Raw genomic sequence first — 115,343 nt, 5'->3', positions numbered from 1 at the left:
ATTAAAATTATCAAAATCAGCCAAAACACATTTTCAAAAGGTTTCTTTTGCCAAACAAAATGCATTATCAATTGCCTTAGTCATTATTTCTTTAATTACTTTTATTTGGGGCATTGTTCATAGTTGTTTACAAACACATTTATCTGGGTTTTCGTACTTTCAAAATATTTTTAATTTCACCAGACAAAGTGTTTTTTTAATTTTGATAGTAGCTCTTTTAGCTTTTACCAAATATAAAACAAATAAGTTTTATTCACTTTTAAGTTTTATTGCTTTAATCAATATTTTAATTGTTGGCTTAGTTTTCAAAGATTTCATTTCGGATTCTAATCAAGCCTTTATCTCTAATAATTCAATTATAGCAATAATGGCTACTTATTTGCAATATATTTTATTGCCTTTGTTTTATGGCTTTTATTTTTGGAAAAAAGCCCTTCTGCTTTTAACTTGGAAAAAAGCATGGCTTGTTTTGATCCACCCTTCGCTTTATTTTTTGACTTTTTTAAATCAAAAACAACAACCTTTTATCATTCCTAATTATCAATCTTATCCTAGTTTACCTTATTTTAAAATTTTTCTTGCTTTTGTTTTTTTGACTTTGGCTTTAATTGGGATTAAAAAAATCAAAATCAAATTTATTTATAAAATGTTAATGTTATTTTTAGTTCTTTTTGTCGCTTCAGTTATTCCAAGAGAAACAAGTGATTGGAGTCATGGTAGAGAATCAATTTTACATCCTCAACAAATGGGAGCTTCCTTTTTTCCTGAACCACAAGAAACAGCCCAACAAATGGCTAATTTGGTTTTTGAAAAAGACCAAAAATTAAATGATGGTGAAAAAATTTTAGAATTAGGCGCAGGCAGTGGTAATGTTACTAAATATTTAATTCACAAATTTGGAGTTAAAAATGTTATCGCTTTGGAATACGATAATCATTTATGTCAGGTTTTGCGTGACAAATATGAAGGATTGCAAGTTATTGAAGGTGATGCTTGTAATTTTATAAAATTATTAAAAGATAAAAAGGTTGGTATTGATAAAATAAAAGGCATTGTTTCGACTTTACCTTTAAGTGTTTTTACCCCAGAAAAATTAAAAGAATTAAACGATAATCTTTCTAAAACAATAGTAGACAATGAAATTAAATTTTTAGAGTATCGTCTTTTGCCTTTTTTAAGAGAAAAACATATTATTGAAGGCGTCAAAGAATTCAAGGATTCGTCAAAAAATCAATTTTCGATATATAATTTTGTTATTCCTCTCAAAATTTTTGTTTTTGAAAAAAAAAATTAAATTAAAAAAAGAAAAGTTAACTTATTTTTAAGTTAACTTTTTTTAATTATATTTAAACAATCTTATTTTGCTATCTATCACTTATTTTAATCGTTTCTTTTTTTAATAAAGCTTGGGATATTTCTTTTAATAAAGTTTGATTTTTTTGAATAATGGTTTTAGCTTCAAAAAAGCAGTTAGTAATTATTTTTTTAACTTCTTGGTTTGTTAAGTTATAATTGCTAAAAATAGGCTCTTGATTTGTCATAATATCGTTAATTTCATATTTTTTAACAATCGATTTAGCGATTGTTTGAGCATGGTTAAAATCATCAAAGAGATCCGAAATATCGTTAAAAATTAACTCTTCAGCTGCTCTGCCGGCTAAATAAAAAGTTACTAAAGCTAACATTTTTTGCAGCGAATTGATAGTTTTTGCTTGGAAGAAAAAAAGAGGATGATATTTTTTTTTAATGGTTTGCATATTGACAGTAATTTCACTTATTTTAGGAGCTAAGAGAAGTTTGGAGCTGATAACGGCTCGTCCGGCTTCGTGATAGGCAATTATTTTTTTTTCTTCGGAAGTATATAGACGTTTATTTTGGCTTACCCCCAACAAAACACGTTCCAGGGCTTTTTCTAAGATTTTAAAGTCGATTTTTGTTCTTTGATTTCTCATAGCCAAAATAGAAGCCTCGTTTAAAATAGCAGCCAATTGAGCCCCGTTTGTTCCTTGGGTTTGATAAGCCATCTTTTGCCAATCGATATCGGCAGCAATTTTTTTATTGCGAGCATGTACTTGCAAAATGGCTTTACGAGCTTTTAGGTCAGGTAATTTAATTTTAATAATCCGATCAAATCTACCAGGACGCAATAACGCCGGATCTAGCATATCAATTCTATTGGTTGCCCCAATGACAATGACTTGATTTAATCGCTCAAAGCCGTCCATTTCAACTAAAAATTGGTTTAAGGTATGATTTTTTTCTTGATTGCCACTGCTATTTAAAAATTTTTCCCTTTTACCCCCTAAAGCATCAATTTCATCAATAAATAAAATGCAAGAGGAGTTTTTTTTGATTTCTTGAAATATATTTCTAATGCGAGCGGCTCCTACGCCGATATAAACTTCAACAAATTCAGAACCGGAAAAAAAATAAAAAGGGATGTTAATTTCGTTGGCTAAGGCTTTAGCAAGTAAAGTTTTACCAGTGCCAGGCGGACCTTCTAATAAAACTCCTTTTGGAGTTTGTATACCGTTTTGTTTGTATTTTTGTGGATTTTTTAAGATATCGACTAACTCAAATAATTCTTTTTTTTCTTGTTCTAATCCCGCGATATCTGCAAAAGTGATAGTATTTTTATTTTGATAAAGCTTTTGAGATAAATTTCTTTTAGAATTGAAAAAAAAATTACTAAGGTTAACCAAAATCCAACACATAAAAATAAGAGTAGATAAAAAGAAGATTAAACGGATATATAATTCTAAGAAATTATATTTAGTGTTAGAAGTAATTGATTGTAAAAAAATTTTATAATTGTTGAGATTAAATAATAAGGTATTATAAAGAGAAGCAGTAATGAAACAGTAATATTTTTGCTGTTCGTACCCTTGAGCATAAATGAGATAATGTTCTTTGAAAAAAAAGTTATTATTATTTTTATGAATATAATGAACGTTGTTAACTTCTCGCTCTTTGATTTTGTCAATGAGTTCATAAAAATTAATCAAAGAAGCATTTTTTAATTGTTTTTTTTCTTTAATAAAATAAAAACCTTCTAAAGCAATAACTGTCGAAAAAGTTAAAATAATTAAAATTACGATATAAAAGATGATTTTGTTTTTTGTAAAAAAGCGGTATAAATTCACTAAATTATTAACTCCGTGTCAATTTTGAAACTAATGGGTTTTAAAATTTTTGTAAAAACTCTAATTTTCCTTTCAGACGAAAATTAATCAAATAAAGAAGAACTCCAATCAAAAGATTGTTAATAACAACAGATACTAAACTATAAATAACGTTTATTTTTAAGAAATCATATCTTTTTTTAGGAAATAAAAAATTTATTAATATGTTTGAATTTTTTTCTTCGAAGAAATGTTCTTGCAATAAATCGATAAAAAGCATGCTTGCAACAACTTGCACGACACTAATAATTAATAAGGCAAATATTAAAGATTTTTTGGAAAAGAGCTGATTTTCTTTTTTTTGATAAAACAAACCAGATAAACAACAAGCTAAGTAAGGTAAAAAAAATCTGTAAAGAAAAATCAAAAATATTTCTTCTTTTTGGTGATGATGGTCGTCGTGATTACTGCCAAAAAAAGCTTCTAATTGAAAATATTCAAAGGCAAAATGAATCAAAAGATAAGATAAAGTGGCAAAAAAACTATATTTAAATCCGAAAAGAAAACCAATTAAAATAATAAAAATTAATTCAATTTTAAAAAAAGAGTAACTACAATCAACACCGCTATTAATAGTAAATCGACAAATCAGTTCCAAAAAAAAAGCTAAGAAAAGCAAAAAAGAAGTGGCAATAATTCTTTTTAAAATATTTTGTTGACTATTTAACATTAAAAAAAATTCCTTTATTTTGAGATTTTTATTTTGTTGTAGTACTTAGTAGTTGTTCTTCTAAAATACCTTCTTTTAATAAATTTAAAAAATCATCGTTGGTGGCATCTAGAATATAATCGTTAATATCTGTTTGAGCCAAAACTTTGACTAAATGTTTCGTTTGGTAGATTACTCCTTGAAAAGCATGACAAAAAGAGGCTAAATTATCTTCTTTGTGAAAAAAATCACCGATTAAAGACAATGCTTGTATTTTGCCAAAACGAAGATCTAAAAAGATTTCTATTGTCCCCCATGAAAAGCGTTTTTTCAGTATTTTAGTGTGGTGAGGTTGTTCTAAAAAGGTAAATTCAGGGGAGGCGTATTGAAGCGCATTTGCTTCGATGGTTTTGGTTTCTTCCTGGCTTAATGAGTAAGTTTTAACAGTCAAAGACTTAATTAAATGTTGCATTAAGTCATCTTGTGACATATTTTGAGGAAGGTGCTTTTTAATATTAGTCACTCTGGAACGAACACTTTTAATTCCTTTAGAAATCAATTTTTGGTCGTTAGGAGTAATCACTTTAATCATGGTGTTAAAATCGCAATTGTAAAGCAAGGTACCGTGCGTAATCATACCGTTTTGATTTTGTAAAAAAGCGTTACCAGAAATTTTTTTACCATCTAACAAAAGGTCGTTTCTGCCGCTAAACACAATATTTAGTCCTAATTTTCGTAAAGAAAGCATAATTTTAGATAAATAAGGTTTAAAGCTAAAAATTTTGTTTTTTTTAGCAATGATGCTAAAAAGAGGAGTTTGTGAGTCGTTATAAACACAGCCCCCGCCTGTCGGTCTTCTGAATAAAGGGATTTGATGTTGTTGAAGATAATCTAAATTAACTTCGTTTTCGATAATTTGGTTTTTGCCAACGACAACCCCTTGAATTTTCCAAAGAAAAAAATAGGTTTCTGTTGGGTTTTTTTTCAATAAATGATTAAGAGCGTAAGATTCTAAAGCGTAATAAAAATAAGGTTTTAAATCGCAAGGGCGATTAGTTTGAATTAAAATCATAAATTATTATCTCTTTTCTAGTTTTTTTCTACTATCTTTCAATTATATTATAACATTTTTTTGTTTTTTTGAAGATGACTAATAATATTTTAGTTTGCCAGAGCTTGGAAGGGATGAAAAAAATAAGTAGAAAAAAAGGATTAAAAAAGCATTTTTTGTAAACATATTTTTTGCCAAAAAAAACAAGTATAATAAAATTAATAATGCAAAAAAACATTATTAGAAAGGAAGAATTTTTAGTTAGTTATATTATCAAATTAAAGAATTTTTTTTATTTTTGCCATTGCTGGCAGATAATTTATTCCGATATTTTTTTAAGAAAGGGCATCTAAACTAAATGAAAGAAAAAAAATCATTAAAAAAAATAATTATCTATGGGACGCTTATTTTAGTTAGCTTGTTGTTAGTTGGTGGATTTTGTTGCTGGTGGTTTGGTTGGTTTAATTCAAAACCATCAAAAGAATCATCAACTCAATCAGTTAAACCGATTGACGCTGAAAAAAGAATGCAAGAGTTAATTACTGACAATCAAGCTTTTAATAACGTGTTGACTGAAATAGAAAATATTAGATATCAACATTATCCAGCCACTTATTTAGATTTGAAAAACCAAGAAGAAGAAAAAAAAGGATTAATCGAAGTTTTTAAAACTATAATTAAAAATTATCAGACTAAATATAAAAACTTGAAAGATATAAAGGAAAAAGAAAAAACTCAAAAAGAAGCCGAAGAAACTGCAGCTAAAAACGCAAAAGAAAGATTAGTAAAAGAACTTGCAACCTTACAAAGCAAAGAACCACAAAAAACCCCAAAAGAAGACGAAGAAAAAGAAGCTAAAAATCAAATTGCTATCTTATCTTATCAAATTAAATCTTTAGAAAAAAGCAAGATAGAAACAAAAATTAATAACGCAAGAGGAAAATTAGAAACTCTACAAGGGAAAATTGATGGTTTAAAAACACAAATTAACGGAATTACAAGTTTAGAAGAAAACCAAAAAGTATTTAAAAGAGAAGAACTCGATGATTTACAAAACCAAAAAGAAGACAAAGAAAAACAGAAAAACGATTTAAATTCTAGCCTTACAAATGATAAGGAAACAAAAAAAAACTTAGAAAGTGAAATTAAAAAATTACAATCTCAATTATTGTCTAATAATAATAATTTAGATGAAATAAATCGTAATTTATCAAATATTACTCCCAACGAAAAAGAAAGATTAGTAAAAGAACTTGAAACCTTACAAAGCAAAGAAGAAGCAAAAACTCAAGAAGAAAACAAAGAAACTGCAGCCAGAACTCAAAAAGAGAAGTTAAAAGCTGAAAGCAATTATTTAGATAAATTTATTACTTTTTTAAGAAATTTGAAATATAATGATGATATTTGGAAAAGTAACGAAGAAAACGAAGACGAAGAACAAAGTCAAATTGATGTTGTAGAGGTGTTTATTAAACATAATCCATCAATCATTGACGTTTTAATTAAACAATTAATTAACCAACTCCAAAATGAAAGCAAAGACATAAGTTTTGAATTGTTCCAAGCAGTAAATGACATTAATTTAAAAGAAGAAGAAATAAAAGCAACAAAAAATAATTTAGAGTTGATGGCAATTAAAAGAAATTTATTAATCGCCCAACAAATCTTAAAACAATATTATGTCGAACTAAACAATTTTTTAACTCAACAAAATAACCCCTCCCAGCTTTTAATCCATCAAAGGGCTTTGAGTGAATTAAAATATTACCTCCTACGTGCCATCGAGGCAACAGATCAAATTGAACGTCAAAACAAACTCTCTGAGAATGAGAAGGACGAGGTAAAGGCAAAAGGAAAAAATATTATTTCTTTTGTGGCAAACATTATAGGTAATAACTACATAACTCATCGAAAAATACAAGAAAAAACAGCTAAATCACTACCTGAATCAATAATAAAAAAGTCAAAAGAAGAATTAAAATATTGGCAAAAAAACATTGTTTTACCTTACAAAGGCGAAATTAAAGAGGAAAACATTGAACAACAAAAACTTCTAAAACTAATAATTACTAACCCAAAAAAAGATCCAAACTCTGAAAAAAGCGAAATTGCTTTTACATTTAAAGAAACCCAACCAAGCACAGCAACAACTCCATCAGCTGCAGAAAAAACTCAACCAGCTGCAGGAGTGCCTCACCCAGACACAGTAACAACTCCATCAGATCAACCAATTCAACCAGAAAATCCCGAAGTAAATCAACATAAATTTGAATTTGAAAAAGCAGAAACAATACTGCATCAATGGCCTTCAGTTTTTGAAAAACAATTTGACAACGATTTTAAAACCAAATTTAGCGAATTGATGGGTGAAAGACGATATGAGGAATTTAAAAAACAAATTGCCTTCGAAGGTGGTTTTAACCAATTGACAAACCAATCAAATCTTGGATACCGCTTTTTAGCTCTTGGTTGCCAAACTAATTTTGCTAACGACATCAATAATCCTGACTTTATTGACTTATTAGAAAACATATTTGATTTTGGTTGGCAAGCAAGATAATAAGTTAAAAAAATTATTTTAAGACAATATTTTTAATTTTGAAACATAATTTTAAAAAAGGAATAGAAAAAAAATGACAAAACAAAATAAAAAATTAACCGTTTTTAATGTTACATTAAGTATTAGCTTGATTTTATTAGTTTCTATCATCATTTATTTTATCTTTACTTTACACACCAAAGTAACTAATTTGCAAGAAGAAATCAAAAAACAAACCCAAAAATTAAATGATTTAGAAATGAATAATCAAAATAATTCCAGTGTTGTATCAAACCAACCAGAAAACTCTTCTCTTACTGACTTATTAAAGGATTTAAAAGAAAAATTAAAATCATATGGCCGTATTATTGACATAATTTCAAATGACTCCTCCGCCTCAAATGACTCCTCCAACGAACAAACAATAGAAAGTTTAAAAAAAAGTAAAACTAAATTAGAAAAAGAAATTGAAGAAATAGAAAAAACTATTAAAGATGAATTAGAAGACAAAAAAAGTGATGCGGTTTTTCAAAGGGCAATTGAAACTTTTCAAAGTTTAGAATCAACTTTTACCACTACTGGAGAAAAGCAAGATTGTGTCCAATTAATTAGTTTAATGAAAACATACCAAGTAGTAGCTGAAAATAGAAATAGTAAAATAAAAGAGTTAGAAAACAGTCAAAAAACTCTTAATATGGCAGCATCATCTAGATTAGAAGAAGAAATTAACAACCAAAAAACCAAAATTGAGAGTCAAAAAGAAAAATTAAAAAAAATAAGAATATATTTAAACAATTACGCAATAATAATCAGTTTATATTTAGAAGATACTATTAAACTTCAAACATTAATGAAGTCAGAAAACACCTCACCAACAATTAAAGCCCAATTAAAACAAATTAAAGCCACTTTAAGTAAAGAAATGACTAAAGATTTATTAAAATTAAATAAATTAAATTCACGAGATGATGAATTAATTCAATTTTTAGCTAGTTTACGTGACGAGTAAAAAATGCATTACGATCAAAAAGAGAAAGGTTTAAGTTAAAATGGAAAAAAATAACAAAAGCGATTCATCCTTACCAAAAAAGAATTGGACTTTTTTAATAGCCATTGTTTGTTTAAGTATCTTAACAATTGTATCGTTTATTTTTGGTACAGTCGCTTTCATCAGCAATTTAAAACAACCTCCCAACGATGCTTTACAACAACCACCATTTCCTGATTCAGACGAAGGACTAACTCCTCCACCACCGCAAAATACAAGCGGCATTAAGGGTGATGCTTTAAAAGGTTTGTTAGAAGCGTTCGCTCCACCAGAAACTAATTATGAAAACTTCCCAGGTTTTGATGTGGTTCATGGTTTAAAAGAGCCGATTGAACAATTAAAAGAGATTGCTCACCGTTTTGATCCAGCAAACGCTAAACATTACCAGAAAATAGCACCAATAAAACCGATGGAATATCCCAAAGGAGCCGTTTTGTATGGGCCTCCAGGAACTGGTAAAACTTTGTTAGCTGAGTGTTTTGCCAAAGAAGCGAAGATGAATTTTTACATTATCACCCCAAAAAACACTTTAGAAGAAATTGAAGCTATTTTTAGAAAAGCACGCAGAAATAGTCCTTCTTTGATTTTTGCCGATGAAGCCGAAGAAATTATTAAATCAAGAACTTCTAAACTTTTAGAAGAAGGAGATACTAAAAAAACCGATTTACTGTTAGCCGAAATTGATGGAGTTAAAACCGACAAAGAAAATCCAGTCTTTTTCTTGGCGGCAACCAACCATAAAGACAAAATAGATTCTGCCATCCTTTCGCGTTTAGAAAGCATTTATATCGGCTATTTTGGTCCAGAAGAAAGAAAAGCATTTATTGACTTAATGATAAAAGTCAAAAAATTTCGGATCGAAGAATATACCAAAAACTATTATTTAGACATAATCATGCAAAAATTCAATAAAGCTTTAGAACACCCTGAAATGTTTGCCATCGCCTTAAAACACGGCTTTACTATTCCAGCTTTAGGGGGACAAGAAATTAAAGGTAATAAAACTGACAAACACCCACACGGTAATTTAGCCCCTTTAGGAGATAGTATAAAACGACAAGAATTAATGGCAATTTATGCTCGTACTGAAAATAAAAATATCGCCGAAATTGAAACCAAGCTTGCTTTTGATTTTAACTGGGATAGTTTAAATGAAGCCGATATGAAACAAAAATTACAATTAGAAAAAGCACTACAAGAAGCACGCGAACAATTTAATAAAGATAATAAATTACCATATGATATTGAAGATTTAGAGAAAGTCAAAGCTCATTTCTACGATCTTTTATCAGGGCGAAAATTAGAAGCCTTTATTGTTAAAGCAGCGATGAAAGCTGGAAAAAATAAACATGAAGATATTACAATAGGTGATTTAGAAGAAGCTTTCCGTGATTATTTCGGTTACCAAAAAGAATTTGGCGAAACTAATAGAAACTACGAGCTTAAATCTTTTTAAACTAAGAAAAATGCTGGTTGGAAAGTGATTGACTTTTTAAAAGCAGGAGTTAAGAAACAAAATATTAACATTCAAGAACTATTTAAACCAGCAGAAATTGAAGCGGTCCATGAAGCATTTCTCCAAGAAATAAGAACAAACCTAACAGGTGAAGGAGCAAACCCAACAGGTGCAGGAACTGATACAACAGGCGCAGGAACTGATACAACACCACCAACTAACCCAGCTGCAAAAACAACACCACCAACTAACCCCTGACCTTGATAACAAGGTTGTTTCATTTAAATCAAAAAAAAGTAAGCATGACAAAAACCGAAAAAAAGAACAACAAAAGGTATAAAATTTGAAAAGTAGTAAGAAATGAAACAACTATCTTCAAAGCAGCAACAAAAAAGCAAATTAAAACTATGTAACCCCACCAAAAAATGCAAAAGTCACAACAAAAAAATTAACAAAACAAAAATCAAATGACTATCAAAGCCATGACTTTGAAAAAAACAATTTAACAAAGGAGGCGATAACTGTTGAAAGCCACCCAAACTAGGCGCCCAAAAAAACTGCCAAAAAGTGCCAGTCAATTTCGAAAAAATATTTATTATTTGCAATTTTGGCTTATCGTTGGACTAATTTGTAGCTCCTTTTTTAATTTCCGAAATCATATTTCAGTTTTCGGAGCAAACAACAAAGATGAAAAAAAACAACAACAAGATGCTTATTACAACCACCAAAAAGAAACTATCTTAAAGGAAATCAAACTTAGACAAGGCCAAAATGGTTTTGTGTTATTTGATTCTTTCTTTAATACTTTCGAATTTGAAGAATTATTTTCCAAAAAAAATTATGGAATTGATGAATTAAAAGAAAAAATAGAAAAAATGTTAGAAGGAGCAGATAAAAGAGTCTTAGAGACTAAATTATATCTTTTTGAAATCTTCATCAAAGAGATAACTGAAATTGCAAAATATGATGATATTACTGAAGAAAAGAATTCAAAAGAAAAATCTTTGAATTATTTGGAAAATTTTATTCAAAATCTTTCAGAAGAAGAAAAAGAAAAAATTAAAGTATTAGAAGAAGAAATTAAAGTATTAGAAGAAAAGGAAAAAAATTTTAATTTAAAAGAGTTTGTCCAAAGAAAAAATTTTGACATTAAACAAGACTACCTTTATTTTATTGCTGATTGTATTTTTGAGTTGCCAGATGAATATCGATATTACGATTCAAATTCTGATGAAATACCTCCAGCCCAAAGATTATTATCTGATCTAAAACGAACTCAAGTTTTTAGTCATTTAAAAGAGCCTACCAATCTCCAATTTAAAATGGAGTATTTACGTATTTGGCGCAAAAAATTACCCCGATTGTATGAGATACAAGATATCTTATTTAAACAATTAGACAAAATTGAATACTCTAAACTGTTTAAAAAACAGTTAGAAGAAACGATCAATGATGAAAATTTAGAAAAGTTGTATAAGGAATATTTAATCACGAAATTAATGCATCACAATAATGGTGAAGAAACTCAACAACTTTATGATCAATTTATGGCAGAAAACTCAGTTCAATTTGCTACCCCAGAAGCTAAAGAAGCTTTTTGGCAAGAAGCAAAATCCTCCGGAAATCAGAAAAAAGGAAGTCCTAGTGATTTTAAAAATTCCTTAGAAAGACTTGTATGTCTAAACAAAGAGGAAAGAAACGAATTATCATTCACCGAAAAACAACTTCAAAACCTTATAACAGCTACTTTAAAAAAGTGGAGTGATGGACTCCCGACAGCTGACGAAGCATTATCAACACTAAATCCAAATCCCAGCCAAAACCAAAAATTAAAACCCTTAATTCAAGATTTTTTAAATACTCAAAAAGAAATTGAAGAAAACCAAAATCGTGAAACTGACAGTACACGCCAAACTGCATTACAAAATGAAATAGTAACATTAGAACGTGAAATTACTTCTCAAACCCCTTCAAACCCAACACAACCTAACGAATTGACCTCTTTTTTGAGTAACGCACAATCTTTTTTGAACTCTTATATTTGGGAAATCGAACTGCCAAAAAATTTTCCAAACCCACCATTAACTCCTTTACGTTTTGACAAAAAAGATTTGGTCTCAAAATATAATGAATTAAAATACGATAAATTAAAAGAAGCTAAAGATGCTATAGAAAGAAAAATATCATCCTTTCAAGAACAAGAAAAAGAAATTGAAAAAGAAATTGACAAACTGATTGAAGCTAATCCTAGTTTATATAAGATAGAAGCAATCGAAGCTATGACTTTCATTACCAACAATTTTATTAATAGTCAAGAAATCCTACCAAAATTAACTTCAGATGTTTCTTATTGGATAAATTATAATTACAAATCTTATAAAGAAAAATTATACGATATCAATGATAGTATTATCAGAACACTCAAAATTATTAACAATAATTATTGTAAATGGCTATTACAAAGTAGTTGTATTTCTGAGGAAAACCAAATTTTTAAAAAGTTAGTTGACAAACAAAAACTGACTCTTATGATGGCTTTAGATATATATATAGAAGAATTTAACGACGCTTACGATGATGTAAAAGCACAATTAAGACAGTATATAAAATGTCTAGACCAAGATTTAGAACAGCAAAAAAAAGATATTGAAGCTATTTATGCAAATCGAAGTCAAGATGATGTTTTTTTGTTAACAAGTAAAGAACAAATTGCCATCTTAGAAAAACATCTTGACATGATTAAACAAAATTTTATTTTTTCACCTTTAAAAAAATTAGAAGAACAACAAACAGAAATCAAAACTCGTCGAAATGAAATGTTTGATTTGTTTCAAAACCAACCACTAAAAGCTCAAGTAGTCAAAGAAGATTTTGCCTCACTAGCAACAACTTATTTTGACAAAACTATTCCTTTCCAAGAAAATACACAAACTAAACTAACAGCTATTTACAAATACCAAAAAAAATATGACGATTTTTTAGATGAGCAACTTGAACCTAGGAAAAAAGAAATCGAAGTTTTAATTCAAGAAGTTCAAAACTCCAAAGAAAAATCTCAAATAAATGAAATAAATGAAAAAAATAAAATTATTTCTATCTTGAAACAATTAGCTCCCAACATCGAACAACCGCAAATCAATGATTTAATGCCAAAAATAAAAGCTTTATCATCTAAATTTGATGAAACAGAAAGAAAAGAATTGATTGAAGTATTACGAAAATTACCAAAAGAAAGCCAAACAGAAGGCGAAAACAGCGATGTTGTTTCCCGAAATGAAAGCAATAGCACTTCCCAAAATGAAAGTGATGATGCTTCCCAAAATGAAAGCAATGGCACTCCCAAAAATGAAAGCAATGGAACTCCCAAAAATGAAAGCATTGAAACTTCCCAAAATGAAATAAATCCATCAACAATAGTTTTGTCAGAAACTTTTTCACACCAAGATTTATTAAAGGAAATAGAGCTAATTTCACCAAACTTAGAAAGTACAACAGAACAAAAAGACAATTCACAACAAATGGATTATTCTTTGAATAATTTAGAATGGATCGAACAATTTTTAACTAACTATCAACGAAAATTGACCGAAAAGTTTGAAGAATATCGAATTAGATTATCCAATGAAGAAAATAATTTAGCTGATGCTTTAGAATTAATTAAAGAAAAAATTAGGAAGATTTTCCAAGACCAACTAACCTCAGACGAAATTCACAAAGAACACAATTTTCAAAAAGCTAAGGATTATGTGGAAAAAGGAATAGCTATAATCACTAACCCTCGTTATTTTGAACCAAACTCGCCTTTAAATGAATTTTTACAAACACCTGACGAACAACAAGCAAAAACTGAAAACCAACAACCAAAAGGAGATGGCGGACAAAATCAAGAAGGAACTCCAGCAGCTGAAGGAACTAACAACGAAAAACCAGAAGGAACTAACAACGAACAACTAGAAGAAAACGCTTCAACTACTGTTACACAAGTAGAAGCACAAAATATTGCTGAATTGTTTGAAGCAGAAGACTTACAAACATTTAAAAAAGCTAACAAAGCTTTTCAAAGTGTGAACGAAAAATATAACCAAATAGATGCAAACACCGAAGGTTTAAAAGAAATTGAAAAAGGATTGCCTAAATTTCATGCATCCCCTACACCACCTAGCACCTCAACCCAACCACCTAGCACTCCAATCCTTACACAACCAATCCAACCACCTAGCACCTCAACTCAACTATCTAGCACACAAGAGGGCGAGACCCCACCAAACCAAGAACCAAACTTCCAAATTCCGCCAGAAACTAAAGAATTAATAGTTAAAGCCCAAACACAACAAGCAGAAGAAATTAATAGAGACAACATTGCAGACAATTTAGAAGAAAACAAAAAGAAACTAGTGCAATTAACAAATGAAATTAAGACTTTAACTGAAAATACTATTCCGAATACAAAAAAGGCGATAGAAAACAAAACAAATGAAGAAAATGAAGCTAGAAGACAAAAAGAAGACTTAGCAGGTGAGCTTAAAAACTTACAAAATGAAAAAACAAGCAAAGAAGAAGCAAAAACTCAAGAAAAAACCAAAGAAAATAAAGCCAGAACTCAAAAAGAAAGCTTAGCAGGTGAGCTTACAAAATTAAAAAATGAAAAAACAAGCAAAGAAAAAGCAAAAAGACAAGAAGAGCGAAACAAAGCAAATGCTAAAAATAAAATAGATGAATTAACAAGTGAAATTAATACTTTAACTCAAACTACTATTCCAGCAAAAGAAACAGCAAGAAACAAACAAAAAAAGAAAAAAAATGAAGCTAGAAGACAAAAAGAAGAGTTAGGACGAAAAATTCAAGCTTTAAAAGACCAACATAATATCACAGCAAAAGAAACAGCAAGAAACAAACAAAAAAAGAAAAAAAATGAAGCTAGAAGACAAAAAGAAGAGTTAGAAAGACAGCTTAAAAACTTACAAATTGACAAAAGAAACAAAGAAAAAGAAAAAACTCAAGAAGAAAAAAAAGAAACTGCTGCTAGAAATAAAATAGTACAATTAACAAAAGACATTAATATTTTAAATACTACTATTCAGGAAAAAACAAGGGAAAAAGAAAACAAAGAACAAGAAGAAAGAAATTCGATTGAAAAAGAAAATCATCTTCAAAACCAAGAATGTGTTCCATTACAACAAGAAAGAAACACTTTGGAAAAAAAATTCATCGATCAAATTACAAATAATCAACAAAAAGAAATAACAAGTAAAATTGCAAACCTCAAAGAAATACACACTAAACGTGCTTTAATTCCTGGTTTAATCTTACTTCAATTAAAACAATTCCAAAAAGATCCAAACTCACAACAAAACCGTTTAAACACTGCTACAAAACAAATTCAAATCCGCTTTCCATCATTTAGCGTCATCAAAACTCAATGGAACAACACCAACACCAAAATAGACTTTTTTGACGGTCAAGTGTCTGGCATTAAGTATAGAGTTTATTTTGATGATAGTAATGCCATTATTAAAATAGATGAACTAAATTCAGCTAATCAAGTCACAAGAACCCTATCAGCAGATGAAAATGAATACACCCAAAAACTCAATCAAATAAAAGAGGATTTAAAGCGTGCATCCCCTTCCGAAGTTCATCCTTTAATCGATAAAATCGATGAACTTCAAGCCCAATTCGCACTAAAATTAAAGAATTTTTTTGAACAACAACGTCTAACAAATAAAATTAAAGCTCAAAAAAAAACATTACAAGGTGAAATTGCCGTTTTAGAATCACAAATAAACAATCAGACAACAGCAAAAAGACAAGAAGAAAAAAAAGAAACTGCTGCTAAAAATAGAATAGTACAATTAACAAGTGAAATTAATACTTTAACTCAAAATACTATTCCAGAAAAAGAAACAGCAAGAAACGAACAAGAAAAGAAAGAAAAAGAAGCTAAAACTAAAAAAGAAGACTTAGCAAGAGAGATTGAAGTTTTTAATCAACAAAATAAACCTATCGAATCAGAAAAAAAACAAGCAGAACAAGAAGAAAATGAAGCTAGAAGACAAAAAGAAGAGTTAGAAAGACAGCTTAAAAACTTACAAATTGACAAAAGAAACAAAGAAGAAGAAAAAACTCAAGAAGAAACCAAAGAAAATGAAGCTAGAAGTAAAATAGATGAATTAACAAAAGACATTGATATTTTAAATACTACTATTCAGGAAAAAACAAGGGAAAAAGAAAAAAAAGAAAAAGAAGAAAATACCGCTAAAACTCAAAAAGAAAAATTACAAAGTAAAATTACTGATTTGGAATCACAAATAAAAGATAAGGAAACAAAAAGACAAGAACAAGAAAAGAAAGAAAATGAAGCTAATACTAAAAAAGAAAGATTACAAGTTGAACTTAAACAATTAGAAGAAGATTTAGAACGAAAAAAAGCAGAAAAGCAAAATTTAGAACAAAATATCATCCCAGATTTAGAAAGACAACTTGGAGAATCATGTGAAAGACATACAAACTTAACACAATTTTATCAAGAAGCACAAGAACGTTTTGTTAATTCCTTAACCAATCCACCCCAACCTTTTATCATCAATTTTGGCGAAGTTTTTAACCCTCAACCGCCTTATTCTTTTACAACGTTTCCACCAAAAAGCACAAGCAAACCCGAACCAGAAGGGAGTAATTGATGATGTCAAAAACTTATTTTAATCGCACCAAAAAATGGCTAATTGTTTTTTATTTGATGGCTCTTAACATCTTTTTCTTAGTAGTTATTTATTTTGACAATCACTTATCAATCCAACGCTCCTTCTTAGATTTTTTTGGACTTTATCACCCAGAAACAAAAGAAAAGTTGACCGAAGAAGAAATCACTGCCTATCATGAAGCGGGGCATGCCTTAATCACTCTTTTGTATCCGCAAAATTATAAACTCCGTTATGTCACTATTGTGCCGCAAGGATATACTTTGGGACATTCTGATCATCAAGTTTTAAAAAATAATCCTCAAAAAAGTGTTTTAATTGCCTTAGGCGGGACTGCGGCTGAAGCTTTAATTGCCAACAATCATCAAATGGATAAAAAAACGGTTGGTAAAGGTTCTGGTTCTGATTTTAAGAAAGCTCGCAAGATTTTAAAAAAAATTTCTTTAAACCCTAAACAAGATTTTGATTTATCGTTGCAAAAAGTAGAACATTTGCTTTCCTTAAACAAAGAAACCTTAGATCAAATAGCTCGCCGTTTGATGCTTAAAAAAACTTTATCACCCGAAGACCTTCATCAAATTTGTCAAAAATACCCTTTAAAAGAAAAATAACAACAAATTTGTCCTATAAAAACAAAAAAATTAGTCAATTTTGGCTTTATAAAAGTTTATTCTTAAGAAATTCTTTTAGCTTAAATTATAAAAAACGAATTAACGAAATTAAAAGACTCTATCAATTAGGGTCTTTTTTTTAATATCTTTGATTTTTTATAGTTTTTAAGAATTGTTTTAAGTTTTAATTTTTAAAATTTCAAATATCATACTTTTAAAAATTCAACAGTCAGCCTATCTACACAAAATGCTTATTCATTTTCTTAATTTAATCTTCAATTTTTTTGCTATTGTTTTTCTAATCCTAGCCAAACTAATTAGGTGGTTTTGTTTTTTTGAGGTGGTGGCAATAATGTTTTTTTCAAAACTGAAATGATAACATTTTTTAGAATCATTAGTTCTTTTAGTTTCAGATTTAAATTGGTTGGCTAGTTGCTAAATATCTTTTTTGGCATTTTTAAATAATAATTATCTGTACCAAAAATAACTGAATTACAAATATAACTAACTTAAAAGCCAAAAGTACCCAAAAAAAGTCATTTCAACTCTTATTTCACTTTTTAACAATCAAAAAAATAAAAAAAGTAATAAGAGTTAAAGATTAAATGATATAATCGTCGGAAAATAAAAGACAAAACATAAAATTGAAATTAAGCCAGCTCTAATAATAAGTTAATATTAAAAAACTTGAACTCAAAGCTTAAGAATAACCCAAAAAAAACTAAGCTGTTTCCAAAATTTAGCCACTTTTTACTTTTTAAAAAAATATTTCTTTAGTTTGAAAAGATATTGAAATTATTAATTAATTTTTTTAACCTTAAAGGGTAATTTTAAAATTAAAAAGTAGGAGCACATTATTAAATATCAAAATGTTATAATGAAAATGTTATAATGAGAGTGTAAAAAATTATTTTTCTTTCTTTTTTAAGTGCTTTTTGTTAGAGCCACAAGTTTGGCAGTAAAACGCTAACATTAACAACAAAAACTAATTTGAGGTTATATTCATGAAGCAAAAAAGAATTTTAATACGGTTTGGTGAATTGTTCCTAAAAGGCAAAAATAAAATATTTTTTATTCAAAAATTAAAACGACTTTTACAAAACAAAACCAAAGATCTAGTGGGGGTCAATTTAGAAGTCAAATATGATTATGCTTATCTAGATTATCATGCTACTTTAGAAACTGAAGTTTTGAAAAGATTATCTTACGTTTCAGGCATTTCTTCTTTTGTTATAGTAACAAAAGCGAGCAAAAATATCGATGATATTGTCAAAAAAGCTTGTTTATTGTTGCAAGAAAAAGTCAAAAAACCGGCTTTATTCAAAATTGAGACGATCAGAAAAGATAAATGCTTCCATTTGACTAGCATAGAAGTAACTCAAAAACTTGCTCCTTTAATTTTAAATTTTTTCAAAAGTTTATTACAAGTCAATGTCAAAAATCCGGAAGTTATTTTAAATATCGAAATTAGAAAAGACGAAGTTTATCTTTATTTAAAAAATGAACAACAAAAAGCTTTGGGTGGCTTTCCTAACTCTTCTGCCGGAAAGGGGCTAGCTTTTTTAAGTGGAGGGATCGATTCTCCGGTGGCAGCTTATTTAGCGATGAAAAAAGGGATTGCAGTTGAATTATTTCATTTTGATTCAAGCCCCCTCACTCCCTTAGAGTCGGTGCAAAAGGTTATTGATTTGGCTAAAATTTTATGTCGTTATGCTACCAACAGTCAAATTAAATTACATCTAGTCCCGTTTCGTGCTTTACAAGAAGTTATTAGCAAAAAAGTTTCTGATCCTTATATTATTAACATTATGCGTCGAATGATGTATCGTTTAGGTAACGAATTTGCGCACAACAACAATCATTTATGTTTGATTAACGGCGAATCGGTCGGACAAGTAGCTAGCCAAACTTTAGAAAGCATGCAAACGACTTCTAATGTTACAAATATCAACATTTTAAGACCTTTAGCGACGATGGATAAAAGCGAAATTATTAAAATCGCTCAAAAAATTGATACTTTTGATATTTCAATTCGAGCCTTTCCGGATTGTTGCACCATTTATCTCCCTGAAAAACCTGTCACCAGGCCAACTATTCAAAAAGCCAAAAGAGAAGAGACCTCTTTGGACTATTCTGATTTATTAAAAACTGCCTTAGAACAAACTATTACTTTAAAAATTCAACAACATTTGGATTTTAACATTTTAGATTTTGGTTTTTATGATGTCAAAGAAGCGATTGATAATTTTTGCAAGCAAAATCCGGAACAAAAATTGGTTTTCAAAAGATAAAAAAACAAGTATATTTATCAATTAAAGGAAAATGAGATGATTACTTCAAAGAAAAATCCAACTTTCAAAAAATTAAAAAAATTAAAAGCTAAAAAATATCGTGATTTATATCAACAATTTTTAATATATGGCACACATTTAATCGAGCAAGCACAAAAGAATATCGACCAATTTGACAAAAGTCAAATAATTGAAATATATACTTCTTCTTCTGAAGCAAAAGGAACTTTTATGACTCAAACTTTGATGAAGGAATTATCGCAAACTAAAACTGTTTTTAGTCAAATAGCTCTTTGTAGTTTCCCTTTGGCAAGTGTTTCTTTAAGTGATAAAATTCTAGTCTTAGAAGACATTCAAGACCCTGCTAATTTGGGAACTTTATTGCGAAGTGCTTTAGCTTTTGGATTTGAGACTGTTTTTGTCAGTTTTCATAGTGCTGATTTTTATCATGAAAAAACTATCCGCGCTAGCCAAGGAGCCATCTTTGAATTGACTCTAAAAAGAGGCAATCTGCAAAACTTTTTAGAAGAGTTAAAACGCATGGATTATCAAATTTTTAGCACATCAGCTCATAAAACTAATTTTGATATACAAATAGCCAAAACATATCGCAAAAAAGTTTTAATTTTAGGCAACGAAGGAGCGGGGGTATCGTCTGGAATTGAAGCTCTTTGTGATGGATTGTTAAATATCAAAACTCAAAAAGTAGAAAGCCTCAATGTAGCTATGGCTGGTAGTATTTTGATGCATCTTTTGTGATTGTTAAAAATTAAAAAAAAGAAAAAGAGAAATAAAATGAATATATTGCACAACATTAACCCAAAAAGAATTACCAAAGAAGAATTTATAGTGGTGATCGAAATCCCTCAAGGGAGCAAAAAAAAATACGAAATCGATAAGGAAACAGGGATGTTATTGTTGGATCGCTTTTTGACAACTTCCTTTCGCTATCCTGCTAATTATGGTTTTATTCCTTTAACTCATTGTGATGATAATGATCCTTTAGATGTCTTGGTTTTGACCCAAGAAAGTCTAACTCCTTTGACTTTGGTCAAATGTCGTCCTTTGGGAGTTATTAAAATGATTGATAACTATGAATTAGATGAAAAGATCTTGGCAGTTCCTGTAGCGGATATCTCTTGTCAAAACTGGTATGATTTGCCAGATATTCCCGTTTCTTTGTTAGATGAAATCAAACATTTTTTTCAAAATTACAAAGCTTTGGAAAAGAAAAGTGTCATAATCGAAAACATCAAAGGCAAACAAGAAGCTTTTCAAGCAATTGAAAAAAGCATTTTAACTTATCAAACAACTATTAAACCGCATTTAAAAAAAGATTAATACACCGTTTTAAAATAACAACTGAAACAAATAAAAATATTTTTTTAGTTTTTGGTTCTCTTTTTTTAATCCCTTATTAAAGAAGGTATCGTTATGAAAACAATTGTTACCAACAAAAAAGCTCTTTATGATTATTTTTTAGAAAAGAAAAAGTATCATGCTGGAATCCAATTATTAGGAAGCGAAGTTAAATCAATTCGTTTAGGTAAAACCAATTTCAATAACGCTTATGCTTATATCAAAAATGAAGAGATTTTTATAGTTAATATGGTTATTTTAAAATATCCTTTTAGCCGTTCTTTAGATTATGATGAAAACAGGACTAAAAAACTTTTATTGCAGAAACAAGAAATTATCCAAATCAATAACAAAATCAAAACGCAAAGTCTTTCGATTATTCCTTTGAAGCTTTATTTTGACAAAAATTTAGTAAAAATTGAGATTGCATTAGCGAAAGGTAAAAAAAAATACGATAAAAGAAATAGTTTGAAAGAAAAAGAAGCTAATTTATCGATTCAAAAAACTTTAAAAAAAATGAATCAATAAAGCAAAGCTACTTGCAACAAATAAGGGGGATATAATGGATATTTCTAAAACTCGCTTCATTAAATTCTTAAAAATCTTAAAATATGTCAATTATAAAGAATTATACCGTTCTAAAAAACAATTTCTTTTTGAATATGGTACTGAATTACGTGATTTGATGCAAGAAGAAGCTTATGATAAAAAGATAAGTTTTTTACAAGAAAGTCTAGATGAAGAAAACATCAATAATTTAGACCAAAAACATTTAGAAGCAATGCAACCTTATTATCAACAATTAGAGGAATTTGCAGGTAAACAATTAACTGCTAATTTCCAAGGCGAAATCATTTATTCTTTAGACACTTACAAACAAAAAAAATTCCAAATCAAAAAAAAAGGTCATCGTTTTTATTGCTTTTTGGATGGCTATCAAGAAGATGATAAGACTATTCGCATTTTTGAAATCAAAGCAACTACTAGCCGTAAGTTTATAGATTTAAAATTTAAAAACAAAAACAAACAAACAACTCCTTTTTTCAAAATGCAAAGTCAAAATTTATTAACGTTAAATAAATTTGAACAAAACATAGATGATAACAACTATCAACAAAAAATCGAAAAACTCCTTAATCCTTACAACAAAGATGGAAAATATATGTATGATTTAACTTATCAAAGTTGGGTGATTGAAAATAGTTTGACCGAGGCACAAAAAAAAAAAAAAGACAATATTATTTAGTGGTTTTAAATAGTGATTATGTTTTAGAACAAGGCAAGGTTGACAAAAAAGATTCAAATTTGATTACTTTGATTGATTTAACTAAAATTGCTTTTCAAGGTAAACATTTATTAAACCAAGATAGCGAGCTTTTAATTAAACATTTGGCAATTAGAAAAACAACCAACTTGCAAGAAAATTTTTTACCGCAAAAAATCTTAACTTTTTTAGAATCAATCCCTGATCAAGATAGTATTTTTAATTATTTTGACCATAATCACGGCTTTTCGGGTAAAAAAATATCAGATTTGATTGAACAAAAATATTATCAAGCTCTTAGTTTGCCTTTGGAATGGCTTAATCGCAGTAGCAATCGGATTCAATATCACACCTTAAAAAAGAAACTCCCTTATTATCATTTCGATAAGATTGATTTAGGTTTAAAACAAATAAAATATCCGATTTATTATTTGGATTTTGAATCTTTTCCTTGCCCTTTTCCAAGGTTTTTTGGTGAAAGACCTTATAGTCAATCTCTTTTTCAGTTTTCCTTGCATATTGAAAAAACGCCTGGTTTATGCAACAAAGAACACGATCATATCTCTTTTTTAGCTATAAATCACAAAGATCACAGAAAATCTTTGTTAAAAAAATTATTAAATAGTATTTGTGATGATGGGGGTTCGATTATTGTTTACCATAAACCTTTTGAAATTGGTCGTTTAAAAGAGTTAGCTTTATTGTTTCCTGCAGAAAAAGAAAAAATCGATAATTTAATTGCTAGAATTTTTGACCTCAAAGATCTTTTAAAAGGTAATAAGGAATTTTACCAAAATTTAGGACTTGATAAAGAGGAAGCCAAAGGGATTAATTTCTATCATCCACAATTGCAAGGTTCTTATTCGATTAAAAAAATCGCTCCTTTGTTTTGTGATCTAACTTATGATAATTTGATAATCCAAAACGGAGTTCAAGCTTTTATAACTTATCTTAGATTACCGAACATGTCAGAAAACGAATTTCGCATTCAATATCAAGCTTTAGTGGCATATTGTCAACAAGATACTTATGTAATGGTAGAAATTTTAAGAAGTTTGCAAGCTAAAAACCAAAATAGAAACTTTTTTCATCTCACTTTAGAAGATTTTAATTGATACAAAAAATAATTTCTACCCCCTCAAAGAGATAAAAAAAATATCATTTAGAGTTTTTACATGTTATAATAATACTATAAGTTGTTTTTTCAAGATCAAAGTGGTGCTTGTATGAGTTACTGCTTTTTTCCTTTTTATAACTTGTTTTTAATTTGATATCTTTAATATACCGCTAAAATTTTTAAAAGGAGGTAATGGTTTGATTAGTAAGAATTTTTTTAAACTATTAGATAAGATAGTACAAGAAAGAGATTTGCCGCGCAAAGAAGTGATTGAAGCATTTGGCAAAGGATTAATCGCCGGTTGTAAAAAAAATCATCAAGTAAAAAGTTGCCGTGTTCAAATGAGAGAAAATAAAAGCGAAATTCTTCTATATAAACAATTTATAGTTGCTGATAAAACCAACATTGGCATGATTAATTTAAAAGAATTAACCCCGATTGATTTATCAGAGGCACAAACTATTAAACCACAAGCAAAAGTAGGACAAATTATCGAAATTAAAGTCGATCCAAAAGAATTTAATTTATACGCCATCAAAGAATTTAAAAACCAGTTTAATGAAGAATTAACCAAAAGGAAAAGAGAAAACATTTATCATTTTTTTAAAGAACAAGAAGGTAAATTGATTAGTGCTAAAGTTATTTCAGAAAACGAAAGATTTTATAACCTTGAATTAGAAAAAGAGATTACTACTTTATTACCCAAAAAAGAAATTTCTGACAACAATGTACCACATATAGGCGAAAGAATTCAAGTTTTTTTATCAGAAGTTAGAAAAACTAATAAATGGCCTAAAATTTTTGTTAGTTATAATCATGTCGGACTTGTGGTGAAAGTCTTTGAAGAAAACATCCCCGAAATCCAAGAAGGGATTGTAAAAATTATGGCAATTGCCCGCATTTCGGGCGAAAGAACTAAAATTGGCTTAAATTCACAAGATCCTCAAGTTGATGCAATCGGCTCTTGCATTGGTGCAAACAGTAGTCGGATTAAATATATTATCAAAATTTTAAAAGGCGAAAAAATTGATTTGTTTAATTGGAGCGAAGACCAAAAAGAATTAATTAGTAACGCCCTAAGACCGGCTCAATGTGTTAATGTGATTATCAAAAACGAAGTTAATAAATATGCTGTAGCAATTATTCCAGATGATCAATTTTCTTTGGCAATCGGAAAATTAGGCAAAAACGTAAAATTAGCCGTAGAAGTGACTAAATGGAATATTGATATCAAAACTTTATCTCAAGCAAAGGAAGAAGGAATCATATAATTACATGAATATTGCAAGAATATGTATAGTTTCTAAAAAAAAACAACACACTAACAATATGATTAGAGTTAATGCTACTAAATTAGGCAAAGTAGCAATTGATTTAGACCAAAAACTACAAGGAAGAGGAGCTTATTTGAGTTTCAATCAAAAATATATTCAATTAGCTCAAAAAAAAAGACTTTTAGATAAAAAACTCAAAACTCGCGTCCCAGAAACAATTTATTCAGAACTTTTAAAGTTGGTTCGGTCAACAACAATCAAAAAAACAATTTTATACAACAATTAATTTATAATTTATTTAACAAAGATAAAAGGAGGGATATCAATGACCTTTAAGAAAAAAACAAATAAACCAGCCGCTAATAAAACTACTTTTCAATCAGATAAACACAAAAAAATAAAAAAAACTTATTTATTCAATCCCGAAGATAAGGTTTCACAAATTGCTCAGGCTTTTGGGATTTCTAGTGCTGTTTTGGTTAAGAAATTATTACAATTAGGGGTAGAAGCCAACATTAATCAAACTTTAGACCAAGAAATAATTAAGATTTTAGCTAAAGAATGTAATGTTGAATTCAAAGAAGAAACTCTAACAACTATAATAAATGAAGAAAAAAAACTAAAAAAAACAACCACCCAATTAAAAGATCAAGCTAATTTAGAAAAGATGCCTCCGATTGTAACTATTATGGGACATGTTGATCACGGCAAAACCACTTTATTAGATGCAATTCGCAAAACTCGTGTTGTTGACCAAGAATTTGGCGGAATCACCCAACATATAGGAGCTTATCAAGTTGAATATCGAAGTTATAAAATAACTTTTATTGACACTCCCGGACATGAAGCTTTTGATAAGATGAGAGCTAGAGGGGCGAAAATAACAAACATTTGCATTTTAGTTGTAGCAGTTGATGATTCTGTCAAACCTCAAACCATTGAAGCCTTAAAACATGCTCAACAAGCTAAAATCCCTATTATTGTGGCTCTTAATAAAGTCGATAAGCCCAACAATAATAGTCAACAAATCATGACAGAATTGTCAAGTTTTAATTTATTGCCAGAAGAATGGGGTGGGACTACCCCTTATATATCCATTTCAGCTCTCAAAAGGGAAGGACTAGATAAATTATTAGAAATGATTTTACTTTTAAGTGAAATTCAAGATTTAAAAGGCAACTCACACAATTCAGCCGAAGGAACAGTTATTGAAGCTAGTTTGGATAAATCCTTAGGACCAGTAGCTACTTTTATCGTTAGCAATGGTAATTTAAAAGTAGGCGATATTGTAGTTGTTGGCAACACTTACGGCAAAATTCGTTCTATGAAAGATGAAAACCAAAAACTGTTAAAAAAAGTTCTACCTTCTCAACCGGTCAGAGTTTCTGGCTTAAAAGAAGTTCCACAAGCAGGAGATTTTTTTTATGTAGTAGCTAATGAAAAACAAGCTCGTCAAATTGTTGACGCCTCTAAAGCAACACAACAAGATTCTTTGGTTAAAACCATATTGCCACAAGATTTAACTAGTATTTTACAAAACTTAGAAGATGAAAAGCCGAAAGAATTAAACATCATCTTAAAAGTAGATACTCAAGGCAGTTTAGAGGCTTTACGCGGAATGATTGATAAAATTAAAGTTTCTGATTTAAAAATTAATCTTTTGCGCGCCTCAGTTGGAACTATTACTGAAAAAGATATTGACTTAGCTCATTCTTCGGAAAGCATGTTGATAGGATTTAACATTAAAACAACATCTTCGATTTTAAAATTAGCCCAAGGACAAAAAATAAAAATCATAATGCATAACGTAATCTATCGCATTATCGAAGATATTGAAAAAAAATTAAAACAGATGGTAAAACCTATTTTTGAAGAAGTTATCACAGGTAAAGCTGAAGTTAGAAAAGTATTTCAAATTAGTAAAATTGGTAGTATTGCTGGTTGTTACGTAATCCAAGGGATTGTTAATAACGATGATTTTGCCAAAGTGATAAGAAATAACGAAGTTATCTTTAAAGGTAAAATTAACTCTTTAAAACGTTTAAAGGAAAATATTAAATCTTCTAAGCAAGGTTATGAATGTGGTATTTTATTGGATAACTTTAATGATTTTGTAATCAATGATATTATAGAGACATCTAAATTAAGTAAAGTGGAGGATTAACAAATGATTGTAACAACAGCAGATAGAATGGCTAGCGCCATTAAAAAAGAATTAATTTTAATCAATGAAATTATTCAAGACGAACAAATAGGTTACATCAACTTAACTGAAGTTCAAGTGACCAAAGATTTATCTTTTGCAAATATTTATTACACTATTTTAAGTGATTCTCCCGACATTTTAAAATTAACCGCCGATACAATTGAACAAAATAAAATTGTTATTAGGATGGAATTAGCTAAAAAAATTAAAAACTTTCGAAAAATACCTAATTTAGTTTTTAAATATGATAAATCTTTATCTTATGGACGTCATATAGAAAACATTTTAAAAGATATCAAGAAGTAAATTGGATGCATCTTTTATAATCAAAAAAAATGGTTTACTCAAAATTTAATATTTTAACACTATCTTTTAAGCGAAGGTAGTTCTTTTTTTATATTTAAAATCACTTACAAAAGAATTTATAAACATTGGTTTTTAAAATTTTTTTAAATTTTAAACTGATAAATTAAGAGTAATAATGATTCTAACAAAAAAACACACCATTGCCTAAAAAATAGTTAAAATATCGCATGTAATTATTTATTAACCAAAAAATATTAAATTTTTGTTGACTTGAGGAAATAGAAATTAGTTTTTGTAGGTTATAAAAATTCTTTTTACTGTTAAGTTTATTTTGCTTTCTTTTTTGATCGAGAAAAGTCTGATAAAAAAAACTAATAAATCATCAGTCTTTGGCTATATTAAATTATAAAAAAATTTAAATTTTGTTAACTGTATAACCGTTAGAAGAGGAAAAAAAATGAAAATTATTATTGGTTTAGGGAATAAAGGACAACAATTTAAAAATACTCGTCATAATGTGGGATTTTTAGTTTTAGATTCTTTTTTAAAACAAAATCAACATCAAATAATCGAAAAGACAGATACAGCCCATATTTATAAAGTACAAGACTCTTTGTTGATTCAACCACAAAAATATATGAATTTATCTGGCGAAGTAGTGAAACATATTTTAAATAAATATCAAACAAAAATAGAAGATATTTTAGTTATTGTAGATGATATTTATTTATCAGAAGGAAAAATCAAATTAAAAATTCAAGGCGGACATGGAGGACATAATGGTTTAAGAAATATTATTGACTGTTGTGGAACTAAAAATTTTAAAAGATTAAAAATAGGGGTTGGTTATGACTCTCAAATTCCTTTAAATCAGCACCTTTTAACACCTTTTAACCTTCAAAAAGAAAAAGAGATTTTACAAAATATCGATGTTATTAATAAAATTATTATTAAATTTATTCAAGGAGTTGAATTTAATTCTTTGATGAACTATTATAATATTAAAAAATCGAATTAGTTTAAATATAAAATATAAAAACAAAAGCAAGTATTTTTCGATACTTGCTTTTTTATTAATTTATAATATTTAATTATTTTTGGTAATTTTAATTTTGGTAATAACTTTATCTTGGTGTCGCAAAGATTCAAATCGATATCCTTTGTAGTTAATTTTAATGTGTTCATCTTTTTGCGGGAATCTACCTAGTTGACCAATTAAAAAACCACTTAAAGTATCATAATCCCCGCTATCAAACTCAATTTTAATAACTTCTTCAATTTCTTCTAAATTAGAAAAACCATTAACAATGTATTCACCTTGAGAAATTTCTTTAATCATTATTTCTTCATCTTTGTCGTATTCATCAGCAATTTCGCCTAATATTTCTTCAATTAAATCTTCGAAAGTAATAATACCTGCTGTGCCACCATGTTCATCGATGACTATCGCCATATGATTTTTATTGGCTTTCATTTCTCGAAACAGTTCGCTCACATTTTTAGAGTCTGGAACAAAAAAAGCTTCTCTGATAAAATTTTTAAGGTTAAAAGTTTCATCACAAGTTTGAAACATGAAATATTTAAAAATGTCTTTGATGTGAACAACACCTATGATATTATCAATGTTGTTTTTATAGATAGGAAAACGAGTATATTTTTGCTTTTTGATAAATTCAATCATTTCTTCTTTAGTAATATCGGCATTAATAGCTACAACTTGAGTGCGATGACGCATCACTTCATAAATAGCTGTATGATCAAAATCAAAAATATTTTGGATCATCTTGTTTTCGTTTTTATCAATAACCCCTTTGTGATAACTCGAGTTTAACATTAGACGTAGTTCATCTTCTGAAATAAACACCTGACTTTTGTTTGAGTTAATGCCACAAACCATTAAAAAAGAATTACTAATTTTCGTCAAAAACCAAACTAAAGGCTTAATAAGACAAGCAATTAATAAAATAGGAGTGGCAAAAAAATAAGCTGTTTTGGCAGGAGCATTCATAGCTAAACGTTTTGGAATTAATTCACCAAAAACAATAGAAGCACTAATAATGATAGCTTCAATTAAGATGTGTTGCATCTGTTGTGTAATTGTAAACGAAAAAATATCAATATTTTCTTGGGATTTTAAAAAATAAGATGTTACAATATTACCCTGAAAAAAAGTAATCATATGAATCATAATTTGAATAACAGATAAAAAAGTTGTTGGCTTTTCTTTAATTTTTTTGACTCTTAAAGCTTTTTTGTTGCCTTCTTTAATGTCTAACTCAATTTTACTTTCGTTAGTAGAAATAAAAGATATTTCGCTGGCGGCAAAAAAAGCGTTTAATAAAATCAAAATAATTAACAATAATATTGGATACATTTTAAAAAGCCGCCTTTTGATCTAATAAAGCAACTTGTTGACACCAATTCCTGTGTGTCTTATCTATTTTGACCAATATTGTACTATCACTATCGTCCATTTTTTAAATTCATACCTCATTTTTATAATTATATTTAAATAACTAACTTTATTTTAACATAAAAATATAAAAATGTCAATTTTATTAGTGTTATATCAAATAAATATAATAAGTTTTTTGAATATCTTCTTTAGTTCACTTCACAACGAAACAATAAAATAGCTATTTGAAACTTTTTGTCATTTAAAGTCTAAATTCCTTTTTAAAAGTTATTGATGATTAATTTGTTGTAATTAAAGCAAGCTAAATAAAATTAAAAAAAGATGTAGTGTTTCGTTTTTTAATGCAATTTTTAATTTTAAAATTACCCTTTAAGGTTAAAAAAATTAATTAATAATTTCAATATCTTTTCAAACTAAAGAAATATTTTTTTAAAAATTAAAAAGTGTCTAAAGTTTAAAAACACCTCAATTATAATATTAATTATTAAACCCATAAAAACTAATCAATTGCTAGTTTTTTGAAAAATAATATTATTTTATTCGATCTTAGTTTAAGTTTGTGCTGGATTCTAAATTAAAATTACTTAACTTAAAATTCATCTAAACTATCCCAAATTATCTTTTTTACAACAAATCAGCAAAACGATCAAAAAAAAGCAAACAGTCTTGATGTATCTTTTGAGTTGTAATAAATTCTAGATTTAAAGGCCAATGATTGTATTTCAAAGTTAACAAAACACGGTAACGATTGTTTTTTTTTGGCATCATCGATAAAACAGGCCCTAAAACTTTAATTTTCGGATGACAAATAGTTGTTTCTAAAATATCTTTGATTTGATGAGCTACATCAAAGACTTTTTTAAAGTTAGAGTGAGTGATCAAAATTTTACTCAAATATCCAAAAGGCGATGTTTGAGAGATTAATCTTTCTTGCAAAAGTTGTTTGACAAAATTATCTTCATCATAAATAACAGCTTTTTTGATGGCAAAATGGTCTGAATTATAACTTTGAACAATCACTTGCCCTTCTTTTTTTCTGGCACAACGACCAGCGGCTTGAAGTAATAATTGAAAAGTTTTTTCTGAGGCTTTAAAAGATGGTATTTTGAGAAGAGCATCAGCCATCAAGATGCCAACTAAAGTTACTTGATGAAAATCAAGTCCTTTGGTAATCATTTGCGTTCCTAATAAAATATCGGCTTTGTGTTCTTGGAAATCATTCCACAACCTTTCATATTGAGTCAATTTGGTGACATTATCTGAATCAAATTTAATTATTTTAGCGTGTTTAAAATGTTTTTGCAAATGATTTTCGATATATTCAATCCCAACTCCTAAAGGTTTCACTGCTTTTTTACAACAATTACTGCATTGATTAGTAAAAGCTTTTTGATAACTGCAATAATTACATTTTAAAATTTGTTTTTGACGATAATAGGTCAGGCTTGAATCACAATTTTGACATTTAGGAACGTTACCGCAGAAACGACATAAAACAAAAGGCGAAAATCCTTTGGTATTAATAAATAAAATCGCTTGTTCTCCTCTGGCTAAAGTTTGTTCTAAGGCAGTTTTTAAAGTGATTGAAAACGGTTCTAAATTGCCATTTTTTAACTCTTCTTTCATATCGATTAATTTAATGCGAGGTAAAGTGCCGATCAAAGCCCTTTTGGTTAATTTTAATAGTTGATATTTTTTTTGTAAAACTTGATAATAACTTTCCAAAGAGGGAGTCGCACTACCTAAAATCAAAGGAATCCTGTGATAATTGGCTCTAATTTGGGCTAATTCTTTGGTATCATAAGGGGCTTGGTTTTTTTCAATCAAAGAATCATCATGTTCTTCATCGATAATAATTATGCCTAAATGATTTAAGGATGCAAAAATAGCACTTCTCGTCCCTAAGACAATTTGAGCGGTTTGGGTTTTAATTTTGTTAAACTGAGTTTGTTTTTGCAAGGGACTTAAATAACTATGAAAAACAGCTATTTTTTCCTTGTCAAATTTAGCCTCTAAACGTTGTAACAAAGAAGCTATCAACATCACTTCCGGCACAATTAATAAAACTTGTTGCTGCATTTTTAAAACTTGCTCAATTAAATTTAAATAAATTTCTGTCTTGCCGGAACCTGTTTTGCCGTGCAAAAGATAAGTTTGATATTGGTTGAACCGAATACTTTTTAACACTTGTTGTTGTTCTTCATTTAAAGTGATTTTTTTATCTTGTTTGAGTGGGGTAAAATGATGTTCTAAAACAACGTCTGTCTTTTTTAAAGTCGGTACAATGATTTTTTTTTTGATTAGCGCTTGGATGATACTTTCTGAAGTCCAACGTAAAGCTTCTTTTCTGTCGATAAAGGTTTCAAAGAGAATAGTTTTGTTTTGATAATTGACTAATATTTTTATAAATGCTTCTTGTTTAGGGGTTAATTTTAAACTTTGTAATTCTTGTAATTCCACATTTAAAACATAAAAAAGAGTATTTTTTTCTATTTTTCTTGTCTTGGAAATATCTTTTATAAAAATAATACCTTGTTGCGATAAAACTTGCAGTGAAGACATCATTTTATGGTTAGCGTTAACTAGAAATTTGTTTTTTTTAGGAAAATTAATTTTTATGTTTTTAGGGATTAATTGAGGTTTTATAATTGTTATTTCTTTTAAGTGGGTGATTAAAAAACTCTTTGGCATGATAGTTTGATAAACTAAAGCTTTGAGGCTAAAAGGGTTTTGGAGCATGTTATCTGCCAATAAAAATAATTCTTCGTTAAAATAAGGTTGCTCGTCTAAGATATCAATTAATTCTTTATTAGCGAATTGACTGGTTAATTGAATGTCTATGATATAACCTAAACGATATAAATTTTTGGCTCCAAAAGGAACAACGACTCTCATCCCTTTTTGTGCCAAAGAAAGCAAATTTTCAGGAATTAAATAATCAAAGCAACGATTTAAAGAAGATGTTTTTAAATCTATAATAACTTGAGCTATCAATTTGTATATCCTTTTCTTTGTAAATTGCAAAATAACAACCGATAATTAAATTATAACAAAAAAAGACACTAGGAAGAACCTGTTATTTATTTTTTTTAATTAATGTTTTTTAAGCAGTTGATTTTTAGCTGGGGGCATAAAAATTTGTGTTTAATATGGATGAATAATGAAAAAATAAGCGAAAAAGAAATTATTGTCATTAAAAATAGAAAGCAATTTGGTGATGTGTTTGTTGATGTTTGGTTTAAAATTAAATAAGCTGAATTATCGATTATTAAAATTCTTATTAAATATAAAATTGAATGAATCAAAGCCACACAAAATTGTTGTTATTTTAGGTTAGTTTTGTTGATGACAAAATAATAGCAAATGTATACGAGAGGCCAAAAAGATAATATTTTAAAATGGTAGTTGTTAGTTGTCATGTTTTATTAGTTCTTTCGATACTACCATTTAAAACAAATATCAAAATACAAACACAAATAAAAAAGAATCTATCAAACAAATGTAACTCATTTGAGTCAAAAAGTATTGATATTTTCTTGAAGATAAAAATACCAAAAAATAAAAGTTGATGAACAAAATATTTTGTCTGGCGAAAAACGAAAAAAAGAAAAAAATATCCAGAAATATAATTATTTGACTATATTAAGGTTTAAATACAAAAAATAAAAAATAAGATTTTTTAATACAATATATTTTAGTTTTTCGTTGTAGTACGTAAAATAGATTTTAGTAAACACCTTTATTATACTATATTTTTGAGATTAATCTTTTGTTGTTTGTAGAAAGAAAATAATTTTATTGCCGCAAGCAATATAAAAAATATATAATATCATTATAAAGTATTTTTAAATATGATCAAAAGGTAAAATGATGTTAACTAGACAAGCCAAAGAGCGAAAAATTCGCAAAATGTTGAAAAAAGTTAATTTCGAGCAATTAAAAATTGTCATTTTAAAAAATTGGAGCAAAAAGACGCATTTTGAAATTTCCACTCACATTCTTTTTGTCAATCCGAAAGTCAAAACAATTGTCGAACAAATTTTAAAAGAAATTAAAAAATCGCAAAACACATTAAAAAATAATTAAACTCTCAATTATAATTTTTTGTTGCATTATTTCTAAGTTTGGATATAAAAAAGAGCTATCGTAATGGATAGCTTTGTGATTTTATTTAGTTTTGAAATAATTGGCGGAGGAAAAGGGATTCGAACCCTCGCATCTTTTGGATCTACACGCTTTCCAAGCGTGCCTCTTTGGCCACTTGAGTATTCCTCCGAAAAAGTCTTAAAAAAAGACTTTTTTTATTATTAACAGCGATTTTTGTTATCGCGAATTTGTTCATTTTGGATTCTTATTACATCGCAAGCAATTGCTAATTCTTCGTTAGTCGGAATCGTAAAAGCTTGAATGAGAGAATCAGGAGCAGTAATTAAGGCAATTTGTCCTTGGGCTTTATTTTTTTGTTCATCTAATTTGAATCCTAAAACAGCTAAGCGTTGAATAATTTCAGATCTAAAAAAAGCTGAATTTTCCCCAATGCCAGCAGTAAAGACTAAAGCATCAATCCCTTTTAATAAAACGTAATAACTGGCGATATAATCAACTATCCGTTTGACTTGGATATCAAAAGATAAACGGGCTTGTGGGTTGCCTTTATCGATTTCGACTAGAATATCGCGTATATCGTTAGAAATCCCAGAGACTCCAAGATAACCTGATTTTTTATTTAAATCATTAATCACTTCTCCAATGCTTTGGTTTTCTTTATCAGCGATAAATTTGATCACTGCTGGATCAATGTTACCACTGCGCGTTCCCATTGGCACCCCCTCTAAAGGGGTAAAACCCATTGACGTGTCCAAAGATTTGCCAGCATCAACCGCACACAAAGAAACTCCGTTACCAGCGTGACAAATGATTAATTTGGCGTCTTTTTTATTTAAAATTTGTTCCATTTTTTCGGTAATAAATTTATAAGAGGTACCATGAAAGCCATATTTTCGGATTTGATATTTTTGATACCATTGATAAGGGGTGGCATATAAAAAATTTACTGCAGGAATGGTTTGATGAAAGGTGGTATCAAAAACTCCTACTTGAAATAAAGACGGCAAAACCTTTTTAAAAGCTCTAATGCTTATAAGATTGGCGGGGTTGTGCAAAGGGGCTAAATCACAAAGACTTTCGATTTTGGCAATCGCTTCATCAGTTAAAACAGTTGAATCTTGAAACAACTCCCCTCCTTGAACGATCCTATGGCCGACTCCTTCTATTTCTTCTAAATTTGTAATTACTTGTTTGCGAATTAACATATCTAACAATAATGTGACTGCTTGTTGATGGTCTTTAATTTCTAAGGTTTGGGTTTCTTTATTGTTTGGGGTTTTAAGGGTAAAAGTTGCATTATTGTAACTAATTCTTTCAATTAAACCCGAAGCGATTAAAAGCTGTTGAGGCATTTCTAATAATTGAAATTTTAAAGAAGAACTGCCTGAATTAATTGACATAATTTTCATATATTTTTCTCTTTTCTGAAAGGATAAATTTTTGGAAATAAAGTTTTTGTTGTTATTTTAATTTTGGTTGGTAGTAAAATGAGAAGAAAAAATAGTAATTAACTGACTTTTAAATTTTTTAAATTTTGTAATAAATAATAAATTCCTACAGCGTGGAAACAAGTGCCTAACATCACAAAAAGATGCCAGATAAAATGAAAATATTTTTTATTATCTTTGACATAAAAATAAACACCACCAGTATAACAACAGCCTCCTAAAATGATAAAAAATAAAGTTTTTCTGTTATTTAGTTTTATTAATTCAGGAAACAACAATATTCCACTCCACCCTAATAAAACATAAAATAAAAGATGGAGGTATTTGCCTTTGTCAAACCACATGACTTTGCAAGTGATACCTAAAGTAACTAAAATGCATTGACAAACAAAAAAAAATCGTCCTTTAGTAAACCATTTAAACGTTTCTGAATCGAATAAAGAACCTCTTAATTCAGGTAAAAGTAATAAAATAGGAGAAAAAGTTCCCCAAATAAGTAAATAAATACTAATATGATCGCATTTTTGAAAAAATTTATGAGCTTTGGTAAAAGACAAAGAATGGTACAAAGTGCTTGTCAAATAAAGGATAATAATAGAAATACTAAAAATCGAAATAATCATTTTATTATTAACATCAATTTTACAAATTTCAATATTAAAAAGAACAAGAATAAAAATTCCTAAAGGAACCATTAAACCATGAGAAATAGCGTTAGCGATTTCTTCTCCATAAGTTTGCTTATCGCTTGATTTTGTAGGCCATTTCATCTGATTTTGTTCCTCCTTGAATGATTTTTAGGTATCTTTAAATAATTAAAATTTGAATTAAAAATTGTTTTGATGATTTTAAAATTTTTTTGTCAAATAAAAAGAATAAAATAAAAAATAACTCCTTTATATTTTAGCATATTATAAAGACAACAGATAGAAAATAAATTTGAAAAAACACACTGTTATCAAAAATTGTAAATAAATTCATTTTTAATACCTGAATAAAGCTAGTTTTAATAAGCAACCGGACCAAAAAACGAAACCACCTTAAAACAAAAAAATAAATCCACAAAAAATCAAGCTAAATTGTTTATTAGCCCACCGGACCAAAAAACGAAACTACCTAAAAACAAAAAATAAATCCACAAAAAAACAAGCTAAATTGATTATTAAATTAAAATAAACAGTTTAGCTTTTTTTGTTTTCTAAACTGTGGAAAGGAGAAAAAAATAATGAAAAATCAAATTGAAGAATTAGAAAAAATTTGCAAATCCTTACAGCCAAGGAGCGCGAAAACATAAATTATTCGAAAAAATTCGCACGTTGGGCGGAAGAATATAAATTCGAGGCACAAAAAGTCAAAATCAAGGCAAAAACAATAAAAACTAAAATAGAAGCATTAAAAAACCAATTAAACCAAGAATAAATAAAAATATCCAAAAAAGGGGAAACAAACAATGAAAACAAATATTGAAAACGAAATTAAAGAATTAAAAAAAGAATTTCAATTATCCAACAAAGAGATACGCGAAAGCATAACTAAAGCGAAATCATGTATGTATTGGGCGCAAGAATACACAGCTAGGGCAGAAGAAGAAGACTTAACCAACATAAAAGAAGCAGAAGAAAACGCAACTTGGGGACAAGCGCATTTAAAAGTGGCAAGAATGTTAGTAAATAAGACGCAAGAATTAAAAGCAAAAATAGAAAAACTAAAAAATGAATTAAACCAAATTCATTGTCAAAAAATAATTGAAAAATTAGAAATTAAAAATATTTCACAAGTTTATGACTGGGTTAGAAAGTATAATAGCGACCCTGAAGGAGAATTAGACAACTTAAAACCTAAAAAAAAGGCCATATCACAAGAAGATGAGGACTTATTACAAGCTTTAACGAAAGAAACGACAAAACTATTCAAAAACCGCCTTAAAAAACGCGATTTTTACTTAAAAATTATTCAAAAATACTCTCAATCTTTGTCTCTTAATCAAATATTAAAAAAACTACAAATACATAAAAGCACTTATTATCGGTGGCTTTTGCAAAATAAAAAATTCGCCACTAATCAACCCTTAGAAAAAGCCATTTATAAAATGTGTTATCAATACGCTTTTGTGGCAAACCATATCCCTATTATGAGATTAGGATACCGTCGTATTTGGTTTAAAATGAAAAAAGCAGGCTTTAAAGTATCACGCTTAACAGTTTTAAAAATTATGAATAAATTAAACTTGTTATCACGGATGCAAAAAACCAAGTCAAAACATTTTCAAGTCAAAGCCGAACAAAGAAAAATCACATTTCAAAATAAATTAAATAATAATTTTTACGCCTCAAAACCTTTACAAAAGATTTGTACTGACATTACTTATATTATTATGCCAAACGGCGCTAAGGTTTATTTATCAGCTATTTTAGATTTACATACAAGAGAAATAATTAGCTTTAATTTATCTCAAAAACAAGACATTAATTTTGTTATGCAAACATTATCAAAAATACCTTTTTCTAATGGTTGTATTCATCACAGCGATCAGGGCACCGTTTACACCTCCAAAGAATACATGACAGCGGTTAAAGATAAAGGCATGATTGCTAGTTTTTCCAAAAAAGGCACACCATCAAATAACGCATGTATAGAGGCCTTTTGGTCTAATTTTAAACGCGAGACTATTAATTTAATTAGGAAAAAAGATTTAAGTTTTGACAAAGTGAAAGAAATTATTACTTCATATATTCATTTTTATAACTATGAACGTGAAATGCAAGTGTTAGATGGGATGGCGCCCCTTGAATATAAAAATTATTATCAAAAAAACCCTGATTTAAAACCATTTATTATTAAACCCCAACGAAAAAAAATGAGACGTTATTACCAATAAACCTATAATTATTAACCCTTCAACCTAGAAGTGCATTTTGTGCTGGTTTTTTTTATAATGATAAAAAATATATATAATTTAACAAAATAAGCAAAACATTTGACAAATAAAAAAAATTAAGTTATAATTTTATATAATCTGATTTTGATTCTGGTATTACTATATATTATATATTAAACAATCAGAATCAGAATCAGAATCTTTATATTACTATATATTACTATATATTATATATTAAACATCAGAATCAGAATCAGAATCTTTATATAATATTATTATTAAAAATTAATATAAAATAATATATTATAAAATATCTGATTTTGATTCTGGTATTGTTTTTTTCTTTTTTTAAAAAAAATCATTTTTTGTTGTTTTTTTTGTTGTTTTTTTTGTTGTTTTGTATTTTTTTTATGTTAAAATATAGGTAGTTTAATAAACACATATTTGGCTCATAAATTTGTTTCCAAGTGGTAGTGTTTTGACGTACCGGTACCTTTACACTTTTTTATAACAGTGCAATTATAATTAAAATTATTATTCCTTTTGCTAATTTCTATTTTTTATGTTGCCTCTTTTGATATAATATAATGAGTAAGATTATTTAGTAACGAGTTATTAAATATTAAAAAAGTCAAATTCAAAGATTAAAAAAGGGAAAAATATGTTTTATAAAATCAAAGGGACTTGTGATTTATTACCAGAACAAACTTTGCTTTGGCATCAAGTCGAAACTGTTTTGCATGCTTTTTTCAAGCGTCATAATTTTGGTGAAATCAGAACTCCCATTATGGAATATACTGAAGTTTTTCATCGTGCTGCCCAACATTCTGAAATGGTTTCCAAAGAAACTTATACTTTTCTAGATAAAAAAAAGCGTTCCCTCACTTTAAGGCCAGAAGGTACTGCAGGAATTATTCGTAGTTATGTTGAAAATAAATTAGATCAAAGCCCGAAAATGCATAAATTTTATTATTATGGACCTTATTTTCGTTATGAAAGACCTCAATCAGGACGATATCGTCAATTTCATCAATTAGGGGTCGAAATCTTAGGCAAATCAAGCCCCTTTTTGGATGTCGAAGTCATTACCCTAGCTTATCGCTTTTTAGAAACGATAGGAATTGATGATGCAGTTGTTAAAATTAATTCTTTAGGCAATAATACCGACTATCAGACTTATTTACAAGTTTTTAAAATTTATTTACAACCTTATTTTGACCAATTATGCCCTTTGTGTCAAGAAAGGTTTCAAAATAATATTTTACGCATTTGGGATTGTAAAATTTGTTCCCAAAAAGCCTTTTTGCAACAAGCTCCTAAAATTTTTGATTCTCTTTCTTTGGAATCACAAAAACGATTTCAACAAGTTTTAGATGGTCTGCAAGCGATGAACGTCAACTTTGTCATAAATCATGATTTAGTTCGTGGGCTTGATTATTACACCCATACAGTTTTTGAAATTACAACTCAAAACGCTTTTAATCATAGAGGTGTGTTAGGTGGGGGTGGCTGTTATGACCACTTAGTTGCAACTTTTGATGGCACAAACACCTCTGGCATTGGTTTTGCTTTCGGCATGGAACGCTTGATGTTAACTTTAGAAGAACGGCAAAAACCACTTATTCCTAAAACGCCTCTTTTAGATCTTTTTTTGTTATCCACACAACCTTCTTTTTTTTATCACAGTCTTGCTGTAGTACACCATTTACGCCAACAAGGCATAACTGTAGACCTTAATTATGACTTTTTACCTTTTACCAAAGCTTTGAAACAGGCTTTAAAAACGCAACCAAACTATCTTTTGATTTTAGGCGATCAAGAATTTGCCAAAGAACAAATTACAATCAAAAACACTCAAACCAAAAAACAAACAACAATCGCCCAAAAAGATATTCTTTTTTATTTGCAAAATCAAGGAGTCAACATAAATTTTGATGCAAAATAAATATAGTCATTACAACAACGAATTAACTCTTCAAAATAAGGGCGAAGCAGTTTTTTTAAAAGGCTTTTTGTTCCGCAAGAGAAACTTAGGCAAAACCCTTTTTTTAGATTTGCGTGATGTTTCTGGAATAATCCAGCTATTAATCAAAGAAACACACCCCCAATATCAACAAATCATTGCTTTAAAATTAGAAACAGTAGTTGAGATCAAGGGGATAGTTGTTGAAAGAAGTAACAAAAATACCAAATTAAAAACCGGTGAAATTGAAATTTTAGTTTCTTATTTTAATGTTTTAAATGAAGCCCAAACTTTGCCCTTAAATGTGTTTCGCAGCCAAGATAGTCTTGAAGAAACACGCCTTAAATATCGTTATTTAGATTTACGCAACCCAGACATTAAATATTTTTTAATTCAAAGACACCATATTACCCAAAGTATTCGTCAAACTTTATTAAAAAATGATTTTTTAGAATTAGAAACGCCGATTTTATCTAAATCAACTCCCGAAGGAGCGCGTGATTATTTAGTCCCTTCGCGAATTTATCCTGGTAATTTTTATGCTTTACCCCAATCACCACAACTTTTTAAACAATTATATATGATTGCTGGGTTTGAAAGGTATTTTCAAGTGGCTCGCTGTTTTCGCGATGAGGATTTAAGAGCTGATCGTCAACCAGAATTTAGTCAAATCGATATCGAAACTTCTTTTTGCTCTCAAAGTGAAATTATGGCTTTAGCTGAAGAAATTATCGTTGATTTATTTCAAAATATTAAACAACAAAAATTACTTCAACCCTTTACTGTTTTGACTTATCAAACCTCTTTTGAACTTTATGGCACTGATAAACCCGATTTAAGAAATCCTTTGCAAATTACAAACTTTTCTAGCTATTTTGAACAAAGCGCTTGGGAATCAAATTTATTTCAAGGAGATCTTAAAGGTTTTAAAGTAGATAAAAAAGCTAGCTTATCACGTCATCAAATAGATACTTATCAACTTTATTTTAAAAATAATTTTGGTATAAATTTATTTGCTTTTTATAAAAAAAATGATAGAATTATAGGTGGAATATCGCGTTTTATTAAAGATGATTCTTTTTTAAAAAATGAAGAAATTTGCTTTGCTGTTTCAGGCAAAACCCAATTAGTACATCAAGCTTTAGGACTTTTTAGAAACCAGTTAGCCCTTGATTTAGCTTTAATTGATCAAACCAAAGAAGCTTTATTGTGGATAGTTGATTTTCCTTTATTTGAAATTGATGATAAAAGTAATCGTTTTTACTCTTTGCATCACCCTTTTACTGCTCCTTATGATGTTCATTCTTTAACCAAAGAACCTCAAAAAACTTTAGCTTTAGCGTATGATTTAGTTTGGAATGGTTATGAAGTTGGTGGAGGTTCTTTAAGAATCAACAATACCGAAACACAAGAGTTAGTTTTTAAGCTTTTAGGGTTTACCAAAGAAGAAGCTCAGAAGCGTTTTGGTTTTTTGCTCGAAGCTCTTAAATACGGTACTCCTCCTCACGGCGGATTAGCTTTAGGACTTGACCGTTTGGTAATGTTATTGACTAAGACTAACAATATCAAAGACGTAATTGCTTTTCCTAAAACTCAAAGTGCTAAAGATTTAATGTTAGATTCCCCCGGAACAGTCGAAAAGGAACAATTAACTACTTTAAAAATCAAAGTCTAGTCGCAGGGGAACCTAAATGAAACTATCTTTAAAATTGGATCCAAAATTAACTTATATTATATCTGTTAGCGGCGGCGTTGATTCAATGGTTTTACTTGATTTTTTATGGTCACAAAAATTAGATTTAAAGGTAGTCCATTTTAATCATTTAAAACGTTTGGATTCTTTCAAAGATAAAGAGTTAGTTAAAAATTATTGTTTACAATTAAAAATTCCTTTTCATTATTTTGAATTGCAAGTACTTGCCAAAAACTTTCAAACACAAGCTCGTCTTTTAAGGCAAGAAAAACTCCAACAAGTAGCTAAACACTATCAAACTCCTTATATCATGACAGCCCATCATTTAGATGATTTAGCTGAAACGATTTTACAAAAAATAGCTCGTGGTAGCACTTTGTTAGGTTATAGCGGGATGCAACCAGAATTATGTTTTCAAGAATTTTGTTTGCTAAAACCTTTTTTATATTTAAGTAAAGCAGAAATTCTAGTTTATGCTCAAAATCAAAAAGTTCCTTTTTTAGAAGATTCGACTAACCAACAAACCATTTATCAAAGAAATCAAATTAGATATCATGTTATTCCTTATCTTAAAAAAAACACTGCTTTTTTAAGCAATATTAAAAACTTTTCCCAACAGTTAATTCAAGCCCAAACTTTTATCAGACAACAAACCCTCATATTTATTAAAAATAACAGTTGTTATAATAACTATAATAAAGTTCAAAATTTTAAACTTAGTCCTTTTTTAACCCTTGATAAAATAATTCAAAAAGATGTTATTCTAGTTTTATTAGAACAACAAAACCTTAATAAAAATTTTTTTCTCCTTGAAAGTATTATCCAAGGATTAAATAATACCGTCAAACCTAATTTAACTTGGAATTTAAGTCAAAAATTTGTTTTGGTTAAAAGTTATCATGTATTTGGTATTCTTTCGACTGATTTAAATTTATCAACAAAAGAACAAATGCCAAAAAAACCCTTACTTTATGTCTCAACTTGTTTAGAATGTTTAAAAAAATATTTTTTACAGTCGCTTGTTGTTTTAAATTTGGATTTGGAAAAAGTGAGCTTTCCGTTAAAAATACGTCATAAATTACCGGGCGATCGACTTTGTTTTAGTTTCGGGATGCAAAAATTAAAAAGCTTTTTGATTAATCGTAAAGTTTCTTTGCTCCAAAGAAAACATTTATGGTTAATAGTTGATAATTGTAATAACATCTTATATATTCCTAATTTGTATCTTAATCAGACATTAGGAAAATCTCAATTGCTTATTTTAGGTTTGAAAAATTGATTATTTTTTGATATAATTTAGTTATTAAGATAACATTTTTATCATTTATGAAAAGAAAAGAATGGTGAATTTATGACATTTTTAGATAAAATTTTTAAAAAATTTAATGTTTATGTTTTATATGCTGCCCTAGGTGCGATTGTGATTTCTTTTGGTTGGTGTTATTTTACTAAAACAGAAGTTGATTCCAAAGGGCTGGCAAATTTAGAAACAAGTCTTGACAGAGAAGAAGTAAAAAAAATCATTTATCGTCCTGTTCCGTTTACTGAAACTTATAATTTAACTATTAGCGATAAAAATGATAATACACGTAATCATTATTTTGTTCCTAAAGGTATTATATTTAACCCAAAAACTGGCCAACAAAAATATCAAAATATCGAAATGACCTCTGAAGATCCGCGTCCTTTTTATGGTTACGAAATGGCGATTGACACTGCTTGGTTTTGTTTTAAATTAATCTTATTATATTGTGTTTGGTTATTCTTTGCCGATACCCTTGAACAAGTCGGTAAAGAACTTTCTTCCAAAAAAAGCAGTCAATCTCGTAAAAATGTTGTTATCAACAAAAGATTTACTTTTAAAGATGTTGCCGGAGCTGATGAAGAAAAAGAAGAAATGAGTGAGCTTATTGATTTTTTAAAAAACCCTCGCAAATATGCTGCCATGGGAGCTCGTATTCCGAAAGGGATTTTATTATATGGCCCTCCTGGAACTGGTAAAACTTTACTTGCCAAAGCTGTTGCTGGTGAAGCTGGCGTTCCTTTTTTTGCTGCTGCTGGTTCTGATTTTGACGAAGTTTATGTAGGACTTGGTGCAAGTCGTGTCAGAGATCTTTTTAAAGAAGCACATCTGGCAGCTCCATGTATTGTTTTTATCGACGAAATTGAAGCTGTTGCCAGAAAAAGAGGAGCGGTGATGTCAAGTGGCGGTTCGGAACAAACCTTAAATCAACTTTTAGTTGAAATGGATGGTTTTAACCAAAAATCAGGGGTGATCGTCATTGCTGCCACCAATCAACCAGAAGCCCTCGATCAAGCTATTTTAAGACCTGGTCGTTTTGATCGTCATTTTAACATCTCTTTGCCTAACGTCAAAGACCGCGAAGCTATTTTAAAATTACACGCTAGCAATAAAAAACTTTCGCCTGAAATCAATTTAGAAGAATTATCAAAACAAACACCTGGCTTTAGTGGTGCCCAATTAGAAGGCACTTTAAATGAAGCTGCTTTATTAGCTACCAGAAGAAATGCTTCAATGATTAATAAAAAAGATATCAGCGAAGCCTTAGATCGTGTTTTAATGGGACCAGCCAAAAAATCTCGTAAATACAACGAGAAAGAAAAACGCATGGTTGCTTACCACGAAGCCGGTCATGCTGTCATCGGTATTAAAATCCCTTTTGCCCAAGTAGTGCAAAAAATCACCATTATTCCTCGCGGCGATGCTGGTGGTTATAACTTAATGTTACCACCAGAAGAAACTTTTTTTTCTTCCAAAAAAACATTCTTAGCTCAAATTACTTCTTTTTTAGGTGGAAGAGTTGCAGAAGAATTAATGTTTGACGATGTTTCAAGCGGTGCTTTTAGTGATTTTAAACATGCTACCCAAATTGCTCGTTTAATGGTGACTAAATATGGAATGAGTGATTTAGGACCGGTGCAATATTCAGGCAATAATTTTCAAAATGATTTTTCTGACCCCAAAGGGTTAGAAATTGACCAACAAATTCAAAAAATAATTGCTAATTGTTACCAAGAAGCCAAAAAAATTATTCAAGAAAATAAAGTTTTATTAGACACAATCGCTTCATATTTGTTAGAAATTGAAACCCTTAACAAAAAAGATATCGACGAAATTGTATCTACTAATAAAATCGCTTGGTGGGAAGCAGAAAAACAAGCTTTACAAGCCCAAAAAGATGAACTTACAACTAAAGAAGAAAAAACTGTTCAAACTCAACTCGATATTGCTGATGTTATAAAGCCACCTACCAAAACCGAACAATCTGATCAAACTCAAAATTAACTGCATTAGTTCAAAATAATAATATTTTATCAATATAAGTTTTTTTCTAACATAATAAATTTTTTTAAATAAACTTTAAGTCAATTTAAAGTTTATTTCTTTTTTATGTTCAACTTTATTATTCCTAGAAAAAAGGTTCAAATATGCAAGAAATCCAAACTTGGCTTATTTCTAATCCTGATGCAATGCAACGTTTAGATCATTTTTTAACTCGTCAAACTAATTGGAATAAAAGTAAATGTCAAAAATTAATTTTAGCTCAAAAAGTTTTAGTTAATCATAGGCCAACCAAAAAAAGCTACCTTCTTAAACCTCAAGATTTAATTACAATTAAAAATGATATTTTAGAAACATCTTTTAATCTTCAAAAACCTTATAATCTTAATTTAGAAATCATTTATGAAGACCCCTATTTAGCTGTCATCAACAAGCCCGCTAATTTAGTTGTTCATCCTTCTTTGAGTTTTGAAGGTATTACTTTAGTCAATGGCTTACTTCATCAAATCAAACCTTTAAGCCACCTCGTTACTTTAAGACCAGGGATTGTCCATCGGTTAGATAAAAATACTACTGGGTTAATGTTAATTGCTAAAACCGATGAAGTGAGTCAAAAATTACAAACAGCTTTCAAAAAAAGAACTATTAAAAAATTTTATTGGGGTTTGATTGAAGGTTTTTTAGAAGATGAAGGCACAATTAACCTTCCGATTGGTAGAAACCCCAATCAACGTTTAAAAATGGCAGTTTTAGCCAAAGGCAAAGAATCGATCACCCATTTTAAAACTTTAAAACGTTTTCAAGAAACTTCTTTGATCGAATTCGTTTTAGAAACCGGACGGACGCACCAAATCAGAGTTCATACTTCTTACCTAAAACATCCAATTTTAGGAGATAAACTTTATGGATCTAAACATTACAATACTGATTTAGGTCAATTTTTGCATGCTAAAGAATTAATTTTGTGCCATCCCATCACTTCAGAAAAAATACAACTTCAAGCTCCTTTACCTTTAAATTTCAAAAATTTAATACAAACATTAAAAAATACTTAAAAAACTTATTCATTTTAATTAGTAATAAAAAATGAAATCAAAATATAATAAAGGTAATTATTGTGATTAAAATTAAGAATCTTTCCAAAACTTTTATCACTCGTCAAAAAACTCATCAAATTCTTCAAAATATTAATTTAACAGTTTCTAAAGGCGAAATTTTTGGACTTGTTGGTCCATCTGGTTCTGGCAAAACTACTTTATTAAAAATAATGAATGATCTTATGAAATCAGATCCAAATATACCACAAATAACTAAATCTTTTGATCGTTTTGAAAGTGCTATGGTTTTTCAAAATTTTAATCTTTTAAACAATTTAAATGTTTTTGAAAATATTGCTTTATCTTTAAAAATAAGAAAATATTGTCAAACAAAAATTCAAAAAGAAGTGGATCAAATGTTGACTTTTGTTGGTTTGAATTCTTTTGCTAACGCTTATCCTAAAACTTTATCAGGAGGTCAAAAACAACGGGTCGCCATTGCAAGAGCCTTAATTTACAAACCTAAAATTATTTTTTGCGATGAACCAACTTTTGCTTTAGATGAAGTGACAAGTCAAGAAATTTTAAACTTATTGAAAAAAACCAATCAACTACTAAAAACTACTATCGTTTTAGTTTCTCATAATGTTTTTGTTATTAAAAGTTTATGTCATCGAGTAGCTGTTTTGGAGCAAGGTCAATTAAAAAAAATTGTTGCTTTGAATCCAACTTGTCAAATCAAAGCAATTCCTTATCACGACATCTTTTAATTTTTTTTTTTTTTGATAAAAAAAGAATAAATTAATTTAGAAAGCTTATTTTTATATAATGCTTATTTTTTCAAAAACTAAAAAAAATCTTTTGCTTATTTTATTTATAATATCTATTTTTGTCAATTTAATTTTATCTTATTTTTGTTATCAATTCAAAACCCAAACGCCAGTTAATAACGATTCTTTTCCTTCGAAAATCAAAATAGCTACTGCTTTGCCAACGGTTCAAAGTTTTTTAGAAGGTTCTGTCAAAAACTATTTAAAAGAATATCACAATATTGATTTAGAAGTAAACTATTTACCTTTAAAATTTGAAAAAACCGATGAATTGTTAGCTAATAAAGAAGTAGATGCTAAATTTGATGCTCACGTTCATCATCTCAATATAGCAAACAAAAGACTTAATGATAAACTTACTTTTGTTCAAGCAGGATATTTAGCCAAATTTGGCCTTTTTGCAAAACAAGATTCTAATTTGGGAAGTTTAGGAAAATTAAAACAATTCAAAATTGATAAACCCACCCAAAAAATAAAAATTTTCATGTCTGATGATAATTTTCAAAGATCTTTATCTTTATATTTATTACAACAATTAGGAATAATTAAACAAAAAGAAGAAATAACGATACCACCTGAAAAATTTTTTGAATTAAAACCTGATTTTTTCAAAAACACTCCAGATTATCCCGAAATTAAATATGAAACTGTTGTTGATTTAGCTTCTATTAAGCCTAGTTTTGAAAGCGAAAAAGAACCTTGTTTATGTCTTCAATATCCAACTCTTATGGGCAATATAAGTAATTTGCCTTTTGGTATCGTAGGAATGCTTGCAAAACCAGCAAGTTTAGATGATCCTATTTATTCTTATACTATTTCTTTAGTTTCTAGAAAAGATAATGAAAATTCGAAAATAATTCAAATTTTACAAAAAGTTTTAAAACAAGAAACAATAATTAAAGAAGCTCAAACAGGACTTTTTAAAGACAATTATTATATGATCCCTAGTCAAGAAATCGATAATCTTAGTCAAGAAATTAAAGTTAAATATTTAGGAAAAACCCATTCTGAAAGTCGTTCTACATAATAATGTTTTCGTTTCATGCTTTTTGGAATGTTATTACTTATAAAGAATGGGATAAATATTTATTTCTAAATGCTTTTTTAGAAACCGTTAAAATAACTTTTTTTTCTTCTTTGATTTCTTTTTTCTTAGGGCTTTTTTTGGGGGTATATTTATATTTATTAAAAATAAAAAAAAATCACAAAATATATTTTATTTGCAATATGGTTTTGAATTTTTTAATTTCTACCCCCTTTTTATTATTAATTATTTTATTTATTAAATTCTTTTTCTTTCCTCTTTTTGGATTCTCTTATGGTTTCGGTGTTAGTTTAATTTCTTTAATTTTAATTTTAACTCCTCTTTTTACTCGTCATTGTGAACAAATTTTTCTTACTGTTAACCCTGAAATTTATTCTACATCTTACAGTCTTGGAGCAAATGATTGGCAATTTATTAAATATTTTTTATTAAAAGAAGCTCGTTCTGATATCGTTTTAAAAACCTCTTTGCTTTTTGTAACATCTTTAGCTTATTCTTCTGTTTTAGGAATTACAGGACATGAAGGAATTGCTGAAATCGCTATTTCTCGTGGTTATCAAGGTGATCCTTCTTTGTTAAACGGTTTTACTCCTTTAGAATTAATTATAGTTTGTATCTTTTTTATGTTTTGTTTAACTCAAATAGTGCAATTAATTGCTTACTTTTTAGCTAATAAATTAGATAAACGTTAAGAATTATTTTGCGATAGTAATAAAAAGTCAACATTTTGGAGATTTCTTTTTCTTTTGTCAAAATTAAAAAAATAAGGTATAATATTATTGTGGATCATATGAGATTAATTATAGCTATCGTTTCTAGTAACGATGCGAATAAAGTACAAACAGCCTTAATAGAAAATAGTTTTTTTACGACTAGACTTGCCACCAAAGGTGGTTTCTTAAAGGAGGTTAATGCTACTTTTATTTTAGGTGTCAAAGAAGAACAAGTTGAAAAAGCCTTGGAAATCATTGGACAACATTCTAAAAAACAAACCCAGATGATTCCTAACAACATTATGAATCAGTTTTCGGCTTATAGTTCTTTCCCAACAGAAGTTTCAATTGGTGGAGCTACTATTTTTGTTTTAAATGTTGATCAATTTTTAAAAGTTTAACATTTTTTGTTTAAAAAAATTAATTAAAAAAAGGAGTGAAAAACAATGGCTTTAACTAAAGAACAAAAACAAGAAATTATCACGCCAACCGCTAGTTTTCCCAAAAACACAGGTTCAACTGAATCCCAAATTAAAATTTTATCAAATGGAATTAAAAATTTAAGTCAACATTTAAAAAACCATCCTAAGGATTTTTCTGCTAAAAGAGGACTTTTTATGCGAAACAGCAAAAGACGTAGATTATTGAAGTATTTAGCAAAATAAAAGTTATTCCTTTTAATATCACAAAAAATAATTTTGTGGTATTTTTTTGTTTGCTGACTAAATTATTATTTATTATTTTTTAATTTTTAAAACAAAACCTAAAAAAGGAGTCATACAAAAAGATGAAAGGATTATTAGTTTTATACGATGGTTTCGAAGATTGTGAAGCTTTAGTTACTAGAGCTGTCTTGAAACGTGCTAATTTACCTTTAACTACTGCTACCCCTAACACTAATCTTGAAATTGTATCTTCAAGTGGATTAATAATTAAAGCAGATTGTCAATTAGATACAATTAATTCTGCTTCTTTTGATTTTTTAATCATACCAGGCGGTCCTTATGTTGCTCGAATTATTGAAAAAGAAACCAATTTATTGCAGTTAATAATGCAATTTGTTCAAGCTAATAAAGTTATTGGTGCTATTTGTGCCGCCCCTATGTTTTTGGGTAAATTAGGTCTTTTGAAAAACCATTCTTTTACTTGCTTTCCTAATTGCGAGCATTTTATTGCAGGCTCTTATTTGCCAGAACAAAAAGTTGTTATTAGTGGTCAATTTGTAACTTCTCGCTCCCCAATTACTGTCTTTGATTTTAGCTTTGCTTTGGTCGAAGCTTTAAAAGGTAAATCAACTGCTCTAAATTTTCAAAGGTCAATGCATGTCTAAACTTCACTAATTTTCTTTTTTTAATCTTTCAAGAATAAAACATTCTTTTTGTTTTTGTCTCGTTTCTCTTGACTTAAAATTTTTGATAGTAAAATATTAAAGAATGTTGAAAAAACAATAATTGTTATTGCCATCTTGAAAAAACAATACTTTTTTTATTTTCAATGTGACTATTCTAAATTCAAAATCAATGCAAAGAATATTTTTTGCAAATTATAAGGAGAAAATCTATGACTAATCCCAATCAACACAGCCAAAAAACTTTGATGTCTAATAGTTCTACTGTGCAACGTAAGTGGCATTTAGTTGATGCCAAAGATAAAACTTTAGGTAGATTAGCTACCAAAGTATCTTCTATTTTAAAAGGCAAAAACAAAACCAATTACACCCCTCACGTGGACAATGGTGATTATGTGATCGTCATCAACGCCGCGCAAATACATTTAACTGGCAAAAAATGGTTCCAGAAACTTTATTACAAACATTCAGGCTACCCAGGTGGACTAACTAAGGTTAACGCTACTGAAATGATGAAAAAATTCCCTACTAGAATGGTAGAAAAAGCTATTTTAGGAATGATTCCTCATACCAAATTAGGTTCACAAATTGGTAAAAAACTTTTTGTCTACCCCCAAGCAGACCACAACCATCAAGCTCAAAAACCAGAAATCTTAGAGGTTTAATCATATGAAACAAGTTCATTATTGCGGCACTGGACGTCGCAAAAGTGCTGTTGCAAGAGTTATTTTAACTAACGGCACTGGACAAATCACAATCAATACTAAAAATTTTGAATCATATTTGCCACTTCCAGCGACTCGTCTAGATATGTTGCAACCTTTGACAGTGACCGATAAAAGAGAAGCCTATGATGTTCGTGTTAACGTCAATGGTGGTGGTCTTTGCGCTCAAGCAGGTGCCATTCGCTTAGGAATTGCTCGTGCTTTGTTAGAAAGCATTCCTGAATTAAGAACTATTTTAAAAAAAGCCGGCTTATTGACGCGCGATGCTCGTTGTGTTGAACGTAAAAAATACGGTTTAAAAAAAGCCCGTCGTGCCCCACAATTCTCAAAACGTTAATTCAAAAATAAGAACTTTGTCAAAAAAGTTTTTTTTTTAGCAAAAAACAAGAGAAAGAAAAGACTATGAATCAAATAAGAGTCCGTTATGCCCCCAGTCCGACCGGTTTTTTACATATCGGTAATGCCCGCACCGCTTTATTTAATTATTTATTTGCCAAACATCATCAAGGAAAGTTTATTATCAGAATCGAAGATACCGATATTGCCCGCAATGTTGTAGGTGGTGAGGTTTCACAATTACAAAATCTTAGTTGGTTAGGACTTAATTGGGACGAAGGACCAGATATAGGAGGCCCTTTTGGACCTTATCGACAATCCGAAAGGTTGCTTATTTATAAAAAATATGCTTTGCAATTGCTAGAACAAAATTTAGCTTACAAAGAATTTAGTCCCGATCAAACTACTTTTGCCATTCGTTTTAAAGTCCCCGCTAACCAAATTTTTACCTTTCAAGATTTAATTAGAGGATCTTTAAGTTTTTTCAGTCAAGACATCGAAGATTGGGTCATTATTAAATCTAACGGTTACCCTTCTTATAATTTTGCAGCCGCTATTGACGACCATTTAATGCAGATTTCACATATTTTTAGGGGCGAAGAACACATCACTAACACCCCCAAACAAATCATGATTTATCAAGCTTTTAATTGGCAAATCCCTCAATTCGCTCATATGACTTTAATTTTGAACCAAAAGCGTAAAAAACTGAGTAAAAGAGATTTAGATATCATGCAGTTTATCGACGGCTTTAACAAATTAGGTTACCTTCCGCAAGCATTATTTAATTTTTTATCGCTTTTAGGTTTTTCTCCTCTTAGTTCCAAAGAAATTTTAAGTTCGCAAGAGTTAATTGAGTTATTTGACGTCGCCCGTTTGAATAAATCCCCAGCCATCTTTGACCAAACCAAGTTAGATTTTTTCAACAATCATTACTTAAAAAAAACTCCGATCGACCAAATTGTTTCTAACCTTATTAATAAAAATGTTTTTGCCAACATCAAAACACCTATTTCTAATCTGTCATGGTTAACTAAATTTGTGGCTTTATTTCAAGACCGAATGAATTACATGCAGCAAGCAGTTTCCTTATATCAAACTTTTTTCCCCACTAAATTGACTTTATCTAACGAAGCGAAGCAATTTTTAAAAGATCATCAATCATTGATGCCTCTTTTGACCCACTTTAGCCAACTTTTAAAACCAATTACTTTTGAAAAAGAAGCCATCAATACCGCCTTAAAACAAATCACCAAAGACAGCAATTTACCGAAAAAAATTCTTTTCACGTTTTTACGCATTATTTCTACCGGTCAAATGCACGGTCCTAGTTTGCCGCTTTTTTTAGAATTGTTAGGCAAAAAAAAAGTTCTAGCTAATTTAGAAACAGTTTTGAAAAGTATATCTTAACTTTGTTTTCAAATCAAAAATTAAAAGGATTTCTTGCATGTTACAAATTTATAACTCTTTAACCTGTCAAAAACAACCATTTATCTCTTTAAAATCACAAGTAGTTAATATGTATGTCTGCGGGCCGACTGTTTATGACCATTTGCATTTAGGCAATATTAGACCACTTGTTTTTTTCGCCACCGTAAAAAGCTATTTAGAAACTATCGGTTTTAATGTTAATTATGTTGTTAATATTACCGATATTGATGATAAAATTATCAGTCAAGCCCTCAAAATGAAAACTTCTGAAGTATTGATAGCGCAAAAATATATTCTAGCTTTTCAACAATTATTAAAAGATCTTGACTTACAAAGTATCAATTTTTTTCCGCAAGCCACCAATTACATTCCAGCCATGATTGAACTAATCGAAGACCTTTTAAAGTTGGGTTTTGCCTATTTTACCAACCAAGGTATCTATTTTCGAATTTCTAAAATTTCTGATTACGGCAAACTTAAAAAACAAGATTTATCACAATTAAAACAAAATGCGAGAAAAATTTTAGATTCCGAAAAAGAAAACCCTGGAGATTTTATCTTATGGAAAAAAACTTCCCAAGGAATCCAATATGAAAGTCCCTGGTTTTTAGGTAGACCAGGATGGCATACTGAATGTGTGACTATGATTGAAACTATTTTTAAAACTTCACTCGATATCCACGGTGGTGGCTCTGACCTTAAATTTCCGCATCATGAAAACGAAATCGCCCAAGCCCAAGCTCGCCATCAACGCCCTTTAGCCAATTTTTTTATGCATGTCGCAAGGCTTGATTATAAACAGCAAAAAATGTCTAAATCTTTGGGTAATATCGTCTGGTGTAAAGATTTATTGCAACAATTTAGCCCTTCAGTTATTAAGTTTTTCCTTTTAAGTATCCATTATCGCAAACCAATCGATTTTTCTCTTGCTTTAATTACCCAAGCCCAAAATAAATACCATAAAATAATGGCTTTTTTGACTAAAAACGACTTCCAACTACAATTAAAAAGCATCTTAACTAAAGATTTGCACCAACCAACCATCAATGCTTTCCACCAATTTATGCAAGATGATTTTTCTACCCATAAAGTTTTTGATTTGTTAGAACAAATCATCAAACAAACCCATCAAACCAATGATTTAACCCTTTTAGCTAGCTATCAAAATACTTTAATATTTATTTTTAACGTTTTAGGACTTAAACCTGATTTCAAGCAAGCTAATGCTAACGATTTACAAACTTATGCCTTATGGCAAGAGGCAAGAAAAAAACAAGCTTTTCAGCAAGCCGACCTTTTACGTCAAATCTTAATCGACAAAGGTTTGTTATAACTTTTTTTTGATGTTATAATATCATTAGTCAAAGATAATTTGTGTCTTTACGTTTTTTAATCGCATCAAAGCAATGACAACACTTTTACCAATTAATTCCAAAAGGAAATAACTATGAATATCATAACCTCAAGAAAAGCTGTCAAAGTTTTTCAAAAAAACCATCTTATCCCCCAAAATGTTTTATCCCAAATTTTATCTGATACAATGCGTGCTCCTTCGTCTTTTAACTTACAACCTTGGCATTTTTTTGTCATCATCAATCAAGCTGCTAAAAACAAATTAAAACCTTGTCTCTACGGCAATGAGTCCCAATTAGAAACTAGCTCCGCTCTTATTTTAGTTTGCGGTAATAGTTTAAAAAACGAAACTAAAGAACCGATTTTAAGACAATCTTTTGCTGCCAAACAAATTCCTATGGAATTTCAAAATCAAATCTTAGCTCAAATTGATTTGTTATACAAGCAAAAATCAAGCGAAGAGATTACTAACGAAATTTTTTTAGAATGTGGCATCGTTTCTTTACAATTGATGTTAGCTGCCAAAAGTCATGGTTATGACACTTGTCCGATGGGCGGTTTTAATCATCGCACTATCAAAGAAGCTCTGGGAATTGCTAAAAATTATGTCCCTGCTTTGCTAATAGCGATTGGCAAAAGCGATCCAACCAAACCACTTTTACCTTCTTTTCGACTACCCTTCGACAAGGTGACGACTTATTTATAAATTAATATCAATAAGACTCTTTTTCAAGAGTCTTTTTTTATTAAGATATTTCAAACCAAAAAAATGTTAGTTTTCGGCTTTAATCATCATTACATCTTATTACAATTTATTTATTATTTGTTATAATAAGATATATTATCAGATAATAACTTATCATTTCACTATTTTAAACTTACTTTATTTTTTATTTTGCAACTTTTTTTCTTTTTTTGGGGGTGATGTTGGTGTTTTGATTGTTTTCTTATTTTTGTTGCATTTGATAGGTTTTTGTTTTTTTAGTGTTAAAAAAGGTTTTAAATCAAGTAATTTAATTTTAAAATACGCTTTTTTTGCGCTTTTAGGTTTTATCATCTATGCGTTTTTTGTCTTTTTTCTACAAACCGATATTTTCTTCAATTTCACAAGTTAATAAAATCAATAATAATCCCAGCAGCCAACCAAAAAATTTTATTTCTTGTTTAGTTTAAACCATTTAACTGTAATTCCCTTTTTTCGATAATTTTTTTATTCTTTTTTTATTTCAGTTAACCAATTTAACTTCATAACTGCAATTAATTCCAAACATCAAATCTTAATTTTTATAAAAATTTCTTTCTTATTCTTTTTTGGTAATGTTTTTTCTGTCAGTTTTTTTGATGTCTAAAATTTAAAATTATCATCTCATAACTAAATCAACCTTTATTCAAATTATCTGTTCAAAATTACAAAAATTAAATTTTGTGGACATAAAATTTGTTGTTTTTTTTTTTTTTGGTGTATAATATAATTAATAGTAGTTTTTTCTTTTGTTAATTTTGACTACTATGTTTTTTAATTCTTTTGTTTTTTGTTGGCTCAAAAAAACACAAACAATTATCTAAAAATCATCCCAAAATCGTTTTTTATTTGACTGTTTAACTCCTTTTGGTAAATTTCTTACAATATACACATTCAAAGTATTGATCTTTTTTACTGCTGCAAATCAAAATTATTTTCTGAATTTATATCAAATCTCATCAAACTCTTATTTTATACTCCAAATAACGATGTTAAAATAATTATCCACTATTTAAGGTCAAAAGTAGTAGCCACATTACAATAAATTTATACTTATAAATTGCATTTAGTCAAGTAAGTTTTTTTTGCTAACGTCCCTCATTGTATTTTTTTAATCTTTTTAAATATTTGTATCTTCCCCTTTTATTTTTCTTAAAATTTCTACAATCAAGTCAAAACTAGTCATCATCACTAACCAAACTATCTTAATATTTTTTGTCAAAATTAATTTATATCATTATTTAAAATTCAATTAAAGTGATTTTTATATGTTTTAATTTGGTTTTTTGTTTTATAATATAATAAATAGTAGTTATTGTTTTGGAATTGCTATTGACTTATTAAAATAAAAAAATCAAAAAGAAAGGTTTTACTTTTCATTTTTTTACTAATTTTTCTATTTAATAATTATATATCATAATGTTCTAAAAGCAAAAAAAGAAGTTTATGACAATAATGCTTGCACAAATAAACTTTAAATAACAAATTTAAGGAGAAAATTAAAAATTATGAATAAACGTAACAAGTTAAATAAAATTAACAAAAAATCGGTCTTAATTGTTATCGTTTCGTTGATGATCTTAACGCCGATCTTAGTTTTAGCCATTAATTGATTTTTAAGTCATCAAGATACAATTCAACATGGAAAAGTTTCTATCGGACTTATATTAAAAGAATCACAAATAGATACAAAAAAATTAGTTAACTCAAGTATTCCTAATCAATTCTTAAAAGATGATGATACTAGAGAATTTCAAGTCAAACACAAATTAAAATTAGTTCAAAAATTAACTTCAAATGATTTATCAAAGCTCCGTGTTAAATCAGAGCGTAAATTTGAAGTTAAAAAAGATGACACTCTCGATGATAATTTAGCTAAGTTATTTCATTCACGTCTTGTAGTTGATCAAAAAATAGTAACAGATAGTTGGGATCAAGCTTCTTTATTAAGTTTTCCTTCTTTTTCTGGCACACAAGAACAAGAACCAGAATTATCAATAATGATTTTGGTTTGTGAAAATGACCTTCCTGATGTTATTTTGCCAGAAAATGCCACTATCACAATGACTAGCACTTATACTATCACTGATCCGAACGGAAACCCACTTCCAAAACAAGACCCAATTACAATAAATACTCCGATGCCACCATTACGAATTTAAATTAATTCATAACTACAACAAGAGACTTCAATTACTAATTGATGTCTCTTTTAATTTTAGTTCTTCACTTAAACAAGTCAATCCCAAAGGCTTCCCTTTGATCCTTCTTCAACTTTTAAGTATTTTTTCCTAGTTAAGAGATGATTAACAATTTATTACAATATTTAGTAATCCTTACATTTCCGATCCTTTTTTAATTCTTATTGCAGCTGCGACATTGCATTTATTCTATTTTTGTCCCAACCGAACTAAGAATAACCAAAGACTTTTAAAAAAACAAATACAATCGATCAAATCTAGAATCGCGCTAGCTTTCATTTTTGTCAATTTAAACAGTATTGAGTCATTTTTAGTCGGTTTTTACAAAGGATCAATTAAAAACTATAAAAATAATTAAAAGTCAATAGCAAAACTAACTCCCAACAGGCTCATTTTGTTAGCCTAACTTCAAACTTTTAAATCTTTTAAAATCACTTATTTTGGCGTTTATCATTGTTGTCTTTGACAAAAAGAACGACAACCAAATTTAAATTTTTAAAAGAATAACCAAAAATTGTTTTTCTAATTTAAAAAACTATCAAACCCCTTTTTTTATCATCACAATCATAAAAAAGAAAAACAAATGTCATCAAAAATAACTTACTGCCTTCGAACGCCAACTAATGATTTTTACCAAAAAGATCACAGGTAATATCATTATAAAAGTCAAGTAGCTAAACAAAGAAACAAGGTAGCATCAAGTAAAATTCGAATAATTCAATGACTACTAAACTCCAAAAGAGACTAAAATATCATCAAGTTTTTTTATATATTAAAAAAAGAAACAATAATTCACTGCAATTAATTTATAAATCATAAGCAAACGTCCTTAGTTAGTTTTTGCCAAGAACAAAACAACTACTACCAAAGGTAAATAAAAAAATAAAACATTCAAAATCAAAACATCTTTCTAAACTCCCTTTTAACATTTTTATCATCCAAATTATTAGACACACTTTTTATCGATTTTTACAAAGATTAAAATAAAATACTTGCAAAACCCCAAAACCCAGCTAACAAAACCGCTAAAACACGTCCAGCTTGTTTGTTTTTTAAAAAAATTATTTTGTAAAGTTAACCCCCCATTAAAGCTAAGCAAATAAAACAAAGAAAGGGTAAGTGATTTGGTTTTATCAATTCTTTTTTAGTTTTTCATCCCTCATATCATCACCTTTTTTAAAACTTTTAAAAATCAATTATAACAAACTAAAAAAATAAACTATAAGGGATATTAAAAAGAATATCACATCATCAACTATCACACAAGGACAAAGGAGTAGAGCAACTTTATCGCCAAAAACTAGCCATCAAAGCACAAAAAGCGTATCGGCAATCCAACGGAAAAAAATTAGAAGCACAAAAAATAAACTAAAACAAGAAAACCACAACAAGGCATATAAAAAGAACATCTAACAAGCCCAGCAAGGGCCAAAATAACACGTTATAAAGAAAGTTAAAGAAATAAAACCCCTACCTTACTAACTAAGACAAAAAATACAACTTACCCAAAGGCAATACATCAATTATATCAAAAACCATTTTTTTCCAAATCTAAAAGAAAGGAGAAAAATCAACCTTGAAACAAGCTAAAAAAACAGTAAGTATCTTCTTTTTAAAAATCATATTAATAATTATTGCTCTTTTAATCGTTATAAAAACTGTTTTCCCTGATCCTGTGTCTAACAGTTTAAAAGCAGAGTCAACAGACCACACCCAAATCTCACCAGTTTACTACATTGAAGAATTTGATCCAACAACTAGCAACCTAGTTAAAAAAACTTTTTACCAAAAAGACGGACAAACTAATGACATAATCTTCGAATACGATAAAACCACTGGCAAGATCATAAAACAAACAAATTACAACCAGAACAAAACAATTAACTACATCTTTGAATATGACACCAATCAAAACTTTTTAGCATGGCGTCCACCGAATGAAGAAGAAATTGCAGCAACAACATCTACCTCAGTCCCATTCCAAAACACTTACAATCTGTCTGCTTCTGAATTTAACCCTTATTTACATGTTCATAGGGTCGATCAAATTCAATATCATCACAGCAGCTTGTATCAAGACTTTCAAAATAACGTCTCCCAGGCTACTAATTACTACGACTACATCAACAATTGGAAAAATAATGCCGAAATTAAACCACAAAATTACACATATGAGACATTAGATCAAATAGCACAAAAAAAACCCACCATTACTTTTTACGATATTAATGGCCAAGAGCATCATTTAACCTATTATCATCAACAGTCTTTTTTGGCGCGTTGGAATTCTTCTTCTTATTATGCACTAAATAACGATTTAAAATTTTACCCACAAAATTTATTGAGTTCCATCATCAGTAATTCATCTCAAATAATAAACCAATATCTAAGTACAAAGCCGCCTCCCGCATGCCCTTCTAATATGAAAATTGTTTATAATTCTCAAAATGGCAACAAGCAATCTTTGACCGAATTTAACCAAAACAGCAAGCCAACCAAAATAACTCAATACCAATCTGACGGAAAAACTATTGACACTATATTTCATTACAATGATGCTGGCCAAAAAATTAAAGAAACTAAGTACCGAGACAACGGAAAAACTATTTTTTCTATAACTGAATACAACCCAGAAACTGACCAACGATTAAAAAAAACTGTTTATCAATCTGACGGAATAACAATTGATTACACAATTGATTACACCTCTTTACCACCAGATGATTAAAAAAATTGTAAATAAATTCATTTTTAATACCTAAATAGGCTAGTTTTTGCAACTAGTCTTTTTTTATTTTTAAGAAAAAAAGCATTTTAAATGAATAATTTTTTTAACAACCATTCAAAACTCTATCAAAAAATTTTTTTAACACAACTTCGTAAAAAAATGAAAAAACTGTTGACCTTTTAGGAAATATTGTTGTCTTATAATATGAAAGTAATCATTGTTTTATCTTTTTTTACTCCAACTTATTGAATTTTTGTTTAAAATATAAAAAAATAATAAATAACAACAAAAAAACAACCTATTAAAAATGCGCTCAAAATACTTACATTTTTTTATAACACCCCAGTGCCAAAAAAGTAAATATTTCTTTTTAATGTTCCTTCAAACAAAAAGAAAATAGCAAATTTTCTACAATAAAGCGTAATCAATTTATTAATATATATTTTATTAATAACTTTTGCCAAAAATAAAAATAAAATGTTATAATATTAAAGAATGTTTTTTATATTGTGAAATTTAAAGTAAATTCATAAGTAATTATGAAGATAAAAAAAGTTGATAATTAAAAGGAAAATAAAAATGCAAATCATCAATACTTTAACAAATTTATTAAAAACCAATAAACAAGGAGAAAAAAAGAACTTTAAAAAATATTTTTTAAGTTTTTTTTTATTAATCGCCTTGCAAGTATCAATTTATATTATCTCGGGATTGTTAATTAAAGATTCACCACACTTAACAAAATATATTTGCCAAAAAAATGATTCAGAAAATAATGGTTTTTGGATCCAAATTTTAAATTTGGGTTTTGATGGAAAACAGGGTCTTTCTGATCAAGTTTGTGAAAAATTGAAATGGACAGTGATATTTTATTCTTTATTTTTCCCTTGTGTTTATGTTCTTGCTCCTTTTTTAATATATAAATATTTAGATAAAAAAACAGAACGACAATTACTAATTTCTTTATTTATTCTTGTAATTGTTAGTTTAGGATTTTTTATCATATTTCCGGTTGAAGTAATCACCGAATTCCAGTTTAAAAATTTAAAGCCAAAAAAAAATATAATTGATTGGATGATATCAAGCATATATAAAGCCGATAATAACAGTAGATTTAACTCCTTACCTAGTTTACATGTTGGGTTAAGTTGGTTATGCTATGTTGGTTTTCGCAAGAAACAAACCAAACCAATTCCTAAAACATTAGTTTATAGTAAATTATTTTTTTGTATTATGGTTTTTATCTCGACTTTTGCGATTAAACAACATTATATCATGGATGGAATAGTAGCAATTCTTTTAGTTGAAATAATTTTTTTTTGTGTTGGTAAGTGGATGGATAAAAGTAGACAACTCTACTTAAAACCATCAATAGCAATTAAAAAAACATTATAATATTTAAAAATTAAATACTACAAAACTTAATTGTTTTTAAAAAGGCAGTTTAGTTTTAATTATCTTATTTTTAATTCAAAAAAATACCTCAATTTCTATTCACACAATATATAAAAGTGAATGTAAAAAAATATTTTTTTAAGATATAATAATAGCCAAAGACAAAATATAAAAATAATTTAATAAATCATCGTTGGTACCAAAGAGGCCTAAAAACCAAAATAGTAAGAAAGCCTGATCAAACCCTTTTTTTAAGTAGATATGATAGGTCAGTTATTTGAAAAAATAACAAATTACAGCAACTCATAAAAGCGAGTTAAGATCAGTTAGTAGCAAAAATTAAAGAAGCAGCCCAATCAAATCGTTTCACAGATAAACCTGCATGGCCTAAGAAAAAAAGCAGATATAATACCAAAACCTACGGGCAAAAATACCAAAAAAATCTCTAAGTTCGGAGTCTAATAAAATAATATTTTTGTTTTGGTTAGTTTATTAATTGAAAAAAACAAAAATTTTAACGTAACTATCAGCGATTCTACACAACAGTACAAAACTGACAAAAAGAGTTTTTTTAGTAGTCAAAAAATTAAAACTTTATTTAGAAAAATAAGGACAGTTCACCTTTCAGGACGAAGGTTAACAACTTTTATAGAATAAAAGAAGTTAGCAAACTACTAACAAACAGTATGTAGATTTTCCAAAGAACTAAGACCCAACAAAGAAACGATAATGTAAAGGAAATAAAGCAGACCTACTGACAAGCCACAAAATAAAAAACTACAATTTAGGTGATAAAACAGCTAAGCATTTGAAGGTTTAATGTTGACAGACAAAAATCTACAAAGTTTGTAAAAAGCCGTGCGTTTCAAAACTTGCCCGCTTCGTGCAGACAGAGACGGATTGTAGTATATACAGTATGGCTCGTTTATAACAATCCCAGTTTATCTATCCATATTATAAAATCATAGTTATATAAAAAAACTACTTTACAAAAATTAATAAATTATAAAATTTCTATTTTAAAAGTATTATTCAATTTAAAATTTTTAACAAAAAGGTTTTTATAATTGTATGAATATATATAGTTATCAAAAAAAATATATAGATGTTGTTTCTAAAAAAAAGTATTATATGACTTTAATTATTACTTTTATTATTGCTTTTTTTAGTATCATAGAAAGTTGTTCTAATACAAAAAGATATTGTTTTTCACTTGGTTTATTTACCAGACAAAATACATTACTAATTGCTCTTTTTTTTCTTTTATCTTTGAATAATACATTTAGAAACTCCAAAAGTTACTCTTATATAAGTTTTATCTGTTTAATGAATTGTTTAACGGTAGTCTTTTTTTGTTTATTGGAGAAAGAAAAGATTCCTATTTTTTTGGAACACAAAATACTAACTTCAAGTTTTATCTTTTATTATTTTTTTATTGACAATAGTGTTATTAATATCCAAAAAAAATATATTGGCTTACTTTACCCTTTAATTTATTTTGTGATAATTTTTGTGATAGGAATAAGCAACCCATCAGATTTTCCTTATATAAGAATGCAATTTGTTTTTGAAGAACTAAAAAACAACCATCTCTTGCATTTCTTATTAACGATTACTTTCTTATTTACTTTAATAATGTTTTTATGTTTATGTTCTTTTATGGCTTGTTTGAAAAATAAACTGATGAAAAATAAAACTAATATAATCTACATACAAACTTATCAAAAAAGATTTTATTTGATTATTGCTTTATATATATTTTATTCTTTGGTTTATTGTTTTTTTTTGAAAACTTAAATTTTTTTAAAGAGAGGCCATCTGACTGCTGATTTTATGATACTCTTTTTAGTTTTTAATTGATTGTGAAGTGTTTATAGTTTCTAAATGTTTGATAAATTAGATAAAAAAATAAGAAAAAAAGGTTAAGAACAAAAAGAAAAATATTGTTGTCTGTATTAAAAATGCGGGAAGAAAAATCTAAACATTATTTACCATTTTAGTAGTTATTATTTGTTCTTTGTTTACAATTGCCTTTCTTAATGAAAATTACAAATTATTTTTCTAAACAAAAAAAAGAACCAATCCAATTGATGGGATGCAGTTCTAATTTTTGAAGTTGATGCACAGGTAGCAATAATGAAGAAAAAACTTTTTACTGATTTTAATTTCGAATTTAAATAAGAAAAAAATACACTCATTTAATTACTATCAACTACAAAGCAATTTTTAACCCAAATGAAATTGTACTTGAAGGTTTAATGTTAACAGACAAAAATCTGCGCAGTTTGTAAAAAAAATGTATGTTTGGCAACTTGCCCCTGCTGCGTGCAGACGAAAGTGGATTGTAATAAGTGATAGCAAAAACACAAATTCTATCACCAAAACGCAATTTATCTATCTGTATCACCTCATTGTGCCAAAATTTTATACAACTTTTAATTTTATAAAATTATTCTTTCAGGCTAACTTAAAAATTAGTCTTTTTTTATTTTAAAGATTTAAAAAATAATTCCTTTTCTATTGCTAAAAACATTTTTAAAAAAGATTCGTATATCAAAAAAATAATCATTTAAAGATTTTTTTAAAGAAACTTTGATATTTTTATTTAAAAAATAACAACATTAAAAAGTAAAAAAATACAATTAATTTTAAAATCAAAAATTAAAAAAACTTGACAACTTTTAAATTAGTAGTATAATGAAAGTGTAATTATGTGTTCTTCAAAGATGAGGTTTGATTATGAAAAAAACAACAATACAAAAATTAGTTATATCGAAAGACATATAATTATATAAAGATAAAAAAGTATTTAATTTTTTTAATATTGCAAATCTATGAAAAAGAGGTGTTAATTAATTGAAGTTATTATCTATTTTTAAAAAAAATTACAAAAAGTAAAGTATAGCATAGAAATTTTAGAACAAATTAAATAATGTATGACTGCCAAAAAATGCATCAAATAATTAAAAGGAGGCAAAAATAATGATAGATATTATTAGTATGTTAAAGTTAAAACGATTTTTAAATACCTTATTGGGATTTATGATTGTTTTTGGAGTGATTTTTCTTTTTGTTAGAGCTTATTTAAAAACTAAAAAAGTAGAAACAAAAAGATTCAAAATTATCAAAACTATTGATGACGTTAAAATTGCTATGTTACATTGTAAAGATGATATGTTAAAACAAGCAATTTCCATTAGAATTAAAACCATTTTAAAAAGAATTAATGATTTTACCGTAAACACACTTGTAGCTGGTGAATTTTGGTCTTTTTTGTTAATAGGAACTTTTAGCAATAGACAATATAATTTAATCAATAACGAATTAGAAGAACATTTAGAAACATTAGCCAAAATACAAGTTCAATTACCAAAACCAATTATATAAAAAATAGAAAAAAATAAATATCAAAAATATTAACGAACACCTAAAATAAAAAGAAAGTTAACATATAAAATTTTTAATTATGACTATCTTTATTAAATGGTGCTATTTTAGTTTTAAGTTTAATTACCTATTTACATCAAATTAAAAAAATGTTTAAAATTACTAATAAAGTAAAACAAAATTTTGTTATTTTATTTACTTTGATTTTTATAGGTATTTTGTTGCAAGTATTTTTATTTTTAGGTAATAAATCATTTGTTTTTTCTACCAAAACAGCGATATTAATACTTGCAATATTTTTATTGTTCAGTATTTTAGAATTTATTTTGACTGCTTTTATATGGATAATTGTTCTAGATAAATTAAATCAATATGTAAAACAAAAATTACTTAAAAAAATATGCATCTTTATTAGTTGTGTTAATGTCTGGGAGTTTTATTTCGCTATTTTTTTGCCATTTTTAAAATAATGAAACTTATTTTATAAAGTATAATAGTTAGTAAAAAAGATAAAATAATTTTTTTATTGCACAATAAACTTATATTAATTGCAAACCACATTTCCCGAGGTTAAAAAAAAGGTCTTTATTTGCTTTTGTTAGATTTTTTTAGCGACATTAGTTAATTAAAATGTTAAAATAAAAGATAGTTATTATTAAAGAATTTTTATCAAGTTTAATTTTCTTTTTGAACTAACTATTTTTTTATTTTTGACATATTTTGTCATCTATGCTTTATTTTTTGTCAAAATCAGGAAACATCTTCCTTTAATTAACCTTAAGAAAGGGTTTTCTTACTTTATGAATATTACAATTATTGGTGCCGGAGCTTGGGGTGCTACTTTAGCGCAAGTTTTGACAGATAACAAGAATCAAGTTTTAGTTTATGATATTAACGAAACTTATCTTAAACGCATTAAACAAGGTAAACATTCTATTTTTGATGCTCCCTTGACTAATGTTAAAGCTGTTTCTGACCTTAAAGAGGCTTTGTTACATTCAGATTTATTAATTTTAGCAGTTCCCCTCAAAGTCATGCGACAAGTCTTGCAACAAATATCTTTATTGGTTAAAACCCCCAAAGCTTTTGTCAACGTTTCAAAAGGGCTTGAACCATTAACTTTTTTGCGTGTTTCCCAAATTGTTGCACAAGTTATTCCAGCTCCTCTTTTAAAAAATTTTGCCTCTTTGATGGGTCCATCTCATGCCGAAGAGGTGATTTTAAGAAAATTAACCCTTCTTACTGTTGCCTCCGAAAATGCTTCTTTTGCTGTCGAAATACAAAAAATATTTTCTAACCCGCATTATTTCAAAGTGTATACCTCTTCTGATTTAGTTGGTAACGAAATTTGTAGTTTTTTTAAAAATGTTTTAGCCTTAATTAATGGTATTTTAGTCGCCAAAGAAAAAGGCATTAATTCTCAAGCTGCCTTGATGAGCCGCGGTATTTTAGAAATGTCACGTTTAGTTGCTTTTTATCAAGGCAATCCGCAAACAGTTTTAGGGCTTCCTGGGTTAGGAGATTTAATTGTGACGGCTTTTAGCTCTTATTCAAGGAATTTTAACGCCGGGAAAAAAATTGGACAAGGACTTACTTATCAGCAAATTATTGCCGCATCTAGTCAAACTATTGAAGGTTTTCAAACCCTGCAAGCATTATATGATTTACAATTAAAAAATCATCTTGATTTGCCCTTAATTGAGGCAGCTTATCAATTAATTTTTAAATTAAAGTCTTTTGAACTTGTGATAAATGAGTTAATGCAACGACCTTTTAAAAATGATTGTTAAAAAAAATTAAAAAACGCATAAATGATAAAATAATTGTTTGTTTTTTACTTGTAAATGTTTTTTTTGATGTTATAATAAATACGTAATTTAAAAGAAAGGAAGGAAAAAAATGAGCAAATTAGAGTTTTTAAGAAGATTAGCTGAAAGTCACGGCGTTAGTCAAAAAGAAGCTGACAGATTTTTAAGTAGTTTTGTTGAAGTATTGTCTCAAAGTCTTCAATCATTTGAAGAAGATGAAAAAGTTACTTTAACTGGTTTTGGCACTTTCGAAGTGAAACGAAGAAACGCTCGTCAAGGTAAAAACCCAAGAACCGGCAAAAATATTGATATTCCAGCTAAAACAGTTCCCGTTTTTAAATTTAGCAAAAGTTTTAAAGATGTTTTTGTTTCTTAAAAACATTAATCGTTAATTTTTGAATATCTTTTCGACAAAAAACAAACTTTTTAGTTTGTTTTTTGTCATTATATTACCTTACCTTTTTTATCCATTTGAGGCAAATTTTGTTCTTTTAGAAAGTAGGCGATCGTTACAGTGAAAACTTTTCCAAAAAATTATTTAATCGGGCAAAGAGCAAGAGTTGAAAACGAAAAAGAAATTGCAGTCATTACCCGAATTGATTTTGAACGAGGTTTTATTTATTTATTGTTTAAACGTATGCGCGAAGAAAAATACCCTTTTCCACAAGCTTTAGAACAAAACTTAATTAAACCAATCATATCTAAAACACATAAAAAATATTGAATTTAGTAGTATAAGAAATTAATTTATTTTTTTGATTTTTTTAACTATAAAAAGGAAAATAATATGTTTATTCCACAGAAATTAAAAAAAATATTTTTTTGTAATCATTTTAAAAGATCTAATATTGTTTTCCTTTTTTTAATGTTGGCTATTTCTTTAATGATTTTGGTTTTCTTTAATGATTTTAAAAAAGCAACGGACAAAGATGTAAATTATTTTGTTTTATGTAAATATGAACCTCCTGAATTCGTTGAAGGTGGAATTTTAGATTATAGTAAACATGGTTTTTTCCCAGGACATAATACTTTGGTTAAAATGATCTTTTATTTTACTTATCAAAGTAATTTATTCGTTTTAATCATCTATGCTTTGTTTTTCACCAAAACCCGTCAAAAAAAATGGTATCATTATGCCATTTTTACTTGTTTAATTAGTATTTCGATGACAGGGTTAATTTATCATATCGTTATTGATAAATTTGCACATTTTAAAAAATTTGATTTCAAAAACTCTTATATTATTTCTCATTTACAACACACCCTTATTCCTTTAACTTATTTATATTTTTATTTTTTTGTTAACAATTTTGCTATTTCTTATAAAAAAATATGGGTAGGATGGTTGCACGCTTTAGCTTATATGGTTTTTTTTAGTTTATTTTCTTTTTTTATGATGCAACCGTATTGGAAAAACCTGTCACCAGGCCAACGAATTATCAATAGTCAAAAAGACGCTGAACAAAGAGATCCTTTTAAAATATTTCCTTATACTTTTTTTTCGCCTTTGAGTGAAGATCAAATTATACCGCCAGAAAATTTAGGAAAAAAACAATATTGTTTTGTTTATGTCGGTTATAAGTATGTTTTTAGATTATATTCGCTGCTTTTTGTCATTATTGCTTTGATGACTTATATTCTTTTATGGATCAAAAAAAGAATGCTCTATCAAACAAAAAAATTGATCAAATTCACAAGCAAGGCATAACTTTTTCATTTTTAACTTTTTTTTGATATAATATTATTATGTAAGGAGGATAAAATAACATGCGTGATTTAGTAAAATTAGTTTGTACCGAGTGTAAAAGACAAAATTATCATACCGACAAAAATAAGAAAAAAACTCTTAGTCGCTTAGAATTAAAAAAATATTGCCCTTTTTCCAAAACACACACTTTACATCGTGAAAAAAAATAAACTTTCGTCTTTTTTTAATGTTTGAAGTTAAATCAAAAACAAGGGAAATATATTTTTTATGTTTGAACAAAATAGAAAAAATTTTATTGACAAAATGAAACCAAATACTGTGGCTTTATTTTATTCTGGTAAAACCATCATTAAAAGTGCTGATCAAACTTTTCCTTTTGAAGTAAATCGTAATTTTTATTATTTAACTGGTATTAACCAACCTAATGTTATTTTATTGTTAACAAAAAACGCTCATCATTGTCAAACTTTTTTGTTTTTGGAGGAAAGCGATCCACAAAAAGTTTTGTGGGATGGCGATCTTTTAAGTTTTTCTGCTGCCTCTCAAATGGCTAAAATCGCTTTAACTAATGTTAAAAAAATTCAATTTTTTCATTCCTTTTTATTTCAAATGATCAATCCTTTAAGAAATTCTGCTAACTTTGATATAGATGGTTTTTATTTTGATTTATCAAGACAAAATCAGGCACAACAAGCTAACAGTTGGGCTTTAACTTTTTGTCAAAAACTTCTTTCTTCATATCCTTTTTTAAAAATATATAACAGCTCACTTTTTTTCATGTCTTTGCGGCAAGCTAAAAGTGTTTATGAAGTTAACAACATCAAAAAAGCTATATCTATTAACTGTCAAGCTCTGCATAAAGTAATAACTTCACTTAAACCTTTGATGTATGAAAACCAGATAACAGCTATTTTTCATGGTTTTTTAGAGGCGAATCAAACCAAACCATCTTTCGATTCCATTACTGCTTCAGGCAAAAATGCTTTAATTTTGCATTATAATCGCAACAATTCGCAATTAATGCCAAATGAGCTTTTATTAATTGATGCAGGGGTTACTTATAATCACTATTCTTCTGATATCACTCGTTGTTATCCAATTAGTGGTGTTTTTACCACTTTACAAAAACAAATTTATAATTTAGTTTTAAAAGCGAATAAAGAAATTATTGCCTGGGTCAAACCAGAACATACTTTTACTCAATTAAATCATTATGGCAAAACCATTTTAGCAAAAGGGTTAAAAGAATTAGGCCTTTTAGAAGATGTTGCTAATATTGACCAATATTGTTATCATGGATTAGGACATCATTTGGGTTTAGATATTCATGATGTTTGTAATTATTCTGATATTATCGGTGAAAATAGTGTTATTACTGTCGAACCTGGTCTATATTTCAAACAATTTAATATTGGTATTAGAATCGAAGATAATCTTTTAATTACCAAAGATGGAGCAATTAATTTATCGCACCAAATCCCTAAAGAGATTACAGAAATACAAGCTTTAATGAAATAATTTTAAAGCATTCTTTTGGGCCCTGTAGCCAAGTGGTAAGGCATGGCTCTGCAAAAGCTTGATCATCGGTTCAAATCCGTTCAGGGCCTCCATTTTAATTTTTAGGTTTTTGTTATTTTAATTTGAAACTTAATCAAACATTAAAAAATTTTTTGCAAGTTCAAAAAGGAATTCGATCAGGAGTAGTACTCAAGTGGCCATAAGAGGCGTCCCTGCTAAGGACGTAGTCCGAGAAATCGGTGCAAGGGTTCGAATCCCTTCTGCTCCGCCATTATTAATTTAACTAAACTTTTTTATTCATTTAAAATATGTTAATATCGTAAATATAAAAATAATTTTTAGTTTATTATATTTTCTAAATTGAATTCATATTTTTTTAAACTCTTAAAAAAATAAATATTTTAACAAATTATTGTTTGACCTTGTTTTTTTAAATATTTATTTTTTTATTCTTTTATCCACAATTTTTTGTTTTTCAAAATAGTTATATCCAAAAAAATAACTGTATAAAGGTCATGTCAAAATGAAAACACTCAAACGAGTTCAAAAAGTTACCTCACGTTTAGCTGATTTTGGTAAATGGTATACAGATATTTGTTTAAAAGCAGAATTAATAGCCTATTCCGATGTCAAAGGTTTTATCATTTATTTACCTTATGGTTATGCTTTGTGGGAAAATATCCAAAAATATTTGAATGATAATTTGCAAAAAACCGGTCATCAAAATGTTTATTTCCCTTTGGTTTTTTCTGAAAAACTTTTTCAAAAAGAAAAAGACCATATTCAAGGTTTTTCTCCGGAAGTGGCTGTCATTTCGTCTGTTGGTCAGAGGCAATTATCTGAAAAATTAATTATTCGTCCGACTTCTGAAGTTTTATTTTCGCAATATTATGCTAAAAATATCAGTTCTTATCGCCATTTGCCGAAATTATACAATCAATGGTGTAATGTTGTTCGTTGGGAAAAAACAACCAAACCCTTTTTGCGTGGTAAAGAATTTTTATGGCAAGAAGGACATACCATTCATGCAACCGAACAAGAGGCCATCAATCAAACCTTATCCATAATTAAACTTTATCAAAAATTAGGTAAAGAATTATTGGCCTTGCCTTTTGTTTGCGGTCGAAAGACCGAAAAAGAAAAATTTGCCGGCGCTTTAGTAACTTATTCTTTAGAAGCTTTAATGTATGATGGTCAAGCTTTGCAAGCCGGAACTTCACATTATTTAGGAACTAATTTTGCTAAATCCTTTCAAATCCAATTTCAAGATAAAGATCTTCAAAAGCAATACGTTCATCAAACTTCTTGGGGTGTTTCGACTCGTCTGATAGGTGCTTTAATTATGGTTCATAGCGATGATGAAGGTTTAAATTTCCCTCCCTATGTTGCTCCTATGCAAATCGTTATTATTCCTTTGCAACCGCAAGATAAATTAGTACGAGTCACTGCCAAAAAGCTATTTGACACTTTAAAAGAAAACTATCGCATTCATTTAGATTTGCAAGATAAGACTCCGGGTTGGAAATTTAGCCAATATGAACTTAAAGGTGTCCCTTTGAGAATTGAAATTGGCAAACGTGATTTAGCCCAAGATGAAGTCACTGTTTTTCAAAGATATAATTTTAGCAAGCAAAACTTTAAAATTACAACTTTAAAACAACAAATTCCTGTATTGTTAAAAACAATTCATAACAATATGTACGAACGGGCATTAAAACATTTAGAAGCTAATCAAAAGCAAGCCACCACTTATGAGAAATTCAAACAACACCTACAAAAAGGTGGGTATGTGGCAATGAGCATTGCAGGCACTGAGGCTGAGTTGCAAATTAAAGAAGAAACAGGTGCAACTGCAAGAATTATTTTAGATACTCCTTTAATTACTACTAGTTGTCCTGTGACCAATCAAAAAGCATTACATACTGTTTTATTTGCTAAAGCTTATTAAAATGAAGCATTAGAAAATATAATTAATATTATCGAAACACCAACAATTATTTTCTTTTGTAATTAATTAGTTATTATTAGTTTTTGCGCTATTGACAATTGATGATAAAAAAGTTATAATTAAAAAAGTGTGTATAAATAGAAAAGAGGTTTTTTATGAAACGAACATATCAACCTAGCAAAATCAAAAGAAAAAGAACTCATGGTTTTAGAGCTAGAATGGCTACTTCAGGCGGATGTAAAGTGCTTGCCCGCAGAAGAGCCAAAGGTAGAGTGAGATTAACTGTTTAATCATTAAGTTTTGTTAAGCAGATCCTCATTCCACCATTTTTTTTAGTTAAAAAGAGTTTTACTTGTTATTGCTTTGTTTTTAACGAATTATTTTATTGTTTTGCATGCAAAAAAATTTCTGTTTTAGGATCATTAAGCAAATGAAAAGAAAATACATTCTTAAAAAAGAAAGTGAAGTGACAACCGTTTTCCGATCTAAAAAAAGATGCGGTAACACTTGCTTTATGATTTATTGTTTGCAACAAAATATTAGCCCTCATTTTAAATTTGCTTTGAGTATTGGTAAAAAGTATGGCAAAGCTCATCAAAGGAACTTAATCAAAAGGCGTTTAAGAGCTATTATTAGTAATTACGCTTCTAGTTTAAATCAAAATATGTTTTTTGTGATTGTAATTAGACCGCCAGCTCAAAGTTTGACTTTTCAAGAATTAAAAGCTTTATTTGTTAAATTTGCTTTTAAAATTCATTTATTACCAACAAATAATCAAAATAAAGGGATTAATTAAAAATGTATGAAAAATAGTGCTTTGAAAAAAAATTTATTTTTTTTTGCTGTGATTTCATTAGTATTAGTTTGGATGTTGTGGCCACCAAAACCAATTCAAATAGATATTTTAAAACAAGTATCTATTAAAGAAAATGAAGGAAATGAAGAAAAAAATTTTGTTGTTTATGTGCTTGATAAAAATTTTCAAGACATTAAGGTAAACACAAAAGAAGGTTATAATAAATGGCTGGAAGAAAAACGCACTGAAAAACTTTTTTTCGGTTTATTAAAAAAAAAGGAACTAATTGAACCAGAATCTCTTCCTGAACTAATTAAATTACCTTTTGTTTTTAAAAATAATTCTTCAACAGACGAACAAAAAATTAAAATTGTTCAAGATTTACTGACAGTTCCAGCTGGCACTAATATCGAATATATTAAAGAAAAAAAATATCAAAAATTAGTAGATGATTTAGAAATTCGAAATAATAAAGAATTGAACATTGAATTAAATAAAAAGGACCAAACCGCTATTGAAAAACTTAAAAAAACTTCTTCTGATAAAGCTTTAGAATTAGAAATTCCAGTAGTTGAAGGTCAAAAAATTCCTTTATTTGTCAATAATGCTTATAGTCCAGTACAATGGCCTAAATATCTTGATTGGAGTTTTTTTGGTTATTTATGGAATGTTTTAATTATTTCAATTAGCTCTTTTTTATATATATTTTCAACCTTTTTCACTTCTTCTTCTGGATTTTTTTTAGGCAATTTAGGATTAGGTGTTATTTTGACTACTATTTTTATTCGAACCCTTACCTGGCCAATTTATACTAAAACTAGTACTTTTAGTATGAATATAAATTTAATTCAACCTGAAATTGAAAAAGTTAAACAAAAATATGCTTTAAATAAAGATCCTGCTTCTGCTCAAAAAATGCAGTTAGAAATTTTAAAAGTTTATCGCAAAAATAATTTTAGTTTTTGGGGTTTTTTACTTTCTTTTTTACAATTACCTTTATTTATCGCCATTAACCAAACTCTAACTCGTTTTATTATTCCTGGTGGTATTTTTAAAACTGATATTTTAATTGAAAAAAAATTTTTAGGTTTTATTAGTTTAAATCCTGCAAAAGAAAAAGATCCTTTAGTTCTTTTTTTGTTGTCTTTTTTAGTTGGTATTACGATGTTTATTTTAAATAAAATTAGTTTTAAAAAACCTGATTATTTAAAACCATCTACCCATCATTTAACTTCAGAACAAAAAATGAAAGCCAAACAATCAGAAAAAACGATGAAAATAGTAAGTTTTGTTATGATTGGAATGATGGTTTTTTTCTCTTCTTCTAACTCGATTTTGTCTTTATATTGGATTGTAGGAAACACTTATACTATTTTTCAAACTTTAATTACTAGAAAACACATGGAACAAAAATATCTTGCATTAAAAAACAATGCGCTTTAATTTTTGCGCTTCAACTTAATAAAGAAAATTTAATTTTTTTGATTGATAATTTAAATATCAAAAAAACTCATAAAGTTGGCACTAGCCTAAAAAACACAACTACTTTTAAAACAAAAAATTAAGCTAAATTTTTTATTAAAAATAAACAGTTTAGCTTTTTTTAAACCGTATAAAAAGAAAAAAATGCGTTCAATCCAAAATAAGCTTCATTAAAAATTGTAAATATTTAAAAACATATAAGAAAAATATTAGTATCTATTTTAAGGTTATATGATATAATCATTTTTTTATTTATTTTTTCATATGATACTTTAAAATAGATTTTATAATTATTTAACTTTAGAAGGTTTGAAAGAAAAAAGAATTAAAATCTTAAAATGAGAATAACAAAAAACTTAGAAAGCAAAATTAAAATATAAAGCTCAAGTAAAATATTTTTTTAACTAACCAAAAAAAAGTTTCATTTATTGACTTTTTTCAAAATATTTTGCTTTAAATTTAAAATTTATGTTATAATAGTTGAGTTATATTATAATTATTTGCATTTTTTTAGATTTAAAAACTTTTTGGGATAAAAAAATACTTTTGTTAAATTAATAAAAAGGTTTGTTTTTTTGAATTATCTATGCTATAATATTTTAGGTAAATTGAATTATAGTTTATGATAATTTTAATTTTGGAGGGATAGCGAAGTGGTTAAACGCAGCAGTCTGTAAAACTGTTCCGTAAGGTACGGTGGTTCGAATCCATCTCCCTTCACCATTAAACTTTTTTGATCTTTGAAAACTGAAGATGATACTTATTAATTTTTTAATTTAATTAAAATTTTTTCAATCAACTAGTTTGGTTGTAAAAAATACAAACATACGAAGAGTTTGATCCTGGCTCAGGATTAACGCTGGCGGCATGCCTAATACATGCAAGTCGAACGGAAGTTTAAGCAATTAAACTTTAGTGGCGAACGGGTGAGTAACGCGTAAGCAATCTGCCCCTAAGACGAGGATAACAGTTGGAAACGACTGCTAAGACTGGATAGGAGATAAGAAGGCATCTTTTTATTTTTAAAAGACCTAGCAATAGGTATGCTTAGGGAAGAGCTTGCGTCACATTAGTTAGTTGGTGGGGTAATGGCCTACCAAGACGATGATGTGTAGCCGGGCTGAGAGGTCGAACGGCCACATTGGGACTGAGACACGGCCCAAACTCCTACGGGAGGCAGCAGTAAGGAATTTTCGGCAATGGAGGAAACTCTGACCGAGCAATGCCGCGTGAACGATGAAGTATTTCGGTACGTAAAGTTCTTTTATTAGGGAAGAAAAGATGGTGGAAAAACCATTATGACGGTACCTAATGAATAAGCCCCGGCTAACTATGTGCCAGCAGCCGCGGTAATACATAGGGGGCAAGCGTTATCCGGAATTATTGGGCGTAAAGGGTGCGTAGGCGGTTAAATAAGTTTATGGTCTAAGTGCAACGCTCAACGTTGTGATGCTATAAAAACTGTTTAGCTAGAGTTGGATAGAGGCAAGTGGAATTCCGTGTGTAGTGGTAAAATGCGTAAATATACGGAGGAACACCAGAAGCGAAGGCGGCTTGCTGGGTCTTAACTGACGCTGAGGCACGAAAGCGTGGGGAGCAAACAGGATTAGATACCCTGGTAGTCCACGCCCTAAACGATGAGTACTAAACGTTGGATAAAACCAGTGTTGAAGTTAACACATTAAGTACTCCGCCTGAGTAGTACGTACGCAAGTATGAAACTTAAAGGAATTGACGGGACTCCGCACAAGCGGTGGATCATGTTGTTTAATTCGAAGGTACCCGAAAAACCTCACCAGGTCTTGACATGCTTTTGCAAAGCTGTAGAAATACAGTGGAGGTTATCAGAAGCACAGGTGGTGCATGGTTGTCGTCAGCTCGTGTCGTGAGATGTTGGGTTAAGTCCCGCAACGAGCGCAACCCTTGTTGTTAATTGCCATCATTAAGTTGGGGACTTTAGCAAGACTGCCAATGATAAATTGGAGGAAGGTGGGGACGACGTCAAATCATCATGCCCCTTATGACCTGGGCTACAAACGTGATACAATGGCTGTTACAAAGGGTAGCTAAAGCGTAAGCTTCTGGCGAATCTCAAAAAAGCAGTCTCAGTTCGGATTGAAGTCTGCAACTCGACTTCATGAAGTTGGAATCGCTAGTAATCGCGAATCAGCATGTCGCGGTGAATACGTTCTCGGGGTTTGTACACACCGCCCGTCAAACCACGAAAGTTGGCAATACCCAAAGCCGGTGGCCTAACTTGAGCAATCAAGAAGGAGCCGTCTAAGGTAGGGTTGATGATTGGGGTTAAGTCGTAACAAGGTATCCCTACCGGAAGGTGGGGATGGATCACCTCCTTTCTAAGGATAAAGTTATCATCTTCAGTTTTGAGAGACTTAAGAAAGTTTTTCATTTTTTAAGATTCGGGCCTATAGCTCAGCTGGTTAGAGCACACGCCTGATAAGCGTGAGGTCGGTGGTTCAAGTCCATTTAGGCCCACCAAAATAGGTCACATCTTAAAAAGCTCTTTGAAAAGTAGATAAACAAAGGTTAGAAAATTAAAGGAACTAAGGGCGCACAGTGGATGCCTTGGCACTAAGAGCCGATGAAGGACGCAATTAACGGCGATACGCCACGGGGAGCTGTAAATAAGTGGAGATCCGTGGATTTCCGAATGGGACAACCCGTTGCATTGAAGATGCATCATCCTTGAAAAAGGAAGGAAACGCAGTGAACTGAAATATCTAAGTAACTGTAGGAAAAGAAAGTAATAACGATTCTGGTAGTAGTGACGAGCGAACCCGGAAGAGCCTGATGCTATTTCTAGTTACCAAGTTTTTGTCAAGTAGAAGCTTTTGGAAAGAAGCACCATAGAAGGTGACAGTCCTGTAAACGTAAGCAAAGACCTAGAGCATCGATAAGTACGGCGAGACACGAGAAATCTTGTCGGAAGATGGGAGGACCATCTCCTAAGGCTAAATACTACTTAGTGACCGATAGTGAACTAGTACCGTGAGGGAAAGGTGAAAAGAACCCCGAAAGGGGAGTGAAATAGATCCTGAAACTGTGTGCCTACAATTAGTCAAAGCTCGTTAATGAGTGATGGCTTGCCTTTTGCAGAATGAACCGGCGAGTTATGATATGGAGCAAGGTTAAGTTTGAAGGAACGGAGCCGCAGCGAAAGCGAGTCTTAATAGGGCGTTAAGTTGCATGTCATAGACCCGAAACTGAAGTGAGCTAGCCATGAGCAGGTTGAAATTTAGGTAAAACTAAATGGAGGACCGAACCAGGACACGTTGAAAAGTGTTTGGATGACTTGTGGCTAGAGGTGAAATTCCAATCGAACTCAGAGATAGCTGGTTCTCCCCGAAATAGCTTTAGGGCTAGCGTTGATTTGGTTATTTGGTGAAGGTAGAGCACTGAATGAGTAAGGGCTCCACCTCGGGGTACCGAACTCAATCAAACTCCGAATGTTATCAAATAAAATCAGCAGTCAGACTGTGGGTGATAAGGTCCATGGTCAAAAGGGAAAGAGCCCAGACCGTCAGCTAAGGTCCCCAAATTGATGTTAAGTGGCAAAGGAAGTGAAGACGTTTAAACAACTAGGAGGTTGGCTTAGAAGCAGCCATCCTTTAAAGAGTGCGTAATAGCTCACTAGTCGAATGACTCTGCGCCGAAAATGTATCGGGGCTAAAACATCATACCGAAGCTACGGATTAAAATAACTTTCGAGTTATTTAAATGGTAGGGGAAGCGTTCTGACATCAGTGAAGCCATAGCGGAAGCAGTGGTGGAGAGGTCAGAAGTGAGAATGCCGGTGTAAGTAACGAAAAGATAGGTGAGAATCCTATCCGTCAAAAACCCAAGGTTTCCAGGGCCAGGTTCGTCCTCCCTGGGTTAGTCGGGTCCTAAGGTGAGAAAGAAATTTGTAGCCGATGGCAAGCAGGCTGAGATTCCTGCACTAGTTAATCAACTGATGGAGGGACAAAGTAGGCTAGACACACCCCTTATTGGATTGGGGTAGAAAAACTAAGTCTGAGAAGATAGGCAAATCCGTTTTCTTGTTTAAAGATAAGGTTTGAAAGTAAAGTGATTGACGTCAGACTTTCAAGAAAAGCTTCTAGGGCTAATTGATTAACTACCCGTACCGTAAACCGACACAGGTGGGAAGGTAGAGTATACTAAGACGCGCGAGCAAACTCTTGTTAAGGAACTCGGCAAAATGACTCCGTAACTTCGGGATAAGGAGAGCTTTTATTAAAACTAAAAGCCGCAGAGAATAGGCCCAAGCGACTGTTTATCAAAAACATAGGTCTCTGCTAAACCGTAAGGTGATGTATAGGGGCTGATGCCTGCCCGGTGCTGGAAGATTAAAAGGAAATGTCAGGAAACGAAGCATTGAATTGAAGTCCCAGTAAACGGCGGCCGTAACTATAACGGTCCTAAGGTAGCGAAATTCCTTGTCGGGTAAGTTCCGACCCGCACGAAAGGCATAACGATTTGGGCGCTGTCTCAACAAGAGCCTCGGTGAAATCAAATTACCGGTGAAAATGCCGGTTACCCGCGACAGGACGAAAAGACCCCATGGAGCTTTACTGCAACTTAATATTGAAATTGAAAATAATATGTACAGGATAGGTGGGAGACTGTGAACAAAAGACGCTAGTTTTTTGGGAGTCAACCTTGGGATACCACCCTTGTTATTTTTATTTTCTAACCTGTGCAAGTGGATTGCAAGGGACAGTGTTTGGTGGGCAGTTTGACTGGGGCGGTCGCCTCCTAAAGAGTAACGGAGGCGTTCGAAGGTTCCCTCAAAATGGTTGGAAATCATTTGTAGAGCATAAAGGCATAAGGGAGCTTGACTGCGAGACTTACAAGTCGAGCAGGGACGAAAGTCGGACTTAGTGATCTTACGGTACCGAATGGAAGGGCCGTGACTCAACGGATAAAAGCTACCCTGGGGATAACAGGCTTATCGCTTCCAAGCGTTCACAGCGACGAAGCGGTTTGGCACCTCGATGTCGGCTCATCACATCCTGGAGCTGGAGAAGGTTCCAAGGGTTGGGCTGTTCGCCCATTAAAGTGATACGCGAGCTGGGTTCAGAACGTCGTGAGACAGTTCGGTCTCTATCCGTCGTGGGCGTTGGAAATTTGAAAGGAACTGTCCCTAGTATGAGAAGACCGGGATGGATATACCGCTGGTGTTTCAGTTGGTCCGCCAGGGCCACAGCTGAGTAGCTATGTATAGAAGGGATAAACACTGAAAGCATCTAAGTGTGAAGCCTCCCTTAAGATGAGATTTCCCTATGAGATCCCTGAAAGACGATCAGGTTGATAGGCTAGAGGTGTAAGAAGAGTGATCTTTTCAGCTGACTAGTACTAATAGATCCATTGACTTTAATTTTTTAACCCGTTTATCTAGTTTTGAGAGAAATATCCTTGGTGCATAAAACTAAGGGGCAACACCTGTTCCCATCCCGAACACAGCAGTTAAGTCCTTAGTACCGACAATAGTTCTTACGAGCGAAGATAGGGAGTGCCAAGGTTTGCTTTAGAAAAAAAAGAATAAAAAAAAGAGGATTAGCTCAGCTGGGAGAGCGTCTGCCTTACAAGCAGAATGTCGGGGGTTCGAATCCCTCATCCTCTACCATAAAAAATAAAAGCCTACGTAGCTCAGTTGGTTAGAGCATCTGACTGTTAATCAGAGGGTCCTAGGTTCGAGTCCTAGCGTGGGCGCCATTTTTTTATTTAACATGAGAATCATTTTTTAAATTAGTATTTATTTCCAAAATATTTGAAGTTGACGATGATTATTAATTATTTTTGTAATAATTTTTTTATTTTTGAAAATATAATTTTAAATTGATTTTTTCATTAAATATCGTTTCAATTCCAAAATAATTAAAAAATTCAAATAAGCTAGTTTGTTGAAAACAATTCACTAGCTTTTTATTTTTATATAGTCTTTTACTAAAAAATAAAAAAATAAAAAAACAAGAATCAAATACAATACATCCCCAAACAATTCAAAGGAGCACATCAAAAGTGTTAAAAAAAGTTTTTGAAACTACTGATTTAAAAAATCCTTTTCAAGTAGAAATAGGTACTTATGCTAGAAATGTGGATGCTTCTGTTTTAGTTCGTTTTAAAGATACAGTAGTTTTATCGGCTACTGTTTTTAGTGATAAGAAAAATAATTTTGATTTTTTGCCGCTAACTGTTATTTATCAAGAAAAATTTTATGCTGCTGGTAAAATTCCTGGCAGTTTTTTAAGAAGAGAAGGACGCTCAACAGATCATGAAATTTTAGCCTCCCGCTTAATTGACCGATCTTTAAGACCTTTGTTTCCAGAAAATTTCAAACAAGAAATTCAAGTAATTAATACCGTTTTAAGTTCCGACCCTGATTTTAAAAGCGAAATAGCTTCTATTCTTGGAAGTTCTTTATCGTTGCTTATTTCAGAAATTCCTTTTTTTGATGCTGTTGCTGGAGCTTACGTTGCTCGCATTCAAGATCAATTCATTCTTAATCCTACTTTTGAACAATTAAATCATTCATCACTACATTTGTTAGTAACAGGAACAAAAAGTAATGTCGTGATGATCGAAGCTCATGCTAATGAAGTTTCAGAAGAAATTTTTTTAGAGGCGATTGAATTTGGTCATCAACATATTAAAATATTATGTTTGTTTCAAGAACAAATTCAAAAAGAAATTGGCAAAACCAAAAAAAAAGTTAATCATGATTCATTTGATTTAACTTTAGAAACATCTTTTAATGAACAATATCGAACAAAAATCATTGAAGCTATTTTACACCTTGCTGATCAACCAAAAAGTAATTATTTACAACTTCTAAAAGAACAAATTTTTGAACAAGCCAGCAAAAAAAACTTTTTCAAAACAATTGAAGAAAATACTTTTATTGATTTAGAAGCAAAAAAAAACTATTTGCAAACTATCGAAATTTTATTTCAAAAATTATTTAAACAAGAAATTAGAAACTTAATTATTCAAGATAAAAAAAGACCCGACAAAAGAGGTTTAGAAGAAATTAGAAACCTTGAATCTCAAATTGATTTACTCCCAAGAACCCATGGATCTGCTTTGTTTACTCGCGGTCAAACCCAAAGTTTAGCTGTAGTTACTCTAGGTTCTGTCTCCGAAAGTAAAATTATTGATGGTTTAAACGATGAACAAAACAAACGTTTTATGTTGCATTATAATTTCCCTCCTTTCGCGGTTGGCGCTGTTGGTCGTTATATTGCACCTAGTAGAAGGGAAATTGGTCATGGTAATTTAGGCGAAAAAGCAATTGTTCCACTTTTGCCTGAAGAAAACGATTTCCCCTATACTATTAGAGTAGTTTCAGAAATTTTAGAATCAAACGGTTCTTCTTCTCAGGCTAGTATTTGTGCTACTTCTATGGCTCTAATGGCAGCTGGCGTTCCTTTGAAAAAAGCGGTTTCAGGAATTGCTATGGGTTTGTTTATGGATTCTGAAACTAAAGAATACGTTATTTTAAGCGATATCCAAGGATTAGAAGATCATATAGGTGATATGGATTTAAAAATTGCTGGCAGCAAAGATGGTATTACTGCTTTACAAATGGATCTTAAAATTCAAGGAGTGTCGCAAGAAATTTTAAAACAAACTTTTTTGCAAGCTAAAAAAGGTAGATTATACATCTTAGAACATATGAATAAAGTTATTGACACTCCACGCCAAGAAATGTCAAAATATGCTCCTAAAGTACAAATGATCCAAATCAAACCAGAAAAAATACGCGATATTATTGGTTCTGGTGGTAAAATTATTAACCAAATTATTGAAGCCCATGATGGAGTCAAAATTGACATCGAACAAGATGGACGTGTTTTTGTCATGCATTCTAACGCTGACATCATCAAACAAACTATTGCCTTTATAAAAGGCTTAAGTCAAGAAATTGCAGTAGGTAATCGTTATCAAGCTCAAATTTTACGTTTTTTAACCGATAGATATGGTAAAACTTTAGGTGCTGTTGGACGAGTTTTTCAAGGAATCGAAGGTTTAATTCGTGCCCCTCAAACACAAAAAATTACTGATATTGTTAAAATTGGTGATCAAGTTTCAGTCAAATGTGTTAAAATTAATGAACGAGGACGCATTGATTTTATTCTTTTGTTGTAAAAATTAGTCATTTTTCGTTTAATTATTTAAAAATGTAATATTTTTTAACTAATTTAAATGATATTTATATCAATTATAAAAAAATATGGTGTTAAAATATGAACGAAAATTTAAAAAAATCAGATATCATTACAGGATTAACAAATCAACAAGTAGAACAAAAAAAAGCTTTAGGACAAGTTAATGTTGTTAATTCTAAAAACTCAAGAAGTATTAAAGATATTTTATTTAATAATTTTTTTAACCTTTTGACTTTATGGATTTTAATTATCGTTGTAATCATTATTGCTATTAAAGAATATAATCAATTATTTTTTTTGTTAGTATCTTTTGCTAATATGGCAATTAGTATCTTCCAAGAAATCAAAGCTAAAAAAACCTTAGATCAAGTTTCTTTGTTATTAAAAACTTCTTCCCAAGTAATCAGAAATGGCCAAAAAGAAACTGTAGCGATCGAGGAATTAGTTTTAGGTGATTTTTTAGTCTTAGAAAATGGACAGCAAATTTCAGCCGATGCCAAAGTTCAATCCGGTGTTATCGAAGTTAATGAATCGCTTTTAACTGGAGAATCTAAGTTAATAGTTAAAAAAGCAGGTGATTTTTTATATTCTGGCAGTTATGTTGTCTCTGGTCAATGTTTGGCAGAAATTATTGCCGTTGGTGGCGATATGTATATTGAAAAAATTACTCAAGCTGCCAAAAAATATAAACAACCCCAAACTCCTTTAATGAAAGATTTATTTTCCTTAATTAACATCATTATGGGTTTTTTAGTTGTTTTTGCACTTATTTTAGTCTTTTTTGCTTTCTATCCTGGTCAAAAAAATCCAGCATTTCAAAGAGAAGCTTTATTAGGGGTTTGTGGCATGTTAGCAGTGATGCTACCTTTAGGACTTTTTTTACTCACCAACATTACTTTGGCAGTTGGTTTTATCAATTTAGCCAAACAAAAAGCTTATGCCCAAAATTTATTTGGGATCGAAATGTTGGCACAAATCAACACTTTGTGTTTAGACAAAACCGGTACTATCACTGATGGCACTATGAAAGTAAAAAAAATCATCCCTTATTATCAACCCGACTTTCCTTTTGAAAAAGTTATGGCTTCGTTTCTGAAGGCTGAAGAACTTGCTTCTAATCACACCCATGAAGCTTTAAACCAAGAATTTGCTAGCAAAACAACAGATTTTTATAAGATTAAACAAAATATTCCTTTTTCGAGCGTAAGAAAGTATAGTGTCGTTGAATTCAACAATTTAGGTACTTTTTTTTTGGGAGCTCCTGAATTTATCATGCAAAATAATTTTAACCTTATTCAAAAAGACTTTGAAAGTCAAGTCAAAGCTGGATATCGCGTTTTAATGTTGGCGAAGGCTGCAAATAACTTTATTTCTCTAAATAACTTTGAAAACAACCAACACATCAAAATTAAACAATGCGATCCTTTAGCTTTAATTGTTATCAAAGACAATATTAAAAAAGACGTTGCTGATACAATTGATTTTTTTCAAAAAAACGGTGTAGCTGTTAAAGTTATTTCCGGCGATAACCATCTTACAGTTTCTCAAATCGCCCAAAGAGTAGGGATTATTGGTTTTGAAAAAACTATTAATTTAGAAAAATTAACAGATTTAGAAGTTGCTCAAGTAGCTACCCAATATAATGTCTTTGGTAGAACTTCACCACAACAAAAAAAGATTTTGATCAAAACTATGAAAGAAAAAGGGCAAAAAGTAGCTATGACTGGTGATGGAGTTAATGATATTTTAGCTTTAAAGGAAGCTGATCTTTCGATTGCGATGGCTTCCGGCAGTCAAGCGACTCGCAATATTTCTAATTTAGTTTTAATGGATTCAAATTTTGCTTCAATGAAACAAGTTGTTTTTGAAGGTAGAAGAATCATTAATAACCTGAAAAAAATCTCTGTCTTGTTTTTTACCAAAACTATTTTTGCGTTTTTGCTAACCTTAGCTGTAATTGCTTTTAATATTTTTCAAATACATTGTTATTATCCGATTAATCCTTTAAAATTACAATTCGTGATGGATTATTGGGTAATTGGCATTCCTTCTTTGTTATTGTCTTTTGAAAAAAATTATCAAATTTCAAAAGACGATTTTTTAATCAAAAACCTTAAAAAAGCCCTCCCCTATGCTTTTTTAATTTTGTTTGGCTACTGTTTTGTTATTATACAAGAATTTTGTTTGAAGACTAGTGGCATCACCTCCCATGATCCAAGTTTTTATGTAAAAAAATTACCCTCACTTTCTAATTATTTCATTTTAGTAGTTACTTTAGTTTTATTTACTGTTTTATGGTTGGTTTGTAAACCCTTTAACTTAGCTAAAAGTTTTTTATTTGTTTTGATGTTGGCTTGTTTTTTGCTATCTTGGTGGCACAGTTGTGGTTCTTCGGATGATATGAAAGAAATAATAAAAAGTTATAAAATATCTTTATTAACAACCATTGTGTTTTTATCTTCCCTAATTTCATGGTTATATTCACATAAAAAAACAGAAAAGAAGTTTTAAGATGCTTATTTATGGGAAAAATACAATTAAAGAAGCAATTTTAGCCCAAAGAAAAATCTATCAATTATACCTTGATTCTAATTTAAAAGACTCTTCTTTTATTTCTTTTTTGCGATGTTATAACGTGGTTTATCAATTAGTTGACAAAGCTTTTTTATTTGATTTAACTAAACAAAAATCCCACCAAGGAGTAGCGGCTAAGGTATTAGATTATCAATTTTATGATTTAGATAGTTTTATAGATGCTACTAAGTTGCAACGGTTTTTAATTTTAGATGCTATTAATGATCCTCATAATTTAGGAGCTATTTTAAGAACGGTCGAAGCTTGTCATTTTGATGGGGTGATTATAAGCAAAAAACATCAAGTTCCTTTGAATGCAACGGTTGCTAAAATTGCTTGCGGAGCTTTGGAATATGTCAAAGTTTTTTTAGTTTCTAATTTACATCAAACTATTTTAAAATTACAAAATCATCAATTTTTAATTATTGGGGCAGACAGTCACGCCACCCAGCCTTTTAATCAAATTCCTGTTCACCAATCTTTAGCTATTATAGTAGGTAATGAAGGAGTTGGGATCAGGCATTTATTAAAACAAAAATGCGATTTATTAGTTAAAATACCGATGCAAGGTAAAATTAATTCCTTAAATGTAAGTGTTGCTGCTGCTTTGATGATGTATGCGGCTTTATTATCACATTAATATCCTTTTTATAATTATTTTTTTAATCTAACTTATATTTTTTAAAAGATAATTGGTTTTTTTTAACAATAAAAACATTTATCATTTTTTTTTTCTAAAAACATTAATGTGTGATATAATAAGAAAAGATGTTTTAAAAAATTAAATTATTGTTTTTTAAACTTTCTGTTATCAAAGGAGTTGTTTTTGAAAAAAAATATTTTAGTTTGTGCTTTGTGTTTAAATCGTAATTATCACACTAAACCCAAAAATCACAAAACATTACAACGTTTAATTTTAAAAAAATATTGCTCTCACTGTAACAAGCATACTTTGCATCAAGAAACTAAATAAAGGAGTTTTTCGACTTATGGGAATTAAAGTCATCAACGATAACAAACCCAATCAGTTATTGGGAGTCATTCGTAGACAATACAGTTTTATTAATGTTTTTTTAATTACTATCGCTATTTTATCTTTAGGGTTTTGTGGCCAATTACACACATCTGATAATATAATAAAAAAAAATGTAGGTAAGCAAGGGTTTTTGCTGGTAGAAGTTTTATTGGTTACTTTTTTTGTTGTGCTTTTTATTATTAGTTCTTTTCCCTTTTTTAAAGATGCTTTTTTACAAATAAGTCAAATTAGTTTCCCCTCTTTGAAACAAATTTTTTTTAACATCCTTCAAGTGTTTTTTTTTACCTCTTTTTTGGTTCTTTTTATTTTTTGTTTTGATACACTTATCAAACAATTATTCGAAAATTTATTAGGAAATTGATTTTTTAATCATGAAAAAAGAAAAAGTAGCAAAAAACACTAAACCGCTTGAAAAAATAATAGAAACAAAACCAGAATCCCCTCTACTTCAATGGTATATTGCTCAAACTTACTCTGGTTATGAAAACATTGTTAAAGAAGATTTGTTAAGAAGAGTTGACAGTATCGGCATTAATGATTTAGTTGCAAATGTTTTATCTCCCAAAGAAGTTTATTATGAAACTCGTTCAGACGGCAAAAAAACAGCCAAAGAAAGAAAAATCTATCCTGGATACATTTTTATTCAGATGATTATTACTGATCGTTCTTGGTTTGTAGTTAAAAATACACCAAGAATTACCGGTTTTTTAGGTTCTAGTGGTGTGGGTTCAAAACCAGTCCCTTTATCAGAAAAAGATATCAATCCTGTTTTATTAAAAATGGGAATCATCAACAAACCAAATTATGATCATTTGCTTGGCAAAAAGGTAGAAATTATTTCTGGTTCTTTTGCTAATCAACAAGGACAAGTTTCAATTATCGACAATGACCGGGAAAAAATGATTGTCGAAGTTGATTTATTTGGTAGATCGACTCCAGTTGAAATTTCTTTTAATGATTTTAAAGAGATGTCTTAAATTTTTGACATTTTTTACTGAATATGAAGCAATTTATGTTAAAATGAATTGTCTTGTTTTTTTATCATAATTTTAAATTATTGATATTAATAATAAAAAAACAAAGAAAACATGCAATGTTTAATAAGTTTTTTTGTAAAAGAAAGGTTTTTTTATGGCTAAAAAAGTTGTTAAAACGGTAAAATTACAAATCCCTGCAGGAAAAGCTAATCCAGCTCCTCCAGTCGGCCCTGCTTTGGGGCAAGCGCAAGTAAATATTCCAGCTTTTTGTTCTCAATTTAATGAGTCCACAAAGGAACAAGCTGGTTTTATCATACCTGTAGTGATTTCTGTTTATGAAGATAGAACTTTTACTTTTGTTACCAAAACTCCTCCTGCCAGTGATCTTTTAAAAAAAGCAGCTAAAATACAAGCCGGTTCTGCTAACGCTAAGCAAACTAAAGTGGCTACCATTACACGTGAACAATTACAAGAAATTACTAAGTTAAAATTACGTGATCTTAATGCTTATTCTGTGGAACAGGCATACAAAATCATCGCTGGAACTGCACGCAATATGGGCATTTTAATTGAAGGTGAATTAAGCGATTAAATTAAAAAATTATTTATTTTTGAAGAAAGGAAATATATAAGATGAAACGAAGCAAAAAATATTTAGCAGTTAGTCAAATGTTTGATGTTAAAAAAGCATATTCCTTGCAAGAAGCTATTAAATTAGCCAAACAAACACAAACAACTAAATTTGATTCTACCGTTGAATGTGCTTTTCACCTAAACTTAGATCCTAAAAAAGCAGATCAAAATTTAAGAGGAGCACTTAATTTACCTAATGGCACTGGTAAGGTGCTAAAGTTAGCAGTTCTTGCTAAAGGACAACAAGCCAAAGACGCCAAAGACGCCAAAGCTGATTATGTAGGTGACCAAGATTTAATCGATAAAATTGCTAAAAATTGGTTTGATTTTGATGTTTTAGTAGCTACCCCAGAAATGATGCCTCAATTAAGTAAATTGGGACGTCTTTTAGGACCGAAAGGTTTAATGCCAAACCCTAAAACTGGAACTGTAACTGATAATGTCGGTCAAGCTGTGCGAGAAATTAAAAATGGTAAAATTGAATATCGCCTTGATAAAGGCGGCAATATCCACGCTATTATTGGCAAAGTTTCTTTTGAAGAACATAAATTACTAGACAATTTAAAAACATTATATTTACAATTAATTTCAATTAAACCTCGCACAGCTAAAGGAACTTATATGAAAAATATTACCATATCGACTACTATGTCTCCAGGAATTAAAATTGATCCTATTACCATTGCGTAAAAATAAAATTAAAAAATTAATTTTTGAAGAAAGGATAGATCAATGATAAAAACTCAATTAGCTAAAAAAATTAAAACAGTTTCTTTATTGCAAGAAAAACTAAGTCAAGCTAAAACAGTTATTGTGTTTGAATATTCGACCCTACCGGTTAGTGCTTTTATGCAACTTCGTCGTCAATTAAAAAAAATTGATTGCGAAGTCAAAGTTTATCCTAAAAACATCATGGAAAGAGCCGCTGCTAACGCTCAATACAATGATTTAATTGTTTTTTTAAAAGGAATTAAAGCTTTAATTATTAGCGAACAGGAATTATTAGAACCAATCAAAGTCATTTATGATTTTGCCAAAAAAAACAAAGCTGTCAAAATTGTTTCAGGCGTGGTTGAACAAAAAGTTGTTTCCTTAGAAGAAATCAACAGTTTAGCAATTTTACCTTCTAGAGAACAAATGTTAGCGCTATTAGCTACAACTATGATTTTCCCTTTGCAACAATTATCAATTGGTTTAAATATGTTGTTAGAAAAACAAAAAACACAAAATTAAAAATATAAAATTTATAAAAAGATTATAACAAAGGAGATTAAAATGGCTAAATTAACTAAAGAAGTTTTTGTGTCAGCTTTAAAAGAAATGTCTTTATTAGAGATTAAAGAATTACTAGATGGTTTAAAAGAAGAATTCGGGATTGATCCAAGTTCATTAGCGGTTGCTTCAGCTAGTAACACTGGCGCAGATGAAGTGGAAGAAAAAACCGAATTTACAGTTGTAATGAAAAATTTCGGTCAAAACAGACTTGCTGTTATTAAAGCAATTCGTGAAATTACAGGGTTAGGCTTACTTGATGCTGATAAATTCATCAAAGTTCCAGATCAAAAAGTAAAAGAAAATGTTTCTAAGGCTTTAGCTGAAGATATTAAAGCTAAACTAGAACAAGCTGGAGCAGTTATTGAACTTCAATAAATTATTATCTTGTAAAATGATATAAAAACCTGAGTTATCTCAGGTTTTTTAGTTTTGCAAATTCTTAAATAAGACTTTTTGCAAAAAAAACCAATTAAATAATTTATAGGAGTATAAGATGGCTTATAAAAACGTCAAATATGGTAAAAAAGCAGAACGTCGTAATTATTCAAAAATAATTTATGATGTTGATTTGCCGAATTTAATTGAAATCCAAAATCAATCCTTTAATTTGTTTTTAAAAGACGGCATTAAAGAATTGTTGGCTGATTTTTGCCCTATTGAAAGTTATAACGGTGATTTAAAAATTTATTTTGACGATTATTACTTTACTGGACCGAAATATAATATTGAAGAATCAAAAACTAAAGATATCAGTTATGTGGTACAATTATTTGTAAAAACTACTTTAGAAAATGTTTTAACTGGCGAAACTAAACAAAGCAATATTTTATTAACCGAATTACCTTTAATGACTGATACTGGAACTTTTATTATCAATGGCACCGAAAGAGTTGTTGTTTCGCAAATTGTTCGTTCTGCTAGTGTTTATTATGCTAGCAATTTTGATGTTAAATTAAATCGAAACTTATATTCTGGTCAAGTGATCCCTTCGCGTGGCGCTTGGATTGAATATGAAGAAGGTTCGAAAGAAATTTTATACGTTAAACTTGATCGTTCTAAAAAAATACCTTTATCTAATTTTATTTATGCCTTAGGTTTTGATAATAAAGAAATTATTGAAAATGTTTTCGGCAAAAACCCCATCCTTAATTCTATTTTTGAAAAAGAATCAGATATGGATACAGACAATGCTTTAATCGAATTGTATTCTAAAATTCGTCAAGGTGAAAAAGTCCCAGTTGATACTGCAAGAGAATTTATTCGTACTAGACTTTTTGATCAAAAAAAATATGATCTTACTGTTGTAGGTAGATATAAGTTCAATAAAAAACTTGATTTATTAAGTAGAGTAGCAAACACTTATTTAGCTCATGACTTTATTAATCTTGAAACTAAAGAAGTGATTTTACCTAAAAATGAATTTTTAACCAAAGAAAAAATCGCCATCTTAAAACAAAATCGTCATTTTTTGTTACAAGAGTTATTTGACGTAAAACATAATTTAGAAAATGAAACCGATGAAGAAATTTTAACTTATAAAAGAGACTTTCAAAAAAAAGAATTATATGTGAAAGATAATATTTTAAATGTACGTACCGGTGAAGTCATCTTTGCTAAAGATACTTTGGTAACTGCCGAAGTGATTAATCATTTAAGACAAAACATTCAATTTCTTGACGAAAAAGTAATTAAATTTTTCTTAGGATCAAAAGATATTTATCAAAAAGAATTGGAACGAACTGCTGTTTTTAATGAAATTTTAGAAGTTTATCGTTCTAAAGATGAAAATGATCAATTATACAATAAAGTAAAAATTATAGGAAACGATCCGAGAGAAACTAAAAAACACATCACTTTATCAGACATCATTGCAAGTATTAGCTATTATTTAAACCTTTATGAAAATATTGGTCATGTTGATGATATCGATCATTTAGGCAATCGTCGTTTAAGGTTAATTGGCGAATTGTTGAAAAATCAATTTCGCATTGGTTTAACTAGAGCGGAAAAAAATATTAAAGATATGATTTCTGTCAGCAAATTTAGCGAAGTTGTACCAGGAGATTTAGTTAATTTCACGTTTTTAACAAACGTAATTAAAACTTTTTTTGCCAATTCTCGTTTATCTCAATTTATGGATCAAATCAATCCTTTAGCGGAACTAACCCAAAAAAGAAGAGTTTCTGCTTTGGGTGTTGGTGGAATTAACCGTGATCGTGCCGGAGTTGAAGTCAGAGACGTTCATAATTCGCATTATGGTAGATTATGTCCCATCGAAACTCCCGAAGGACCTTCCATTGGGTTAATCACTTCACTTTCTACTTATGCTAAAGTTGATAATTATGGTTTTATCCAAACTCCCTTTTTTAAAGTTTTTGTAAAAAATGATATTGCTCAAATTTCGAATGAAATACAATATTTAACAGCGGATCAAGAAAAAGAAGAAGTAATTGCCTCAGCTGGTTTTTCTGTCAATCCAGATAACACTTTTAAAAATAAAAAAATAATTGCTAGGAAAAACGGTGAAACAGGAATTTTTGAAAGACACCAAATTACTTATGCCGATATTTCTCCAAAACAAATTGTTTCAATCGCCACTTCGTCGATTCCTTTTTTAGAACACAATGATGCTTCTAGGGCTTTGATGGGGGCTAACATGCAACGTCAAGCAGTCCCTTTATTAATTCCTGAATCTCCGATTGTAGGAACAGGAATTGAGTATCGTGCTGCCAAAGACTCTGGTTCTTTAATTATTGCCTCCGAAGATGGCGTTGTTACTTATGTTGATGCCCAAAAGATTGTTATTTCAACTAAAAGTAATCAAGAAATAGAATATGTTTTAACCAACTTTACTAAATCCAATCAAGACACTTTAATCTTACAAAAGCCGATCGTAGTTTTAGGTGAACATATTAAAAAAGGTGATATTTTAGTTGATGGTCCTTCAACTTTTCAAGGTGAATTAGCCCTTGGTAGAAATGTGACAGTAGCTTTTATGACTTGGGAAGGGTATAATTACGAAGATGCCATCATTATATCTGAAGATTTGGTTAAAAATGATGTCTATACTTCTATTCATATCGATAAATACGAAGTTCAAACGCGAGAATTAAAAAAAGGTAGTGGACAAGAAGAAATCACTCGTGAAGTTCCTAATGTTGGTGCCGATGCTATCAAAAACTTGGATGAAAGAGGAATTATTATTCCCGGATCCGAAGTAAAAGAAGGTGATATTTTAGTAGGTAAAATCACTCCTCAAGGCAACATCGAACCTACCCCTTACGAAAAATTAATTCAAATAGTAATCGGTGAAAAAGCCCGCGAATACAAAGATTCTTCTTTAAGAGTTCCTTATGGCGAAGGCGGGATTGTTCAAAGCGTTCATTATTTTTCTAGAAAAAATGGCGATATTTTACCATCCGGCGTTAATGAAAATATTCGTGTCTTTATTGCTAAAAAACGTAAAATTAACGAAGGCGATAAAATGGCTGGTCGTCACGGCAACAAAGGAGTCATCTCTCTTATTTTACCGAAAGAAGATATGCCTTTTATGGCAGATGGAACCCCAATTGATATTATGTTAAACCCTTTAGGCGTCCCTAGTAGGATGAATATTGGACAAATTTTAGAAATTCATTTAGGAATGGCCGCCAAACAACTCGGCATCAAAGTCGCGACGCCTGTATTTGATGGTGTTGATGACTTTGACCTTAAAGAAATTATGAAAGAAGCTAATTTAGAACTCGATGGCAAAATGGTTTTATATGACGGACGCACTGGGGAACCTTATGATAACCGTATTTCTGTGGGAGTGATGTATATGATTAAATTATCGCATATGGTCGATGATAAATTACATGCTCGTAATGTCGGCCCTTACACCTTAGTGACTCAACAACCGATGGGTGGTAAAGTGCAAAATGGCGGTCAAAGATTTGGTGAAATGGAAGTTTGGGCGCTTTATGCTTACGGAGCAGCTCACACTTTACAAGAAATTTTGACAGTTAAAAGTGATGATATTATCGGTAGGAACAAAACTTATAGTGCTATTGTTCAAGGAACTTCTTTACCGAAACCCAACATTCCAGAAAGTTTCCGTGTTTTTATTAAAGAATTGCAATCCTTAGGATTGTATGTAGAATTAATTAAAACAGACACTAAAGAAAACGAAGTTAATAAATCCTTAATTGATTACAAAAAGGAAGGTTATAATTAAAGATGAGTGATAATAAATTATTTAGATCAATCGAAACTCTAAATTTTTCTGCTCAAACTTTAGAAAAATTAAAACTTTCAGGAATTAATAATTTGGAAGATTTTAACACTTTTTCTTTAGATGAACTAAGAGTTTTATTACAAGAAACTTTTTTAGAGATTTTGCCAACTCTTAAACAATTTGCTTTGCCTCGTGATTTAAGAAATTTAAATTTAAACGATGATGTGATTAAAAAATTGACCCTTTTAGGTGTTAACGACTTTGAACAACTATTAAACACAGAAATTAACACCTTAAATCAAAATTTCGACTTGGATTATGATTCTTGGAAAAAAATAAACGAACTTTTTGAATTATATCAACATTTTATCCCAGAAACTACTGAAAAAAAAGCTTTGATTTTATCTGATAAAGAGTATGGCAGTCGTGATTATGATTATTTTAAAATCCGTTTAGCTTCTCCAGATGAGATTCGTCAATGGTCTTACGGTGAAATTACTAGTTATGAAACCATTAACTATCGCACCTATAAACCTGAATTTGGTGGTTTGTTTTGTCAAAAAATTTTTGGTCCAGTAGTTGACTTTCAATGTGCTTGTTCCAAAAAACAACCTAACAACAAAAGTCAATTTTGTAATAAATGTGGTGTTGAATTTACCGAAACTAAAGTAAGACGTGAAAGAATGGGACACATCGAATTACAAGCTCCGATTGTCCACACTTGGTATCTTAATTCATCTCCTAGCCGTTTAGCTATTCTTTTAAACATCAAAGCTAAAACATTAGAAGAAATCGTTTACTATATTTCTTATGTTGTTATTGATCCTGGCAAAACTGATTTCAAAGAAAAAGAAATTATTTCCGAAAGCCAATATAGCCAAAATTTAGCTCTTTTTGGACCTCATGGTTTTGTTGCTTTAACTGGAGCTGAAGCAGTTAGGAAATTATTGGAAAACCTTGATTTAGAAAAAACTATTAAAATTTTGCGTAAAAATTTATCAGAAGTTTCTAAACAAAAAAGAGAAAACATTATCAAAAGGTTAGAAATAATTGAGTCTTTTCATCAATCCGATAATAAACCTGAGTGGATGGTAATGGATGTTATTTCCGTATTGCCGTCAGGATTAAGGCCGATGGTTCCTTTGGATGGCGGTCGTTTTGCCACTACCGAAGTTAATGACTTGTATCGTCGCATTCTAAATCGTAACAATCGTTTAAAAAAACAAATGATGCAAAAAGCTCCAAGATTAATTATTAAAAACGAAAAAAGAATGTTGCAAGAAGCAGTCGATTGTTTATTTGATACTGATAAAAATCTTAAAAAAAACGTTAATAACGTGGAAAAAAATCGTCCCTTAAAATCTTTATCTGAAATGTTACGAGGCAAACAAGGGCGCTTTCGTCAAAATCTTTTAGGTAAAAGAGTTGATTATTCTGGTCGTTCTGTAATTATTGTCGGTCCTGATCTTAAAATGCATCAATGCGGCATTCCTCGTGAAATGGCAATTATTTTATTCAAACCTTTTATTTTAAAAAAATTACAAGAAACTAAAGGGATTGACAAAAAAAATGCCAATTCTATTTACGAAAAAATGAATGAAGAAGTTTGGAATGCTTTAGAGGAAGTAGTTAAAGAACATCCAGTCTTGCTTAATCGCGCCCCAACTCTTCACCGTTTAGGAATTCAAGCTTTTGATCCTAAATTAATCGATGGAAAAGCTATTCGTTTACATCCTTTAGTAACTCCAGCTTTTAATGCTGATTTTGATGGCGACCAAATGGCTGTTTATGTTCCTCTTTCTGTAGAAGCTCAAGCTGAAGCTCGTTTATTAATGCTTGTGTCTAACAACATTTTAGATCCTAAAAACGGTAGCCCTGTTGTCACCCCTTCACAAGACATGGTTTTAGGTAATTATTATTTAACTATCGAAGAAAAAAAAGATCGTCTTTTGAAAGGATTTAACGCTCCTCAAAGAAATTTAGAACACCAACACAAACACCGCAATGAAGGAAGTTTTTTTGCTGACATCAATGAAGCTCAAATCGCTTATCAAAATAAAGAAATTGATCTTCATACTAGAATTTTTATTAAACCACAATCCATTAATTTATCTTTTACCAAAGAACAAAAAGAAAAATATTTAATGACCACTTTAGGAAAATTAATTTTTAATGCTATTTTACCCCCTAATTTTCCTTACATCAATGAACCTACTCAATCGAATTTATATGTCAAAACTCCAGATCAATATTTTTTAAATCCAGGCACTAAACCACAATCATTTTTAAAAAAAATACCCGTCCCTAAACCTTTCAATAAAAAATTCTTATCGATGATTATTGCTTGTTTTTTCAAACAAATGAAAATTACTGAAACTTCTAAAATATTAGATCATATTAAAAATCTCGGTTTTAAATATTCTACTATTGCAGGTATTACTGTTTCTTTTTCTGACATTACCACTTATTCTGCAAAAGAAAAATTATTAGAAAATGTTGAAAATCGCAATATCCAAATTGAAAATTGGTATAACGAAGGTTTTTTAACAGATATTGAACGTCGTCGTTTAGTGATTAATGAATGGAAAGTTGTTCGTGATCAAATCCAAGAAGGTTTGATGAAAGAGTTCCAACAAGACAATCATATATTTATGATGAGTGAAAGTGGTGCTCGCGGTAGTTCTTCTAACTTTGCTCAACTAGCGGGGATGAGAGGTTTAATGAACAATCCAAAAGGTGAAATCATTGAAGTTCCTGTTAAAGCATCTTTCCGTGAAGGTTTGAAAGTTTCTGAATTTTTTATTTCTACCCATGGAGCCCGCAAAGGTTCCACTGACACCGCTTTAAAAACGGCTGAATCAGGCTATTTAACCCGTCGCTTAGTTGATGTGACTCAAGATATTGTAGTCATTAAAGATGATTGCGGTAGTGATCGCAGCTTTATTGTTGAAGCGATGACAAGCGACGGTAAAGAAATTGTTTCTTTAAAAAATCGTATTATTGGTCGTTTTGCTAGTCGCGACATTATCCACCCAAAAAAACATAAAATTATTGTAGCTCGCAATGAATTAATCACCGAATCAAAATCACAAGAAATTATTGATGCCAAAATTAAAAAAGTTCCAATCAGAAGCGTTTTGACTTGTAATTGTGAATATGGTATTTGCGCTAAAGATTATGGTTTTAATTTAGCCACTAATAAATTAGTTGAAATCGGTGAAGCTGTAGGTGTTATTGCCGCTCAATCTATTGGCGAACCAGGAACTCAATTAACGATGAGAACTTTTCATACCGGCGGAGTTGCTTCGACTTCAGACATTACCCAAGGTCTTCCAAGGATTGAAGAGATCTTTGAAGTTAGAAAACCAAAAGGTAAAGCCTTGATTTCTGAATTTAAAGGCACCATTAAAAAAATAGAAAAAATTCGCTCTCCACATCCAGAAATTGTTATCACTCCAGAAAGCGAACCTGAACAAGAATATCGTTATATCCTCAATTCTAATGTCGATATCTTAGTTAGCAAAAATAGCAATGTTTATCCGGGGCAAAAATTAACTTTTGGTTCAATTGATTTAAAAGAACTTTTAAGAGTTGCAGGCACTATCGAAACCCAAAAATATATTTTAGCAGAAGTGCAAAAAGTTTATTGTGCTCAAAATGTTTTTATTAGTGATAAACATATCGAAATTATTATTCATCAAATGTTTAAACAAGTTTTAATCATTGATGAAGGAGAAACCCAACTATTACCTGGCACTGAAATCCCTATCAATAGTTTTAAAAAAGCTAATTTAGAAATGTTACAAGCTCAAAAACGTTTAGCACTTGGAAGACCAATTATTCTAGGAATCACTCGTTCTTCTTTGAGAAGCGATTCTTTACTTTCTGCCGCCTCTTTTCAAGAAACTACCAAAATTTTAATCGATTCTGCCATCAAAGGAAAAGTTGATCATTTATATGGTTTAAAAGAAAATGTTATCATTGGTGGTCTAATTCCGGCTGGAACAGGTATTTTAGAGACAACTTATTTTGAATATCCCAAATCTCCACCGTCAACAGATCAAAACCAAGATAATTAAAAATAAAAAATAAGAAAAAAGAAAGGAAAAAACATAATGCCTACCGTTTCTCAGTTAATCAAAAAAAAAAGAAGTAATAAATCTTCGAAAACAAAATCCCCAGCTTTAAGTTATGGTTTTAATGTTTTGCAAAAAAAAGTTCAAACTTACACTTCTCCACAAAAAATGGGAGTTTGTTTGCGTGTAACTACTATGACCCCAAAAAAACCTAATTCAGCTTTACGTAAATTTGCCAGAGTTCGTTTAAGCAATGGTTCTGAAGTGACTGCTTACATTCCTGGCGTGGGACACTCTTTGCAAGAACATAGTTCAGTGTTGGTGCGCGGCGGAAGAGTTAAAGATCTTCCGGGTGTCCGTTATCATATCATTCGTGGCGCTTTAGATGCTACAGGTGTTGCTAACAGACAACAAGGTCGTTCTAAATACGGTTCCAAAAGACCAAAAGATAAAAAATAAATAAATTAAAATATTACAAATTTTAAAGAAAGTAGGTTCGTTACTTTGTCTCGTAAAGGTCATATTAAAAAACGTGATATAAATCCTGACCCGATTTATAATTCAAAATTAGTTACAAAAACAATTAACACCATCATGGAAGATGGTAAAAAAGGGACAGCTCAAAGCATTTTTTATCAAGCTTTAAAACAAGTTAAAAGTATTACTCAAAGAGATCCCTTAGAAGTTTTTCATGAAGCATTAAACAATATTATGCCTGTTTTAGAAGTTCGTACTCGTCGCGTTGGTGGTCAAAACTACCAAGTCCCTTCCGAAGTTCGTCCAGAAAGACGTCAATCTTTAGGTTTAAGGTGGCTTGTCAAATTCACTAAACAACGTAATGAAAAAACCATGGAAGAAAAACTAGCTAAAGAAATAGTAGATGCTGCTTCAGGACATGGAGTATCAGTTAAAAAAAGAGAAGAAACGCATAAAATGGCTGAAGCTAATAAAGCTTTTGCTCATTATCGTTGGTGATATTTGACATTTATAGGAGAATAAAAGATGGTACGCCAGATTACTTTAGAAAATACTCGTAATATCGGCATTATTGCTCATATTGACGCAGGAAAAACCACCACTACCGAAAGAATTTTATTTCATACTGGTAAAATTCATAAAATCGGAGAAACTCATGATGGCGCTTCGCAAATGGATTGGATGGAACAAGAACAAGAAAGAGGTATCACTATTACCTCTGCTGCCACTACCGCCTTTTGGAAAAACCATCGGATCAACATCATAGACACCCCTGGGCACGTTGATTTTACAGTTGAAGTTTCACGCTCTTTAAGAGTTTTAGATGGTGCAGTCACTGTCATTGATGCCCAAGCTGGAGTTGAACCACAAACTGAAACCGTTTGGCGTCAAGCGACTGAATACAAAGTTCCAAGAATTATTTTTATCAACAAGATGGATAAAGTTGGTGCTAATTTTGCTTATGCGATTGAAACCTTGAACCAAAGATTAGGGGTACATGCTAGCCCTATTCAATGGCCAATCGGAGCTGAAAATGATTTTACTGGCATTATCGATTTAATTGAATTAACTGCTTTTGAATATGATAACTCCGCTGAGGAAAATGGAAAAAATATTGAAATCCCTGAACATTTAAAAGAAATTGTAGAAATTAAAAGAAATGAATTAATCGAAGTCTTATCTAATTTAGATGAAGAATTGATGATGCTTTACTTAGAAGAAAAACCAATCACTTCCGCTATGTTAAAAAAAACTATTCGTAAAGCCACTTTACAAGCCTCTTTTTTTCCGGTTTTGTGCGGCTCTTCTTTCAAAAATAAGGGTGTTGTTAAAATGCTAGATGCCATTGTTGATTATTTACCAGCTCCTGGAGATGTTGATTCAATTGTAGGAGTTGATGCTAACGGCAAAGAAATAACTCGTTTAAGTTCTGACGAACAACCTTTCACCGCTTTAGCTTTTAAAGTGATGACTGACCCTTATGTTGGTAGATTAACTTTTTTTAGAATTTATTCAGGCACAGTTAAAGCTGGCTCTTATGTTACTAATACCACCAAAGAAGTAAAAGAACGTTTTGGACGTTTATTGCAGATGCATGCCAATTCTCGTGAAGAAATTAAAGAAGCATATACTGGTGATATTTTGGCAGTTGTTGGGCTGAAAGGGACTACTACTGGTGACACTCTAGCGGCTGAAGGGGAAAGCATCATTTTAGAATCAATGAATTTCCCAGAACCAGTTATTGAAATCGCAGTAGAACCTAAAACTAAAGCCGATCAAGATAAAATGGGAATTGCACTCTCTAAATTAGCCGAAGAAGACCCTACTTTTAAAGTTTTTTCTAATCATGAAACAGGACAAACTATTATTGCTGGCATGGGTGAACTTCATTTAGATATCATCATTGATCGTATGAAAAGAGAATTCAAAGTTCAAGCTAACGTTACAGAACCTCAAGTGGCTTATCGTGAAACAATTACTCAAGAAGTTGAAACCGAAGGAAAATTCATCCGTCAATCTGGTGGACGCGGTCAATACGGACATGTTTGGATGCGTTTTGAACCAAATCCTGGCCAAGGCTTTGAATTTGTTAATAAAATTGTTGGTGGTGTTGTTCCGCGTGAATATATCCCTGCAGTTCAAAAAGGCGTTCAAGAAGCTCTTGCAGGTGGAATTTTAGCTGGTTATCAAATTATTGACATCAAAGCTACTTTATTTGATGGTTCTTATCATGATGTCGATTCTTCTGAAATGGCGTTTAAAATTGCTGCTTCAATTGCTTTAAAAGAAACCAAAACAAAAGGCAATCCAGTTATTTTAGAACCGATTATGGATGTTGAAGTCGTAACTCCAAATGATTATGTCGGCAATGTTATTGGCGATTTAACTTCTCGTAGAGGACGTTTGGAAAGTCAAGAATCACGTACTAATGCAGTTTCTATTAGAGCTTTGGTGCCACTTTCTGAAATGTTTGGTTATGCCACCATTTTACGTTCTAACACCCAAGGAAGAGCTACTTTTGTGATGCAATTTTCTAAATATGAAAAAGCACCAAAAAGCATTACGGAAGAAATTATTAAAAAACGTGCTTAATTTTAAAGCAAAAATAATATTTTAACACAAAATAGTTGCTATATTGAAAAAATTAAGTTAAAATTTAAATGGTAATTATTGTTAAAAACCTTAAACTAAACTAAAAGGAGGCCTTTTACAAAATGGCTAATGAAAAATTTATAAGAAATAAACCTCATTTAAACGTAGGAACAATTGGGCACGTTGATCACGGCAAAACTACTTTAACAGCTGCCATCACTCAAGTGTTAGCTTCTCAAGGGTTAGCTAAAAGTAGAGCTTATGACCAAATTGATAACGCTCCTGAAGAAAGAGAACGTGGAATTACGATTAAAACTTCTCACGTTGAATATGAAACATCAAAAAGACACTATGCTCACGTTGATTGTCCAGGACACGCCGATTATATTAAAAACATGATTACTGGTGCTGCTCAAATGGATGCCGCTATTTTAGTAGTTTCTGGCGCAGATAGTGTTATGCCTCAAACTAGAGAACATATTTTGTTAGCTCGCCAAGTAGGGGTTCCTAAAATTGTTGTTTTCTTAAACAAATGTGACCTTTGTCCGGATGAAGAAATTTTAGAATTAGTTGAAATGGAAGTCCGTGAATTATTATCTAAATATGATTTTCCGGGCGATGATACCCCTATTATTAGAGGTTCTGCGTTAAAAGCTTTAGAAGGTGACAAACATTACATTGCACAAGTTAACGAATTAATCAACGCTTTAGATTCTTACATTGAAGATCCAGTGCGTGAAGTTGATAAACCTTTCTTAATGCCAGTCGAAGATGTTTTCACTATCACTGGTAGAGGAACAGTAGTTACTGGTAGAGTTGAAAGAGGACAAGTTAAAGCTGGTGATGAAATAGAAATCATAGGTCTTAAAGACACTAGAAAAACCATCGTAACAGCAATTGAAATGTTTAAAAAAGATTTAGATTTTGCTCAAGCAGGCGATAACGTTGGAGCTTTGTTGCGTGGAATTAACCGTGAAGATGTTCAACGTGGTCAAGTGTTAGCCAAACCAGGTTCTGTGAAACCTCATTTTCAATTTGTGGCGCAAGCTTATATCTTAACTAAAGAAGAAGGAGGACGACACACTGCCTTTTTTTCCCAATACCGTCCGCAATTCTATTTCCGTACAACTGATATTACAGGAGTTGTTGAATTACAAGGTGATGTTAAAATGGTTATGCCAGGTGACAACGTTGAATTAACTGTTACTTTAAACAATCCGATTGCAATTGAAGAAGGCACTAAGTTTTCTATCCGTGAAGGTGGAAAAACAGTTGGCGCTGGATCAGTTTCAAAAATTCTTAAATAAAATCCCCCCCGAATTAATAAAAATAAAGCCCTCAAAAAGGGCTTTATTTTGATGGTTTTATATATTTTTTCAATAATGCTTTAATTGTTTTAAATTGTATTACAATTAAAGCTTTTTTCTAAAATAAAGAAAAAAAATACTTGCAATTTGATTTAAAAAAAGGTAATATATAAGTGTACTTATTTATTATTGATCAATTTTTTTTACTAAAATAGTAAAATAAGTATTAAAAAAATCAATATAAAGGTGGTTTTTTATGAAATCAAATAATAATATTATGAAAGTTAGTGATTCGTTTGAAAAAATTAACAACAATTTCCTTTCTTTTTCCGATACAATCGCTTATAAACAACAAGCTACCCGTAAAGGGATTGCTTTTAAAACTATTTTACTTTTATTAATTACTACTTTAACTACTATAGGATTTTTCACATTTTTTAATAATTTTAGTGATCCTTTGTTAAAAAATTTTAATTCAAGTCGAAGTTTATTTTATGGTCTGCTTGCCTTATCTGTGTTAACTAGTTATGTTTATACGTTAGGAATGAATCAAGTACAAACATCAAACATTTTTGCTTGTCTTTTTGCTTTCCTAGAAGGTTTTATGATGGCCATTTGTTTTTATTATATTAATAAAGAAATTCATAATTTGTTAGAAATAGTGTTTATCGCTGCTTTAGGCACAGTAGTTATCTTTTGTTTGATGGCACATGCCTATTATAAAGGTGTTTTAAAAGTTACTGATAGATTTAAAACTATTATGCAAAAATGTGCAGTTGCGTTATTTTGTGTTTACATAGTTCGTTTGTTATTATTTTTTTTAGGAATTGGAACAATAGAAAATGTTTTATACAATAGTATTATTGCAATCCCTTTGAGTTTAATAATGTTAGGTTTTTTATCATTGTATTTAGCTCTTCATTTTGATTACACTGAAAACATGATTCAACAAGGGTTGCCTGCCAAATACGAATGGCAAGTATCTTTGGCTTTTGCTGCTACTTTAATTGCTATTTTTTTAAGAATTGTTAGTCTTCTTTTAAGAATAATAGGCAAAGACAGAAAATAAAACCACTAAAATTAGTGGTTTTATTTTTTTTATAAATTTTTAATTAGCTTGAAATAATAAATTAGCTCTAGTACCTAGCTGCATTGGTAATTCGAGTTGTTGAATTTTAATTAAAGTTATTTTAAATTCTTTGATTACTGTTTGACTATCTTTTAATTCTTGGTTGAAGTTTTTTCCTTTCATGGCGATAAAATAACTTCTTTTTTTAACCAAAGGAAGACACCATTGTAAAATACGACTTAAATTACCTAAAGCCCGAGCCACTATACAATCATAATGTTTGTGATGGTTTTGTACTCTTTGGTGAAAAAAATAGATATCATCTAAAGACAAAATTTTAGCCAAAGCCTTTAAAAAGTTAATTTTTTTTAAAGATGATTCGATAATATAAATTTTTAAATGAGGATAAATTATTTTTAAAGGAAAACTAGGAAAACCCGCTCCTGCGCCAACATCACCAAGAGTGTTTATATGCCTAAAATCTAGGACTTCTTGCAAAATCAAAGAATCATAAAAATGTTTGTAATAAACATCTGTTAAAGATATTAAGGAAGTTAGGTTGTATTTTTGGTTTTCTTGAGTTAAAAATTGATAATATAAATCAAATTGTTCTGTTTGTTTTTGACTAAGATTAAATTTATTTTTTAATAATTTAGAGTGAGGCATGTTGTTTTTCCAAATAAACCAACAAAATCGAAATATCTACTTGATTAACCCCTAAAATCCTCGAAGCTTGTCCTAGGGTTTGTGGTTTAATAAAGTCTAATTTTTCTTTTGCCTCCTTAGATAAGTTTTTAATCTCCAAATAATTAGTTTTATTTGGTATTTTTTTTTGCTCCAATCTCAACAGTTTTTCTGCTTCTTTTTGGGCTTTATTGATGTAACCTTCATATTTAATTTGGATTTCTACTTGTTCATAGACTGTCTGATCTACTTCGACTTGCAAAAAATGTTGTAATATTTGATAGTTTAATTCAGGTCGTTTTAATAATTGCAATAATGTTGTTTTTCCAACAAAAGGAGAAGATCCTAAATTTTTTAAATAAGCTAAATTAGTTTCATTGGCTAAAATTTCAAATTTTTGACTCAATTTTAGTAGTATTTCGATTTGTTCTTTTTTTTTGGTAAAATTTTGATAATTAGTTTCATCGATTAATCCCAAGTTATAACTATAATCTTTTAAACGCAAATCAGCGTTATCATGTCTTAACAATAAACGAAATTCTGCTCTTGAAGTCAATAGGCGATAAGGTTCTTTCGTGCCTTTGGTAATCAAATCATCGATTAAAACACCAATATAAGCTTCATTTCTTTTTAACACAAATGCTGGTTTATTTTCCAATTTTAAAGAGGCGTTAATTCCAGCCATTAACCCTTGGCAAGCTGCTTCTTCATATCCGCTAGTGCCATTCATCTGTCCTGCAAAAAAAAGATTAGCAATTTTTTTAGTTTCCAAACTGTGTTTTAATTGGCTTGGATTAAAGGCATCATATTCAATCGCGTAAGCATATTTTGTAATTTTGGCATTCTGCAAGCCTGGAATGGTTTTTAAAATTTCATGTTGGACGTCTTTGGGCATACTAGTTGAAAGCCCTTGTAAATACATTTCATCTAAAGCTAAACTTTCTGGTTCAATAAAAATTTGGTGACTACTTTTATCGCAAAAACGTACCACTTTATCTTCAATTGAAGGGCAATAACGTGGCCCTGTGCCTTCGATATAACCGCCATACATGGCAGATTTTTTTAGATGTTTTTGAATAACTTGATGGGTTGATTTGTTGGTGTGGGTCAAAAAACAATCTTCTTGAATGCTTAATTTTTTAATCTTGCTATCAAAATCAAAAGTTTGTAAATAATTGTCGCCTAGTTGAATTTTAGTTTGACTAAAATCAATAGTTGATTTTTTGATTCTCGGTGAAGTCCCAGTTTTTAATCTGATGATTTCGAAACCTAAATCTTTTAATTGTTGACTGATACCGTAAGTAGTAGGGTTGTTATTAGGACCAGATGCTTTTTTGGTTTCGCCAATTAAAATTTGGCTAGCTAAATAAGTGCCAGTAGTAATAATAACAGTTTTAGCATAAATTTCTTGCCCATTTATTAAACAAATCCCCTTAACTTGGTTATCTTTGACTAATAAATGATTCACCAGTCCTTCTAATAAAGTCAAATTAGGACTATTTTGCAACATTTTTAAAATAATTTGGGGATATTTTAGTTTATCGATTTGAGCTCTTAAAGCTCTGACGGCAGGACCTTTTGAAGAGTTTAACATTTTAATTTGAATTTGAGTTAAATCAGCTGCTTTACCCATCACTCCCCCTAAAGCATCGATTTCGCGGACAACTACCCCTTTGGCAGGTCCCCCGATAGAAGGGTTGCAAGGAAGACTGGCTACTTGTTTCAAAGAACCAGTAATCAATAAAGTGCTATGTTTTTTGGCTAATGTCAAAGCAGCTTCAACACCAGCGTGTCCTGCTCCAACAACAATACTATCGTAAATCATTTCAAACCTCTTTTTACTGTTTTTAATGTAATAATTTAGTTAATGTTTAAAAATAAATGTTAAACTATTGGGTTATTGTCTTGTTCGTTTTTACTTTTCGCAAAAAAAGGATTGTAATTTTTTTGTTTTTCTAAAAGTTCTGCAAAAAACTCTTCACCTAAGATTTGTTTGATTTTTGTTAGGGTTTTTTGTAATGTTTGATCTTTAAAAAAAGCCATTTTTTTTTGCTGAATTTTAATCCAATAATTGATGACAAAAATAACTATTAATAAGATCACCAAAGGAATACCAAAAATCAATGTTTTTTGTCCTTCTTCTTTTGTCCCTGGCGACCACATTGTCAACGTTAAAAAAATTACTAATAATATAGGAATAAAAAAACCTAAAAAAGCGAGTTTTATTCTGTTAATTAAATTCGCTTCTTTTTGGTAAACTTGGATCATAAATTCTAGCCAAGCGGTGTTGATTTCTTTTCGATACAAAGGTTTAAAATTATTGTAATAATCTTTATCAATTAAAAGACGATAAGTTCCTTTATCTGCGGTCCAAACAACAAATTGTCTCGTTTGGAATAAAGCATTATAATATTTACTTTGTTCTAAATAATAAAACTCAATTTTAACTGGAGTTTCATTTAAAAGAATTTCTTCGATTAAAAAAGGTTCTCCTTGTAAAGAATGATAAAAATTAGTTAATAATTGCATCTGTTTTGTTTTTTTAGGAAAAAAAGATGACCAATTCATATAATACCTTAATTTCTTTTAACTATTTTTTAGCCATAATAATTGATTCTTATGTTAATTATAAAATAACCTTTTCAAACCTTATTATCCACACAATAAAACAACTTATGGCTGCTTCAATCAAGACCTGACCAAATTCATTTTTTTACTGTTGAATAATAAAGTTTGAAAAAGCTACTTTTTTAAAATATATATAATCAATTTTAGTGTAAGCTAAAAGTACAATAATATTATAAACTTTTTTTTAATTTTTGTTTCAATAAAAATTTTTTTGTGTGAATAAAATATTAAAAAAACTTATTTATTTATCAAAAATTTTTAAAATTCAATACAATTTTAAAAAATCAATATAATTATTTTATTTTATGTTACAATATTTATTGTTGTAACTTTGTTTGAGTAGCTCAGCAGGATAGAGCAACAGCCTTCTAAGCTGTCGGTCAGGGGTTCGAATCCCTTCTCAAACGCCAGATATTTATCTTTTACTAACAATTAAACAAAAAGTTGTTATAATTGTTTTTCAAACATTATTAAAATTAAATATTTATTTCTCATTTTGATTCTAAGAAAATAAATATTTATTTTTCTCATTATTTTTAAGAAAATAATTTAAAAAAAGGAACTATGAAATTTCATAGATGATTTGGGAAATGAATGATAATAAACAAATACAATTTAGTTTTGGTCTTACTTTTTTTAGTTATATTATTAATTGTACTTGTTGTAGGAATAGTTTTTGTTTTTGGGAGGATGCTTTTAAAAGCTAAAGTTCCCGATTTTAATCTTCAAGACATCTTAAAACAATCTTTTTTAGAGTCTGAATTACGAGTTATCGATCGTTTGGATCTAAAAATTAATAATTTAACTCACCAAAGCAAAGATAGTTTAACTAAAGAAATTAAAGACACTCGTCAACATTTGATCAGTAATTTAGAAAATTCATTAAAAGTTTTAAGAGACCAAAACGCCAGTGGTTTTCAAGAAGTACAAAACATTCATAAATTACTTGCTCAAAACGATAAAACAGGGAAAGTTGGGGAATTTTTATTGGCTCGTGTTTTAGAAAATATCGCTTATACCAAAGATAAATTAATTTTTGAAAAACAATTTTTAATGAAAAAATTAAACAGCAATGGTCAACGTTTAAGAGTTGATATAATGTGTAAAGGTCGCGGGAAATTTATTCAAATTCCAATTGATTCTAAGTTTCCGACTACAGATTTTTTAGAATATATGAATAGTACTGACAATAAAAACGAATTAAAAAAACGTTTTTTAATGCGTGTTAAAGACAGAATCAAAGAAGCACAAAAATATGTCAGCCCAGAAGATAACGCCCCTTACGTGATTATGTTTATTCCTTCAGAAAGTATTTTTTCCCAAATTAACTCAGACGAAGAAACTATATCATTTGCTTTTAAACGTAATGTCATCATCACTAGTCCTTCTATTTTGCTAGCTATTTTAAATTCAGTTGATTATTATTTTCAAATTTTTGAAAGCGTACAAAACAACGAAGAAAAAATTACTTGTATTGATAACGTTTTACAAGCGATGAAAAATTTTGATAAAGTTTTTTTGTATGATTTAAAAATTGTCCTAGAAAAGGTTTTAAAAGTGATCGAAGAAGTTCAAATCAAAGAAAAAACCTTAGAAAAACGTTATGAAAAATTATTAGAAGTACGAAAACTGGAAGCCGAAAAACGCTCATTGTCAATCAACTCAAAAAAATAGTTTTGATTAATGTTTAAATGGCAAAAATTAGTTTTAAAAAAGTTGACTATTCTTTTATTATTATAGATTATTCTGTATATATATTTTTCGTTTGTTATATAATATATGTGGATACTAAATTTTTCGTATTTAAAATTCTAGTATCTTATATTTTGTATCTTACTTTAAGTTGGTTTAAAAGTTAAAATATTTAAACTTATTATAAGTATTTTTCGTTGTTTTTTAATTTAAAATTAAAAGGATGTTGTCTAAATTTTTACATTGAACTCAAAACATAACAAAACTCTTGTCATTGGTATTTTAATTTTTTTTGTTATTGCTATTATTTTTGGTTTTTTCTTTTTTAATTCTGAAGAAACTTTTGTTGAAGAAACTTCAAACAATCCAACAGAAGAAGTCATTTCTTCGGTTGTGTCAAAACCATCTACTGATTACAAAATGGATGATTTAAAAGACAAAGTTTTTAATGAACTAACTAATCTAACTCAAAAAGCCATAGAATCAAAACAGGCAAAAACTTTTGTAGATAGTATTCCTGATAAATTAACTAGTTCTTTACTTAGGGGTAAAAAAACCAAAATTTGATTTATAAAACTAATTTTTATTAAATATATTAATAATTAATTTTTTTCTTACAAAAGCTAATCTACTAAAGGTTAGCTTTTCAGTTTTTTATTTTTTATTCCTTTAAAGGAATTTTTTTTATAATAATTAATTTTTTATTATTTGTCCATTTATCATCTTTTTTTGTTTTTTTATTTTCGCAAGGGGTTGAAAAAATAAAAAAAGATCTCAAAAAAACTCAAAAATTAACGATAAAAAACTTTCTTCGCCTCCCTTTGTTTACTTAAAAATAATTTCTAAAAGAATTTTGCATACAATTTTGTTTGTTTACAACTTTTTTTAATTTTTTTATCATCTCCTTATTGATTATAAATATAAAAAATAAAAGAAAGGCATGAAATAACATGAGCGGAACATCACCAGAAGGATGTTTAAGCATGGTCTTGCTTTCTGTTGTTTTTTTATCTTTAGGCATTTCCATAGGTTATTTATTTTATTCTTTTTTTAATCGAAAAAAACTAGATCAAGAGCAACAAAAATTTGAAATACAAGTTAAAAACAAATTAGAAGAATTGCGCCAGCATGAAAAAGAATTGATTTACAATGCCAAAATAGAAATAGTTTCCTTAAGACAAAAACTGGAACATGATTTGCATGAAAGAACTAATATTGTAGTTAGTTTAGAAGAAAAAAATAATCGTCGTGAAGAATTATTCAATAATAGAACAGAAAGTTTAAATAAAAGAGAACAATATTTAGATTCTAAACAACAAATGATCAATCATGTTAAAAAAAATCTAGAAAAACAGATTCAAGAACACGAGCACTTAATACAACAGCAAAAAATTAAATTAGAACAAATAGCTGCTTTGACACCACAGGCAGCACAAAAAATTATTATGGATGAAGTTAGGGATAAAACCGCTAACGAAGTTTTTGCATATATTAAAAAAGAAGAGGAAAAAGCAAAATCAGAAGTCGCTAAAAAAGCGAAAATGTTTTTAATTTCGGCGATGCAAAAATATGCTGGCGATGTTACAGGCGAAAAAAACATTAGTGTTGTTGAAATACCTAACGAAGAGATGAAAGGTCGTATTATCGGCCGTCAAGGTAGAAATATCAAATCTTTAGAGGTTTTAACAGGGGTGGATTTAATTATTGACGATTCTCCTTTAACAGTAGTTGTTAGTAGTTTTGACCCTGTTAGAAGGGAAATTGCTAAAAAAACTTTAGAATCGTTAGTTTCTGATGGTAGAATTCATCCTTCGCGCATCGAAAAAGCCTTAGAACAATCAACTACAGAAGTTGACAATTTTATTAAAGAAATGGGCGAAGAAGCAGTTTTTATTACCAAAATTGGCGAAGTTCATCAGGATTTAATCAAAATTTTAGGAAAATTACATTTTCGCTTAAGTTATAGTCAAAATATTTTAAAACATTCTTTAGAAGTGGCTTTTTTAGCTGGAAAATTAGCTGCAGAAATTGGTGAAAACGAAATTTTAGCCAGAAGAGCTGGTCTTTTTCATGATATTGGAAAAGCTTTAGACCACGAAATAGAAGGGAGCCATGTAGAAATTGGCGTCGCTTTGGCGAGTAAATATAAAGAAAAAAAAGAAGTGATTGACGCCATCGCTTCTCATCACGAAGACAAACCCCCGCAAACTGTTATTGCTGTTTTAGTTGCTATTGCAGACACTCTTAGTTCGGCAAGACCTGGAGCTAGAAAAGAATCAATAGAAAATTATATTCAAAGATTAACTAAATTAGAAAATATTGCTAATTCTATTAAAGGAGTGGCTCATTCTTATGCCATCCAAGCTGGTCGTGAAATTAGAGTTATCGTAAAACCAGACAAAATAAACGATGATTTTATTTTTCAAGTCGCAAGAATTATCAAAGAACAAATTGAACAAGATATTAGTTACAATGGAATTATTAAAGTTACTGTTATAAGAGAAATAAGGGCTATTGAAATAGTTAAATTATAGTCAACCGCGGGAGATTTGATTATGAAAATAATGTTTATTGGAGATATTTACGGCAAACCAGGAGTTGATTATTTTGCCGAAAAAGTTGATTTTTTAAAAGAAACTTACCAACCTAATTTTATCATTGCTAACGCCGAAAATGCTGATAACGGAAAGGGGTTAAGTTATAAAATTTATAAAAAATTACAAAAATTAGGTGTTGATTTAATCACCATGGGAAACCATATTTGGAAAAATAAACAAATTAAAGATTTTATCGATGATTCTAATGTAATCCGTCCCATCAATGATCTTCGACAAATAGGACAAGGTTATAAAATTGTTGAGTGTAGTAATAAAAAAATTTTAGTAATGAACGCTTTGGGACGTGTTTTTATTGACCCTAACCTTCATTGCCCTTTTAAGACTATCGATCATGTATTAGAAGAAAACAAATCCAAATATGATTTTTCTTTTTTAGATTTTCATGCTGAAGCAACTAGTGAAAAAATAGCTTTGACTCATTATTTTGATGGTCGTATTAACGCTATTGTAGGCACTCACACTCACGTTCAAACCAACGACAACCGTCTTTTTCCTCATAAAACACTTTATATTACTGATGCTGGGATGACAGGAGCGAAAAATGGTGTAATAGGTAAAGAAAAAGGACCTATTATTGATTCTTTTTTAGGAAAAAAAGATTTTTTTGCAAGACCGAATGCCACAGGCAAAAGACAATTAAATGGTGTTCTTGTAACTTTACAACCAGAACAAATTATTCAAAAAATTAACTTATCAGAAGAATAATGATTTTTCAATCTTAGTTTTTAAGTTTAAATCAATTTCATTGAGGAAATTATTGTGAAAAAAGTAATTGCTATCACTGGTCCAACCGCTTCAGGAAAAACCGACCTCTCTATTAAAATAGCCAAAAAATTTAATTTAGAAATCATTAATTGCGATTCAACCCAATTTTATCAATATTATAACATTGGAACTGCTAAAATTACTCCAGAAGAAACTCAAGGAATTAAACATCATCTTTTAGATTTTCTTTTACCAGAACAACATTATAGTATTTATCATTTTCAAAAAGATGCACGGCAAAAAATTAATACCATACCTTCGCCTTTGTTTGTTGGAGGTAGTGGGTTATATCTTAAATCCGCTCTTTTTAACTATGAATTAACCCCCAAATTTTTTGTAAAAAAAACTTTTACAGAACAAGAATTACAAAAGATGCTTGCTGTGATCCAAGAAAAAGATCCTCAATTAGTTTTAGATATAAAAAATCGTCCTCGCATTATCAATTCTTATTATAATGCTATTTCAGGGCATCTCAGTTCTCAAAAAACTCAAAAAAACTCTCCTTTGTATCCTCTTTTAATTTTTTATCTTGACATCGATCGACAAGTGTTAAAAAAAAGGATTATTTTAAGACTAGAAAATATGTTAAATCAAGGCTTGATCGAAGAAGTAAAAATTATTTTTGCTAACTTTGATCAAGCTAATTTTAATATTATTGGATATCGTGAAATTAAACTTTTTTTAGAAAAAAAGATTAATCTAGATGAGGCTAAAAACTTAATTATCCAAAAAACGATGCAATATGCTAAAAGGCAAAAAACATGGTTTAAAAACCAACTTAAACCAATTATAATAGATGCTTTATCTCCTTCTTTAGAAATAGAAGTGTCTCAGATAGTCAGTAATTTTTTAAAAAATAAGGAGTAAAATCATGATTAATACTAACGATTTTAAAACAGGCCAAACCATTAAATTCAATAATCAAATTTTTCAAATTTTAGAGTTTTTGCATGTCAAACCTGGCAAAGGGGCTGCCTTTGTTAGAACTAAGTTAAAGAATTTAAGAACCGGAAGCGTCATTGACCACACTTTTAATGCCGGCATCAAATTAGAGCCTGCCTTAATTAACAAAGTCAAAATGCAATTTATTTATTCTTCCGAAGAACAATATATTTTCATGAATACCCAAAATTATGAACAGTTAGAAATCAACAAAAATCAATTAAAAAAATATCTTTCATATTTTTATGAAGGTTTGTTAGTTGAAGTTATCTTTTATGATAATGATGAAATTTTAGGTATTAGTTTGCCTGATAAAATTTCTTTAAAAGTGACTTACACAGAACCTGGAGCCAAAGGGGACACCAAAACTAATTCCCTAAAAGATGCTACTTTAGAAACAGGTTTAGTTATTAAAGTTCCGCTTTTTATTGTTACAGGCGAAAAAATTATCATAAATACTGAAACAGGGCTTTATTTATCAAGAGATAATAATAAGTAATTTTTTTCTTTGAGCCATTTTTGTTTTGATTTACTGATTTTTTTCGGCTTTTTCTTTTTTCCGATATCTTTTTTGTTATATAATGAGAATAGTTATGTTAATATAAGTTATTTAAAAAATCTTTTTTGTTAAAATAACTAAAAAAGTAAAGGAAATAAGAAATTATGGATCTTTGGAATTTTTTAAGTAATATGAAACATTTTTTCACTTATCTTGTTGGTTTTACAAGTGGATTTATTTTTTTTGGTTTTGTTTATTGCTGGCTTTCTTTGCGTAGTGTTAAAAAAAACTTTGTTCACGGTAAAGTACCAAAAGATGTTAACCAAAAAGTGATCCTTGAATTAATTGAAGCCAAAAAACAAGATTTTAAAAGCAAAATCAAAAAAGATAAAGATAATTTTGGTAATCTTTTGCTTGCCTCAGTCCGAGAGTTGACTTTAGAAATTATTAATCAGTTTTATCCAGACTCCAAATACCCTTATTTAGAGTTAACTATTGATGAAAGTCTTATTTTGATGCTTTATATTAACCAAAGAATTGATCAGATTTTCCAAAATAAGATTTTAATAATTTTTCGAAAAATGACTTTAAAAAGAATTTTTATCATCAGAGAAGCAATTGTTAAAAAAAACATGGTTCAAAAAATTCAAAAAACTAAAAAAATTACTACCACCTTGGGTAATATCACCAACTTACTTAATCCCTTTCATTGGATTAAAAAAATTATTTTTGATAAGCCTTTAGAATTAATCTTCATTCAAATAGGTGTTTCTTTGATAGCTATTACCGGAGAAGAGTTTTATAAAATTTATAGCAAAAAGATTTTTAAATCCGAAAGTGATGTAGAACAAGATTTGCAAAAAGTTTTGGAATCAGTGTCAAATGGCAAAAATAAGTAAAAATTAAACCAAAAAAAGAAAAAGGATTGGCTAAATGAAAACATTTAATTGGTTCCCTGGTCATATGAAAAAAACCTTTGACCAAATCAAAACTAATTTATCTTTGGTTGATATCGTGTTATTAATGTTAGACGCAAGAATGCCTTTTTCGAGCCTTAATTTTAAAATTTTGTCTTTAGTTAAACAACATCAAAAACCTTATTTAATTTTAATGAACAAAACCTCTTTAGCTGATTTAACTAAAACAACTGCTTTTATTAAATATTATTCGCAAAACCAAATCCTAGTGTTAGCTGTTGATGCTCTGCAAAAAAAACAAAATTTTACTATTTATCGAAAAGCTTTAAAAATAATTCAAACTTCCAAGCCACATTTTAAAACAAAAAGAAGTATTATTGATAATCAACCCAACATTAAGACGATGATAGTAGGAATGCCTAATGTAGGGAAATCAACTTTAATTAATAGTTTTGTTGGCAAAAAAGTTTTAAAAACAGCTAATTTAGCCGGTACGACTAAAAAAATTCAATGGATTAACGCCCTTAAACCTAATATTCAATTTTTAGACACTCCCGGGGTTTTATATCATCGTTTTTATGATCCTAAAATTAGTTTATCTTTGGCTTTGGCTGGATCTTTTAAAGATTCGGTTTTACCTTTGGAACATTTAGGACAACACGCCTTAAGTTATTTACAAAAGTATTATTTTCATAATTTAAAAAAAAGATTTGATTTGGATGACAATATTTTTCCAATCTTTGATTTAGTTCAATTAATTGGTCGCAAAAGAAACTTTTATACCAAAAATAGTCAAGTTGATCAAAATAAAGTTTATCAAACCATTTTAAAAGAAATACGAGAAGGCATTTTAGGTAAAATTAATTTTGATTTAGATATTTTACCCTTTTTAGATGTTTTTTTTAAACAACAAACTAAATTAAGCTAAAAAACGATAAGGAGGAATTAAAAATGAAACAAAAAGTTATTATAGTTGAGTCTCCTGCTAAAATCAAAACTTTAAGTCGTTTTTTTGATAATAAAATCGAAATTTTATCTTCCAAAGGACACATCAGAGATTTGTCTTTATTAGGCAAAGATAAACTTGGAATTGACATTAAAAATGGCTTTATTCCTAAATATGAGATCATTAAAGATAAAAATAGTCTAGTTGAAACTTTGCAGCAAAAAACTAAAAATAAAGAAGTTTTTTTAGCGACTGATCCTGACCGCGAAGGGGAGGCAATTGCTTGGCATTTATCAAAAGTTCTTAACTTGAAACCTCAAAGTGCTAATAGAATTGTTTTCCGAGAAATCACCAAAGAAGTAGTTTTAAAAGCTTTGGAACAACCGCGTAAAATTGACGAATTATTGGTTTTTTCGCAAGAAACTAGAAGAATGCTTGACCGTATTATTGGTTTTAAGTTATCTCGTGTAGTTAGAAGAATTAAATCCCAGTCTGCCGGTAGAGTACAATCGGTAGCTTTAAAATTGATTGTAGATTTAGAAAAAGAAATTAATGCTTTTGTTCCTGAAGAGTATCACCTTATTACTGCTTTTTTTTCATCTTTTCAAGCTGAATACCAAAATCCTCAAAACAAAAAAATTAAAGCTTCAGAGGCTTTACAAATTATTAAATCTATCGCCAAAAAACCTTTTATAGTTAAAAAAATTAAACAATCTCAAATCCTTCAAAACCCAAAAAAACCTTTGATTACTTCGACTTTGCAACAAGAAGCCATCAATTATCTTTATATGACTTCTAACCAAACAATGAGAGTCGCTCAAAAGCTTTACGAAGGAATTGATGTGGCAGGCGAACAAGTGGGATTAATCACTTATATAAGAACCGATTCTCAAAGATTTTCTGATGTTTTTGTCAAAGACGCTCAAAAATTCATTAAATCCAAATATGGTAAAAAATATTTATCAGTTTTTCGCCAAACTAAAACAAATCAAACTCAAGACGCTCATGAAGCTATTAGACCGACTGATTTAAGTAAAACTCCAGAAAATTTAGCTCCATACCTAGATAAATATGAATATCGCTTGTACGAGTTAATTTATAAAAGAACGTTAGCAAGCTTTATGAAATCGGCTGTTTTCCAAAAAAATCAAGTTTTTTTTGAAGTCGAAAAACACTCCTTTTTAACAGAAGGGCTAGTAAAAATATTTGATGGTTATCAAAAAATTTTAACTGATACCACTAAAGACAAAATTATCCCGGAATTTCATTTAAATGAAACATATTTACCTGAAGAAATTCAAGATTTGCAAAAATTTACCACCCCACCGGCTCGTTTTTCAGAAGCTACTTTGATTAAAACCTTAGAAAAACTTAACATTGGTAGACCTTCGACTTATTCGCAAATTATTTTCACTCTCAAAAAAAGATTTTATGTAGATCTGTTAGAAAAACGTTTTTTCCCGACTGAGCAAGGTATTTTAACTATTCAAAATTTAGAAAAATTCTTCGAACAAATCCTAGATACTCAATATACAGCCAAAATGGAAGAAGATCTTGACCAAATTGCTTCCGGAACAGTTGATAGTAAACAATTACTGCAAAAATTTTACCAAAATTTTCATAAATTTTATCAAATAGCAGATAAAATGATTGAAAAAGTAAAACCGATTGAAACTGATCAAATATGTAATTTATGTCAAGCTCCTTTGATGATTAAAAAAAGTCGTTATGGACAATTCTTGGGTTGTAGTCGTTTCCCTGAATGCAAAAATACCGTCCCTTTGCAAACGCAAACAAACTCTCAATCAGAAAACAAAAAAGTAAAACCGATTGAAACTGA

At 29.5% G+C, this 115,343-nt stretch carries 88 protein-coding genes, 8 tRNA genes, 3 rRNA genes and 1 other RNA gene (2 of these 100 only partly in view); 87 read left to right on the top strand and 13 right to left on the bottom strand.

What is annotated here, in order from left to right; genetic code table 11:
• A protein-coding gene (locus tag psc1_RS02220) for an rRNA adenine N-6-methyltransferase family protein (protein WP_373375497.1) crosses the window boundary here: on the top strand, positions 1–1,294 show its 3' portion. 8 nt of this gene lie to the left of the window's left edge; 1,294 of the gene's 1,302 nt are visible here — the last part of the coding sequence; its start codon lies off the left edge, out of view; its stop codon occupies positions 1,292–1,294.
• Between the two features lie 70 nt (positions 1,295–1,364).
• On the opposite strand, the gene psc1_RS02215 is transcribed toward psc1_RS02220, so the two are convergent.
• Genes psc1_RS02215 through psc1_RS02205 form a run of 3 tightly spaced genes read right to left on the bottom strand, consistent with a single transcriptional unit; the run spans position 1,365 to position 4,903 of the window.
• Positions 1,365–3,143 (bottom strand): AAA family ATPase, encoded by a 1,779-nt coding sequence (locus psc1_RS02215; RefSeq protein ID WP_373375496.1) that lies wholly within the window; start codon positions 3,141–3,143, stop codon positions 1,365–1,367.
• Between the two features lie 40 nt (positions 3,144–3,183).
• Complete coding sequence (locus psc1_RS02210; RefSeq protein ID WP_373375495.1) at positions 3,184–3,852, bottom strand: hypothetical protein; 669 nt, start codon at positions 3,850–3,852, stop codon at positions 3,184–3,186.
• 28 nt (positions 3,853–3,880) lie between these two features.
• Positions 3,881–4,903: a lipoate--protein ligase gene (locus psc1_RS02205; RefSeq protein WP_023161486.1), complete on the bottom strand. Its 1,023-nt coding sequence runs from the start codon at positions 4,901–4,903 to the stop codon at positions 3,881–3,883.
• A gap of 337 nt (positions 4,904–5,240) precedes the next feature.
• Between psc1_RS02205 and psc1_RS02200 the strand changes: the two genes are divergently transcribed.
• The 3 genes from psc1_RS02200 (at position 5,241) to psc1_RS02190 (ending at position 9,925) form a co-directional block, all read left to right on the top strand.
• Positions 5,241–7,442: a hypothetical protein gene (locus psc1_RS02200; RefSeq protein ID WP_373375494.1), complete on the top strand. Its 2,202-nt coding sequence runs from the start codon at positions 5,241–5,243 to the stop codon at positions 7,440–7,442.
• Between the two features lie 73 nt (positions 7,443–7,515).
• Positions 7,516–8,430 carry a hypothetical protein gene (locus psc1_RS02195; RefSeq protein ID WP_373375493.1) on the top strand — a complete coding sequence of 305 codons (915 nt, stop codon included), beginning with the start codon at positions 7,516–7,518 and terminating at the stop codon, positions 8,428–8,430.
• Between the two features lie 40 nt (positions 8,431–8,470).
• Positions 8,471–9,925: an ATP-binding protein gene (locus psc1_RS02190; RefSeq protein ID WP_373375492.1), complete on the top strand. Its 1,455-nt coding sequence runs from the start codon at positions 8,471–8,473 to the stop codon at positions 9,923–9,925.
• A gap of 71 nt (positions 9,926–9,996) precedes the next feature.
• Here psc1_RS02190 and psc1_RS02185 read toward each other — a convergent pair whose 3' ends face one another.
• Positions 9,997–10,206: a hypothetical protein gene (locus psc1_RS02185; protein WP_373375491.1), complete on the bottom strand. Its 210-nt coding sequence runs from the start codon at positions 10,204–10,206 to the stop codon at positions 9,997–9,999.
• A 243-nt stretch (positions 10,207–10,449) separates the two neighbouring features.
• Here psc1_RS02185 and psc1_RS02180 point away from each other — a divergent pair, with 243 nt between their 5' ends.
• The 13 genes from psc1_RS02180 (at position 10,450) to pth (ending at position 28,069) form a co-directional block, all read left to right on the top strand.
• Positions 10,450–16,605: a hypothetical protein gene (locus psc1_RS02180; protein WP_373375490.1), complete on the top strand. Its 6,156-nt coding sequence runs from the start codon at positions 10,450–10,452 to the stop codon at positions 16,603–16,605.
• A gap of 2 nt (positions 16,606–16,607) precedes the next feature.
• On the top strand, positions 16,608–17,234 hold the full coding sequence (locus psc1_RS02175) for a hypothetical protein (RefSeq protein ID WP_373375489.1): 627 nt from the start codon (positions 16,608–16,610) through the stop codon (positions 17,232–17,234).
• Between the two features lie 1,004 nt (positions 17,235–18,238).
• Positions 18,239–19,525, top strand: a complete 1,287-nt coding sequence (gene thiI / locus psc1_RS02170; protein ID WP_023161435.1) for a tRNA uracil 4-sulfurtransferase ThiI — start codon at positions 18,239–18,241, stop codon at positions 19,523–19,525.
• Between the two features lie 36 nt (positions 19,526–19,561).
• Positions 19,562–20,284, top strand: coding sequence for an RNA methyltransferase (locus psc1_RS02165; RefSeq protein WP_023161434.1), 723 nt, complete (start codon positions 19,562–19,564; stop codon positions 20,282–20,284).
• Positions 20,285–20,320: 36 nt separating this feature from the next.
• Positions 20,321–20,866, top strand: coding sequence for an inorganic diphosphatase (locus psc1_RS02160; RefSeq protein ID WP_023161433.1), 546 nt, complete (start codon positions 20,321–20,323; stop codon positions 20,864–20,866).
• Positions 20,867–20,959: 93 nt separating this feature from the next.
• Complete coding sequence (gene smpB / locus psc1_RS02155; RefSeq protein ID WP_023161432.1) at positions 20,960–21,412, top strand: SsrA-binding protein SmpB; 453 nt, start codon at positions 20,960–20,962, stop codon at positions 21,410–21,412.
• Positions 21,413–21,446: 34 nt separating this feature from the next.
• Positions 21,447–22,130 (top strand): hypothetical protein, encoded by a 684-nt coding sequence (locus psc1_RS02150; protein WP_373400959.1) that lies wholly within the window; start codon positions 21,447–21,449, stop codon positions 22,128–22,130.
• Positions 22,130–23,263: a DUF2779 domain-containing protein gene (locus psc1_RS02145; RefSeq protein WP_373400957.1), complete on the top strand. Its 1,134-nt coding sequence runs from the start codon at positions 22,130–22,132 to the stop codon at positions 23,261–23,263. The genes psc1_RS02150 and psc1_RS02145 overlap by 1 nt, the downstream gene beginning before the upstream one ends.
• Positions 23,264–23,462: 199 nt before the next feature.
• The gene (gene nusA / locus psc1_RS02140) at positions 23,463–24,536 is read left to right on the top strand and encodes a transcription termination factor NusA (RefSeq protein ID WP_023161429.1); all 1,074 of its coding nucleotides are present in this window, start codon (positions 23,463–23,465) and stop codon (positions 24,534–24,536) included.
• Between the two features lie 4 nt (positions 24,537–24,540).
• Positions 24,541–24,825, top strand: coding sequence for a YlxR family protein (locus psc1_RS02135; RefSeq protein WP_023161428.1), 285 nt, complete (start codon positions 24,541–24,543; stop codon positions 24,823–24,825).
• A gap of 39 nt (positions 24,826–24,864) precedes the next feature.
• The gene (infB, locus tag psc1_RS02130; protein ID WP_373375488.1) at positions 24,865–26,703 is read left to right on the top strand and encodes a translation initiation factor IF-2; all 1,839 of its coding nucleotides are present in this window, start codon (positions 24,865–24,867) and stop codon (positions 26,701–26,703) included.
• Between the two features lie 3 nt (positions 26,704–26,706).
• Positions 26,707–27,051, top strand: coding sequence for a 30S ribosome-binding factor RbfA (gene rbfA / locus psc1_RS02125; protein WP_193550453.1), 345 nt, complete (start codon positions 26,707–26,709; stop codon positions 27,049–27,051).
• Positions 27,052–27,508: 457 nt separating this feature from the next.
• Positions 27,509–28,069 (top strand): aminoacyl-tRNA hydrolase, encoded by a 561-nt coding sequence (gene pth / locus psc1_RS02120; protein ID WP_023161425.1) that lies wholly within the window; start codon positions 27,509–27,511, stop codon positions 28,067–28,069.
• Between the two features lie 69 nt (positions 28,070–28,138).
• On the opposite strand, the gene psc1_RS02115 is transcribed toward pth, so the two are convergent.
• Together psc1_RS02115 and priA are read right to left on the bottom strand one after the other, a co-directional pair.
• A complete protein-coding gene (locus psc1_RS02115; RefSeq protein WP_023161424.1) occupies positions 28,139–29,425 on the bottom strand; it encodes a hemolysin family protein in 1,287 nt (428 codons plus the stop codon).
• 666 nt (positions 29,426–30,091) lie between these two features.
• Positions 30,092–32,461: a primosomal protein N' gene (priA, locus tag psc1_RS02110; RefSeq protein ID WP_122225572.1), complete on the bottom strand. Its 2,370-nt coding sequence runs from the start codon at positions 32,459–32,461 to the stop codon at positions 30,092–30,094.
• An 873-nt stretch (positions 32,462–33,334) separates the two neighbouring features.
• On the opposite strand from priA, the gene psc1_RS02105 reads away from it, so the two are divergent.
• Positions 33,335–33,553 carry a hypothetical protein gene (locus psc1_RS02105; RefSeq protein ID WP_238603327.1) on the top strand — a complete coding sequence of 73 codons (219 nt, stop codon included), beginning with the start codon at positions 33,335–33,337 and terminating at the stop codon, positions 33,551–33,553.
• Between the two features lie 101 nt (positions 33,554–33,654).
• Here the strand turns inward: psc1_RS02105 and psc1_RS02100 are convergent.
• The 3 genes from psc1_RS02100 to psc1_RS02090 form a co-directional block, all read right to left on the bottom strand.
• A tRNA-Ser gene (locus psc1_RS02100) sits at positions 33,655–33,742 on the bottom strand.
• 32 nt (positions 33,743–33,774) lie between these two features.
• A complete protein-coding gene (locus psc1_RS02095; protein WP_122225573.1) occupies positions 33,775–34,983 on the bottom strand; it encodes an acetate kinase in 1,209 nt (402 codons plus the stop codon).
• A gap of 98 nt (positions 34,984–35,081) precedes the next feature.
• Positions 35,082–35,792 (bottom strand): hemolysin III family protein, encoded by a 711-nt coding sequence (locus psc1_RS02090; RefSeq protein WP_023161217.1) that lies wholly within the window; start codon positions 35,790–35,792, stop codon positions 35,082–35,084.
• Positions 35,793–36,279: 487 nt separating this feature from the next.
• On the opposite strand from psc1_RS02090, the gene psc1_RS02085 reads away from it, so the two are divergent.
• From psc1_RS02085 to psc1_RS01795, 59 genes are all read left to right on the top strand, one after another.
• Positions 36,280–36,441, top strand: coding sequence for a hypothetical protein (locus psc1_RS02085; protein WP_373375656.1), 162 nt, complete (start codon positions 36,280–36,282; stop codon positions 36,439–36,441).
• 31 nt (positions 36,442–36,472) lie between these two features.
• A complete protein-coding gene (locus psc1_RS02080; RefSeq protein ID WP_373400956.1) occupies positions 36,473–37,900 on the top strand; it encodes an IS3 family transposase in 1,428 nt (475 codons plus the stop codon).
• Positions 37,901–38,561: 661 nt separating this feature from the next.
• Positions 38,562–39,845 (top strand): histidine--tRNA ligase, encoded by a 1,284-nt coding sequence (gene hisS, locus psc1_RS02075; protein WP_023161508.1) that lies wholly within the window; start codon positions 38,562–38,564, stop codon positions 39,843–39,845.
• On the top strand, positions 39,835–41,538 hold the full coding sequence (gene aspS, locus psc1_RS02070; RefSeq protein WP_023161509.1) for an aspartate--tRNA ligase: 1,704 nt from the start codon (positions 39,835–39,837) through the stop codon (positions 41,536–41,538). The genes hisS and aspS overlap by 11 nt, the downstream gene beginning before the upstream one ends.
• A 16-nt stretch (positions 41,539–41,554) precedes the next feature.
• Entirely contained in the window at positions 41,555–42,835 is a 1,281-nt protein-coding gene (gene tilS / locus psc1_RS02065) for a tRNA lysidine(34) synthetase TilS (RefSeq protein WP_023161510.1), read from the top strand.
• Between the two features lie 72 nt (positions 42,836–42,907).
• The gene (ftsH, locus tag psc1_RS02060) at positions 42,908–44,863 is read left to right on the top strand and encodes an ATP-dependent zinc metalloprotease FtsH (RefSeq protein WP_373375485.1); all 1,956 of its coding nucleotides are present in this window, start codon (positions 42,908–42,910) and stop codon (positions 44,861–44,863) included.
• Between the two features lie 143 nt (positions 44,864–45,006).
• A complete protein-coding gene (locus tag psc1_RS02055; protein ID WP_373375484.1) occupies positions 45,007–45,915 on the top strand; it encodes an RluA family pseudouridine synthase in 909 nt (302 codons plus the stop codon).
• Positions 45,916–45,977: 62 nt separating this feature from the next.
• The gene (locus psc1_RS02050) at positions 45,978–46,667 is read left to right on the top strand and encodes an ATP-binding cassette domain-containing protein (RefSeq protein WP_023161513.1); all 690 of its coding nucleotides are present in this window, start codon (positions 45,978–45,980) and stop codon (positions 46,665–46,667) included.
• Between the two features lie 58 nt (positions 46,668–46,725).
• On the top strand, positions 46,726–47,754 hold the full coding sequence (locus psc1_RS02045) for a MetQ/NlpA family ABC transporter substrate-binding protein (protein ID WP_023161514.1): 1,029 nt from the start codon (positions 46,726–46,728) through the stop codon (positions 47,752–47,754).
• A 2-nt stretch (positions 47,755–47,756) separates the two neighbouring features.
• Positions 47,757–48,464, top strand: coding sequence for an ABC transporter permease subunit (locus tag psc1_RS02040; RefSeq protein ID WP_122225623.1), 708 nt, complete (start codon positions 47,757–47,759; stop codon positions 48,462–48,464).
• Between the two features lie 98 nt (positions 48,465–48,562).
• Entirely contained in the window at positions 48,563–48,886 is a 324-nt protein-coding gene (locus psc1_RS02035; protein ID WP_122225630.1) for a cyclic-di-AMP receptor, read from the top strand.
• A gap of 45 nt (positions 48,887–48,931) precedes the next feature.
• A complete protein-coding gene (gene rpsO, locus psc1_RS02030) occupies positions 48,932–49,150 on the top strand; it encodes a 30S ribosomal protein S15 (RefSeq protein ID WP_023161517.1) in 219 nt (72 codons plus the stop codon).
• Between the two features lie 122 nt (positions 49,151–49,272).
• Positions 49,273–49,815 (top strand): DJ-1 family glyoxalase III, encoded by a 543-nt coding sequence (locus psc1_RS02025; RefSeq protein WP_023161518.1) that lies wholly within the window; start codon positions 49,273–49,275, stop codon positions 49,813–49,815.
• Positions 49,816–50,045: 230 nt separating this feature from the next.
• Positions 50,046–50,498, top strand: a complete 453-nt coding sequence (gene rplM, locus psc1_RS02020) for a 50S ribosomal protein L13 (RefSeq protein WP_122225625.1) — start codon at positions 50,046–50,048, stop codon at positions 50,496–50,498.
• A gap of 4 nt (positions 50,499–50,502) precedes the next feature.
• Positions 50,503–50,895, top strand: coding sequence for a 30S ribosomal protein S9 (gene rpsI / locus psc1_RS02015; protein ID WP_122225626.1), 393 nt, complete (start codon positions 50,503–50,505; stop codon positions 50,893–50,895).
• Positions 50,896–50,960: 65 nt separating this feature from the next.
• A complete protein-coding gene (gene gltX, locus psc1_RS02010; protein WP_023161521.1) occupies positions 50,961–52,304 on the top strand; it encodes a glutamate--tRNA ligase in 1,344 nt (447 codons plus the stop codon).
• A gap of 37 nt (positions 52,305–52,341) precedes the next feature.
• On the top strand, positions 52,342–53,658 hold the full coding sequence (gene cysS / locus psc1_RS02005) for a cysteine--tRNA ligase (RefSeq protein WP_023161522.1): 1,317 nt from the start codon (positions 52,342–52,344) through the stop codon (positions 53,656–53,658).
• A 114-nt stretch (positions 53,659–53,772) separates the two neighbouring features.
• Positions 53,773–54,384 carry a nitroreductase family protein gene (locus tag psc1_RS02000; RefSeq protein WP_023161523.1) on the top strand — a complete coding sequence of 204 codons (612 nt, stop codon included), beginning with the start codon at positions 53,773–53,775 and terminating at the stop codon, positions 54,382–54,384.
• A gap of 2,036 nt (positions 54,385–56,420) precedes the next feature.
• Positions 56,421–56,582: a hypothetical protein gene (locus psc1_RS01995; RefSeq protein ID WP_208936812.1), complete on the top strand. Its 162-nt coding sequence runs from the start codon at positions 56,421–56,423 to the stop codon at positions 56,580–56,582.
• A gap of 1,615 nt (positions 56,583–58,197) precedes the next feature.
• A complete protein-coding gene (locus tag psc1_RS01990; RefSeq protein WP_373375483.1) occupies positions 58,198–59,349 on the top strand; it encodes a DUF2963 domain-containing protein in 1,152 nt (383 codons plus the stop codon).
• A gap of 579 nt (positions 59,350–59,928) precedes the next feature.
• Positions 59,929–60,744, top strand: a complete 816-nt coding sequence (locus tag psc1_RS01985; RefSeq protein ID WP_122225293.1) for a phosphatase PAP2 family protein — start codon at positions 59,929–59,931, stop codon at positions 60,742–60,744.
• Positions 60,745–61,815: 1,071 nt separating this feature from the next.
• Positions 61,816–62,541 carry a hypothetical protein gene (locus psc1_RS01980; protein WP_023161299.1) on the top strand — a complete coding sequence of 242 codons (726 nt, stop codon included), beginning with the start codon at positions 61,816–61,818 and terminating at the stop codon, positions 62,539–62,541.
• 1,185 nt (positions 62,542–63,726) lie between these two features.
• Positions 63,727–64,131: a hypothetical protein gene (locus tag psc1_RS01975; RefSeq protein ID WP_122225295.1), complete on the top strand. Its 405-nt coding sequence runs from the start codon at positions 63,727–63,729 to the stop codon at positions 64,129–64,131.
• 800 nt (positions 64,132–64,931) lie between these two features.
• Positions 64,932–65,921, top strand: coding sequence for an NAD(P)H-dependent glycerol-3-phosphate dehydrogenase (locus psc1_RS01970; RefSeq protein WP_023161560.1), 990 nt, complete (start codon positions 64,932–64,934; stop codon positions 65,919–65,921).
• A 109-nt stretch (positions 65,922–66,030) separates the two neighbouring features.
• The gene (locus tag psc1_RS01965) at positions 66,031–66,315 is read left to right on the top strand and encodes an HU family DNA-binding protein (RefSeq protein ID WP_023161559.1); all 285 of its coding nucleotides are present in this window, start codon (positions 66,031–66,033) and stop codon (positions 66,313–66,315) included.
• Positions 66,316–66,453: 138 nt separating this feature from the next.
• Complete coding sequence (locus tag psc1_RS01960; protein WP_023161558.1) at positions 66,454–66,663, top strand: hypothetical protein; 210 nt, start codon at positions 66,454–66,456, stop codon at positions 66,661–66,663.
• Between the two features lie 63 nt (positions 66,664–66,726).
• Positions 66,727–67,647, top strand: coding sequence for a hypothetical protein (locus tag psc1_RS01955; RefSeq protein WP_023161557.1), 921 nt, complete (start codon positions 66,727–66,729; stop codon positions 67,645–67,647).
• A 59-nt stretch (positions 67,648–67,706) separates the two neighbouring features.
• Positions 67,707–67,856, top strand: coding sequence for a 50S ribosomal protein L33 (gene rpmG, locus psc1_RS01950; RefSeq protein ID WP_023161556.1), 150 nt, complete (start codon positions 67,707–67,709; stop codon positions 67,854–67,856).
• A 58-nt stretch (positions 67,857–67,914) separates the two neighbouring features.
• A complete protein-coding gene (locus psc1_RS01945; RefSeq protein ID WP_023161555.1) occupies positions 67,915–69,165 on the top strand; it encodes an aminopeptidase P family protein in 1,251 nt (416 codons plus the stop codon).
• A gap of 18 nt (positions 69,166–69,183) precedes the next feature.
• Positions 69,184–69,257: transfer RNA gene (locus tag psc1_RS01940), tRNA-Cys, on the top strand.
• An 87-nt stretch (positions 69,258–69,344) separates the two neighbouring features.
• Positions 69,345–69,436: transfer RNA gene (locus tag psc1_RS01935), tRNA-Ser, on the top strand.
• Between the two features lie 252 nt (positions 69,437–69,688).
• On the top strand, positions 69,689–71,113 hold the full coding sequence (gene proS / locus psc1_RS01930; RefSeq protein WP_023161554.1) for a proline--tRNA ligase: 1,425 nt from the start codon (positions 69,689–69,691) through the stop codon (positions 71,111–71,113).
• Positions 71,114–71,268: 155 nt separating this feature from the next.
• A complete protein-coding gene (gene rpmH / locus psc1_RS01925; protein WP_023161553.1) occupies positions 71,269–71,403 on the top strand; it encodes a 50S ribosomal protein L34 in 135 nt (44 codons plus the stop codon).
• A 140-nt stretch (positions 71,404–71,543) separates the two neighbouring features.
• The gene (gene rnpA / locus psc1_RS01920) at positions 71,544–71,909 is read left to right on the top strand and encodes a ribonuclease P protein component (RefSeq protein WP_122225297.1); all 366 of its coding nucleotides are present in this window, start codon (positions 71,544–71,546) and stop codon (positions 71,907–71,909) included.
• A 6-nt stretch (positions 71,910–71,915) separates the two neighbouring features.
• Entirely contained in the window at positions 71,916–73,352 is a 1,437-nt protein-coding gene (locus psc1_RS01915) for a YidC/Oxa1 family membrane protein insertase (RefSeq protein ID WP_373375482.1), read from the top strand.
• Between the two features lie 678 nt (positions 73,353–74,030).
• Positions 74,031–74,114, top strand: a tRNA-Tyr gene (locus psc1_RS01910).
• 101 nt (positions 74,115–74,215) lie between these two features.
• Positions 74,216–75,748: ribosomal RNA gene (locus psc1_RS01905) — 16S ribosomal RNA — on the top strand.
• 65 nt (positions 75,749–75,813) lie between these two features.
• Positions 75,814–75,890 (top strand) — tRNA-Ile (locus psc1_RS01900).
• A gap of 55 nt (positions 75,891–75,945) precedes the next feature.
• Positions 75,946–78,792 (top strand): 23S ribosomal RNA (locus psc1_RS01895).
• Between the two features lie 34 nt (positions 78,793–78,826).
• Positions 78,827–78,933: ribosomal RNA gene (gene rrf, locus psc1_RS01890) — 5S ribosomal RNA — on the top strand.
• Together the 16S, 23S and 5S rRNA genes with 4 tRNA genes alongside form the textbook arrangement of a ribosomal RNA operon.
• A gap of 29 nt (positions 78,934–78,962) precedes the next feature.
• Positions 78,963–79,038, top strand: a tRNA-Val gene (locus tag psc1_RS01885).
• 12 nt (positions 79,039–79,050) lie between these two features.
• Positions 79,051–79,127: transfer RNA gene (locus psc1_RS01880), tRNA-Asn, on the top strand.
• A 306-nt stretch (positions 79,128–79,433) separates the two neighbouring features.
• Complete coding sequence (locus tag psc1_RS01875) at positions 79,434–81,560, top strand: polyribonucleotide nucleotidyltransferase (protein WP_373375481.1); 2,127 nt, start codon at positions 79,434–79,436, stop codon at positions 81,558–81,560.
• Between the two features lie 98 nt (positions 81,561–81,658).
• Positions 81,659–84,091 (top strand): HAD-IC family P-type ATPase, encoded by a 2,433-nt coding sequence (locus psc1_RS01870; protein WP_122225299.1) that lies wholly within the window; start codon positions 81,659–81,661, stop codon positions 84,089–84,091.
• 1 nt (position 84,092) lies between these two features.
• Positions 84,093–84,794 carry a 23S rRNA (guanosine(2251)-2'-O)-methyltransferase RlmB gene (gene rlmB / locus psc1_RS01865; RefSeq protein WP_122225300.1) on the top strand — a complete coding sequence of 234 codons (702 nt, stop codon included), beginning with the start codon at positions 84,093–84,095 and terminating at the stop codon, positions 84,792–84,794.
• Between the two features lie 186 nt (positions 84,795–84,980).
• Entirely contained in the window at positions 84,981–85,127 is a 147-nt protein-coding gene (gene rpmG, locus psc1_RS01860) for a 50S ribosomal protein L33 (protein ID WP_023161581.1), read from the top strand.
• A 16-nt stretch (positions 85,128–85,143) separates the two neighbouring features.
• Positions 85,144–85,551, top strand: a complete 408-nt coding sequence (gene secE / locus psc1_RS01855) for a preprotein translocase subunit SecE (protein ID WP_023161582.1) — start codon at positions 85,144–85,146, stop codon at positions 85,549–85,551.
• 10 nt (positions 85,552–85,561) lie between these two features.
• Positions 85,562–86,167, top strand: coding sequence for a transcription termination/antitermination protein NusG (nusG, locus tag psc1_RS01850; RefSeq protein WP_023161583.1), 606 nt, complete (start codon positions 85,562–85,564; stop codon positions 86,165–86,167).
• Positions 86,168–86,321: 154 nt separating this feature from the next.
• Positions 86,322–86,759: a 50S ribosomal protein L11 gene (rplK, locus tag psc1_RS01845; RefSeq protein ID WP_023161584.1), complete on the top strand. Its 438-nt coding sequence runs from the start codon at positions 86,322–86,324 to the stop codon at positions 86,757–86,759.
• 41 nt (positions 86,760–86,800) lie between these two features.
• Positions 86,801–87,490 carry a 50S ribosomal protein L1 gene (rplA, locus tag psc1_RS01840; protein WP_023161585.1) on the top strand — a complete coding sequence of 230 codons (690 nt, stop codon included), beginning with the start codon at positions 86,801–86,803 and terminating at the stop codon, positions 87,488–87,490.
• Positions 87,491–87,532: 42 nt separating this feature from the next.
• The gene (rplJ, locus tag psc1_RS01835; RefSeq protein WP_023161586.1) at positions 87,533–88,033 is read left to right on the top strand and encodes a 50S ribosomal protein L10; all 501 of its coding nucleotides are present in this window, start codon (positions 87,533–87,535) and stop codon (positions 88,031–88,033) included.
• Positions 88,034–88,075: 42 nt separating this feature from the next.
• Positions 88,076–88,450, top strand: coding sequence for a 50S ribosomal protein L7/L12 (gene rplL / locus psc1_RS01830; RefSeq protein WP_023161587.1), 375 nt, complete (start codon positions 88,076–88,078; stop codon positions 88,448–88,450).
• Between the two features lie 118 nt (positions 88,451–88,568).
• Positions 88,569–92,291, top strand: coding sequence for a DNA-directed RNA polymerase subunit beta (locus tag psc1_RS01825; protein ID WP_023161588.1), 3,723 nt, complete (start codon positions 88,569–88,571; stop codon positions 92,289–92,291).
• 2 nt (positions 92,292–92,293) lie between these two features.
• Entirely contained in the window at positions 92,294–96,370 is a 4,077-nt protein-coding gene (gene rpoC, locus psc1_RS01820; RefSeq protein ID WP_122225303.1) for a DNA-directed RNA polymerase subunit beta', read from the top strand.
• Between the two features lie 36 nt (positions 96,371–96,406).
• Positions 96,407–96,826 (top strand): 30S ribosomal protein S12, encoded by a 420-nt coding sequence (gene rpsL, locus psc1_RS01815; protein WP_023161590.1) that lies wholly within the window; start codon positions 96,407–96,409, stop codon positions 96,824–96,826.
• 45 nt (positions 96,827–96,871) lie between these two features.
• Positions 96,872–97,342 (top strand): 30S ribosomal protein S7, encoded by a 471-nt coding sequence (rpsG, locus tag psc1_RS01810; protein WP_023161591.1) that lies wholly within the window; start codon positions 96,872–96,874, stop codon positions 97,340–97,342.
• Positions 97,343–97,369: 27 nt separating this feature from the next.
• Positions 97,370–99,436 (top strand): elongation factor G, encoded by a 2,067-nt coding sequence (gene fusA, locus psc1_RS01805; RefSeq protein ID WP_023161592.1) that lies wholly within the window; start codon positions 97,370–97,372, stop codon positions 99,434–99,436.
• A 122-nt stretch (positions 99,437–99,558) separates the two neighbouring features.
• Positions 99,559–100,743: an elongation factor Tu gene (tuf, locus tag psc1_RS01800; RefSeq protein ID WP_023161593.1), complete on the top strand. Its 1,185-nt coding sequence runs from the start codon at positions 99,559–99,561 to the stop codon at positions 100,741–100,743.
• A gap of 256 nt (positions 100,744–100,999) precedes the next feature.
• Complete coding sequence (locus psc1_RS01795; RefSeq protein ID WP_373375759.1) at positions 101,000–101,812, top strand: Bax inhibitor-1/YccA family protein; 813 nt, start codon at positions 101,000–101,002, stop codon at positions 101,810–101,812.
• Positions 101,813–101,851: 39 nt separating this feature from the next.
• Here the strand turns inward: psc1_RS01795 and rsmG are convergent, their stop codons facing one another.
• The 4 genes from rsmG to ffs form a co-directional block, all read right to left on the bottom strand.
• Positions 101,852–102,478: a 16S rRNA (guanine(527)-N(7))-methyltransferase RsmG gene (gene rsmG, locus psc1_RS01790; RefSeq protein ID WP_122225304.1), complete on the bottom strand. Its 627-nt coding sequence runs from the start codon at positions 102,476–102,478 to the stop codon at positions 101,852–101,854.
• Positions 102,465–104,321 (bottom strand): tRNA uridine-5-carboxymethylaminomethyl(34) synthesis enzyme MnmG, encoded by a 1,857-nt coding sequence (mnmG, locus tag psc1_RS01785; protein ID WP_122225305.1) that lies wholly within the window; start codon positions 104,319–104,321, stop codon positions 102,465–102,467. The genes rsmG and mnmG overlap by 14 nt, the downstream gene beginning before the upstream one ends.
• A 59-nt stretch (positions 104,322–104,380) precedes the next feature.
• Positions 104,381–105,064 carry a hypothetical protein gene (locus psc1_RS01780; protein WP_023161597.1) on the bottom strand — a complete coding sequence of 228 codons (684 nt, stop codon included), beginning with the start codon at positions 105,062–105,064 and terminating at the stop codon, positions 104,381–104,383.
• Positions 105,065–105,141: 77 nt separating this feature from the next.
• Positions 105,142–105,227: signal recognition particle sRNA small type (ffs, locus tag psc1_RS01775), an RNA gene on the bottom strand.
• Positions 105,228–105,457: 230 nt separating this feature from the next.
• Here ffs and psc1_RS01770 point away from each other — a divergent pair.
• The 10 genes from psc1_RS01770 to topA all read left to right on the top strand — a co-directional run.
• A tRNA-Arg gene (locus psc1_RS01770) sits at positions 105,458–105,534 on the top strand.
• Between the two features lie 184 nt (positions 105,535–105,718).
• Positions 105,719–106,798 (top strand): DNA recombination protein RmuC, encoded by a 1,080-nt coding sequence (locus psc1_RS01765; RefSeq protein ID WP_373400994.1) that lies wholly within the window; start codon positions 105,719–105,721, stop codon positions 106,796–106,798.
• Positions 106,799–107,059: 261 nt separating this feature from the next.
• On the top strand, positions 107,060–107,383 hold the full coding sequence (locus psc1_RS01760; RefSeq protein WP_023161599.1) for a hypothetical protein: 324 nt from the start codon (positions 107,060–107,062) through the stop codon (positions 107,381–107,383).
• Positions 107,384–107,766: 383 nt separating this feature from the next.
• Complete coding sequence (gene rny, locus psc1_RS01755) at positions 107,767–109,350, top strand: ribonuclease Y (RefSeq protein WP_023161600.1); 1,584 nt, start codon at positions 107,767–107,769, stop codon at positions 109,348–109,350.
• Between the two features lie 21 nt (positions 109,351–109,371).
• A complete protein-coding gene (locus psc1_RS01750) occupies positions 109,372–110,139 on the top strand; it encodes a TIGR00282 family metallophosphoesterase (RefSeq protein ID WP_023161601.1) in 768 nt (255 codons plus the stop codon).
• 54 nt (positions 110,140–110,193) lie between these two features.
• Positions 110,194–111,066 (top strand): tRNA (adenosine(37)-N6)-dimethylallyltransferase MiaA, encoded by an 873-nt coding sequence (gene miaA, locus psc1_RS01745; RefSeq protein WP_023161602.1) that lies wholly within the window; start codon positions 110,194–110,196, stop codon positions 111,064–111,066.
• Positions 111,067–111,070: 4 nt separating this feature from the next.
• On the top strand, positions 111,071–111,640 hold the full coding sequence (gene efp / locus psc1_RS01740) for an elongation factor P (RefSeq protein WP_023161603.1): 570 nt from the start codon (positions 111,071–111,073) through the stop codon (positions 111,638–111,640).
• Between the two features lie 164 nt (positions 111,641–111,804).
• Entirely contained in the window at positions 111,805–112,539 is a 735-nt protein-coding gene (locus psc1_RS01735) for a hypothetical protein (protein ID WP_023161604.1), read from the top strand.
• 34 nt (positions 112,540–112,573) lie between these two features.
• Positions 112,574–113,485: a ribosome biogenesis GTPase YlqF gene (gene ylqF / locus psc1_RS01730; RefSeq protein WP_023161605.1), complete on the top strand. Its 912-nt coding sequence runs from the start codon at positions 112,574–112,576 to the stop codon at positions 113,483–113,485.
• 23 nt (positions 113,486–113,508) lie between these two features.
• Positions 113,509–115,343, top strand: the 5' portion of a protein-coding gene (gene topA / locus psc1_RS01725; protein WP_373375757.1) for a type I DNA topoisomerase. The gene runs 280 nt beyond the window's last position; 1,835 of the gene's 2,115 nt are visible here — the first part of the coding sequence; the start codon lies at positions 113,509–113,511; its stop codon lies beyond the right edge, outside the window.

The sequence above is a fragment of the Candidatus Phytoplasma solani genome (genome assembly GCF_041729705.1).
Taxonomy (GTDB): Bacteria; Bacillota_I; Bacilli_A; order Acholeplasmatales; family Acholeplasmataceae; genus Phytoplasma; species Phytoplasma solani.
This window is presented reverse-complemented; position numbering and strand designations above follow the sequence as displayed.

Coding starts and splice junctions, on each gene's coding strand:
- psc1_RS02210 (WP_373375495.1), bottom strand. CDS start 3,852: ATGTTAAATAGTCAACAAAATATTTTAAAAAGAATTATTGCCACTTCT.
- psc1_RS02205 (WP_023161486.1), bottom strand. CDS start 4,903: ATGATTTTAATTCAAACTAATCGCCCTTGCGATTTAAAACCTTATTTT.
- psc1_RS02200 (WP_373375494.1), top strand. CDS start 5,241: ATGAAAGAAAAAAAATCATTAAAAAAAATAATTATCTATGGGACGCTT.
- psc1_RS02195 (WP_373375493.1), top strand. CDS start 7,516: ATGACAAAACAAAATAAAAAATTAACCGTTTTTAATGTTACATTAAGT.
- psc1_RS02190 (WP_373375492.1), top strand. CDS start 8,471: ATGGAAAAAAATAACAAAAGCGATTCATCCTTACCAAAAAAGAATTGG.
- psc1_RS02185 (WP_373375491.1), bottom strand. CDS start 10,206: ATGAAACAACCTTGTTATCAAGGTCAGGGGTTAGTTGGTGGTGTTGTT.
- psc1_RS02175 (WP_373375489.1), top strand. CDS start 16,608: ATGTCAAAAACTTATTTTAATCGCACCAAAAAATGGCTAATTGTTTTT.
- thiI (WP_023161435.1), top strand. CDS start 18,239: ATGAAGCAAAAAAGAATTTTAATACGGTTTGGTGAATTGTTCCTAAAA.
- psc1_RS02165 (WP_023161434.1), top strand. CDS start 19,562: ATGATTACTTCAAAGAAAAATCCAACTTTCAAAAAATTAAAAAAATTA.
- psc1_RS02160 (WP_023161433.1), top strand. CDS start 20,321: ATGAATATATTGCACAACATTAACCCAAAAAGAATTACCAAAGAAGAA.
- smpB (WP_023161432.1), top strand. CDS start 20,960: ATGAAAACAATTGTTACCAACAAAAAAGCTCTTTATGATTATTTTTTA.
- psc1_RS02150 (WP_373400959.1), top strand. CDS start 21,447: ATGGATATTTCTAAAACTCGCTTCATTAAATTCTTAAAAATCTTAAAA.
- psc1_RS02135 (WP_023161428.1), top strand. CDS start 24,541: ATGAATATTGCAAGAATATGTATAGTTTCTAAAAAAAAACAACACACT.
- infB (WP_373375488.1), top strand. CDS start 24,865: ATGACCTTTAAGAAAAAAACAAATAAACCAGCCGCTAATAAAACTACT.
- rbfA (WP_193550453.1), top strand. CDS start 26,707: ATGATTGTAACAACAGCAGATAGAATGGCTAGCGCCATTAAAAAAGAA.
- pth (WP_023161425.1), top strand. CDS start 27,509: ATGAAAATTATTATTGGTTTAGGGAATAAAGGACAACAATTTAAAAAT.
- psc1_RS02115 (WP_023161424.1), bottom strand. CDS start 29,425: ATGTATCCAATATTATTGTTAATTATTTTGATTTTATTAAACGCTTTT.
- psc1_RS02105 (WP_238603327.1), top strand. CDS start 33,335: ATGATGTTAACTAGACAAGCCAAAGAGCGAAAAATTCGCAAAATGTTG.
- psc1_RS02095 (WP_122225573.1), bottom strand. CDS start 34,983: ATGAAAATTATGTCAATTAATTCAGGCAGTTCTTCTTTAAAATTTCAA.
- psc1_RS02090 (WP_023161217.1), bottom strand. CDS start 35,792: ATGAAATGGCCTACAAAATCAAGCGATAAGCAAACTTATGGAGAAGAA.
- psc1_RS02080 (WP_373400956.1), top strand. CDS start 36,473: ATGAAAACAAATATTGAAAACGAAATTAAAGAATTAAAAAAAGAATTT.
- hisS (WP_023161508.1), top strand. CDS start 38,562: ATGTTTTATAAAATCAAAGGGACTTGTGATTTATTACCAGAACAAACT.
- aspS (WP_023161509.1), top strand. CDS start 39,835: ATGCAAAATAAATATAGTCATTACAACAACGAATTAACTCTTCAAAAT.
- tilS (WP_023161510.1), top strand. CDS start 41,555: ATGAAACTATCTTTAAAATTGGATCCAAAATTAACTTATATTATATCT.
- ftsH (WP_373375485.1), top strand. CDS start 42,908: ATGACATTTTTAGATAAAATTTTTAAAAAATTTAATGTTTATGTTTTA.
- psc1_RS02055 (WP_373375484.1), top strand. CDS start 45,007: ATGCAAGAAATCCAAACTTGGCTTATTTCTAATCCTGATGCAATGCAA.
- psc1_RS02045 (WP_023161514.1), top strand. CDS start 46,726: ATGCTTATTTTTTCAAAAACTAAAAAAAATCTTTTGCTTATTTTATTT.
- psc1_RS02040 (WP_122225623.1), top strand. CDS start 47,757: ATGTTTTCGTTTCATGCTTTTTGGAATGTTATTACTTATAAAGAATGG.
- psc1_RS02035 (WP_122225630.1), top strand. CDS start 48,563: ATGAGATTAATTATAGCTATCGTTTCTAGTAACGATGCGAATAAAGTA.
- rpsO (WP_023161517.1), top strand. CDS start 48,932: ATGGCTTTAACTAAAGAACAAAAACAAGAAATTATCACGCCAACCGCT.
- psc1_RS02025 (WP_023161518.1), top strand. CDS start 49,273: ATGAAAGGATTATTAGTTTTATACGATGGTTTCGAAGATTGTGAAGCT.
- rplM (WP_122225625.1), top strand. CDS start 50,046: ATGACTAATCCCAATCAACACAGCCAAAAAACTTTGATGTCTAATAGT.
- rpsI (WP_122225626.1), top strand. CDS start 50,503: ATGAAACAAGTTCATTATTGCGGCACTGGACGTCGCAAAAGTGCTGTT.
- gltX (WP_023161521.1), top strand. CDS start 50,961: ATGAATCAAATAAGAGTCCGTTATGCCCCCAGTCCGACCGGTTTTTTA.
- cysS (WP_023161522.1), top strand. CDS start 52,342: ATGTTACAAATTTATAACTCTTTAACCTGTCAAAAACAACCATTTATC.
- psc1_RS02000 (WP_023161523.1), top strand. CDS start 53,773: ATGAATATCATAACCTCAAGAAAAGCTGTCAAAGTTTTTCAAAAAAAC.
- psc1_RS01995 (WP_208936812.1), top strand. CDS start 56,421: ATGATTTTGGTTTGTGAAAATGACCTTCCTGATGTTATTTTGCCAGAA.
- psc1_RS01985 (WP_122225293.1), top strand. CDS start 59,929: ATGCAAATCATCAATACTTTAACAAATTTATTAAAAACCAATAAACAA.
- psc1_RS01980 (WP_023161299.1), top strand. CDS start 61,816: ATGAATATATATAGTTATCAAAAAAAATATATAGATGTTGTTTCTAAA.
- psc1_RS01975 (WP_122225295.1), top strand. CDS start 63,727: ATGATAGATATTATTAGTATGTTAAAGTTAAAACGATTTTTAAATACC.
- psc1_RS01970 (WP_023161560.1), top strand. CDS start 64,932: ATGAATATTACAATTATTGGTGCCGGAGCTTGGGGTGCTACTTTAGCG.
- psc1_RS01965 (WP_023161559.1), top strand. CDS start 66,031: ATGAGCAAATTAGAGTTTTTAAGAAGATTAGCTGAAAGTCACGGCGTT.
- psc1_RS01955 (WP_023161557.1), top strand. CDS start 66,727: ATGTTTATTCCACAGAAATTAAAAAAAATATTTTTTTGTAATCATTTT.
- rpmG (WP_023161556.1), top strand. CDS start 67,707: ATGCGTGATTTAGTAAAATTAGTTTGTACCGAGTGTAAAAGACAAAAT.
- psc1_RS01945 (WP_023161555.1), top strand. CDS start 67,915: ATGTTTGAACAAAATAGAAAAAATTTTATTGACAAAATGAAACCAAAT.
- proS (WP_023161554.1), top strand. CDS start 69,689: ATGAAAACACTCAAACGAGTTCAAAAAGTTACCTCACGTTTAGCTGAT.
- rpmH (WP_023161553.1), top strand. CDS start 71,269: ATGAAACGAACATATCAACCTAGCAAAATCAAAAGAAAAAGAACTCAT.
- rnpA (WP_122225297.1), top strand. CDS start 71,544: ATGAAAAGAAAATACATTCTTAAAAAAGAAAGTGAAGTGACAACCGTT.
- psc1_RS01915 (WP_373375482.1), top strand. CDS start 71,916: ATGAAAAATAGTGCTTTGAAAAAAAATTTATTTTTTTTTGCTGTGATT.
- psc1_RS01870 (WP_122225299.1), top strand. CDS start 81,659: ATGAACGAAAATTTAAAAAAATCAGATATCATTACAGGATTAACAAAT.
- rlmB (WP_122225300.1), top strand. CDS start 84,093: ATGCTTATTTATGGGAAAAATACAATTAAAGAAGCAATTTTAGCCCAA.
- secE (WP_023161582.1), top strand. CDS start 85,144: ATGGGAATTAAAGTCATCAACGATAACAAACCCAATCAGTTATTGGGA.
- nusG (WP_023161583.1), top strand. CDS start 85,562: ATGAAAAAAGAAAAAGTAGCAAAAAACACTAAACCGCTTGAAAAAATA.
- rplK (WP_023161584.1), top strand. CDS start 86,322: ATGGCTAAAAAAGTTGTTAAAACGGTAAAATTACAAATCCCTGCAGGA.
- rplA (WP_023161585.1), top strand. CDS start 86,801: ATGAAACGAAGCAAAAAATATTTAGCAGTTAGTCAAATGTTTGATGTT.
- rplJ (WP_023161586.1), top strand. CDS start 87,533: ATGATAAAAACTCAATTAGCTAAAAAAATTAAAACAGTTTCTTTATTG.
- rplL (WP_023161587.1), top strand. CDS start 88,076: ATGGCTAAATTAACTAAAGAAGTTTTTGTGTCAGCTTTAAAAGAAATG.
- psc1_RS01825 (WP_023161588.1), top strand. CDS start 88,569: ATGGCTTATAAAAACGTCAAATATGGTAAAAAAGCAGAACGTCGTAAT.
- rpoC (WP_122225303.1), top strand. CDS start 92,294: ATGAGTGATAATAAATTATTTAGATCAATCGAAACTCTAAATTTTTCT.
- rpsL (WP_023161590.1), top strand. CDS start 96,407: ATGCCTACCGTTTCTCAGTTAATCAAAAAAAAAAGAAGTAATAAATCT.
- fusA (WP_023161592.1), top strand. CDS start 97,370: ATGGTACGCCAGATTACTTTAGAAAATACTCGTAATATCGGCATTATT.
- tuf (WP_023161593.1), top strand. CDS start 99,559: ATGGCTAATGAAAAATTTATAAGAAATAAACCTCATTTAAACGTAGGA.
- psc1_RS01795 (WP_373375759.1), top strand. CDS start 101,000: ATGAAATCAAATAATAATATTATGAAAGTTAGTGATTCGTTTGAAAAA.
- rsmG (WP_122225304.1), bottom strand. CDS start 102,478: ATGCCTCACTCTAAATTATTAAAAAATAAATTTAATCTTAGTCAAAAA.
- mnmG (WP_122225305.1), bottom strand. CDS start 104,321: ATGATTTACGATAGTATTGTTGTTGGAGCAGGACACGCTGGTGTTGAA.
- psc1_RS01780 (WP_023161597.1), bottom strand. CDS start 105,064: ATGAATTGGTCATCTTTTTTTCCTAAAAAAACAAAACAGATGCAATTA.
- psc1_RS01765 (WP_373400994.1), top strand. CDS start 105,719: ATGATAATAAACAAATACAATTTAGTTTTGGTCTTACTTTTTTTAGTT.
- rny (WP_023161600.1), top strand. CDS start 107,767: ATGAGCGGAACATCACCAGAAGGATGTTTAAGCATGGTCTTGCTTTCT.
- psc1_RS01750 (WP_023161601.1), top strand. CDS start 109,372: ATGAAAATAATGTTTATTGGAGATATTTACGGCAAACCAGGAGTTGAT.
- efp (WP_023161603.1), top strand. CDS start 111,071: ATGATTAATACTAACGATTTTAAAACAGGCCAAACCATTAAATTCAAT.
- psc1_RS01735 (WP_023161604.1), top strand. CDS start 111,805: ATGGATCTTTGGAATTTTTTAAGTAATATGAAACATTTTTTCACTTAT.
- ylqF (WP_023161605.1), top strand. CDS start 112,574: ATGAAAACATTTAATTGGTTCCCTGGTCATATGAAAAAAACCTTTGAC.